Annotated in this window: 75 protein-coding genes and 6 tRNA genes; 60 read left to right on the top strand and 21 right to left on the bottom strand. The window is 54.2% G+C overall.

Annotated features, from left to right (window positions below; translation table 11 throughout):
• Positions 1–42 precede the first annotated feature (42 nt).
• Both WB237_RS22215 and WB237_RS22220 read left to right on the top strand, forming a co-directional pair.
• Positions 43–119, top strand: a tRNA-Asp gene (locus WB237_RS22215).
• A 53-nt stretch (positions 120–172) separates the two neighbouring features.
• Positions 173–248, top strand: a tRNA-Trp gene (locus WB237_RS22220).
• Between the two features lie 99 nt (positions 249–347).
• On the opposite strand, the gene hdfR is transcribed toward WB237_RS22220, so the two are convergent.
• Positions 348–1,169 (bottom strand): HTH-type transcriptional regulator HdfR, encoded by an 822-nt coding sequence (gene hdfR, locus WB237_RS22225; RefSeq protein WP_316943460.1) that lies wholly within the window; start codon positions 1,167–1,169, stop codon positions 348–350.
• A 118-nt stretch (positions 1,170–1,287) separates the two neighbouring features.
• On the opposite strand from hdfR, the gene WB237_RS22230 reads away from it, so the two are divergent.
• Positions 1,288–1,626: a DUF413 domain-containing protein gene (locus WB237_RS22230; protein WP_333043651.1), complete on the top strand. Its 339-nt coding sequence runs from the start codon at positions 1,288–1,290 to the stop codon at positions 1,624–1,626.
• A 25-nt stretch (positions 1,627–1,651) separates the two neighbouring features.
• On the opposite strand, the gene WB237_RS22235 is transcribed toward WB237_RS22230, so the two are convergent.
• Complete coding sequence (locus WB237_RS22235; RefSeq protein ID WP_336216501.1) at positions 1,652–3,172, bottom strand: YifB family Mg chelatase-like AAA ATPase; 1,521 nt, start codon at positions 3,170–3,172, stop codon at positions 1,652–1,654.
• A gap of 340 nt (positions 3,173–3,512) precedes the next feature.
• Here WB237_RS22235 and ilvL point away from each other — a divergent pair, with 340 nt between their 5' ends.
• From ilvL to ilvA, 7 genes are all read left to right on the top strand, one after another.
• On the top strand, positions 3,513–3,611 hold the full coding sequence (gene ilvL / locus WB237_RS22240) for an ilv operon leader peptide (RefSeq protein ID WP_001311244.1): 99 nt from the start codon (positions 3,513–3,515) through the stop codon (positions 3,609–3,611).
• An 86-nt stretch (positions 3,612–3,697) separates the two neighbouring features.
• Positions 3,698–3,748: a peptide IlvX gene (gene ilvX / locus WB237_RS22245; RefSeq protein WP_108091188.1), complete on the top strand. Its 51-nt coding sequence runs from the start codon at positions 3,698–3,700 to the stop codon at positions 3,746–3,748.
• 2 nt (positions 3,749–3,750) lie between these two features.
• The gene (gene ilvG, locus WB237_RS22250; RefSeq protein WP_336216503.1) at positions 3,751–5,397 is read left to right on the top strand and encodes an acetolactate synthase 2 catalytic subunit; all 1,647 of its coding nucleotides are present in this window, start codon (positions 3,751–3,753) and stop codon (positions 5,395–5,397) included.
• On the top strand, positions 5,394–5,657 hold the full coding sequence (gene ilvM, locus WB237_RS22255) for an acetolactate synthase 2 small subunit (RefSeq protein ID WP_003860184.1): 264 nt from the start codon (positions 5,394–5,396) through the stop codon (positions 5,655–5,657). Before ilvG ends, ilvM begins: the two co-directional genes overlap by 4 nt.
• Before the next feature lie 18 nt (positions 5,658–5,675).
• Positions 5,676–6,605 (top strand): branched-chain-amino-acid transaminase, encoded by a 930-nt coding sequence (ilvE, locus tag WB237_RS22260; protein ID WP_023309654.1) that lies wholly within the window; start codon positions 5,676–5,678, stop codon positions 6,603–6,605.
• Between the two features lie 60 nt (positions 6,606–6,665).
• Positions 6,666–8,516: a dihydroxy-acid dehydratase gene (gene ilvD, locus WB237_RS22265; RefSeq protein ID WP_028018216.1), complete on the top strand. Its 1,851-nt coding sequence runs from the start codon at positions 6,666–6,668 to the stop codon at positions 8,514–8,516.
• Between the two features lie 2 nt (positions 8,517–8,518).
• On the top strand, positions 8,519–10,063 hold the full coding sequence (gene ilvA, locus WB237_RS22270; protein WP_336216613.1) for a threonine ammonia-lyase, biosynthetic: 1,545 nt from the start codon (positions 8,519–8,521) through the stop codon (positions 10,061–10,063).
• Here the strand turns inward: ilvA and ilvY are convergent.
• Positions 10,060–10,950: an HTH-type transcriptional activator IlvY gene (gene ilvY / locus WB237_RS22275; protein WP_028018214.1), complete on the bottom strand. Its 891-nt coding sequence runs from the start codon at positions 10,948–10,950 to the stop codon at positions 10,060–10,062. The genes ilvA and ilvY overlap by 4 nt on opposite strands.
• Before the next feature lie 152 nt (positions 10,951–11,102).
• Here ilvY and ilvC point away from each other — a divergent pair, with 152 nt between their 5' ends.
• Positions 11,103–12,578 (top strand): ketol-acid reductoisomerase, encoded by a 1,476-nt coding sequence (ilvC, locus tag WB237_RS22280; RefSeq protein WP_021242831.1) that lies wholly within the window; start codon positions 11,103–11,105, stop codon positions 12,576–12,578.
• 85 nt (positions 12,579–12,663) lie between these two features.
• Here ilvC and ppiC (WB237_RS22285) read toward each other — a convergent pair whose 3' ends face one another.
• Positions 12,664–12,945 carry a peptidylprolyl isomerase PpiC gene (gene ppiC / locus WB237_RS22285; protein WP_336216508.1) on the bottom strand — a complete coding sequence of 94 codons (282 nt, stop codon included), beginning with the start codon at positions 12,943–12,945 and terminating at the stop codon, positions 12,664–12,666.
• A gap of 50 nt (positions 12,946–12,995) precedes the next feature.
• Positions 12,996–13,277: a peptidylprolyl isomerase PpiC gene (gene ppiC / locus WB237_RS22290; protein WP_049008154.1), complete on the bottom strand. Its 282-nt coding sequence runs from the start codon at positions 13,275–13,277 to the stop codon at positions 12,996–12,998.
• A gap of 113 nt (positions 13,278–13,390) precedes the next feature.
• Here ppiC (WB237_RS22290) and rep point away from each other — a divergent pair, with 113 nt between their 5' ends.
• On the top strand, positions 13,391–15,415 hold the full coding sequence (rep, locus tag WB237_RS22295) for a DNA helicase Rep (RefSeq protein ID WP_336216512.1): 2,025 nt from the start codon (positions 13,391–13,393) through the stop codon (positions 15,413–15,415).
• Between the two features lie 51 nt (positions 15,416–15,466).
• On the opposite strand, the gene gppA is transcribed toward rep, so the two are convergent.
• Complete coding sequence (gene gppA, locus WB237_RS22300) at positions 15,467–16,951, bottom strand: guanosine-5'-triphosphate,3'-diphosphate diphosphatase (protein WP_336216514.1); 1,485 nt, start codon at positions 16,949–16,951, stop codon at positions 15,467–15,469.
• A 6-nt stretch (positions 16,952–16,957) separates the two neighbouring features.
• Positions 16,958–18,223 carry an ATP-dependent RNA helicase RhlB gene (rhlB, locus tag WB237_RS22305; protein WP_336216517.1) on the bottom strand — a complete coding sequence of 422 codons (1,266 nt, stop codon included), beginning with the start codon at positions 18,221–18,223 and terminating at the stop codon, positions 16,958–16,960.
• A gap of 144 nt (positions 18,224–18,367) precedes the next feature.
• Here rhlB and trxA point away from each other — a divergent pair, with 144 nt between their 5' ends.
• From trxA to WB237_RS22390, 17 genes are all read left to right on the top strand, one after another.
• Positions 18,368–18,697: a thioredoxin TrxA gene (gene trxA / locus WB237_RS22310; RefSeq protein WP_336216520.1), complete on the top strand. Its 330-nt coding sequence runs from the start codon at positions 18,368–18,370 to the stop codon at positions 18,695–18,697.
• Positions 18,698–19,042: 345 nt separating this feature from the next.
• Positions 19,043–20,302, top strand: a complete 1,260-nt coding sequence (gene rho, locus WB237_RS22315; RefSeq protein ID WP_001054528.1) for a transcription termination factor Rho — start codon at positions 19,043–19,045, stop codon at positions 20,300–20,302.
• A 242-nt stretch (positions 20,303–20,544) separates the two neighbouring features.
• Positions 20,545–21,648, top strand: coding sequence for a UDP-N-acetylglucosamine--undecaprenyl-phosphate N-acetylglucosaminephosphotransferase (gene wecA, locus WB237_RS22320; protein WP_014833726.1), 1,104 nt, complete (start codon positions 20,545–20,547; stop codon positions 21,646–21,648).
• 13 nt (positions 21,649–21,661) lie between these two features.
• Complete coding sequence (gene wzzE / locus WB237_RS22325; protein ID WP_336216615.1) at positions 21,662–22,708, top strand: ECA polysaccharide chain length modulation protein; 1,047 nt, start codon at positions 21,662–21,664, stop codon at positions 22,706–22,708.
• 56 nt (positions 22,709–22,764) lie between these two features.
• Complete coding sequence (gene wecB, locus WB237_RS22330; protein ID WP_236920351.1) at positions 22,765–23,895, top strand: non-hydrolyzing UDP-N-acetylglucosamine 2-epimerase; 1,131 nt, start codon at positions 22,765–22,767, stop codon at positions 23,893–23,895.
• A complete protein-coding gene (wecC, locus tag WB237_RS22335) occupies positions 23,892–25,154 on the top strand; it encodes a UDP-N-acetyl-D-mannosamine dehydrogenase (protein WP_336216524.1) in 1,263 nt (420 codons plus the stop codon). The genes wecB and wecC overlap by 4 nt, the downstream gene beginning before the upstream one ends.
• On the top strand, positions 25,151–25,828 hold the full coding sequence (rffC, locus tag WB237_RS22340) for a dTDP-4-amino-4,6-dideoxy-D-galactose acyltransferase (protein WP_336216526.1): 678 nt from the start codon (positions 25,151–25,153) through the stop codon (positions 25,826–25,828). The genes wecC and rffC overlap by 4 nt, the downstream gene beginning before the upstream one ends.
• 4 nt (positions 25,829–25,832) lie before the next feature.
• Positions 25,833–26,963: a dTDP-4-amino-4,6-dideoxygalactose transaminase gene (gene rffA / locus WB237_RS22345; protein WP_336216528.1), complete on the top strand. Its 1,131-nt coding sequence runs from the start codon at positions 25,833–25,835 to the stop codon at positions 26,961–26,963.
• 1 nt (position 26,964) lies between these two features.
• Positions 26,965–28,215, top strand: coding sequence for a lipid III flippase WzxE (wzxE, locus tag WB237_RS22350; RefSeq protein ID WP_336216531.1), 1,251 nt, complete (start codon positions 26,965–26,967; stop codon positions 28,213–28,215).
• Positions 28,212–29,291, top strand: coding sequence for a TDP-N-acetylfucosamine:lipid II N-acetylfucosaminyltransferase (locus WB237_RS22355; RefSeq protein WP_336216534.1), 1,080 nt, complete (start codon positions 28,212–28,214; stop codon positions 29,289–29,291). The genes wzxE and WB237_RS22355 overlap by 4 nt, the downstream gene beginning before the upstream one ends.
• A complete protein-coding gene (gene wzyE, locus WB237_RS22360; RefSeq protein WP_336216538.1) occupies positions 29,288–30,640 on the top strand; it encodes an ECA oligosaccharide polymerase in 1,353 nt (450 codons plus the stop codon). Before WB237_RS22355 ends, wzyE begins: the two co-directional genes overlap by 4 nt.
• A 12-nt stretch (positions 30,641–30,652) precedes the next feature.
• Positions 30,653–31,393, top strand: a complete 741-nt coding sequence (wecG, locus tag WB237_RS22365) for a lipopolysaccharide N-acetylmannosaminouronosyltransferase (protein ID WP_336216541.1) — start codon at positions 30,653–30,655, stop codon at positions 31,391–31,393.
• Positions 31,394–31,590: 197 nt separating this feature from the next.
• Positions 31,591–32,976, top strand: a complete 1,386-nt coding sequence (gene thrP / locus WB237_RS22370; RefSeq protein ID WP_114979865.1) for a bifunctional threonine/serine APC transporter ThrP — start codon at positions 31,591–31,593, stop codon at positions 32,974–32,976.
• Between the two features lie 102 nt (positions 32,977–33,078).
• Positions 33,079–33,155 (top strand) — tRNA-Arg (locus WB237_RS22375).
• A 67-nt stretch (positions 33,156–33,222) separates the two neighbouring features.
• Positions 33,223–33,298 (top strand) — tRNA-His (locus tag WB237_RS22380).
• Between the two features lie 21 nt (positions 33,299–33,319).
• Positions 33,320–33,405 (top strand) — tRNA-Leu (locus tag WB237_RS22385).
• A gap of 45 nt (positions 33,406–33,450) precedes the next feature.
• A tRNA-Pro gene (locus WB237_RS22390) sits at positions 33,451–33,527 on the top strand.
• 507 nt (positions 33,528–34,034) lie between these two features.
• On the opposite strand, the gene WB237_RS22395 is transcribed toward WB237_RS22390, so the two are convergent.
• The 5 genes from WB237_RS22395 to hemC form a co-directional block, all read right to left on the bottom strand.
• Positions 34,035–35,246, bottom strand: coding sequence for an MFS transporter (locus tag WB237_RS22395; protein ID WP_336216547.1), 1,212 nt, complete (start codon positions 35,244–35,246; stop codon positions 34,035–34,037).
• A 171-nt stretch (positions 35,247–35,417) separates the two neighbouring features.
• A complete protein-coding gene (gene hemY / locus WB237_RS22400; RefSeq protein WP_114979867.1) occupies positions 35,418–36,617 on the bottom strand; it encodes a protoheme IX biogenesis protein HemY in 1,200 nt (399 codons plus the stop codon).
• 2 nt (positions 36,618–36,619) lie between these two features.
• On the bottom strand, positions 36,620–37,816 hold the full coding sequence (gene hemX / locus WB237_RS22405; RefSeq protein ID WP_336216551.1) for a uroporphyrinogen-III C-methyltransferase: 1,197 nt from the start codon (positions 37,814–37,816) through the stop codon (positions 36,620–36,622).
• A 20-nt stretch (positions 37,817–37,836) separates the two neighbouring features.
• Entirely contained in the window at positions 37,837–38,577 is a 741-nt protein-coding gene (gene hemD, locus WB237_RS22410) for a uroporphyrinogen-III synthase (protein WP_129994757.1), read from the bottom strand.
• Complete coding sequence (gene hemC / locus WB237_RS22415) at positions 38,574–39,515, bottom strand: hydroxymethylbilane synthase (protein WP_336216553.1); 942 nt, start codon at positions 39,513–39,515, stop codon at positions 38,574–38,576. Before hemC ends, hemD begins: the two co-directional genes overlap by 4 nt.
• 350 nt (positions 39,516–39,865) lie before the next feature.
• Here hemC and cyaA point away from each other — a divergent pair, with 350 nt between their 5' ends.
• Entirely contained in the window at positions 39,866–42,409 is a 2,544-nt protein-coding gene (gene cyaA, locus WB237_RS22420; RefSeq protein WP_336216555.1) for a class I adenylate cyclase, read from the top strand.
• A gap of 42 nt (positions 42,410–42,451) precedes the next feature.
• Here cyaA and cyaY read toward each other — a convergent pair whose 3' ends face one another.
• Positions 42,452–42,772 (bottom strand): iron donor protein CyaY, encoded by a 321-nt coding sequence (gene cyaY / locus WB237_RS22425; protein WP_028018192.1) that lies wholly within the window; start codon positions 42,770–42,772, stop codon positions 42,452–42,454.
• Positions 42,773–42,907: 135 nt separating this feature from the next.
• On the opposite strand from cyaY, the gene lptM reads away from it, so the two are divergent.
• The 8 genes from lptM (at position 42,908) to corA (ending at position 49,840) form a co-directional block, all read left to right on the top strand.
• Positions 42,908–43,111: an LPS translocon maturation chaperone LptM gene (gene lptM / locus WB237_RS22430; RefSeq protein WP_028018191.1), complete on the top strand. Its 204-nt coding sequence runs from the start codon at positions 42,908–42,910 to the stop codon at positions 43,109–43,111.
• Between the two features lie 35 nt (positions 43,112–43,146).
• On the top strand, positions 43,147–43,971 hold the full coding sequence (gene dapF, locus WB237_RS22435; protein ID WP_108091171.1) for a diaminopimelate epimerase: 825 nt from the start codon (positions 43,147–43,149) through the stop codon (positions 43,969–43,971).
• On the top strand, positions 43,968–44,675 hold the full coding sequence (locus tag WB237_RS22440) for a DUF484 domain-containing protein (RefSeq protein ID WP_336216562.1): 708 nt from the start codon (positions 43,968–43,970) through the stop codon (positions 44,673–44,675). The genes dapF and WB237_RS22440 overlap by 4 nt, the downstream gene beginning before the upstream one ends.
• On the top strand, positions 44,672–45,574 hold the full coding sequence (xerC, locus tag WB237_RS22445) for a tyrosine recombinase XerC (protein WP_028018188.1): 903 nt from the start codon (positions 44,672–44,674) through the stop codon (positions 45,572–45,574). The genes WB237_RS22440 and xerC overlap by 4 nt, the downstream gene beginning before the upstream one ends.
• The gene (yigB, locus tag WB237_RS22450; protein WP_134708728.1) at positions 45,574–46,290 is read left to right on the top strand and encodes a 5-amino-6-(5-phospho-D-ribitylamino)uracil phosphatase YigB; all 717 of its coding nucleotides are present in this window, start codon (positions 45,574–45,576) and stop codon (positions 46,288–46,290) included. Before xerC ends, yigB begins: the two co-directional genes overlap by 1 nt.
• 79 nt (positions 46,291–46,369) lie before the next feature.
• A complete protein-coding gene (uvrD, locus tag WB237_RS22455; RefSeq protein WP_114979873.1) occupies positions 46,370–48,532 on the top strand; it encodes a DNA helicase II in 2,163 nt (720 codons plus the stop codon).
• 149 nt (positions 48,533–48,681) lie between these two features.
• Positions 48,682–48,738, top strand: coding sequence for a YsgD/CorL family protein (gene ysgD / locus WB237_RS22460; RefSeq protein WP_212743980.1), 57 nt, complete (start codon positions 48,682–48,684; stop codon positions 48,736–48,738).
• Between the two features lie 151 nt (positions 48,739–48,889).
• Positions 48,890–49,840, top strand: coding sequence for a magnesium/cobalt transporter CorA (gene corA / locus WB237_RS22465; protein WP_008501540.1), 951 nt, complete (start codon positions 48,890–48,892; stop codon positions 49,838–49,840).
• A 43-nt stretch (positions 49,841–49,883) separates the two neighbouring features.
• Here the strand turns inward: corA and rarD are convergent, their stop codons facing one another.
• Together rarD and yigI are read right to left on the bottom strand one after the other, a co-directional pair.
• Complete coding sequence (rarD, locus tag WB237_RS22470) at positions 49,884–50,780, bottom strand: EamA family transporter RarD (RefSeq protein WP_336216569.1); 897 nt, start codon at positions 50,778–50,780, stop codon at positions 49,884–49,886.
• Between the two features lie 51 nt (positions 50,781–50,831).
• Positions 50,832–51,299, bottom strand: a complete 468-nt coding sequence (gene yigI / locus WB237_RS22475) for an acyl-CoA thioesterase YigI (protein WP_028018184.1) — start codon at positions 51,297–51,299, stop codon at positions 50,832–50,834.
• 162 nt (positions 51,300–51,461) lie between these two features.
• On the opposite strand from yigI, the gene pldA reads away from it, so the two are divergent.
• The 3 genes from pldA (at position 51,462) to rhtC (ending at position 54,933) form a co-directional block, all read left to right on the top strand.
• Positions 51,462–52,331: a phospholipase A gene (gene pldA / locus WB237_RS22480; RefSeq protein ID WP_336216571.1), complete on the top strand. Its 870-nt coding sequence runs from the start codon at positions 51,462–51,464 to the stop codon at positions 52,329–52,331.
• Between the two features lie 90 nt (positions 52,332–52,421).
• The gene (gene recQ / locus WB237_RS22485; RefSeq protein ID WP_128348551.1) at positions 52,422–54,251 is read left to right on the top strand and encodes an ATP-dependent DNA helicase RecQ; all 1,830 of its coding nucleotides are present in this window, start codon (positions 52,422–52,424) and stop codon (positions 54,249–54,251) included.
• Positions 54,252–54,312: 61 nt separating this feature from the next.
• The gene (gene rhtC, locus WB237_RS22490) at positions 54,313–54,933 is read left to right on the top strand and encodes a threonine export protein RhtC (protein WP_010426287.1); all 621 of its coding nucleotides are present in this window, start codon (positions 54,313–54,315) and stop codon (positions 54,931–54,933) included.
• Here rhtC and rhtB read toward each other — a convergent pair.
• A complete protein-coding gene (gene rhtB, locus WB237_RS22495) occupies positions 54,930–55,550 on the bottom strand; it encodes a homoserine/homoserine lactone efflux protein (RefSeq protein WP_028018181.1) in 621 nt (206 codons plus the stop codon). The two genes, rhtC and rhtB, sit on opposite strands and share 4 nt — an antisense overlap.
• 109 nt (positions 55,551–55,659) lie before the next feature.
• Here rhtB and pldB point away from each other — a divergent pair, with 109 nt between their 5' ends.
• The 3 genes from pldB (at position 55,660) to WB237_RS22510 (ending at position 58,461) form a co-directional block, all read left to right on the top strand.
• Positions 55,660–56,652 (top strand): lysophospholipase L2, encoded by a 993-nt coding sequence (pldB, locus tag WB237_RS22500; protein ID WP_028018180.1) that lies wholly within the window; start codon positions 55,660–55,662, stop codon positions 56,650–56,652.
• Between the two features lie 26 nt (positions 56,653–56,678).
• A complete protein-coding gene (yigL, locus tag WB237_RS22505; protein ID WP_028018179.1) occupies positions 56,679–57,479 on the top strand; it encodes a sugar/pyridoxal phosphate phosphatase YigL in 801 nt (266 codons plus the stop codon).
• 82 nt (positions 57,480–57,561) lie between these two features.
• Positions 57,562–58,461, top strand: coding sequence for a carboxylate/amino acid/amine transporter (locus WB237_RS22510; RefSeq protein WP_032666884.1), 900 nt, complete (start codon positions 57,562–57,564; stop codon positions 58,459–58,461).
• Here the strand turns inward: WB237_RS22510 and metR are convergent.
• Positions 58,349–59,302: an HTH-type transcriptional regulator MetR gene (metR, locus tag WB237_RS22515; protein ID WP_336216583.1), complete on the bottom strand. Its 954-nt coding sequence runs from the start codon at positions 59,300–59,302 to the stop codon at positions 58,349–58,351. The genes WB237_RS22510 and metR overlap by 113 nt on opposite strands.
• A gap of 116 nt (positions 59,303–59,418) precedes the next feature.
• Between metR and metE the strand changes: the two genes are divergently transcribed.
• Entirely contained in the window at positions 59,419–61,680 is a 2,262-nt protein-coding gene (metE, locus tag WB237_RS22520) for a 5-methyltetrahydropteroyltriglutamate--homocysteine S-methyltransferase (protein ID WP_336216585.1), read from the top strand.
• A 47-nt stretch (positions 61,681–61,727) separates the two neighbouring features.
• Here metE and WB237_RS22525 read toward each other — a convergent pair whose 3' ends face one another.
• Positions 61,728–62,534 carry a dienelactone hydrolase family protein gene (locus WB237_RS22525; protein ID WP_336216588.1) on the bottom strand — a complete coding sequence of 269 codons (807 nt, stop codon included), beginning with the start codon at positions 62,532–62,534 and terminating at the stop codon, positions 61,728–61,730.
• A gap of 255 nt (positions 62,535–62,789) precedes the next feature.
• Here WB237_RS22525 and udp point away from each other — a divergent pair, with 255 nt between their 5' ends.
• The 9 genes from udp (at position 62,790) to tatD (ending at position 70,704) form a co-directional block, all read left to right on the top strand.
• Positions 62,790–63,551, top strand: coding sequence for a uridine phosphorylase (gene udp / locus WB237_RS22530; RefSeq protein ID WP_003860792.1), 762 nt, complete (start codon positions 62,790–62,792; stop codon positions 63,549–63,551).
• Between the two features lie 143 nt (positions 63,552–63,694).
• Positions 63,695–65,152 carry a DNA recombination protein RmuC gene (gene rmuC / locus WB237_RS22535; RefSeq protein ID WP_336216590.1) on the top strand — a complete coding sequence of 486 codons (1,458 nt, stop codon included), beginning with the start codon at positions 63,695–63,697 and terminating at the stop codon, positions 65,150–65,152.
• A gap of 66 nt (positions 65,153–65,218) precedes the next feature.
• Positions 65,219–65,974 carry a bifunctional demethylmenaquinone methyltransferase/2-methoxy-6-polyprenyl-1,4-benzoquinol methylase UbiE gene (gene ubiE, locus WB237_RS22540; RefSeq protein ID WP_008501525.1) on the top strand — a complete coding sequence of 252 codons (756 nt, stop codon included), beginning with the start codon at positions 65,219–65,221 and terminating at the stop codon, positions 65,972–65,974.
• Positions 65,975–65,987: 13 nt separating this feature from the next.
• Entirely contained in the window at positions 65,988–66,593 is a 606-nt protein-coding gene (gene ubiJ / locus WB237_RS22545; protein ID WP_336216592.1) for a ubiquinone biosynthesis protein UbiJ, read from the top strand.
• Positions 66,590–68,230, top strand: coding sequence for a ubiquinone biosynthesis regulatory protein kinase UbiB (ubiB, locus tag WB237_RS22550; protein WP_336216594.1), 1,641 nt, complete (start codon positions 66,590–66,592; stop codon positions 68,228–68,230). Before ubiJ ends, ubiB begins: the two co-directional genes overlap by 4 nt.
• A 76-nt stretch (positions 68,231–68,306) precedes the next feature.
• Positions 68,307–68,561, top strand: a complete 255-nt coding sequence (gene tatA, locus WB237_RS22555) for a Sec-independent protein translocase subunit TatA (protein ID WP_114979885.1) — start codon at positions 68,307–68,309, stop codon at positions 68,559–68,561.
• Between the two features lie 3 nt (positions 68,562–68,564).
• On the top strand, positions 68,565–69,107 hold the full coding sequence (tatB, locus tag WB237_RS22560) for a Sec-independent protein translocase protein TatB (RefSeq protein ID WP_336216597.1): 543 nt from the start codon (positions 68,565–68,567) through the stop codon (positions 69,105–69,107).
• 2 nt (positions 69,108–69,109) lie between these two features.
• On the top strand, positions 69,110–69,880 hold the full coding sequence (tatC, locus tag WB237_RS22565) for a Sec-independent protein translocase subunit TatC (protein WP_129994769.1): 771 nt from the start codon (positions 69,110–69,112) through the stop codon (positions 69,878–69,880).
• 41 nt (positions 69,881–69,921) lie between these two features.
• On the top strand, positions 69,922–70,704 hold the full coding sequence (gene tatD / locus WB237_RS22570) for a 3'-5' ssDNA/RNA exonuclease TatD (RefSeq protein ID WP_336216599.1): 783 nt from the start codon (positions 69,922–69,924) through the stop codon (positions 70,702–70,704).
• Here the strand turns inward: tatD and rfaH are convergent.
• A complete protein-coding gene (gene rfaH, locus WB237_RS22575; RefSeq protein WP_028018168.1) occupies positions 70,701–71,192 on the bottom strand; it encodes a transcription/translation regulatory transformer protein RfaH in 492 nt (163 codons plus the stop codon). The two genes, tatD and rfaH, sit on opposite strands and share 4 nt — an antisense overlap.
• A 170-nt stretch (positions 71,193–71,362) precedes the next feature.
• Between rfaH and ubiD the strand changes: the two genes are divergently transcribed.
• Positions 71,363–72,856: a 4-hydroxy-3-polyprenylbenzoate decarboxylase gene (ubiD, locus tag WB237_RS22580; protein ID WP_165383569.1), complete on the top strand. Its 1,494-nt coding sequence runs from the start codon at positions 71,363–71,365 to the stop codon at positions 72,854–72,856.
• A gap of 43 nt (positions 72,857–72,899) precedes the next feature.
• Positions 72,900–73,601 carry an NAD(P)H-flavin reductase gene (gene fre / locus WB237_RS22585; protein WP_114979889.1) on the top strand — a complete coding sequence of 234 codons (702 nt, stop codon included), beginning with the start codon at positions 72,900–72,902 and terminating at the stop codon, positions 73,599–73,601.
• Positions 73,602–73,783: 182 nt separating this feature from the next.
• Here the strand turns inward: fre and fadA are convergent, their stop codons facing one another.
• Positions 73,784–74,947 (bottom strand): acetyl-CoA C-acyltransferase FadA, encoded by a 1,164-nt coding sequence (gene fadA / locus WB237_RS22590; protein WP_336216602.1) that lies wholly within the window; start codon positions 74,945–74,947, stop codon positions 73,784–73,786.
• A 9-nt stretch (positions 74,948–74,956) separates the two neighbouring features.
• Complete coding sequence (gene fadB, locus WB237_RS22595) at positions 74,957–77,146, bottom strand: fatty acid oxidation complex subunit alpha FadB (RefSeq protein WP_336216604.1); 2,190 nt, start codon at positions 77,144–77,146, stop codon at positions 74,957–74,959.
• 190 nt (positions 77,147–77,336) lie between these two features.
• On the opposite strand from fadB, the gene pepQ reads away from it, so the two are divergent.
• From pepQ to hemG, 4 genes are read left to right on the top strand one after another with little or no spacing between them, the layout of a single operon-like run.
• The gene (pepQ, locus tag WB237_RS22600) at positions 77,337–78,668 is read left to right on the top strand and encodes a Xaa-Pro dipeptidase (RefSeq protein WP_114979892.1); all 1,332 of its coding nucleotides are present in this window, start codon (positions 77,337–77,339) and stop codon (positions 78,666–78,668) included.
• Positions 78,668–79,282: an IMPACT family protein gene (locus tag WB237_RS22605; protein ID WP_028018163.1), complete on the top strand. Its 615-nt coding sequence runs from the start codon at positions 78,668–78,670 to the stop codon at positions 79,280–79,282. The genes pepQ and WB237_RS22605 overlap by 1 nt, the downstream gene beginning before the upstream one ends.
• Before the next feature lie 41 nt (positions 79,283–79,323).
• Positions 79,324–80,775 carry a Trk system potassium transporter TrkH gene (gene trkH / locus WB237_RS22610; RefSeq protein ID WP_013099227.1) on the top strand — a complete coding sequence of 484 codons (1,452 nt, stop codon included), beginning with the start codon at positions 79,324–79,326 and terminating at the stop codon, positions 80,773–80,775.
• 10 nt (positions 80,776–80,785) lie between these two features.
• The gene (gene hemG, locus WB237_RS22615; protein WP_028018162.1) at positions 80,786–81,331 is read left to right on the top strand and encodes a menaquinone-dependent protoporphyrinogen IX dehydrogenase; all 546 of its coding nucleotides are present in this window, start codon (positions 80,786–80,788) and stop codon (positions 81,329–81,331) included.
• Positions 81,332–81,744: the final 413 nt, after the last annotated feature.

Below are 81,744 nucleotides of genomic sequence, written 5' to 3' on the forward strand. Positions count from 1 at the left end.
GTAAGCCGGTGCATAAATCCGGTGGTTACAGCAGTCTTCGGTGGAGCGGTAGTTCAGTCGGTTAGAATACCTGCCTGTCACGCAGGGGGTCGCGGGTTCGAGTCCCGTCCGTTCCGCCACTTATTAAGACATTAAGCCTGCCTTATTGGCAGGCTTAATGGCAAAAAACTTTAGGGGCGTAGCTCAGTTGGTAGAGCACCGGTCTCCAAAACCGGGTGTCGCGAGTTCGAGTCTCTCCGCCCCTGCCATATATAATCCTTTGCTCCGGCAAAGGATTTTTTTTTGCCTAAAACACTGCAGAAAATTCTCTTCTTAATTTTCAGCCAGCATCCCTGCTGGCTGATATATCAATCCATTACATTGATTTTTAATAGATCTTTTATCTGCGATTGCTTATCACTGTTTTGCAGCCAAATCGCATACAGGGGCCTGGTAAGCGTGGTGGAATCCATCACAGTGTGCAGCCCCGCTTTAGTGTCTGCCCAGCGAACAGGTAACCAGGTACAACCTTTCAGCAAGGAAAGTTGCTGACAGGCGATCTCTGCAGAGCTGGTCGTTAACTGCGGAACATCATCAGGTGCAATCAACCCCGTCTCGTTCTGCTGAAAATCTGGCCCCCATTCCAGTCGCAAATAGGTCAAGTCTGCCTTCATCATTGAAGGTTCTGAGGCATAAAGTGCCAGGCCAAACTGACCCACAATCTGGCTGCTAAATTCGTCCATCTTGGGGGCTTCGGTTGTGATAAGAAGATCAAGCTGGCGTTCATGAAGTTGCTTAACCAGCGACTGCCGTTGTGCAATCCTGGCTTCAAATTGCAAATGCCCATGAGAATGATACAGCCGGGTAAGCCATTGGCTTAGCATACATTCCCACAGAGAAGCACTGGCCCCTATCGAGAACTCATTATGCCTCGAAGTATGTGCCACCTCTTTACGTGCTGCCTGCCAGGTATTCATCAGCGTTTCTGCGTACGGCAGCAGTTTCTCACCAGCAGGCGTTAAGCGAATATTGTTGCGATGGCGGGTAAAAAGATTCACACCCAGTTGATTTTCCAGCTGTCGAATACGAAAACTGACTGCTGACTGCGTCAGGTAAAGGGCTTCAGCTGCTCGCCCAAAGTGGCGCGTTCTGCTCACTTCAAGGAAAGTTTTAAGCAATTCCGTATCCACATCTTTCTCCGCAAAATTATTTGTCGTTATGATTTAAATGTTTTGTTTTACACTCTGTCAAGCGTAACTAATACTCCGCGCCATAAATAGCTCGGCCAAAGAATTAGGAGCGTGTAGGATGGCGGAAAGCTTTACGACGACTAATCGTTTTTTCGACAATAAACATTATCCGCGCGGGTTCTCTCGTCACGGCGATTTCACCATCAAAGAAGCTCAACTGCTTGAGCGCCATGGTTATGCCTTTAACGAGCTGGATCTGGGTAAGCGTGAACCTGTAACTGAAGACGAGAAACAGTTTGTTTCTGTTTGCCGTGGTGAGCGTGAGCCGCAGTCTGAAGCGGAACGTGTATGGATCAAGTACATGGCGCGCATTAAGCGTCCAAAGCGCTTCCATACGCTGTCTGGCGGTAAGCCGCAGATGGAAGGTGCAGAAGACTACACCGAGTCTGACGACTAATAAGAAAGGGGCTACGGCCCCTTTTTTACGCCAGTAACTTTTGCAGGTGCAAAAGTAGACGGTCGATTGCACGATAGCTCAACGCTTCCTGCAGATGTTGTCTCTCAATTTCATGACACCTTTCCACATCGGCGATAGTTCGGGCGACTTTTAAGAGACGCTGCCACGCACGAATTGAGAGCCCAAATCGCGTCAATGTTTCTTCCAGCCAGTTTGCGTCCTCAGCCTTTAGCTGGCAAAACTGCCGAATCTCAGCATTATCCAGACGGGCATTCAGTTTATTTTGACGTATATACTGTCGGGCTTGAGCGGCGATAACCCGCTCGCGAACCTCTACCGTGCTCTCCCCTCTGACGCTACTCTGGCTGAGCAGGCCAGGGGGAGGCAAAGGGATCTCAAGGGATAAATCGAAACGATCCAGAAAAGGGCCAGAGAGTTTCCCCAGATATCGCAGCGTCTGCTCAGGCGTACAGCGATTATGATTACCCTGATAATGTCCTGACGGGCTGGGGTTCATTGCTGCAACCAGCTGGAACTGCGCGGGGTAGCTTATTTTGGCACGTGTACGGGAGATATGAATTTCACCCGATTCGATAGGCTCCCTCAGAGCATCCAGCACTCGCCTTTCAAACTCAGGCAGCTCATCAAGAAACAGAATGCCATTGTGGGCCAGTGAGATCTCTCCCGGCCCCGGTATAGAACCTCCCCCTACCATGGCTGTTAGTGAGGCACTGTGATGCGGAGAGCGGAAGGGGCGACGTCGCCACTGTTTTTGTAACGACACAGAACTCACCAGGCTAAATATCGCAGCGCTTTCAAGTGCCTCATGGTTATTGAGTGGGGGAAGCAGACCATTCAATCTGCTCGCCAGCATCGTTTTCCCTGTACCCGGCGGACCAATCAACAGCAGGTTATGCCCTCCGGCAGCGGTAATCTCCAGTGCCCGTTTCCCCTGCTCCTGACCGATGATATCGCTGAGGTCGTCCAGGCTTTCAGGTAGGAGATCCCCTGTTTCTTCAGGCTCTGCTAACTCATGTCGCCCCTCAAGATATGCACAGACCTCCTGCAAGTGCCCTGCTATCAGGCATCCTTTTTCGGTTATCAGGCTCACCTCGGAACCATTTTCATTGGCAACAATGATTTGTCGACCAGCACGAATGGCTTCCAGTGCACCTGAGATTGCACCAGGAACACCCCTCAATGCGCCTGTAAGCGCCAGTTCACCGATGAACTCGTACGAGCCTAGCCTGGATGTATTAAGCTGTTCAGAGGCCGCGAGAAGCGCTATAGCGATAGGTAAATCATATCGACCTCCCTCTTTGGGCAGGTCCGCAGGCGCCAGGTTGATAGTGATCTTCTTTGCGGGGAAGGTATAACCGCTATTGATGATTGCGCTGCGAACCCGATCTCTGGCTTCTTTCACCGTTGTTTCCGGCAAGCCGACGAGCGTTAATCCGGGAAGCCCATTGCTCAGATGGACCTCTACGGAAATCAGCGGTGCTTTGACTCCAATAGCCGCACGCGTATAAACAACTGACAGTGACATAAGCACCTCCTTGAGGGCCGACTATGCCAGTATCTCGATCACACCTTTAGTGTCAGTTCTGTGTTTTACGACGCTTGTTCCAGGCTTTTGGCGACAAAATGCAACCATTACGTCTTGGCGGAAGCCTTCTCGCAGAAAAAGAGCGGTTCGTTTTGATGACCTGAGTACGCTTGAAATTATGAAAAATATTCACACTCTGTTTTTCTCATATAAAACAATGATCTTTCGGAATATGATTTGTGTGCTAATCAAAATGGTCATAAATAAATCTTGTGTTTGATTTAAAAACTGTGATAACTCTTTAGGTATTCCTTCGAACAAGATGCAAAAAGAACTGAAAATGACAGCCCTTCTACGAGTGATTAGCCTGGTCGTGATTAGCGTGGTGGTGATTATTATCCCACCGTGCGGGGCTGCACTTGGACGAGGAAAGGCTTAGAAATCAAGCCTTAACGAACTAAGACCCCCGCACCGAAAGGTCCGGGGGTTTTTTTATGACTAAAAAACTTAAGCGAGGAGCAGAGAATGAACACTAGCACAAAATTCTGTTTCTCCCGATTTATGACGGGGAACTAACTATGAATGGGGCACAGTGGGTAGTACATGCGTTGCGCGCGCAGGGAGTCGAGACAGTATTCGGTTATCCGGGTGGCGCAATTATGCCGATTTACGATGCATTGTATGACGGCGGCGTGGAACACCTGTTGTGCCGACACGAGCAGGGCGCAGCAATGGCAGCCATCGGTTATGCGCGCGCTACCGGCAAAACTGGAGTTTGCATGGCAACCTCAGGACCAGGGGCAACCAACCTGATCACCGGTCTGGCTGATGCACTGCTCGACTCTGTTCCTGTCGTGGCAATCACTGGTCAGGTTGCTTCTCCGTTCATCGGTACCGATGCCTTCCAGGAAGTTGATGTGCTTGGTTTATCCCTGGCTTGCACCAAACACAGTTTCCTCGTCCAGTCTCTGGAAGAGTTGCCGCGTGTGATGGCTGAAGCATTTGCTGTTGCCAGTTCTGGCCGTCCTGGCCCGGTTCTTGTGGATATCCCAAAAGATATCCAGGTGGCTCTCGGCGATCTGGAACCGCACTTCTCCACCGTTGAAAGTGACGATGTGTTTCCACATGAGGACGTTGCAGAGGCGCGCCAGATGCTGGCGCAGGCGAAACAGCCGATGCTGTACGTCGGCGGTGGCGTAGGCATGGCACAGGCCGTTCCAGCCCTGCGCGAATTTATCGCAACAACGCAGATGCCAGCGACCTGCACGCTGAAAGGTCTGGGCGCGGTAGATGCTGACTATCCGTACTACCTCGGTATGCTGGGGATGCACGGCACCAAAGCCGCAAACCTGGCGGTGCAGGAGTGCGATCTGCTCATCGCCGTAGGGGCACGTTTCGATGACCGCGTCACCGGCAAGCTGAACACCTTCGCGCCGAATGCCAAAGTTATCCATATGGATATCGACCCGGCGGAGATGAACAAGCTGCGTCAGGCGCATGTCGCCTTGCAGGGCGATCTCAATGCGCTGTTACCGGCATTACAGCAGCCGCTGGACATTAACGCATGGCGTCAGCACACCGCCGATATGCGCGCTGAGCATGCCTGGCGTTACGACCACCCCGGTGAGGCCATCTACGCACCGCTGCTGTTGAAACAGTTGTCCGATCGTAAACCCGCAGACAGCGTCGTTACCACCGACGTGGGCCAGCATCAGATGTGGTCAGCCCAGCACATGACCTACACCCGCCCGGAAAACTTCATCACCTCCAGCGGGTTAGGGACGATGGGCTTCGGTCTGCCAGCAGCCGTTGGCGCGCAGGTTGCCCGCCCGCACGATACCGTTATCTGTATCTCCGGTGACGGCTCCTTCATGATGAATGTTCAGGAGCTGGGCACCGTGAAGCGTAAGCAGTTGCCGCTGAAAATCGTGTTACTCGATAACCAGCGTTTAGGAATGGTTCGTCAGTGGCAACAGTTGTTCTTCCAGGAGCGTTACAGCGAAACCACCCTGACCGATAACCCCGATTTCCTCACTCTGGCCAGCGCCTTTGGCATCCCTGGCCAGCACATTACCCGTAAAGACCAGGTTGAAGCGGCCCTCGACACCATGCTGTCAAGCGAAGGGCCTTACCTGCTTCATGTCTCAATCGACGAGCTTGAGAATGTCTGGCCGTTGGTACCGCCAGGTGCCAGTAACTCACAAATGCTGGAGAAATTATCATGATGCAACATCAGGTCGCCGTGCAGGCTCGCTTCAATCCAGAAACCTTAGAACGCGTTTTGCGTGTGGTCCGTCATCGTGGTTTTCAGATTTGCTCTATGAATATGGAGACGGCCACCGATGCGCAAAATATCAGCATCGAATTAACCGTTGCCAGCCCGCGCCCGGTCGACTTACTGTTTAGTCAGTTATCAAAGCTGGTAGACGTTGCCCACGTAGCCATCTGCCAGAGCACAACCACATCACAACAAATCCGCGCTTAAGCGTGACAGGACGAAAAAATGACGACAAAAAAAGCTGATTACATTTGGTTCAACGGTGAGATGGTTCGCTGGGAGGACGCGAAGGTTCACGTGATGTCCCACGCGCTGCACTACGGTACGTCTGTGTTTGAAGGCATCCGTTGCTATGACTCTCACAAAGGGCCAGTGGTGTTCCGTCATCGTGAACATATGCAGCGTCTGCATGACTCAGCCAAAATTTATCGTTTCCCGGTTTCCCAGAGCGTTGACGAGCTGATGGAAGCCTGCCGTGACGTGATCCGTAAAAACAACCTGACCAGCGCGTATATTCGTCCGCTGGTGTTTGTGGGTGATGTGGGCATGGGCGTTAACCCACCAGCAGGCTATACCACCGATGTGATCATTGCCGCGTTCCCATGGGGTGCTTACCTGGGAGCTGAAGCCCTGGAGCAGGGGATCGACGCAATGGTCTCTTCCTGGAACCGCGTTGCGCCAAACACCATCCCGACCGCGGCTAAAGCGGGCGGTAACTACCTCTCCTCACTGCTGGTCGGTAGCGAAGCGCGCCGTCACGGTTATCAGGAAGGTATTGCCCTCGACGTGAATGGCTACATCTCAGAAGGTGCGGGCGAAAACTTGTTTGAAGTAAAAGATGGCATTCTGTTCACGCCACCATTTACCTCGTCCGCGCTGCCGGGCATCACCCGTGACGCCATCATCAAGCTGGCGAAAGACCTGGGTATCGAAGTGCGCGAGCAGGTACTGTCCCGCGAATCTCTCTACCTGGCGGATGAAGTCTTTATGTCTGGTACTGCGGCTGAAATTACGCCGGTACGCAGCGTAGACGGTATCCAGGTGGGCGAAGGCCGCTGCGGCCCGGTCACCAAACGTATTCAGCAAGCGTTCTTTGGCCTCTTCACCGGCGAAACAGAAGATAAATACGGCTGGTTGGATCAGGTTAATCACTAAGTATAAATTTGGGACGGCAAGCACCGTCCCATTAAATAGTCAGACGGGAGTAAATAAAGCATGCCTAAGTATCGTTCAGCCACCACCACCCACGGCCGTAACATGGCGGGTGCCCGCGCACTGTGGCGCGCCACCGGAATGACCGACGCCGATTTCGGCAAGCCAATTATCGCCGTGGTGAACTCCTTTACCCAGTTTGTGCCAGGTCACGTACACCTGCGTGATCTGGGTAAACTGGTTGCCGAGCAAATTGAAGCCTCTGGCGGTGTGGCGAAAGAGTTCAACACCATTGCGGTGGATGACGGTATCGCGATGGGTCACGGGGGCATGCTCTATTCACTGCCATCTCGCGAGCTGATCGCCGACTCAGTGGAGTACATGGTTAACGCCCACTGTGCGGATGCGATGGTCTGTATCTCCAACTGCGACAAAATCACCCCAGGGATGCTGATGGCTTCCCTGCGTCTGAACATTCCGGTGATCTTCGTTTCCGGCGGTCCAATGGAAGCAGGGAAAACCAAGCTTTCCGACAAAATTATCAAGCTCGACCTGGTTGATGCGATGATTCAGGGTGCGGACCCGAAAGTCTCTGATGAGCAGAGTGAGCAAGTAGAACGCTCCGCGTGCCCGACCTGCGGCTCTTGTTCCGGGATGTTCACCGCTAACTCCATGAACTGCCTGACCGAAGCACTCGGCCTGTCGCAGCCGGGCAACGGCTCGCTGCTGGCGACCCACGCCGATCGTAAACAGTTGTTCCTCAACGCCGGTAAACGCATTGTTGAGCTGACGAAACGCTACTACGAGCAGGACGACGCCAGCGCGCTGCCGCGTAACATCGCCAGCAAAGCGGCGTTCGAAAACGCTATGACGCTGGATATCGCCATGGGCGGTTCCACCAACACTGTGCTGCACCTGCTGGCCGCCGCGCAGGAAGCCGAAATCGACTTCACCATGAGCGACATCGACAAGCTGTCCCGCAAAGTGCCTCAGCTGTGTAAAGTCGCGCCGAGTACCCAGAAGTACCACATGGAAGACGTGCACCGTGCCGGTGGCGTTATCGGTATTCTCGGCGAACTGGATCGCGCCGGGCTGCTGAACCGTGATGTGAAAAACGTGCTTGGTCTGACGCTGCCGGAGTCGCTGGACCAGTACGACGTGATGCTGACCAAAGACGACGCGGTGAAAAAGATGTTCCGCGCGGGTCCAGCGGGTATTCGTACCACCCAGGCGTTCTCGCAGGACTGCCGCTGGGATACCCTGGATGATGACCGCGCCGAAGGCTGCATCCGCTCGCTGGAACACGCCTACAGCAAAGACGGTGGTCTGGCTGTGCTGTACGGTAACTTTGCGGAAAACGGCTGCATCGTGAAAACCGCAGGCGTGGACGACAGCATCCTGAAATTCACCGGTCCGGCAAAAGTGTATGAAAGCCAGGACGAGGCGGTAGAGGCGATTCTCGGTGGCAAAGTGGTGGAAGGTGATGTGGTGGTGATCCGCTACGAAGGTCCGAAAGGCGGGCCGGGTATGCAGGAGATGCTCTACCCAACCACCTTCCTGAAATCCATGGGACTCGGTAAGGCGTGTGCGCTGATCACTGATGGTCGATTCTCTGGCGGTACGTCCGGCTTGTCTATCGGCCACGTTTCCCCTGAAGCAGCGAGTGGCGGCAATATCGCCATTATCGAAGATGGCGACCTGATCGAAATCGATATTCCAAATCGCGGTATTCAGCTGAAGCTCAGCGACCAGGAAATTGCGGCTCGTCGTGAGGCGCAAGAAGCGCGCGGCGACAAAGCCTGGACGCCGAAAGATCGTCAGCGTGAAGTCTCCTTCGCCCTGCGTGCTTACGCGAGCCTTGCCACCAGTGCAGATAAAGGCGCGGTGCGCGATAAATCGAAACTTGGGGGCTAATGATGGCCGAATCACAACCCTTATCTGCCGCCCCTGAGGGGGCGGAATATTTAAGAGCGGTGCTACGCGCGCCGGTCTATGAAGCGGTGCAGGTCACCCCGCTGCAGAAAATGGAAAAACTCTCTTCGCGCCTTGATAACGTGATCCTGGTGAAGCGCGAAGACCGTCAGCCAGTACACAGTTTTAAGCTGCGCGGGGCCTACGCGATGATGGCCGGGTTAACCGACGAGCAAAAAGCACGCGGCGTAATTACCGCCTCTGCAGGTAACCACGCTCAGGGCGTCGCATTCTCCTCTGCTCGCTTAGGGTTGAAAGCACTGATCGTGATGCCGGTCGCTACCGCAGACATCAAAGTCGATGCGGTACGAGGTTTTGGCGGTGAAGTGCTGCTCCACGGGGCTAACTTTGACGAAGCTAAAGCCAAAGCGATTGAGCTTGCGCAGCAGCAGGGGTTTACCTGGGTACCGCCGTTCGATCACCCGATGGTGATTGCCGGGCAGGGCACACTGGCGCTGGAGCTGCTGCAACAGGATGCTCACCTTGACCGTGTTTTCGTCCCGGTGGGCGGCGGTGGCCTGGCCGCAGGCGTGGCGGTGCTGATCAAACAGCTGATGCCGCAGATCAAAGTGATTGCCGTTGAGGCGGAAGACTCTGCCTGCCTGAAAGCGGCGCTGGATGCCGGTCATCCGGTGGACCTGCCGCGCGTCGGGCTGTTTGCGGAAGGCGTGGCGGTTAAGCGCATCGGCGATGAGACCTTCCGCCTGTGCCAGGAGTATCTTGACGATATTGTCACCGTCGACAGCGATGCGATCTGCGCGGCGATGAAAGATCTGTTCGAAGATGTGCGTGCGGTGGCTGAACCGTCCGGCGCGCTGGCGCTGGCGGGGATGAAAAAATACATCGCTCAGCACAACATTCGCGGCGAACGGCTGGCACACGTGCTTTCGGGGGCTAACGTCAATTTCCACGGCCTACGCTACGTTTCCGAGCGCTGCGAGCTGGGTGAACAGCGGGAAGCACTGCTGGCGGTGACCATCCCGGAAGAGAAGGGCAGCTTCCTGAAATTCTGCCAGCTACTCGGCGGCCGCTCAGTGACGGAATTTAACTACCGTTTTGCTGACGCCAAAGATGCGTGCATTTTTGTCGGTGTGCGCCTGAGTCGCGGTCTGGAAGAACGCAAAGAGATCCTCAACATGTTGCACGAAGGTGGCTACAGCGTTGTTGACCTCTCTGATGATGAAATGGCGAAACTGCATGTGCGCTATATGGTTGGCGGACGTCCATCGAAACCGCTTAAGGAACGTCTGTTCAGCTTTGAGTTTCCGGAGTCTCCGGGCGCATTGCTTAAGTTCCTGCACACGCTGGGTACGCACTGGAACATCTCTTTGTTCCACTACCGCAGCCACGGCACGGACTATGGTCGCGTGCTGGCCGCGTTTGAACTGGGCGAACATGAGCCTGATTTCGAAACGCGGCTGAACGAACTGGGCTATGACTGTCATGATGAGACGCATAACCCGGCGTTCAGGTTCTTCCTCGCGGGTTAATGGTTTGGCAGGATCTGCCAGAACGCATCAATAAGCGGCTCATGCAGCCGCTTTTTTTGTGCACACACGCCAAGCTCAAACGGTGTTTTCTCGTCGCTGCGTTCCAGAATCATCACGCGGTTACGTACCGGCTCCGGGCTGTTTTCCAGCACCACTTCCGGCAACAGCGCCACGCCGCAGCCGAGCGCCACCATTGAGACCATCGCTTCATGGCCACCGACTGTTGCGTAAATCGACGGATTGCTGATCTTCTGACGGCGGAACCAGAGCTCAATACGGCGGCGTACCGGCCCCTGATCGGCCATGATAAACGGCACCGTTGACCAGTCCGGTTTCTCCACCGATACCTGATTACGCACCGGGCAGGGCAGTGCCGGGGCAATCAGAACTACCGCCAGGTTCTCCAGCATTGAAAATGCCACTGCACCCGGCAAGGTTTCGGGTTTCCCGGCAATAGCGAGATCCGCTTCGCCCGTCACCACTTTTTCCATTGCATCGGCGGCGTCGCCGGTGGTGAGTTTAATTTCAACCGACGGATGTGCCGCGCGGAAGCGGTCAAGAATGGGCGGGAGATGGCTATAGGCGGCGGTCACGGAGCAGAAAATATGCAGCTCGCCGGAAAGTGACGGCCCCTGCTGGTCAATCGAGTGCCTCAGTTGTTGGTACTGTAGCAGCGTCTGCTGGGCAAAAATGCGCAGTTCTTCACCCGCCTCTGTGAGGGTAACGGTACGGTTGTCACGCACAAACAGCGGCTGACCAAGATCCTCCTCAAGGCGCTGGATTTGCCGCGAAAGCGTGGAGGGGCTGACGTGCATCGCCCGGGCACTGCGGCCAAAGTGGCGGCTTTCCGCCAGATGCAGGAACATTTTCAGATCGCGTAAATCCACTGATGTCACTCCCCTTTTTTACATTGCAGATATTGCAACGTGATGTTGTGAATATATCAATTTCCGCAATGAATTTCCTGTTGTAATGTGGGTACATTCTCGCTGAATAGCGAACCGAACAATAAGACACACAACATCACGAGGTATCACCCATGGCTAACTACTTTAATACACTGAACTTGCGCCAGCAGCTGGCGCAGCTGGGCAAATGCCGCTTTATGGCGCGCGACGAATTTGCTGATGGCGCGAGCTACCTTCAGGGTAAAAAAGTGGTCATCGTCGGCTGTGGCGCACAGGGTCTGAACCAGGGCCTGAACATGCGTGACTCCGGCCTGGATATCTCCTACGCCCTGCGTAAAGAAGCGATTGCCGAGAAGCGTGCTTCCTGGCGTAAAGCGACCGAAAACGGCTTTAAAGTGGGTACCTACGAAGAGCTGATCCCGCAGGCGGATTTGGTGGTTAACCTGACGCCAGACAAACAGCACTCTGACGTTGTGCGTTCCGTACAGCCGCTGATGAAAGATGGCGCGGCGCTGGGTTATTCCCACGGTTTCAACATCGTTGAAGTGGGCGAGCAGATCCGTAAAGACATCACCGTTGTGATGGTGGCTCCGAAGTGCCCAGGTACGGAAGTCCGTGAAGAGTACAAACGTGGCTTCGGCGTGCCAACCCTGATCGCGGTTCACCCGGAAAACGATCCAAAAGGCGAAGGTATGGCGATTGCCAAAGCATGGGCTGCCGCAACCGGTGGTCACCGTGCGGGCGTGCTGGAATCTTCCTTCGTTGCCGAAGTGAAATCTGACCTGATGGGCGAGCAGACCATTCTGTGCGGCATGTTGCAGGCCGGCTCTCTGCTGTGCTTTGACAAGCTGGTGGAAGAGGGCACTGACCCTGCATACGCTGAAAAACTGATTCAGTTCGGCTGGGAAACCATCACTGAAGCCCTGAAGCAGGGCGGTATCACGCTGATGATGGACCGTCTGTCCAACCCGGCGAAACTGCGTGCTTACGCATTGTCTGAACAGCTGAAAACCATCATGGCACCGCTGTTCCAGAAACATATGGACGACATCATCTCCGGTGAGTTCTCTTCAGGCATGATGGCTGACTGGGCGAATGACGATAAGAAACTGCTGACCTGGCGTGAAGAGACCGGTAAAACCGCGTTCGAAACCGCGCCACAGTATGAAGGTAAAATCGGCGAGCAGGAGTACTTCGATAAAGGCGTACTGATGATTGCTATGGTGAAAGCAGGCGTTGAGCTGGCGTTCGAAACCATGGTGGATTCCGGCATCATCGAAGAGTCTGCGTACTACGAATCACTGCACGAGCTGCCGCTGATTGCGAACACCATCGCCCGTAAGCGTCTGTACGAAATGAACGTGGTTATCTCTGATACCGCTGAGTATGGTAACTACCTGTTCTCTTACGCTTGCGTACCGCTGCTGAAAGAGTTCATGACTACGCTGCAGACAGGCGATCTGGGTAAAGCGATTGCAGAAGGAGCCGTGGATAACGCGCAGCTGCGTGATGTAAACGAAGCGATTCGCAGCCATCAGATCGAGAAAGTGGGTCATAAACTGCGTGGCTACATGACTGATATGAAACGTATTGCGGTAGCGGGTTAACAACCTTGTCGGGTGGCGCTTCGCTTACCCGACTTACAAAACGCTAAGACGTAAGCCGGGTAAGGCGCAGCCGCTACCCGGCTTTTTATTTGCGATACAGAACCTTAATAATGTGATAACCGAACTGCGTGTGCAGCGGGCCGGTTGGCTCCAGTACCGGGCAAGAGAAGACCACTTTGTCGAACGTCGGAACCATCTGACCCTGACGGAATTCACCTAAGTCACCACCGCGTTTGCCTGATGGGCAGATGGAGTGCTTCTTCGCCAGCTTACCGAAGTCGGCACCGTTCTTAATCTGCTCCAGAAGATCCAGAGCCAGTTTCTCTTCTTTAACGAGGATGTGCACTGCTGCTGCTGTTTTTGCCATGATCGTGCCTTGAATTGGTTGAAATAAATCGGGGCGCAATATACCACGCGTCAGCGGCGATACAGCACCTTAATGATATGGTAGCCAAATTTGGTTTTTACCGGGCCGTAGGGCTTCAGGAGCGGGCAGCTAAAGACTGCCTGATCGAACGGGCCGACCATCGCACCTTGTTGAAATTCCCCGAGATCCCCGCCATTGCGTCCGGACGGACATTTAGAGTAGCGCTTTGCCAGATGATCAAAGCTGATGCCGCGCTCCAGCTTGGCAAGGATCTCCTGGGCCAGTTTCTCTTCTTTTACCAGAATATGCAGGGCTGCTGCGCTCTTTTTCATGGTTCTGCTCTAAGGGGTTAAACGCGATTTATCCACTTTATCATTAGCCGGTAAATCTGCGCCCGGCTTTCTGCTACAATCCACACCCCGTTCGAAGATTGAGCAATATTCCCATGCGTTTAAACCCTGGACAACAACAAGCGGTCGAATTCGTTACTGGACCATGCCTGGTGCTGGCAGGGGCGGGTTCCGGTAAAACCCGCGTGATCACGAATAAAATCGCCCACTTAATTCGTGGGTGTGGCTATCAGGCACGCCACATTGCGGCGGTGACATTTACCAATAAAGCAGCGCGCGAGATGAAAGAGCGTGTTGGCCAGACGCTGGGGCGCAAAGAGGCGCGCGGGCTGATGATCTCCACCTTCCATACCCTGGGACTGGATATCATTAAACGCGAATACGCCGCACTGGGGATGAAGTCCAACTTTTCTCTTTTCGATGACACCGACCAGGTGGCGTTGCTCAAAGAGCTCACCGAAGGACTGATCGAAGACGACAAAGTTCTGCTGCAACAACTGATCTCGACGATCTCAAACTGGAAAAACGATCTGATGACGCCTGCACAGGCGGCAGCGAGTGCGAAGGGCGAACGGGATCGGATCTTCGCGCACTGTTATGGTCTGTACGACGCGCACATGAAAGCGTGTAACGTGTTGGATTTCGACGATCTGATCCTCCTGCCAACGCTGCTGCTTCAGCGTAATGAAGAGGTGCGTGAGCGCTGGCAGAACAAGATCCGCTACCTGCTGGTGGATGAATATCAGGATACCAACACCAGCCAGTACGAACTGGTGAAGCTGCTGGTGGGGCAGCGCGCGCGTTTCACTGTGGTGGGTGACGATGACCAGTCAATTTACTCCTGGCGCGGTGCGCGTCCACAAAACCTGGTGTTATTAAGCAAAGATTTTCCTGCGTTGCAGGTGATTAAGCTGGAGCAAAACTACCGTTCTTCCGGGCGTATCCTCAAGTCGGCGAATATCCTGATCGCCAATAATCCGCATGTGTTTGAGAAGCGTCTGTTCTCCGAACTGGGCTACGGCACGGAGCTGAAAGTGCTCAGTGCCAACAATGAAGAGCATGAGGCTGAACGCGTTACTGGCGAGCTCATTGCCCACCACTTCGTGAATAAAACCGAGTACAAGGATTACGCTATCCTGTATCGCGGTAACCACCAGTCGCGCGTCTTTGAAAAGATGCTGATGCAAAACCGCATTCCGTACAAGATCTCGGGTGGTACGTCGTTCTTCTCGCGTCCTGAAATCAAGGATCTGCTGGCCTATCTGCGCGTGCTCACCAACCCGGATGATGACAGCGCGTTTCTGCGCATCGTGAACACCCCGAAACGTGAGATCGGCCCGGCGACACTACAAAAGCTTGGCGAATGGGCGATGACCCGCAACAAAAGCCTGTTTACCGCCAGCTTTGATATGGGGCTGAGTCAGACGCTGACCGGACGTGGTTACGATTCGTTAACCCGTTTCACCCACTGGCTGGGTGAAGTGCAGCGCCTTGCGGAACGTGAACCTGTCGCGGCAGTGCGCGATCTCATTCACGGTATTGATTACGAATCCTGGTTGTACGAAACCTCCGCCAGCCCGAAGGCGGCTGAGATGCGGATGAAAAACGTTAACCAGCTCTTCAGCTGGATGACCGAAATGCTGGAAGGCACGGAGATAGATGAGCCAATGACCCTGACTCAGGTGGTCACCCGCTTTACCCTTCGCGACATGATGGAGCGTGGCGAGAGCGAGGAAGAGGCTGACCAGGTTCAGCTGATGACGTTACACGCGTCAAAAGGACTGGAGTTCCCGTATGTATATCTGGTCGGTATGGAAGAAGGTTTGCTGCCGCACCAGAGCAGCATTGATGAAGATAACGTCGACGAGGAACGCCGTCTGGCCTATGTCGGGATCACCCGTGCGCAGAAGGAGCTGACATTCACGCTGTGCAAAGAGCGCCGTCAGTATGGCGAACTGGTGCGCCCGGAGCCGAGTCGTTTTCTGCTGGAGCTACCGCAGGACGATCTGATCTGGGAGCAGGAGCGCAAAGTGATTACGGCAGAAGAGCGGATGCACAAGGGGCAGGCTAACGTGGCGAACATTCGCGCTATGCTGGCGAAAGCCAAAGAGAAAGGATAATTATTCGAAGGCCGGGTATGGCGAAACCACCACCCGGCAATGCTCAGGGTATTACTTCACTTCAAGAACCCAGTGTACATAACTCTGCCACTGGCACTCCTGTTCGATCATCTCTGCCCCAAGTGGATGATTATCAATCCAGTTTTCCGGTAACGTCAGCGAAAGCTTCTCGCCATCAGCGACCAGATTGATGGCAGGTAGCAAATCATCGCGGCGGCGGCTGGCAAACAAAATCGCCAGACGTAGCAGACGACACAGATGCTCGGCCACGCGTGGCGGTACGGCGTTTTGCTGATGTAAAGAGGAGAGATCAACGGCGTTAGTCTGGTTCAGCAGCAGGGTTGCCAGCAACTTTTTCTGTGCAGGCGTGTAGCCCGGTAAATCGAGGTTACGTACCAGATAGGCCGCATGAACAGGGGCCTGTTTGAAATCAATGCTCAGCCCCACTTCATGTAGCGCGCAGGCGCTCTGCAATAAATCACGGCTCAAAGGGTCAAGATCCCAGCCGATAGCAACCTGATCGGCGAAGCGTGATGCCAGTTGCGCCACACGACCCGCCTGATCGATATCAACCAGAAAACGACGCTGCACGTTGCGCAGAGTACGGCTGCGAATGTCCTGATCAACCGACAGATGCAACATCCCATAGACCAGGCCTTCTCGAAGTGCGCCGCCAGCCAGCGTCATACACTGAATGTTCAGCTCGGTGAAAATCGCAATCAGAATGGCCAGCCCACTTGGAAAAACCAGCGCACGTTCAAGCGTCAGGCCTTCAATTTCAAGTTCTTCCAGCCGCCCACACTGAATAGCGCGCTGTTTAAGCTGCTGGAGCTTGGCAAGCGTGATCCGCTCATCCATTCCCTGCGCCATCATGATTTCCTGCAAGGCCTGCACAGTGCCAGAAGCACCCACGCAGACTTTCCAGCCGTGATAACGCAATTCATCCATGACCGGACGCAACACCTCGCGTGCGGCACTCTCCGCCTCGTCGAAGTTTTCTTTCCCCAGATTCCGGTCAGTGAAGTAGCGCTCAAGCCAGGTCACGCAGCCCATCGACAGGCTGAACAGTGACGTTGCTTGGGCGCCGGTGCCGGTCACGAGTTCGGTACTGGCACCGCCGATATCCACGACCAGACGGCGATCGTCACCTCCTGTCGTATGGGCAACGCCCTGATAGATCAGGCGGGCTTCTTCTTCACCGCTGATAACCTGAACCGGACAACCCAGAATTTCCTGCGCTTTGGCAATAAAATCTACAGCGTTAACTGCCAGGCGAAGCGTCGCCGTGGCGACAACGGTAATTTGGGAATGCGGGATATCCTGCAGACGCTCAGCAAAGAGCCGCAGACACTGCCAGCCACGTTCCATGGCTTCATGAGAAAGGTGGTTATCGCTGCTCAGGCCCGCCGCGAGGCGGACCTTGCGCTTAATACGCGTCAGCGTTTGTATGCTTCCCGCCACCTCGCGCACAACCAGCATATGAAAACTATTCGAACCGAGATCAATTGCCGCATAAAGCGAGGTGGAACTGAGCATATTTTCTTAACCTGAACGACGACGATTACGCGGTGCGCCAGAGCGACGCGGGCCATTGCCGGAGCGGGCGCGGGTAAGGCGCTTAGGCGGCGGCAGTTCGCTTAACAGCGCTTCCGGATTGTATTTGCTCTGCGGAATAGAGTGACCGATATAAGCCTCAATGGCTGGAAGATTCAGCGCATACTCTTCACACGCAAGGCTAATCGAGTGACCGCTTGCGCCCGCACGACCGGTACGACCGATACGGTGAACATAGTCTTCGCAGTCGTCTGGCAGGTCATAGTTAAAGACGTGCGTCACGGCTGGAATGTGTAAACCGCGTGCTGCCACGTCAGTTGCGACCAGAATATCAAGATCGCCACGGGTGAATTCTTCAAGAATGCGCAGGCGTTTTTTCTGCGCCACATCGCCGGTCAGCAGGCCAACACGGTGACCATCGGCAGCCAGATGACCCCAGATGTCTTCGCAGCGGTGCTTGGTGTTCGCGAAGATAATGGCGCGATCTGGCCACTCTTCTTCGATCAGCGTTTGCAGCAGACGCATTTTCTCTTCATTGGATGGATAGAAGAGCTCTTCTTTAATGCGGTGACCTGTTTTCTGCTCGGGCTCCACTTCCACATATTCGGCGTTGTTCATCTGCTCGAACGCCAGCTCGCGTACGCGATAAGAAAGGGTAGCGGAGAACAGCATGTTCAGACGCTGATTTGCCGGAGGCATGCGACGGAACAGCCAGCGGATGTCTTTGATGAAGCCCAGATCGTACATACGGTCAGCTTCATCCAGCACAACAACCTGGATGGCACCGAGGTTGATGTGATTCTGTTTAGCGTAATCAATAAGGCGGCCTGTGGTACCGATCAGGATATCCACACCGCTTTCCAGCACTTTAAGCTGTTTATCGTAGCCGTCGCCGCCATAAGCCAGGCCAAGCTTCAGGCCGGTAGCCTGCGCCAGGGGCTCAGCGTCTGCATGGATCTGTACCGCCAGTTCTCGCGTTGGGGCCATAATTAGCGCGCGCGGCTGGTTAACTTTGCGGTCTGCAATCGCTGGATGAGAAAGTAAATAATGAAACGTTGACGTTAAGAACGCCATCGTTTTGCCAGTACCGGTTTGCGCCTGCCCTGCAACATCGCGACCGGCCAGCGTTAGCGGCAGCGCGAGGGCCTGAATGGGCGTGCAGTTATGAAACCCTTTGTTTTCAAGGGCTTCTGTCACCTTTGGGTGCAGGGCGAAGTCGGAAAACTTCTGTTCTGTTAAATGTGTTTTGCTCATAGTGTGGTAGAATATCAGCTTACTATTGCTTTACGAAAGCGTATCCGGTGAAATAAAGTCAACCTTTAGTTGGTTAATGCGACATCAACGCGTCGTTGGTGGAGACAAAACCAACGTACCAGGCTTATTCCTGTGGAGTTATATATGAGCGATAAAATTATTCACCTGACTGACGACAGTTTTGACACGGACGTACTTAAGGCTGACGGGCTGATCCTCGTCGATTTCTGGGCTGAATGGTGTGGTCCTTGCAAAATGATCGCCCCGATTCTGGATGAGATCGCCAACGAATATCAGGGCAAACTGACGGTTGCCAAGCTGAACATCGACCAGAACCCGGGCACTGCACCAAAATACGGTATCCGTGGCATTCCGACCCTGCTGCTGTTCAAAAACGGCGAAGTGGCGGCGACCAAAGTGGGCGCGCTGTCCAAAGGTCAACTGAAAGAGTTCCTCGACGCTAACCTGGCGTAAGGTTTCTCCGCTGTGCGTTCAGAGCTCCCGGCTAAATGATGAGGAACTCTGGACGCCCGGCTGAAGTCGTGCTAAGTTAGCTATGACTTCGTTTTAAACATATCTTGTTGTTTGAATCTTGTTTTACCCGATACTTCCCGTTGTTGACTTATACAGTGCGTGAAGTGGCTAAATTCCGGGCTTGTCACTCAATCCGTCTTGTCGTTTCAGTTCTGCGTTCTTTCCCTGTGACCAGACAGCGAACAGACATGAGTTGATGGCCGCTAAACAGGCATGGATGACCCTGCCATACCATTCACAACATTAAGTTCGAGAATCACCCCGAGTTTAAGAACCCACACCATTATGAATCTTACCGAATTAAAGAATACGCCGGTTTCTGAGCTGATCACTCTCGGCGAAAATATGGGGCTGGAAAACCAGGCTCGTATGCGCAAGCAGGACATCATTTTCGCCATCCTGAAGCAGCACGCTAAGAGTGGCGAAGATATCTTCGGCGACGGTGTGCTGGAGATATTGCAAGACGGATTTGGTTTCCTCCGCTCTGCAGACAGCTCCTACCTCGCCGGCCCTGACGACATCTACGTATCCCCTAGCCAAATCCGCCGTTTCAACCTCCGCACTGGTGACACCATTTCAGGTAAGATTCGTCCTCCTAAAGAGGGTGAACGCTACTTTGCGCTGTTGAAAGTTAATGAAGTTAACTACGACAAACCAGAAAACTCACGTAACAAGATCCTCTTTGAGAACTTAACGCCGCTGCACGCGAACTCTCGCCTGCGCATGGAGCGTGGTAATGGTTCTACCGAAGACTTAACTGCGCGTGTTCTGGACCTGGCATCACCAATTGGTCGTGGTCAGCGTGGTCTGATTGTGGCACCGCCAAAAGCGGGTAAAACCATGCTGCTGCAGAACATCGCGCAGAGCATCGCCTACAACCACCCAGACTGTGTGCTGATGGTGCTGCTGATCGACGAACGTCCGGAAGAAGTAACGGAGATGCAGCGTCTGGTTAAAGGTGAAGTTGTGGCTTCTACCTTCGACGAACCAGCATCTCGTCACGTTCAGGTTGCGGAAATGGTTATCGAGAAGGCGAAACGCCTGGTTGAGCACAAGAAAGACGTGATCATCCTGCTCGACTCCATTACGCGTCTGGCCCGTGCGTACAACACCGTGGTTCCGGCTTCCGGTAAAGTATTGACCGGTGGTGTGGATGCCAACGCCCTGCATCGTCCGAAGCGTTTCTTCGGTGCTGCACGTAACGTGGAAGAGGGCGGCAGCCTGACCATCATCGCGACGGCGCTGATCGATACCGGCTCCAAAATGGACGAAGTTATCTACGAAGAGTTTAAAGGTACAGGTAACATGGAACTGCACCTCTCTCGTAAGATTGCTGAAAAGCGCGTCTTCCCGGCTATCGATTACAACCGTTCCGGTACCCGTAAAGAAGAGCTGCTCACCACACAGGAAGAGCTGCAGAAAATGTGGATCCTGCGCAAAATCATCCATCCAATGGGTGAAATCGACGCAATGGAATTCCTCATTAACAAGCTGGCGATGACCAAAACCAACGACGATTTCTTCGACATGATGAAACGCTCGTAACGCAAATAAAGCCAGTGAACGCCACGTTTTTACGTGGCGTTTTTCTTTTATGGACTATACGCTATTACCACACACTCCCAATTTTGACCGGTCGGTGCGACAATAGGACCGTTTGTACAGTCAAAGAAATAATTGATTGAAAAATATACAAAGGGAGTTGTAAGAAGCCACCTTTATTACTTCTGAGGCGGGGGCTTCATGGTTATACTTCCGGGACTAACATTTGTTGAGAGCAATCCATTGTGAATCTACTCACCGCCGTTACTGAGCTGATCAGTATTTTTTTATTCACAACCTGTTTTTTGTTCATCGCGCGTAAGGTGGCAAAAAGAATAGGATTGGTGGATAAACCAAATTTTCGTAAACGTCATCAGGGACTTATTCCTCTGGTTGGAGGGATTTCTGTTTACGCTGGTATTTGTTTCACGTTTGGCATTGCGGATTATTATATTCCTCACGCAGCCCTTTATCTCGCCTGTGCAGGCGTCCTCGTACTCGTCGGGGCACTGGATGACCGATTCGATATCGCGGTGAAGATCCGCGCCACTGTCCAGGCGGCGATTGGCGTGATTATGATGGTCGTTGGCGGACTTTACCTGAGAAGCCTCGGTTATGTGTTCGGCCCCTGGGAGTTAGTGCTGGGGCCATTTGGTTTCTTCCTGACACTGTTTGCTGTCTGGGCTGCGATTAACGCTTTCAACATGGTGGACGGTATTGACGGTCTGCTCGGTGGGTTGTCATCGGTTTCCTTTGCCGCTATCGGCATCATTCTCTGGTTTGATGGTCAGTACAGCCTGTCAATGTGGTGTTTCGCCATGATTGCCGCCATCCTGCCTTATATCCTTCTAAACCTCGGTGCGCTGGGGCGTCGCTATAAAGTCTTTATGGGGGATGCGGGCAGTACACTAATCGGTTTTACTGTTATCTGGATTTTGCTGGAAACCACTCAGGGTAAAACGCATCCGATTAGCCCCGTGACCGCCCTGTGGATAATTGCCATCCCGTTAATGGATATGGTGGCGATTATGTATCGCCGTCTGCGTAAAGGGATGAGTCCTTTCTCTCCTGATCGTCAGCATATTCATCATCTCATCATGCGCGCGGGTTTTACTTCTCGTCAGGCGTTTGTCCTGATCACCCTGGCCGCTGCTATTCTGGCAGCCATTGGCGTCGCTGCAGAATATGCGCATTTCATTCCTGAATGGGTAATGTTGGTATTATTCTTGCTAGCATTTTTCCTGTACGGCTACTGTATTAAGCGCGCATGGAAAGTGGCGCGATTCATTAAACGTCTGAAACGCAGGATGCGTCGTAACAATGACAAAAACACAACATTAACTAAGTAAAACCGGGACTATGATGACTCAACCGTTGGCGGGAGCGAAATCAGTGGTAACTGAGAATGAACTGGATATTCGGGGTTTGTTTCGCGTGTTATGGGCAGGCAAACTTTGGATTGCGGGGATCGCGCTGGGGTTCGCACTGTCAGCGCTGGCCTACACCTTCTTTGCAAAACAAGAGTGGAGCGCCACGGCAATTACAGACAGACCAACGGTTAACATGCTCGGCGGGTTTTATTCCCAGCAGCAGTTCCTGCGTAACCTGGATATCAAGGCGAATCTGGCGACACCCGATCAGGCTTCCGTCATGGATGAGGCGTACAAAGAGTTTGTGATGCAACTGGCCTCGTGGGATACACGCCGCGATTTCTGGAGTCAGACGGATTATTACAAGCAGCGTATGGTGGGCAACAGCAAAGCGGATGCCGCGTTTTTGGATGACCTGATAAACAACATCCAGTTTACGCCGGGTGATGCACTGCGTAACGTTAATGACAGCGTCAAACTGGTTGCGGAAACGGCACCGGATGCTAATAACCTGTTGCGTCAGTATGTTGCTTTTGCCAGCCAGCGTGCTGCAAGCCATCTCAATGAAGAGCTTAAAGGTGCCTGGGCGGCCCGTACCATCCAGATGAAAGCCCAGGTAAAACGTCAGGAAGAGGTGGCACAAGCCATTTTCTCCCGCCGCGTACACAATATTGAGCAGGCGCTGAAAATTGCGGAGCAGCGTAATATTTCCCGCAGCGAAACGGATGTCCCGGCGGATGAACTGCCTGATTCTGAAATGTTCCTGCTTGGTCGCCCAATGCTGCAGGCTCGTCTGGAAAACCTCCAGGCTGTTGGTCCTGATTTTGACCTCGACTACGATCAAAACCGCGCGATGCTCACTACCCTGAATGTTGGTCCAACGCTGGACCCGCGTTTTCAGACCTATCGTTATTTGCGAACGCCTGAAGAACCTGTAAAACGCGATAGTCCGCGTCGTGCATTCCTGATGATTATGTGGGGGATTGTAGGCGCACTGACGGGCGCTGGCGTGGCGTTAACGCGTCGTCGCACAAACTAAGAACGCCGTCTACGATGAAGGCTACGGTCTTCATCGTCTAATCGAAGAGAATCGATGTGAAAGTACTTACCGTATTTGGCACCAGGCCGGAGGCCATTAAGATGGCACCTCTGGTTCACGCGCTGGCCAATGATCCTGATATTGAAGCGAAAGTGTGCGTCACTGCCCAACACCGTGAGATGCTTGATCAGGTCTTAACGCTCTTTTCCATCGTCCCGGATTATGACCTTAATATTATGAAGCCGGGGCAAGGGTTGACCGAGATAACCTGCCGTATTCTGCAAGAGCTCAAGCCGATCCTGGAGTCATTCAAACCTGACGTCGTGCTGGTTCACGGTGACACCACTACCACCGTGGCGACAAGTCTGGCTGCGTTTTACCAGCGTATTCCCGTTGGTCATGTTGAGGCGGGTCTGCGTACCGGCAACCTTTATTCCCCATGGCCGGAAGAGGCCAACCGTACGCTCACTGGTCATCTGGCCATGTACCACTTTGCGCCAACCGAAAACTCGCGTCAGAACTTGCTGCGTGAAAATATTGCCGATAATAAAATCTTTGTGACAGGTAATACGGTCATTGATGCGTTGATCTGGGTTCGCGATCGCGTACTGGCAAACAGCGATCTGCAGAAGGACCTCGCAGCCCGCTATCCGTTCCTGAATAATGGCAAAAAAACCATTCTGGTCACCGGCCACCGTCGTGAAAGCTTTGGTCGGGGCTTTGAGCAAATCTGTCATGCACTGGCTGAAATCGCCGCGCAGAACGACGATGTACAGATTGTCTATCCGGTACATCTCAATCCTAATGTGAGCGAACCCGTCAACCGTATCCTGGGTCATGTCGAAAATGTCCTTCTGATTGAACCTCAGGATTACATGCCGTTTGTTTGGTTGATGAATCATGCCTGGCTGATCCTCACTGATTCAGGTGGCATTCAGGAAGAAGCGCCGTCCCTCGGCAAGCCCGTTCTGGTGATGCGTGAAACGACCGAGCGTCCGGAAGCCGTCAAAGCGGGTACGGTACGTCTGGTCGGAACCGACACAAAGTTGATCGTCGAAGAGGTCACGCGCCTGTTGCACGACGATGAAGAGTATCAGGCGATGAGCCGGGCCCATAATCCGTATGGAGACGGGCAGGCTTGTGGTCGTATTTTGCATGCACTTAAACACAATCGGATATCGCTATGAGTTTTACTACCATCTCTGTCATTGGTCTTGGCTACATTGGCTTGCCCACTGCGGCAGCGTTTGCCTCCCGTCAAAAGCAGGTTGTCGGTGTGGATATCAACGCACGTGCGGTAGAAACCATTAACCGTGGCGAAATTCATATTGTGGAGCCCGATCTCGACCGCGTGGTCAAAGAGGCCGTTGATGGGGGATTCCTGCGCGCCAGTACCGCACCCGTTGAAGCCGATGCATATCTGATTGCTGTTCCAACGCCATTCAAAGGCGACCATGAGCCCGACATGGTTTACGTCGAGGCCGCTGCGAAGTCAATTGCACCAGTCCTGAAGAAAGGGGCGCTGGTGATCCTGGAGTCGACCTCTCCGGTTGGGGCAACCGAGCAGATGGCACAGTGGTTGGCAGAAGCACGACCTGATTTAAGCTTCCCGCAGCAGGCGGGTGAGCAGGCCGATATCAATATTGCCTACTGTCCGGAGCGCGTGCTGCCGGGGCAGGTCATGGTCGAACTGATTAAGAATGACCGCGTGATTGGCGGTATGACACCTGTCTGTTCCGAACGTGCCAGCGCGCTGTACAAGATTTTCCTGGAAGGTGAGTGTGTGGTGACTAACTCCCGCACCGCCGAGATGTGCAAGTTGACGGAAAACAGCTTCCGTGACGTCAATATCGCGTTTGCGAATGAGCTGTCGCTGATCTGCGCCGATCAGGGGATTAATGTCTGGGAGTTAATCAGCCTGGCGAATCGCCATCCGCGCGTCAACATTCTGCAGCCAGGGCCTGGCGTGGGCGGTCACTGTATCGCCGTCGATCCATGGTTTATCGTGGCGCAAAACCCGGCGCAGGCGCGTCTGATTCGCACCGCGCGTGAAGTGAACGACAGCAAGCCTCACTGGGTGCTCAATCAGGTTAAAGCCACGGTAGCGGATTGTCTGGCAGAGAGCGGCAAGCGTGCCAGTGAACTGAAAATTGCCTGCTTTGGCCTGGCATTCAAACCAAACATTGATGATTTGCGTGAAAGCCCGGCAATGGAAATTGCTGAGATGATTGCCGAATGGCACAAGGGCGAAACGCTGGTGGTCGAACCGAATATTCATGAGCTGCCGGCAAAACTGGCGGGGCATTGTACGCTGACCGCGTTGGAGGATGCGCTGGCGACGGCGGATGTGCTGGTGCTGCTGGTGGATCATAAAGAATTTAAAGCAACGTCCGGTGATACTGTTCGTCAGCAGTATATTGTTGATACCAAAGGTGTCTGGCGTTGAGTAGCCTGAATGGGGTGCTTGAACCCCTGAACTGGGAGAGTACCTTTTTCGGTCTACCCTCGGCCATTGCGCGTCTGCGAGATGATGCGCCGGCACTGACGGAATCTGACTTTACTGCCTGGCAGAGGGTTCAGGCTAAGATCCCTGCGGACCGTGCTGACCTGCTTGATGCGCTCCAGCATCACGGCTTTAAGCTGGTTGAAGGTGAGGTCGATCTTTCTATAACGCTCACCCGGCATGATGCGTCAGACGCGGAATTTGCAACCGAACAGGATATTCCCGTGTTGCGTCAGATGGCGGCTCGGGCGTTTGCTCAGAGCCGTTTTCGCACGCCCTGGTACGCGCCTGACGATAGCGGACGTTTCTACGCCCAGTGGGTGGAGAATGCGGTCAAAGGGACCTTTGACCATGTCTGCCTGGTTTTTCGTGCCGCGGACGGGCAAATTCAGGGATTTGTCTCGCTGCGTAAGCTCAACGAGCGCGAGGCGCGTATTGGCTTATTAGCCGGGCGTGGCATGGGTGAAAAGCTCATGCAGGCGGCGCTTCACTGGGCGCAGCAACAACAGGTCTCGACGCTGCGAGTGGCGACCCAACTGGGCAATACCGCCGCGCTAAAACGTTATATTGCGAGTGGTGCCAACATCGACGCCACCGCCTACTGGTTATACAGGTGACAAGATGATTCCATTTAACGCACCACCCGTCGTGGGAACTGAACTTGACTATATGCAGTCTGCTATGGGCAGCGGCAAACTCTGCGGTGATGGTGGGTTTACCCGTCGCTGCCAGCAGTGGATGGAACAGCGTTTTCACAGTGCCAAAGTCCTGCTGACGCCGTCCTGTACAGCATCACTGGAAATGGCAGCACTATTGCTGGATATCCAGCCTGGCGATGAAGTGATTATGCCGAGCTACACCTTCGTTTCCACAGCGAACGCGTTTGTTCTGCGCGGAGCGAAAATCGTCTTTGTGGATATCCGCCCGGATACCATGAATATTGACGAGACGCTGATTGAAGCGGCAATCACCGACAAAACACGCGTAATTGTTCCAGTTCACTACGCGGGTGTGGCCTGTGAAATGGACACCATCATGGCGATCGCCAAAAAACATAACCTGTTTGTGGTGGAAGATGCCGCTCAGGGCGTGATGTCCACTTACAAAGGGCGCGCGCTGGGGACTATCGGCCATATTGGCTGCTTTAGCTTCCACGAAACCAAAAACTACACCGCAGGTGGAGAAGGTGGTGCGACGCTGATTAATGACCGGGCTCTGGTGGAGCGTGCGGAAGTGATCCGCGAAAAAGGCACCAACCGTAGCCAGTTCTTCCGTGGCCAGGTCGACAAATATACCTGGCGCGATATTGGCTCAAGCTATCTGATGGCGGATCTGCAAGCGGCCTATCTGTGGGCGCAGCTGGAAGCAGCGGAACGTATCAACCTCCAGCGTTTGACCCTTTGGCAAACGTATTACGATGCGCTTGAGCCTCTGGCAAAAGCCGGGCGTATTGAACTGCCAACCATCCCAACTGATTGCGTACACAACGCGCACATGTTCTACATTAAGCTGCGCGATAACGACGATCGCAGCAAGCTTATTGCCTGGCTGAAAGAAGCCGAAATTATGGCGGTGTTCCACTACATTCCGCTGCACTCCAGCCCGGCGGGTGAGGAGTTTGGGGTATTCGCAGGTGAAGATCGTTACACCACCAAAGAAAGTGAGCGTCTGCTTCGCTTACCACTCTTCTACAACCTCGCGCCAGTTAACCAGCGTACGGTGATTAATACCCTTCTGAGTTATTTCGGCTGATATGTCTCTGGCAAAAGCATCGGTGTGGACCGCCGCGTCCACACTTGTAAAAATTGGCGCCGGGCTGTTGGTCGTCAAGCTGCTGGCCGTTTCATTTGGCCCTTCAGGTGTGGGGTTGGCAGGTAATTTCCGCCAGCTTGTTACTGTCCTTGGGGTGCTGGCCGGTGCCGGTATCTTCAACGGCGTGACCAAATACGTTGCGCAGTATCACGATAATGCGGCTCAGCTTCGCAGGGTGGTGGGCACCTCCTCGGCGATAGTCACGGGGTTTTCAACCCTGATGGCGATTATCTTTCTGCTGGCGGCAGCGCCCATCAGCCAGGGGTTGTTCGGGCACACCCATTACCAGGGGCTGGTGCGTCTGGTTGCGTTGGTTCAGATGGGGATTGCCTGGGCTAATCTGCTGCTGGCGCTGATGAAAGGATTCCGTGATGCCGCCGGGAACGCGCTTGCGCTCATTCTGGGTAGCATCATCGGCGTGATTGCCTATTACTTCTGCTACCGCCTGGGAGGTTATGAAGGCGCACTGCTGGGGCTGGCGCTGGTTCCGGCGCTGGTTGTTGTTCCTGCCGCGTTTATGCTAATGCGTCGTGGCGTCATCCCTCTGAGCTACCTGAAACCTCAATGGGACAAGGTTCTTGCCAGCCAACTGGGTAAATTTACTCTGATGGCGCTCATCACCTCCGTCACGTTACCCGTGGCCTACGTGATGATGCGAAACCTGCTGGCGGCGCATTATAGCTGGGATGAGGTCGGGATCTGGCAGGGTGTAAGCAGTATCTCCGATGCCTACCTCCAGTTTATAACGGCTTCCTTTAGTGTTTATTTACTGCCAACCTTATCGCGCCTGACGTCCAGGCAGGATATTACCCGGGAGATTTTTCGATCTCTGCGCTTTGTGTTGCCGGCTGTTGCGGCTGCGAGTTTTACCGTCTGGTTATTGCGCGATGTTGCCATCTGGCTGCTTTTCTCGACAAAGTTTACCGCCATGCGCGATCTCTTTGCCTGGCAGCTGGTGGGGGATGTACTGAAAGTGGGGGCTTACGTTTTTGGCTATCTGGTGATTGCGAAAGCCTCGCTGCGTTTGTATATCCTGGCTGAGATTAGCCAGTTTACGCTCCTGACGGCGTTCTCGCACTGGCTGATCCCCGCACACGGGGCGCTGGGAGCGGCTCAGGCCTACATGGCAACCTATATCGTTTATTTTGCTGCCTGTTGCGGCGTATTTTTACTTTGGCGTAAACGCGCATGACTGCACTGATTCACATCCTGGGATCGGATATCCCACACCATAACCAGACCGTTTTGCGGTTCTTTAACGATGAGCTGGCATCGGGTGATCCTGATGCACGTGAATTTATGGTTGCAGGTCAGGATAAGGGCCTGAGCGAGGCGTTTCCGGCGCTGACAATCGAATTCTGGCCGGATAAGGCCACGCTGGCGAAGGCGGTCGTTGCCAAAGCCAAAGCGGATCGTGAGCAACGCTTCTTCTTCCACGGGCAGTTTAATACCGGTCTGTGGCTGGCACTGTTAAGCGGCGGAATTAAACCCTCCCAGTGCAGCTGGCATATCTGGGGGGCCGATCTTTACGAGGTTTCCCGCGGCTGGAAATTCCGGTTTTTCTACCCGCTGCGTCGCATGGCGCAGGGACGCGTGGGCTGTGTTTTTGCCACCCGAGGCGATCTGAATTATTTTGCGAAACAGCATCCTGACGTGCGCGGCGAATTGCTCTATTTCCCGACCCGAATGAATCCGGCGCTGAACACTATGGGGACCGACACGCCACGGGAGGGGAAACTGACGATTCTGGTCGGTAACTCTGGCGATCGCAGCAACGAACATGCTGCCGCGCTCAGGGCTGTTCATCAGCAATTTGGCGATACCGTCAATGTGGTTGTCCCGATGGGTTACCCCCTCAACAACGACGCCTATATCGACGAGGTTCGCCAACAGGGGCTGGCGTTATTCAGCGCCGGGAATTTGCAAATTCTCGATAATAAGCTGGAATTTGATGAGTACCTTGCGCTGCTGAGGAAATGCGATCTCGGGTATTTTATCTTTGCCCGCCAGCAGGGGATTGGCACACTGTGTCTGCTGATTCAGGCCGGGATCCCCTGTGTACTTAATCGCGATAATCCGTTCTGGCAAGATATGGTCGAGCAGAATCTACCGGTGCTGTTTACCACCGATGTGCTTAATGAAGAGGTTGTTCGGGAAGCACAGCGACAACTGGCGCTGGTGGATAAGAATTCCATCGACTTCTTTAGCCCGAACTACCTCTCGCCGTGGCACCGTGCGCTGCGTATCGCTGCAGGAGACAAAGCATGAGCCAGTTGCAATTCAGCGGTTTGCTGGTCGTTTGGCTCCTGAGCACACTGTTTATCGCCACGCTCACCTGGTTCGAATTCCGCCGTGTGCGTTTCAACTTTAACGTCTTCTTCTCATTACTGTTTTTGCTGACGTTCTTTTTCGGTTTCCCGCTAACCAGCATTCTGGTCTTCCGCTTCGACGTGAGCGTCGCGCCACCAGAAATTTTGCTCCAGGCACTTCTGGCTGCAACCTGTTTCTATGCAGTTTACTACGTCACCTATAAAACGCGGCTGCGTTCAGCCCAGGCAACCGAACCACGCCGGGTGCTTTTTACCATGAACAGGGTGGAGACCCACCTGACATGGGTGATGCTAATGACCATCGCTCTGGTCAGTGTTGGTATCTTCTTCATGCATAACGGCTTCCTGCTGTTTAAGCTGCACTCCTACAGCCAGATTTTTTCGGCCGAAGTCTCAGGCGTGGCGCTTAAGCGTTTCTTCTACTTCTTCATCCCGGCAATGCTGGTGATCTTCTTCCTGCGCCAGGACAGCAAAGCGTGGCTGTTCTTCCTGGTCAGCACCGTCGCGTTCGGCATTCTGACCTACATGATTGTGGGCGGTACGCGTGCGAACATCATTATCGCCTTCGCCATCTTCCTGTTTATCGGCATCATTCGCGGTTGGATCTCGTTGTGGATGCTGGTGGCGGCTGGGGTGTTTGGCATTGTCGGGATGTTCTGGCTGGCACTGAAGCGCTATGGGATGAATGTGGCGGGTGATGAAGCGTTTTACACGTTCCTCTACCTGACGCGTGATACGTTCTCACCGTGGGAAAACCTGGCATTACTGCTGCAAAACTACGACAAGATTGATTTCCAGGGCCTGGCGCCAATCGTTCGCGACTTCTACGTCTTTATCCCTTCCTGGCTATGGCCGGACCGTCCTGGCGTGGTGCTCAATACCGCGAACTATTTTACCTGGGAAGTACTGAACAACCATTCCGGACTGGCCATCTCGCCAACGCTGATTGGCTCTCTGGTAGTGATGGGTGGGGCGTGGTTCATTCTGCCCGGGGCCGTTGCCGTAGGGTTGATTATTAAGTGGTTCGACTGGCTTTACGTGCGTGGTAATGAAGAGACCAACCGCTATAAAGCGGCCATTTTGCACAGTTTCTGCTTTGGTGCCATTTTCAATATGATCGTTCTGGCGCGCGAAGGGCTGGACTCATTCGTTTCGCGCGTGGTGTTCTTCATGGTCATTTTCGGCGTCTGCCTGTTACTGGCCAAATTGTTGTACTGGCTGTTTGACAGTGCAGGGCTTGTGCACAAGCGCGAGCCGCAGGGCAGCACAACGCTGTCGCAAGTCTGAGTAAGGATAGTAATGACTGATAAAACGTCTGCACCGCGCTATGCGCTACGTGGTTTGCAGCTTATTGGCTGGCGCGACATGCAGCACGCACTGGATTTTCTTTTTGCCGACGGCCAAATGAAATCCGGGACGCTGGTGGCCATCAATGCGGAAAAGATGCTGGCGGTGGAAGATAACGCCGAAGTCAAAACCCTGATAGAAGCGGCTGAGTTCAAATATGCTGATGGTATCAGTGTGGTTCGCTCAATCCGTAAAAAGTATCCTGGCGCTAATGTTTCACGCGTGGCAGGAGCCGATCTCTGGGAGCAGCTCATGGCCCGCGCAGGTGCTGAGGGTACGCCAGTGTTCCTGATTGGCGGCAAGCCGGAAGTACTGGCTCAGACAGAAGAGAAACTGCGGCGTCAATGGAATGTTAATATTGTCGGCAGCCAGGATGGGTACTTCAAACCAGAGGATCGACAGGCATTGTTTGAACGCGTTCGCGATAGTGGGGCAAAAATTGTCACTGTGGCGATGGGTTCCCCGCGCCAGGAGATCCTGATGCGTGACTGCCGTCTGGTCTGTCCGGATGCCCTCTATATGGGGGTTGGCGGCACATACGACGTCTTTACTGGCCACGTTAAGCGTGCACCGAAGATTTGGCAAAATCTGGGTCTGGAGTGGCTGTACCGCCTGCTATCACAACCGACGCGCATTCAACGACAGATCCGTCTGCTTCGCTACCTCGCCTGGCACTACACCGGGAAAATGTAATCAAAATGTAGCGCGATATGCTATTCGCGCTGCAACTCCCCTGCAAAACTGCTGCGAATCTGTGCAATGCATTTATTTTTTTAATGCATCGTTTGCCATTTTGCAGAATTTAAGAAACCATTCGCACCGTATTTTAGTACCACTAAAAAACAATACCCGCTCTTAAGCCGGGAAACAGCAGACACAACCGAGGATCTATGGCAGAGAAAAAACCGGAGCTACAGCGTGGGCTGGAAGCTCGTCATATCGAACTGATAGCGCTGGGCGGCACTATCGGCGTGGGCCTGTTTATGGGCTCCGCAAGCACGCTCAAATGGGCAGGCCCTTCCGTATTACTGGCGTATATCATCGCCGGGCTGTTTGTCTTCTTCATCATGCGCTCGATGGGCGAAATGCTCTTTCTGGAGCCAGTAACCGGCTCCTTCGCCGTTTATGCGCACCGTTATATGAGCCCGTTCTTCGGCTATCTGACGGCCTGGTCATACTGGTTTATGTGGATGGCAGTAGGGATCTCAGAGATTACCGCGATAGGGGTTTACGTCCAGTTCTGGTTCCCGGACATGGTCCAGTGGATACCCGCGCTCATTGCCGTGGGGCTGGTGGCCCTGGCAAACCTGGCAGCCGTGCGCCTTTACGGTGAAATCGAGTTCTGGTTTGCGATGATCAAAGTTACCACCATCATCGTGATGATTGTGATTGGCCTGGGCGTGATTTTCTATGGCTTTGGCAACGGCGGGCACGCCATCGGTTTTGGCAACCTGACTGAACACGGCGGCTTCTTCGCTGGCGGCTGGAAGGGTTTCCTGACGGCACTGTGTATCGTTGTGGCCTCGTATCAGGGTGTAGAGCTTATCGGTATTACCGCCGGTGAGGCGAAAAACCCGCAAGTTACGCTGCGTAGTGCAGTGGGTAAAGTGCTGTGGCGTATCCTGATCTTCTATGTGGGCGCGATCTTCGTCATTGTCACCATCTTCCCATGGAACGAAATTGGCACGACGGGAAGCCCGTTTGTTCTAACCTTCGCCAAAATTGGTATCACGGCGGCGGCGGGTATCATCAACTTTGTGGTCCTGACGGCAGCGTTGTCAGGCTGTAACAGTGGAATGTACAGCTGCGGGCGTATGCTTTATGCGCTGTCGAAGAACAACCAACTGCCTGCGGCGATGAGTAAAGTCTCACGTGCTGGCGTGCCGGTTGCGGGTGTGGCGGTATCTATTGTGATTCTGCTAATTGGCTCTTGCCTGAATTACATCATCCCTAACCCGCAGCGCGTGTTTGTTTATGTCTATAGCGCCAGCGTACTGCCGGGCATGGTGCCTTGGTTTGTTATCCTCATCAGCCAGCTGCGTTTCCGCCATGCGCACAAAAAGGCGATTGAAAGCCATCCGTTCCGCTCAATTCTGTTCCCGTATGCGAACTATTTAACGATGGCGTTCCTTATTTGCGTATTAATCGGAATGTACTTTAATGACGATACCCGCATGTCGCTGTTTGTCGGGCTGATCTTCCTGGCAGCAGTGACGGCTGCGTATAAGCTTTTTGGCCTGGGCCGCCGTGGCACCACCCAGAAAGTGGAGGAATAAGCGGCAAAATGTGCAAACCATAACCAAACGCGCATTTTTTTCAAAAAAGCACTAGACAGCGGGGACGGAGGTACGTAATATCCAGCCCCGCAACGGCGCTAAGCGCCCGTAGCTCAGCTGGATAGAGCGCTGCCCTCCGGAGGCAGAGGTCTCAGGTTCGAATCCTGTCGGGCGCGCCATTTTAGTCCCGGCGCTAGAGCTGCGGTGGTCTGAGAAGTAGTCAGTACCGCGTGAAAGAATACAGTGGTGGCTATAGCTCAGTTGGTAGAGCCCTGGATTGTGATTCCAGTTGTCGTGGGTTCGAATCCCATTAGCCACCCCATTATTGAAAGAGTTGTGAATTGCGAAGGTGGCGGAATTGGTAGACGCGCTAGCTTCAGGTGTTAGTGTCCTTAGGATGTGGGGGTTCGAGTCCCCCCCCTCGCACCACGACTTTTTAAATGAATTGAACTAAAAATTCAAAAAGCAGTACATCGGCGAGTAGCGCAGCTTGGTAGCGCAACTGGTTTGGGACCAGTGGGTCGGAGGTTCGAATCCTCTCTCGCCGACCAATTTTGAACCCCGCTTCGGCGGGGTTTTTTGTTTTCTGCGCCTTTTTATCCCTGTAGTGATCCCCCGACAGCGTCCTTTTTTATTGTCGCAATTCAGCGACGTACAACGCATTGAAAATTAACAAAATAACTATTTATGGGTTTTGTTGTCTCCTCCTGGCGACATATACCCGCCTTTTCCCGATACGTTGTAGAGCTTAAGACGGCGCTTAACAGCATAATTTCCTTTTATCTTAAAATGTTGTGCGGTGTAAAAGTTTGGAGTGTTATGTTGGCACGTTACGTGCAATAATATGCGTGTAGATGCTCATTCCATCTCTTATGTTCGCCTTAGTGCCTCATAAACTCAGGAATGACGCAGAGCCATTTACGGTGCTTATCGTCCACTGACAGATGTCGCTTCGGCCTCATCAAACACCATGGACACAACGTTGAGTGAAGCACCAAATATGTTGTCTTACAGACCTGTTTTAACGCCTGCTTTTTTAGCAGGCGTTTTTTTATGTCTTACTCCCGATAAAAGCACATGATCAGAGCAACGGTCAGCAGAGCCACTGACGAGACGGTATAGAGTGCCTGTACTGAGCCAAACCCGGTTGCCACCATCGCTGCGATGCCAGTGAAAAGAGAGGCGCTGAGCGTTTGCCAGCGCCAGGCTTTACCGCTGGCTGAAGCGGTTTGCGTGGCATCAAAGCTACTAAGAACAGCAAACGTGCCAGCCGCAAAGAGAACATTCGAAGCCAGATGTGCGATAAAGATCATCCCCAGCGCACAGGCCACCCATCCGGACAAAAACGGAAGCATGCCATAAGCGGCCAGAAAGATACCGAGACAAACGATGATTCGCGGTGTGTGGGCAGCAAAGCACGCCAGGCTGTCTCTTTTTAGTAGCATGGGGCCGCAAAGTTGTCCCATACTCCTCGCGAAAAGCAGAGGCAGAGCAAGACCCGCCGCATTCTGAGGATGGATCTGTTGCGCGAGTGCCGGAAGGAGCGCCATCGCCGGTGAACCGACGGCTGCCAGCGCCGGGAGGATGAGCAGGCTGCGTTTTTGCCGACGGGTCAACGTCAGCCAGCGTAGCGCCGCAGGCGCTGTCTCTTCATCAGGGGACGGGAGTGATGGTGCTGAAAACTGGCGCTCAGTCAGCCACAGCATTAACAGTGACCCGAGAAAGCTGACGGCATCAATAGCCAGCAGTGTAAACACGGATGTCTTCTGGAACAGCACTACGCCCAGTCCCGTACCTAACAACACCTGAGAAGCAAAAATCACAGTTTCCAGACAGGTTGCCGCAGGTAGCTCCGCTTCACTGAGGCCGCGCTTAAAGAGCAATGTCAGCGCCGGCCAACTCATCCCGCTGAGCAGCGCTTCAGTGGATTGCACGGCGAGTAACGCGGCAATGCTGTGATAACCCACGCCAAACAAGGGAAAGAGCAGGGCGAGCAAGCCCAGTCCTTCGGTCAGTATCAGCAGAGATATTGGAGAATAGCGCGAGCACAGCTTTTCACCGATCAGGCTACCGACAAATCCTGGTACCGTAGCGAAAAGAAAAGCGAGGGTTAGCAGTGCTGGCGGGGCTGACCACGATAACAGCAAACCGAAGACCACAACCTGGGTTAAACCATTTCCCAGCGAAGTAAAGATAAAAGCACAGGCAAGCAGGCGCAGCCAGCGGTGGCCGCGCAGCGCTTCAATAAGTGCATACAAAAGCGAGTTCATGAAGATTTCCTTTCAAAAACGATTTAGTCCACGCTGCAGAATGTGCACGTGTGTGAAAAAGGTTAATGAAAAGACATCGTTACATTGGCGGGTTCGCTTGCAGATGTGGGTACAAAGAATGTAGCAGGTGAAGGGCGATAAAAAAAGGAGGCCATTTGGCCTCCTGTTTATTTACTGCTGGGTACCGTTGTTTTGCAGGGTCAACAACAGCCCGTCACGCCGCATGGCAGCTGCTTCTTCGGGCTTATGCTGCTTGTCCAGCGTATCGGCAAGCCATGCGTAGTCAAACGCATCCGGACGCTGTTTCAGTGCTGCGCGGAAGGCGAGGCTCGCTTCCTGCCATTCGCCATGCTTCATCAGCGATTGACCCAGCGTGCTCCACAGCAGCGGGCGGTCACCGACGGTTTTAATCTGTTGACGCAGCACTTTTTCAATTTGTTCTGGATTGTTGGTTTTCAGGCGTGGGATCACCATCACCAGCCGATCGTCATACTGGCGTTTGAGACCGTCGAGAAGGATCTCCTGCGCGGTGTCATGATCGTCACATTCAATAAGATGTTCTGCCATTGCCACCTGCAGTGGGATCTGCTGACGCGTTTTCCGGCTCTGATTCTTCCACCAGGTTTTCAGCCCGTCGCTGCCCAAATCGGCGCGCGCCTGATCCATCAGGCCAATCCATGCCAGCCGCTGAAGCTCATCACGATGTTCATCATCACCCACTTCGGCCTTCGCCATTGATGGGATGATATCCAGCAGTGAACCCCATGCACCGGTCCGAATATACGCCTGCTCAGCAAGACGCAGAACTTCCGGGTGACGTGGCGCAATTTCCAGCAGGCGGTCGATGCCGTGGCGTGCTGCGTGATTTTCATTGCGTGCCAGTTGCAGACGAACTCGCGTAATTTCCACCGGAATCGGGTCGTTAGACGCCAGTTCAGACGCACGTTCCAGGTGTTGATTAGCGCGGACTTCGTCACCCCGCTGTTGCGCGGCTTCCGCGGCCAACAAATAGTTCACTACTGGCTGTTCGGCATGATCGGCGTTTTTCGACATCAGCTTTTCAACCTGCTGATAGTCACCCTCGGCAAGCTTAAGCAGCGCCTGTTCGGTCTGCTTACGGGCGCGGCGGCGTTTGCGGCCAACGAACCAGCCGCGCGTGTGGGCACCGGTGCGGAAAATGCGGCGCAGGATCCACTCGACAGCAAACAGCACTACCACACCGAGGATCAGAATGATCACCAGACCCGTTACGCTGGTTTCGATGTTGTAGTTATCTGTCTGGATCAGGACGTAACCCTGATGACCGGCAAGCATCGGACCCAGCACGATCCCGGCGATCAGCAGGATGAAGAGTAAGAGGACTTTTAGCATCATTACTCTCCTTGCGGTGCGCTTTCTGGCGCGGGTGCAGGAACTGGGGCGGCTCCGCCAGTTTGCTCAGCCGGAACACCTGGCTGTGCCAGCAAATTACGCACTCGCGTCTGCATCAGCTTCTCCAGAATCGGCTGGCTTTCCAGCTTATCTGGCACGTTCATGGTGATGTTCTGTTGGCTCAGTTTATCAATGTCTTCGAGGAAGGCGGTGGTGGTCGCATCATCGGTATTGTAGTAAGCGCGTACCCACGTAGAGACGTTATCCAGTGCTTGTTTGTACGTCTCTTCCTGATGACGTGGCACGGCCTGGGCGGCAACCAGCAGGCGGGAACGAATGTTTTCGCGCAGATAAACATCCTGATTCGGCGCTAACAGCGGAACGGCGGTTTCGTCGCGACGGCGGATAGTGATAAAGCTGTCCATAAAGTTCTGCCAGCTTTTTTGCAGGTTCACACGCCATTCACTCAGGGAGCTGGAAAGCTCGGTGCCGTCGGAATCCATCGGGGAGTCGTCGTCGTTGTTATCTGCCAGCTGCAGGTTATCAATCTGATTCGATAGCTGATTCACTTTGAGGATAATGCCATCGTAATCCACCTGTGAGACGGCGGAGAGGCTGGCGATGTCTTCGGTGATCGCGCGACGTGCGGTGATGAGGCTTGGATCGTTCATGTCCGCCAGGCTCGCATCGGCACTTTTCAGCAATGCGGCGGCAGTGGTGACGTCCTGATCGCTCCAGAGCTTACGCCCGGCGAGCTTCACCAGGAAGTCAGCCTGGGAGAGCAGCCAGGTTTTAGCATCGGTGCCGGAGATCGTCGCCACTTTCTGCTGCACATCGCCCAGCTGTTTGGTCAACTCTTCTTGTTTACTGTTCGCATCGGCGAGTGCGGTTGCTTGCTGTTTAATCACCGCTTCCAGTTCGGTTTTCTGTGTCTCTTGCGCTTTTTGCAGAGCGGTAAGCTGATTCACCAGTGCGTCGCTGGTGGCCGTCTGGTTAGCACTCTGTTGTTTCACCAAACCGTACAGGCCAACGCCGGCCGCCAGCGCAATAGCGATGGCAATCGCGCTCAGCGCGAGGCTTTTTTTGTTGCTGCCGTTTTTCTTCTCAGCGATGTTCTCTTTCGTCTCTGGCTGTGGCGTCGCGTCCACAGTCTCCCTGGTCTCTTCAACCACGGCGGAGGATTTATCGTGTTCCGTCATTATGGCTTCCCATTTGAGAGTTATTGTAATGCGCGCAGCAGCGCATCGTTGTCGGCGTTATCAGCGATCCGAATATCCTGCCAGCCCAGTTCCCGGGCCTTGTTCGCCAGACGCTCACTGACGACCAGAAGTCGACAGCGGAGTAACCAGTTTTCGCGATACCAAAGCGGTATCAGTGTCCAAAGCTGTTGTAACATTTCACCGCTGGTCACCACCAGTGTATTAATGTCGCGCGCGTACCAGCGCATCGCCTCTTCCACACCATCGTAGTGTTTTGCACAGCGCTGATAACACTCAACGAACGTGACATCAGCTCCACGCTCCAGCAGCGTTTCACCCAACAGTTCACGTCCGCCGTTACCGCGTAAAATCAGTGCGCGTTTTCCGGCAATAGTTTGTAATTCAGGTAATTGTAGCAAGACTTCGCTGATTTCCCGATCTAACGGGTAACGCACATTCGCACCGCTGACGGTATGCAAAGCCAGCGCCGTCGAGCGGCCAATCGCGAAATAGCGGGGGGCGGTTGGCCAGGTCAGACCTTGCTGTTGCAGCTGTGCGTGGGCAAATTCCACGGCATGTTGCGACAGCGCGAACAGCAGATCACCTTCCTGAAGGGTATTCATCTGGTCGGCAAGCACAGACAGCTCCCGACCCGGGGAGAATTCAATAAGCGGAAAACTCCAGGCCACCTGCCCCAGTGCGCGCAGACGGCTCACTAATTGCTCTCCTGCGGGAGAAGGGCGGGTGACAAGAATACTCATGCAGGGGGTTCTCCATTATAAACGTCAGCCAGAATCTCGCGGGCGCCATTATCCAGTAACTCTTCTGCCAGCGACACGCCAAGCTGCTCGGCATCCTGTGCTTTGCCGCGACGTTCACCGCGTACCATCTGCGAACCGTCCGGTGCGCCAACCAGTGCACGCAACCACAGCTCACCGTTAATTAATTCAGCATAGCTGCCAATCGGCACCTGGCACCCTCCTTCGAGGCGGGTATTCATCGCACGTTCGGCTTTTACGCGAATAGCGGTCTCGTCATGGTTCAGAGGGGCAAGGAGGGCGCGGGTTCGCGCATCGTCCAGACGGCACTCAATGCCGACCGCACCCTGACCCACGGCTGGCAGTGACAGCTCCGGTGGCAACGCCACACGAATGCGCGACTCCAGCCCAAGACGCTTCAGACCCGCCACTGCAAGAATAATGGCATCGTAATCGCCGTTATCCAGCTTGCTCAGACGCGTGCCGACGTTACCGCGCAGCGAGCGGATGATCAGGTCCGGACGACGCTCTGCCAACTGACACTGACGGCGTAAACTGGACGTGCCAACCACACTGCCCTCAGGCAGCGCATCAAGCGAGTCATAGTGGTTAGAGACAAACGCGTCACGCGGGTCTTCGCGCTCGCAGATCGTCACCAGACCCAGCCCTTCCGGAAACTCGACGGGTACGTCTTTCATCGAATGTACGGCAATATCAGCGCGGTTCTCAAGCAATGCCAGTTCCAGTTCTTTGACAAACAGGCCTTTGCCGCCCACTTTCGCCAGCGGCGTATCAAGGATCACATCACCACGCGTGACCATCGGCACTAGCTCGACGCGCAATCCAGTGTGGCAGGCTTCAAGGCGCTGCTTCACATAATGTGCCTGCCAGAGCGCAAGAGGGCTTTGGCGTGTGGCAATTCTCAAAACATTGTCTAACATGCTTGTTACCGTCATTATCAATCGCTAACCATCCTAACATTGTTGACTCTGGGATGGCAGTTTTACGGTTGATGAAGAGTGAGAGGGACAAGGCGGCGTATTCGTCAGCCATAGCCGTATTCAGGAATTTACACGTACAGAACGGTGCTACACTTGTATGTAGCGCATCTTTCTTTACGGTCAATCGGCAAGGTGTTAAATTGATCACGTTTTAGACCATTTTTTCGTCGGTACCACCAAAAATGATAAGGGCGAAAAAGGGTAACGGTTATCTTTTTGAAATACAGCGGGTCCGCTGTTATTCGTGTTTTGAATAGTTTGCGACACCCGGAAACATCAGGCGATACGTCTTGTACCTCTATATTGAGACTCTGAAACAGAGACTGGATGCCATAAATCAACTGCGTGTGGATCGCGCGCTTGCTGCTATGGGCCCTGCTTTCCAGCAGGTATACAGTCTGCTGCCGACATTATTGCACTATCACCATCCGCTGATGCCGGGTTACCTTGACGGTAACGTTCCCCAGGGCATTTGCCTTTTCACGCCTGATGAAACCCAACAGCATTATCTGAATGAGCTGGAACTCTACCGTGGCATGCCGCCGCAGGAGTCCCCGAAAGGTGAATTGCCGATTACCGGCGTTTACTCTATGGGAAGTACCTCATCGGTAGGGCAAAGCTGTTCCTCTGACCTGGACATCTGGGTCTGCCATCAGTCCTGGCTCGATAACGAAGAGCGTCAGCTGCTGCAGCGTAAATGCAGCCTGCTGGAGAGCTGGGCTGCGTCGCTCGGCGTGGAAGTGAGTTTCTTCCTGATTGATGAAAACCGTTTCCGTCATAACGAAAGCGGCAGTCTGGGTGGTGAGGACTGCGGCTCGACCCAGCACATTTTGTTGCTGGATGAATTTTACCGTACTGCCGTTCGTCTGGCCGGTAAGCGTATTCTTTGGAATATGGTGCCGTGCGAAGAAGAAGAGCATTACGACGATTACGTCATGTCGCTGTATGCGCAGGGCGTGCTGACGCCAAACGAATGGCTGGATCTGGGCGGCCTGAGCTCCCTCTCGGCCGAAGAGTACTTTGGCGCGAGCCTCTGGCAGCTCTATAAGAGCATTGACTCCCCATATAAAGCGGTGCTGAAAACGCTGCTGCTCGAAGCCTACTCCTGGGAATACCCTACGCCGCGCCTGCTGGCGAAAGACATCAAACAGCGTCTGCACGATGGCGAGATTGTCTCCTTCGGACTTGATGCCTACTGCATGATGCTCGAACGCGTCACCGAATACCTGAATGCCATTGAGGACACCACGCGTCTTGACCTGGTGCGTCGATGTTTCTATCTCAAAGTCTGTGAAAAACTGAGCCGCGAACGCGCCTGCGTTGGCTGGCGTCGTGAAGTGGTCAGTCAGTTAGTCAAAGAGTGGGGATGGGACGAAGAGCGTCTGTCCATGCTCGACAACCGCGCCAACTGGAAAATCGACCAGGTGCGTGAAGCGCACAACGAATTGCTTGATGCGATGATGCAAAGCTACCGTAACCTGATCCGCTTTGCGCGCCGCAATAATCTCAGCGTCTCCGCCAGCCCGCAGGATATCGGGGTGTTGACCCGTAAACTGTACGCTGCGTTTGAAGCGTTGCCAGGTAAAGTCACGCTGGTTAACCCGCAGATTTCGCCTGACCTGTCTGAACCGAATCTGACGTTTATCTATGTGCCGCCGGGACGCGCGAACCGCACCGGGTGGTATCTGTACAACCGTGCGCCAAGCATGGATTCGATCATCAGCCATCAGCCGCTGGAATATAACCGCTACCTGAACAAGCTGGTGGCCTGGGCCTGGTTTAACGGCCTGCTGACTCCACGTACCCGTTTGTTCATCAAGGGTAACGAAGTCGTCGACTTAGCCAAACTGCAGGAGATGGTAGCGGATGTGTCCCATCACTTCCCGCTGCGCCTGCCTGCGCCAACGCCAAAAGCGCTCTATAGCCCGTGTGAAATCCGCCATCTGGCGATTATCGTCAACCTGGAATACGACCCGACGGCGGCCTTCCGCAATCAGGTGGTCCATTTTGATTTCCGCAAGCTGGATGTTTTCAGCTTTGGTGAGCAGCAAAATTGCCTGGTGGGCAGCGTTGACCTGCTGTACCGCAACTCGTGGAACGAAGTGCGTACCCTGCATTTCAACGGCGAGCAGGCGATGATCGAAGCGTTGAAAACCATTCTCGGTAAGATGCACCAGGATGCCGCGCCGCCGGACAGCGTAGAAGTGTTCTGCTACAGCCAGCACCTGCGCGGGTTGATTCGTACTCGTGTGCAGCAACTGGTCTCTGAATGTATTGAACTGCGCCTCTCCAGTACTCGTCAGGAAACCGGGCGCTTTAAGGCGCTGCGTGTTTCCGGTCAGACCTGGGGCTTGTTCTTTGAACGTCTGAACGTGTCGGTACAGAAACTGGAAAACGCCATCGAATTTTATGGCGCAATTTCGCACAACAAGCTGCATGGCCTGTCCGTGCAGGTGGAAACCAACCACGTCAAACTGCCGCAGGTGGTGGATGGTTTTGCCAGCGAAGGGATTATTCAGTTCTTCTTTGAAGAGTCGGGCGACGATGCCGGTTTCAACATCTACATTCTGGATGAGACCAACCGTGCTGAGGTCTACCACCATTGTGAAGGCAGTAAAGAGGAGCTGGTGCGCGACGTCAGCCGCTTCTATTCCTCTTCACACGACCGCTTCACCTACGGCTCAAGCTTTATCAACTTCAACCTGCCGCAGTTCTACCAGATTGTGAACGTTGATGGCCGCGTGCAGGTGATCCCGTTCCGGACCCAGGCCGTCACGCCTGCTGTGCCTGCAAATCAGGACACTACGCCGCTGTTGCAGCAGTATTTCTCCTGAGTCTTTTCGCCCGGTAAGCGTAAGCGCCACCGGGCAACAAAACTACCTGAAACTCACGACTTCACCCGCCTGCGCGGTCGCCGCCTGCTCCAGCAGATCCCAGAACGTGACGCCGCTACGGTCGCAAACCCATTCACCGTCTTTCAGGTCGAAATGGTAGCCGCCCTGTTTGGCTGCCAGCCATACCTGGTGAAGCGGCTCCTGACGGTTAATAATAATTTTGCTGCCGTTTTCGAAGCTCAGGGTCAGGATACCGCCGTTGATTTCACAATCGATATCGCTGTCGCCGTCCCAGTCGTCAAGACGTTCTTCGATGGTCATCCACAGGTTGTCGGCAAGGCGATGGAATTCACTGTCGTTCATAGTTTTGTTCCTGTTTTTCGTGATGGCGGCAGTATAACGCTAAATAATTCCCGTTGCAGGAAAGCGGCAAACTCTTGCTTTTGTGTCTTCTCCTGCGATGATAGAACCAGATTTGAACTTACGGGCAATTTTATAATGAAAAACGCTTTTCGAACGCTTGCCGTTCTCATCACGCTGTTTAGCCTGACTGGCTGTGGACTGAAAGGACCACTGTATTTCCCGCCAGCGGATAAAACCGCACCGCCGCCGACGAAACCTGTGCAAAGCGGCATTGAGTCTTCTACGCCAGATACTAACGATCGTGGCGACAACGGTGGCCCGACTCAGGTTAATCTCTGACGACAACGTTCTGTACCCGCGCAATGGAGCAAATGATGCAGTTCTCTAAAATGCATGGCCTTGGCAACGATTTTATGGTCGTCGACGCGGTAACGCAGAATGTGTTTTTCTCCCCGGAACTGATCCGCCGCCTGGCGGATCGACATCTGGGCGTGGGGTTCGATCAGCTGCTGGTTGTTGAGCCGCCGTACGATCCCGACCTCGATTTTCACTACCGTATTTTTAACGCGGACGGCAGCGAGGTTAACCAGTGCGGCAATGGCGCGCGCTGTTTTGCCCGCTTTGTTCGCCTGAAAGGGCTAACCAACAAACGTGATATCCGCGTCAGCACCGCCAATGGTCGCATGGTGCTCAGCGTGACTGATGACGAACTGGTTCGCGTTAACATGGGTGAACCTAACTTCGAGCCTTCGGCAGTACCGTTCCGCGCAAACAAAGCGGAAAAGACCTATATTATGCGTGCGGCCGAGCAGACAGTATTGTGCGGCGTCGTCTCGATGGGTAACCCACACTGCGTGATTCAGGTTGATGATGTGGAAACCGCCGCCGTCGAAACGCTCGGCCCGGTGCTGGAAAGCCACGAGCGTTTTCCGGAGCGCGCGAACATTGGTTTTATGCAGGTGGTGAAGCGTGAGCACATCCGTCTGCGGGTTTACGAGCGCGGCGCGGGCGAAACTCAGGCCTGCGGAAGCGGTGCCTGTGCTGCTGTGGCCGTCGGCATCTCGCAAGGGTTACTGGCAGAAGAAGTTCGCGTGGAGTTACCAGGTGGTCGGCTTGATATCGCCTGGAAAGGACCGGGTCATCCACTGTATATGACTGGCCCGGCGGCACATGTCTATGACGGGTTTATCCATCTATGAAACAACCAGGGGAAGAACTGCAGGAAACAGCGACGGAACTGGACGACAGAGCTGTTGTTGATTATCTGCTGCGCAATCCTGAGTTTTTTATTCGCAATGCACGCGTCGTCGAACAGATGCGCGTGCCGCATCCGGTTCGTGAGACTGTGTCGTTGGTCGAATGGCACATGGCACGCTCGCGCAACCACATCAATCAGCTCGAAGAGAACATGACGCTGCTGATGGAACAGGCCAGCACCAACGAAAGCCTGTTCTATCGTCTGCTGCATCTGCAGGCGCGTCTGGCGTCGGCGCACAGCCTTGAAGAGTTCCTGAGTCGCTTCCACCGCTGGGCGCGCGAGCTTGGGCTGGCGGGCGCAACGATTCGTCTTTTCCCTGACCGCTGGCGCATTGGCGCGCCGTCCGGTTTTACTCATCTGGCTCTCAGCCGTCAGGCGTTCGAACCACTGCGTATTCAGCGTCTGGGCCACGCGCACCACTACCTGGGGCCGCTAAACGGACCTGAGTTGCTGGTGGTATTACCGGAAGCCAAAGCGATTGGCTCGGTGGCGATGTCGCTGATGGGGCGCGATGGTGATTTGGGCGTGATGTTATTTACCAGCCGCGATGCGCATCATTATGAGCAGGGGCAAGCTACGCACCTGTTACAAGAGATCGCTCTGATGCTGCCTGAGCTGCTGGAGCGCTGGATTGAGCGCGTATGACGGACGGACTGCTCACCACTGACGTCACGCGCTTTCTGCGCTATCTGGGTGTGGAGCGTCAGCTTAGCCCGATTACGCTACTGAACTATCAGCGTCAGCTTGATGCCATCATGCAGATTGCCGAAGAGATCGGCCTGAAAAGCTGGCAACAATGTGACGCTGCAACCGTGCGAGCCTTTGTGGTACGTAGTCGCCGCAAGGGACTCGGCCCGGCGAGTCTGGCTCTCAGGCTCTCTGCATTACGCAGTTTCTTCGACTGGCTGGTCAGCCAGGGTGGGTTAAAAGCCAACCCGGCAAAAGGGATTGCCACACCAAAAGCACCGCGCCATTTACCTAAAAATATCGACGTTGACGATGTGAATCGCCTGCTGGATATCGACCTTAACGATCCGCTGGCTGTGCGTGACCGCGCAATGCTGGAGGTGATGTACGGTGCCGGTCTGCGTCTATCTGAGCTGGTCAATCTTGATTTAAAACATCTCGACCTGGACACCGGCGAAGTGTGGGTGATGGGTAAGGGCAGCAAAGAGCGCCGTCTGCCGATTGGCCGCAATGCGGTCTCCTGGATTGAGCACTGGCTGGATCTGCGTGGGCTGTTTGGCGCGGAAGAAGATGCGCTGTTCCTGTCGAAACTCGGTAAGCGGATCTCAGCGCGTAACGTGCAGAAGCGCTTTGCGGAGTGGGGCATCAAGCAGGGGCTGAACAGCCATGTTCACCCGCACAAGCTGCGCCATTCATTCGCGACACATATGCTTGAATCGAGCGGTGATCTGCGGGGCGTGCAGGAATTGCTCGGCCATGCGAATTTGTCGACCACTCAGATCTATACCCACTTAGACTTCCAACACCTTGCCTCGGTGTATGACGCGGCGCATCCACGCGCCAAACGGGGGAAATAATGCGTTTTTACCGCCCACTCGGGCAGATCTCAGCTCTGACCTTTGACCTTGATGACACCCTTTATGACAACCGCGAGGTAATTCTGCGTACTGAGCAGGAGTCGCTGGCGTTTGTGCAGAACTACCATCCGGCGTTGAAGGCGATGCAGAACAAGGATTTCCAGAAGCTGCGTCAATCCCTGCGGGAGACCGAACCCGACATTTACCACGACGTGACCGAATGGCGTCGCCGTGCGGTAGAGCAAGCCATGCTCAACGTCGGCATGAGTGCGCGTGATGCCGCCATTGGCGCTGAAGCGTCGATGGAAAACTTTGCCAAATGGCGTAGCCGTATTGACGTGCCACAGGAAACCCACGACACGCTGGCTGCTCTGGCCGAAAAATGGCCGTTGGTGGCGATCACCAATGGTAATGCCCAGCCGGAGCTGTTTGGCCTTGGCGATTACTTCAAATTTGTGCTGCGTGCCGGCCCGCATGGGCGCTCCAAACCATTCAGCGATATGTATCATCTGGCGGCAGAAAAACTGAATCTGTCGCTGGGTGAAATTCTGCACGTAGGCGATGACCTGACCACAGACGTGGCCGGTGCAATCCGCTGCGGCATGCAGGCCTGCTGGATCAAACCGGAAAACGCTGACCTGATGATCGCCTCCGATAGCCGTCTTCTGCCGCACGTGGAAATTTCGCGGTTGGCATCCCTCACGACGCTGATATAATCATCAATTGTTCTGTATAAATTAACAGGGTTTTGGCGAGTAGAAATATTCGCCTGCCCGACACGACGTGACGGTGCCAATGGACGTTTCTTACCTGCTCGACAGCCTTAATGACAAACAGCGTGAAGCCGTAGCGGCCTCGCGTACTAACCTGCTGGTGCTGGCTGGGGCGGGCAGTGGTAAGACGCGCGTGCTGGTTCACCGTATCGCCTGGTTACAGAGCGTGGAGAACTGTTCGCCATACTCCATCATGGCGGTCACGTTTACCAACAAGGCGGCGGCGGAGATGCGCCACCGTATCGCGCAGCTGATGGGTACCAGCCAGGGCGGCATGTGGGTGGGGACTTTCCACGGCCTGGCGCACCGTCTGCTGCGCGCGCACCATATGGATGCCAACCTGCCGCAGGATTTCCAGATCCTCGACAGCGAAGATCAGCTCCGTTTGCTGAAGCGCCTGATCAAGGCGATGAACCTCGACGAGAAGCAGTGGCCGCCGCGTCAGGCGATGTGGTACATCAACGGTCAGAAAGACGAAGGTTTGCGCCCGCACCATATTCAGAGCTTCGGTAACCCGGTTGAGCAGACCTGGCAGAACGTCTACAAGGCTTATCAGGAAGCGTGCGATCGCGCCGGTCTGGTGGACTTCGCCGAGCTGCTGCTGCGCGCTCACGAACTATGGCTTAACAAACCGCACATCCTGCAGCACTACCGCGAACGCTTTACCAATATCCTGGTGGACGAATTCCAGGATACCAACAACATCCAGTACGCGTGGATTCGCCTGCTGGCGGGTGATACCGGTAAGGTGATGATCGTTGGCGATGACGACCAGTCCATCTATGGCTGGCGTGGGGCGCAAGTGGAGAACATCCAGCGCTTCCTCAACGATTTCCCCGGTGCACAGACTATCCGTCTGGAACAGAACTACCGCTCAACCAGCAACATCCTGAGCGCGGCCAACGCCCTGATTGAAAATAACAACGGGCGTCTGGGTAAAAAGCTGTGGACCGATGGCGTCGATGGCGAACCGATTTCAATTTACTGCGCATTCAATGAACTCGACGAAGCGCGCTTCGTGGTGAACCGCATCAAAACCTGGCAGGACAATGGCGGCGCGCTGGAACAGTGCGCCATTCTCTACCGCAGCAACGCCCAGTCGCGCGTGCTGGAAGAGGCGCTGCTGCAGGTGGGCATGCCGTACCGTATTTACGGCGGTATGCGTTTCTTCGAACGCCAGGAAATCAAAGATGCGCTCTCGTATCTGCGCCTGATCGCGAACCGTAACGACGACGCGGCCTTTGAGCGTGTGGTGAATACGCCAACCCGTGGTATCGGTGACCGTACGCTGGACGTCGTACGTCAGGCATCGCGCGATCGTCAGCTAACGCTGTGGCAGGCGTGCCGCGAGCTGCTGCAGGAAAAAGCGCTCGCCGGACGTGCTGCCAGCGCGTTGCAGCGTTTCCTCGAACTGATTGATGCTCTGGCGCAGGAAACCGCCGATATGCCGCTGCACGTGCAGACCGACCGGGTCATTAAAGACTCCGGCCTGCGCACGATGTATGAGCAAGAAAAAGGCGAGAAGGGCCAGACCCGTATTGAGAACTTAGAGGAACTGGTCACGGCAACGCGCCAGTTCAGCTACAACGAAGAAGACGAAGACCTGATGCCGCTACAGGCATTCCTCTCCCACGCCGCGCTGGAGGCGGGGGAAGGGCAGGCGGATACCTGGCAGGATGCCGTTCAACTGATGACCCTGCACTCCGCCAAAGGTCTGGAATTCCCGCAGGTCTTTATCGTCGGTATGGAAGAGGGGATGTTCCCGAGCCAGATGTCGCTGGATGAAGGCGGCCGTCTGGAAGAGGAACGTCGTCTGGCCTACGTGGGCGTGACGCGCGCGATGCAAAAGCTGACGCTAACCTACGCCGAAACACGCCGTCTGTACGGTAAAGAGGTTTATCACCGTCCGTCGCGCTTCATCGGCGAGCTGCCGGAAGAGTGCGTAGAAGAGGTGCGTCTGCGAGCGAGCATCAGCCGTCCGGTCAGCCATCAGCGCATGGGCTCGCCGATTGCGGAAACCGACACCGGTTACAAGCTGGGCCAGCGCGTGCGCCATTCGAAGTTTGGCGAAGGTACCATTGTGAATCTGGAAGGCAGCGGCGAGCATAGCCGCCTGCAGGTAGCGTTCCAGGGGCAGGGGATCAAATGGCTGGTGGCGGCCTATGCGAAGCTGGAAACAGTCTAACATTCAGAAAAATATAATTTTTTTGTAATAATCTGCTAGCCTTATACATTGAAGGTCAATTAATGCCCTTCAGCGTCCCGTTGCGTGTTGACGCCACAGTTATTGCTGGCGTAACATGCGCGCACGATTACGCTAAGAGGACATTCGCCTTGGACACACCCAGTAGATACTGGCTCAATTCCCTGTCATCCAGGAACAACTCCTAAGGCTATCTCCTCTTGCTGATGGCCTTAGTGGTTGTCAGCGACTTGCATTATTCCCGTCGCGCTGAGTCAGGCTGTTTAATGGTCTGAAACCCAATTTGTTTCTGTGTGCCCACCGAACTGTCCGATATTTTTTGCATTGGGAGTCCCGGTCATGTTGAGCGCATTTCAACTCGAAAATAACCGACTGACTCGGCTTGAAGCCGAAGAGTCACAGCCCCTCATTGATGCCGTATGGGTGGATCTGGTCGAGCCGGACGACGATGAACGCCTTCGCGTACAATCTGAGCTGGGACAAAGCCTGGCGACTCGCCCGGAACTGGAAGATATCGAAGCATCTGCGCGTTTTTTTGAAGATGAAGACGGCCTGCACATCCACTCCTTCTTCTTCTTTGAAGACGCCGAAGACCACGCGGGCAACTCCACCGTGGCATTTACCATCCGCGATGGTCGCTTGTTTACGCTGCGCGAACGCGAACTGCCTGCGTTTCGTCTCTATCGCATGCGCGCCCGTAGCCAGGCGATGGTGGACGGCAACGCCTATGAGCTGCTGCTTGACCTGTTCGAAACCAAAATTGAACAGCTGGCGGATGAGATTGAAAACATCTACAGCGATCTGGAAAAGCTGAGCCGCGTCATCATGGAAGGCCATCAGGGTGATGAGTACGACGAAGCACTCTCCACGCTGGCGGAGCTGGAAGATATCGGCTGGAAGGTACGTTTGTGTCTGATGGATACCCAACGTGCGCTGAACTTCCTGGTGCGCAAAGCACGTCTGCCGGGTGGTCAGCTGGAACAGGCGCGTGAGATTTTACGAGATATCGAATCCCTGCTGCCGCACAACGAATCCCTGTTCCAGAAGGTGAACTTCCTGATGCAGGCAGCGATGGGCTTTATCAACATCGAGCAGAACCGTATCATCAAGATCTTCTCGGTGGTATCTGTGGTGTTCCTGCCACCGACGCTGGTGGCGTCGAGCTACGGGATGAACTTTGAGTTTATGCCGGAGCTGAAGTGGAGCTTTGGCTACCCTGGCGCGATTATCTTTATGATCCTGGCCGGGCTGGCACCGTATCTCTATTTCAAACGCCGGAACTGGCTGTAAAAATCTGGCGGGTGGCGCTGCGCTTACCCGCCCTACAAAACACCTACATTCCTCTGCGGGTCCTGTGCTGGGTATAAATGGCATCGGCAACGAAAATCGCCAGCGCCACCCAGATAAAGGCGAACGTCACCATCTTATCCGCCCCCGGCACTTCGCCGTAAAACACCACTGCCAGCAGGAACATCAGCGTCGGGCCAATATACTGGAAGAAGCCCAGCGTGGAGAGACGCAGGCGCGTTGCCGCTCCGGTAAAGCACAGCAATGGAATGGTGGTGACCACACCTGCTGCCATCAGCATCAGGTTCAACGACCATGGGTTGCTGCCCATGTGGCTGGTGGCGCTGTCGGCGATACCAAACAGGTAAATTGCCGCGACCGGCAGCAGCCACAGGGTTTCAAACAGCATCCCGGTTTGTGCTTCCACCGCGATTTTCTTACGCACCAGGCCGTAGAACGCAAAGCTGAACGCCAGCCCCAGCGCGATGATCGGTAGTGAACCGAAGGTCCACAGCTGCACCAGTACGCCGCAGAATGCAAGGATCACCGCCAGCCACTGCATACGTCGGAAGCGTTCACCGAGGAAAATCATCCCCAGTACAATGTTCACCAATGGGTTAATAAAGTAACCGAGGCTCGCTTCAAGCATATGGTGGTTATTCACGGCCCAGATAAACAGCAGCCAGTTACCCCCAATCAGTACCGCAGAGAGCGCCAGCAGGAAAATTTTCTTCGGGGTTTGCAGCAGCGTTTTGACGCCCGACCACTGACGGCTGAGGCTCATCAGCGCGATCATAAAGAAGAACGACCAGATGACGCGGTGAGTGAGGATCTCATCGGCCGGTACGTAAGCGATAAACTTAAAGTAGGCGGGTGCGATACCCCAAATAAAATAAGCGGCAAGGGCGAGTAAAACGCCCTGCCGCGTCTGTTTAGCATCCATCGGGAAAATCCGTTACAAAAAAGTGAAGTAATTTTACCCGATTTTGTCGCCTCAACCCACCATATAAGTGGCGGTTGCGCTGGCGATATAAACCTGTTCTTCGTTGTGTAATTCAACACGCGCAACAGCCACTTTATTCCCCGCGCGCAGCAGGCTGCTGGTGCAGGTAAAGCGATTTCCGCGCCCGGGACGAAGATAGTCGACACGTAAATCAATAGTGCCCATGCGCGACAGGCGCTGGCGCAGTTCATCTTCATTGATGGTGTCATGACGCGTCAGCGTACTGCCCACGCAGACCAGGCCTGCCGCCACGTCCAGCGCGGAGGCAATCACCCCGCCGTGCAAAATACTTTGTGCCCAGTTACCCACCATCATCGGCTGGTTGTTGAAACTCAGCTGGGCAAAGTCTTTCTCGTAACGCTCCAGCTCCAGCCCCAGCGCACGGTTAAACGGCATATGGTAAACAAAAATCTCGCCCACGAGTTTTAATACTTCTTCGGCGGTAAGCATGGCTGACATGAGACATCACATCCTTATTGTTAATGAAATGTTGATTTTATGCCTGAGCAAGCAAGAATTCCACTTTCAGAAACGATGATGCAGAAGTTGCGGCAGAAGTCTGTAGAATGTGCGCCATATAACAATTTAAATCATTTAATACTTTGCAGGAGATCACCACCGATGCGGACGTATCTGGTCTGGTTACTGGCAGCGGTTGCGCTGCCCTTCACAGCAATTGCGCAGGAAGCGACGATTAAAGAGGTGCATGACCAACCTGCCGTTCACGGCAGCATTATCGCGAACCTTCTTCAGGAGCATGACAATCCGTTCACGCTCTATCCTTATGACACCAACTACGTGATTTACACTCAGACCAGCGATCTCAATAAAGAGGCAATAAGCTCCTATAACTGGGCTGATAATGCGCGTAAAGATGAAGTGAAGTATCAGCTCAGCCTTGCATTCCCATTCTGGCGCGGCATTCTGGGGCCAAACTCGGTATTCGGCGCGTCTTATACGCAGAAATCCTGGTGGCAGTTATCTAACAGCGGGGAGTCATCGCCGTTCCGTGAAACTAACTATGAGCCGCAGCTGTTCCTTGGTTTTGCAACGGATTACGAGTTCGCCGGCTGGACGTTGCGTGACGTCGAGGTAGGTTTCAACCACGATTCAAACGGTCGTTCCGATCCAACGTCACGTAGCTGGAACCGAGTCTATACCCGCCTGATGGCGCAGAACGGTAATTTCATGGTGGAAGTGAAACCGTGGTATGTGGTGGGTGCCACCGATGATAACCCGGATATCACCAAATATATGGGCTACTATCAGCTCAAGATTGGTTATCAACTGGGTGATGCGGTGCTGAGTGCCAAAGGCCAGTACAACTGGAATACCGGCTACGGCGGCGCAGAATTGGGCTTAAGCTACCCGATGACCAAACATGTGCGTATTTATACGCAGGTCTACAGCGGTTACGGCGAGTCGCTCATCGATTATAACTTCAACCAGACCCGCGTGGGTGTGGGCGTGATGCTGAACGATATTTTCTAGACTGCTCGAATGTTTTTGCGTTAAACGTTGAAGTTTCTCTCTCAGGCGCTGAAAATAGCGCCTGTTTCATTTCTGGCATATGGGGTTAATGTGGCGCAGGCGGAAGTATTGAATCAGGAGTCGCTGGCTAAACAGGTTTTGCATGAAACCTTTGGCTACCAGCAATTCCGCCCTGGCCAGGAAACCATCATTGAAACCGTGCTGGAAGGCCGTGATTGCCTGGTGGTGATGCCGACCGGTGGCGGTAAATCACTTTGTTATCAGGTACCCGCGCTGGTGCTTAACGGCCTGACGGTCGTGGTATCGCCTCTTATTTCTTTGATGAAAGACCAGGTTGACCAACTGCTTGCCAACGGCGTGGCGGCGGCCTGTCTTAACTCCACACAGACCCGCGAGCAGCAGCAAGAGGTGATGGCAGGTTGCCGCACCGGGCAGATCCGCCTGCTGTATATCGCGCCGGAACGCCTGATGCTGGATAACTTCCTTGACCATCTCGCGCACTGGAATCCGGTCCTGCTGGCGGTAGATGAAGCGCACTGTATTTCCCAGTGGGGACACGATTTCCGCCCGGAATACGCGGCCCTCGGCCAGCTCCGTCAGCGCTTCCCAGAACTGCCGTTTATGGCGCTTACCGCCACGGCGGATGACACCACGCGGCTGGATATTGTTCGTCTGCTGGGGCTGAACGACCCGTTGATTCAGGTCAGCAGTTTCGATCGCCCGAACATCCGCTACATGCTGATGGAAAAATTCAAACCGCTGGATCAGCTCTTGCGCTATGTGCAGGAGCAGCGCGGCAAGTCAGGCATTATTTACTGCAACAGCCGCGCAAAAGTGGAAGACACCGCCGCGCGTCTGCAAAACCGCGGCTTTAGCGCTGCGGCTTATCATGCCGGGTTAGAAAACCACATCCGCGCCGACGTGCAGGAGAAATTCCAGCGTGATGACCTGCAAATTGTGGTCGCGACGGTGGCATTTGGGATGGGGATTAATAAACCCAACGTGCGCTTTGTTGTGCACTTCGACATCCCGCGCAATATCGAATCTTACTACCAGGAAACCGGCCGCGCCGGGCGTGACGGCCTGCCTGCGGAAGCAATGCTGTTTTACGATCCGGCCGATATGGCATGGCTGCGCCGTTGTCTGGAAGAGAAACCGCAGGGACAGTTGCAGGATATTGAGCGCCACAAGCTCAATGCGATGGGGGCCTTTGCGGAAGCGCAAACCTGTCGTCGTCTGGTGTTGCTCAACTATTTTGGTGAAGGGCGTCAGGAGTCGTGCGGTAACTGCGATATCTGTCTTGATCCCCCTAAACAGTACGATGGTCTGATGGATGCACGTAAGGCGCTCTCGACCATTTACCGTGTCAATCAACGCTTCGGCATGGGCTACGTGGTGGAAGTGCTGCGCGGTGCCAATAACCAGCGTATTCGCGACATGGGCCACGACAAGTTGCCAGTGTACGGTATTGGCAAAGACCAGAGCCACGAGCACTGGGTCAGTATTATTCGTCAGCTAATTCACCTTGGCTTTGCCACACAGAATATCGCCCAGCACTCCGCACTGCAGCTTACCGAAGCCGCGCGTCCGGTGCTGCGCGGTGACGTTGAACTGAAACTCGCCGTGCCGCGCGTAGTTGCTCTCAAGCCACGCGTGATGCAGAAATCCTACGGCGGCAACTACGATCGCAAGCTATTCGCCAAACTGCGCAAGCTGCGAAAAGCCATTGCCGATGAAGAGAATATCCCGCCTTATGTCGTCTTCAACGACGCGACGCTGATTGAGATGGCCGAACAGATGCCGCTGAGCGCCAGCGAAATGCTCAGCGTCAACGGTGTCGGCACGCGTAAGCTCGAACGTTTTGGCAAAGAGTTTATGGCGCTCATCCGCTCCCACGCCGACGGTGATGATGAGGAGTAGTCAGCCGGGCGAAAAAGTGCCAGGATGATGACTCAATGAATTATTTCCCCGCGAGCGAATTATGTTAATGCTATTTCTCACCGTGGCGTTAGTGCACATCGTTGCGCTGATGAGCCCGGGTCCTGACTTTTTCTTCGTATCACAAACGGCCGTCAGCCGCTCCCGCAAAGAGGCGATGATGGGGGTACTGGGTATCACCATGGGCGTGATGGTCTGGGCGGCGGTTGCACTGCTCGGTCTGAACCTGATCCTGGCAAAGATGGCCTGGCTGCATAACATCATTATGGTCGGCGGTGGCTTGTATCTGTGCTGGATGGGCTACCAGATGTTGCGCGGGGCGCTGAAGAAAGAAGAGAAAAAACCGGAAGAGCCAAAGGTGGAGCTGGCAACGGGCGGCCGCAGCTTTGTGAAGGGTCTGCTGACCAATCTGGCGAACCCAAAAGCGATTATCTATTTCGGCTCCGTGTTCTCTTTGTTCGTGGGAGATAGTGTTGGCGCGGGTGCGCGTTGGGGTATTTTCCTGCTGATCGTCGTTGAGACGTTTGCGTGGTTCACCATCGTTGCAAGCCTGTTTGCCTTACCGGCGATGCGCCGTGGCTATCAGCGCATCGCGAAGTGGATCGACGGCTTTGCCGGCGCGCTGTTCGCCGGCTTTGGTATTCATCTCATCATTTCTCGCTAAGCGTGACGCGCTGATGCAAGCAGCGCGCCCACCAGCATAAACAGCGAACCAAACACTTTATTCAGGGCCTTCATCTGTTTAGGCCCTTTAATCCACGCCGCAATTCGCTGTGCCAGCGTCGCATAACCAATCATCACGATGATATCGACGATAATGGTGGTCGCGCCCAGCACCACATACTGCATCACCTGTGGTTGATGTGGAGCGATAAACTGCGGGAACAGGGCAGCCAGGAAAACAATGCTTTTCGGGTTGGTCAGGTTTACAAATACTGCGCGTTTGAACAGACGACCACGGGTTTGCGACTGGGCAAGCGTGTTGAGATTAATCGAACCTGCCGCGCGCCACTGCTGAATACCCAGCCAAATCAGGTACGCTGCACCGGCCCATTTCAGTACTTCGAACGCCAGCACAGAGCGGGAGAACAGCGTCCCCAGACCAATCCCGACCAGCACAATATGAATGCCCAGCCCGGTCTGCAAACCGGCAATCGACGCCGCCGCACCGCGATAGCCGTGGTTGATGGAGGTGGTCATTGTGTTAATAGCACCTGAGCCCGGTGAAAGGCTGAGGATAATGGATGTCAGCAGGTAGGCGAACCACCACTCGAAGGTCATTTGAAGCTCCCGAACCGTCTATTTTTATGCCACAATACGCTATTGTTGAGTCATTTTGTGACCTGTTACGAAAAAACGATATTCCTTGGCTTACGTGAGTGGAAACCCGATGTTTCAGCAGAAAAAGGACTGGGAAACACGAGAAAACGCATTTGCTGCTTTCTCTATGGGGCCGCTGACCGATTTCTGGCGGCAGCGTGAGGAAGATGAGTTTACGGGCGTCGGTGATATTCCGGTACGCTTCGTGCGTTTCCGCAATGTGAAGAACGATCGGGTGATCGTCGTCTGCCCTGGGCGCATTGAGAGCTACATCAAATACGCCGAGCTGGCTTATGATCTTGTCCATCTTGGCTTTGATGTGTTGATTATCGACCATCGTGGGCAGGGGCTTTCTGGTCGTCTGTTATCGGACACGCACCGCGGTCATGTGGATAATTTCAGCGATTATGTCGACGATCTTGCCGCGTTCTGGCAGCAGGAAGTTGAACCTGGTCCATGGCGTAAGCGCTATATTCTGGCGCACTCTATGGGTGGGGCAATCTCTACGCTATTTTTACAGCGCTATGAGCACCAGTGCGATGCCATTGCGCTCACCGCGCCAATGTATGGCATCGTCATGCGTTTTCCTGACTGGATGGTGCGCCATATTCTCGATTGGGCTGAGGGCCATCAGCGCATTCGTGAAGGTTATGCCATCGGGACGGGGCGCTGGCGTGCATTGCCGTTTGCAATGAACGTGTTAACCCACAGCCGACAGCGTTATCGTCGTAACCTGCGTTTTTATGCCGATGAACCACGCCTGCGCGTTGGCGGTCCGACCTATCATTGGGTGCGGGAAGGTATTCTTGCCGGGGAACAGGTGCTTGCTGGCGCGGGTGATGATGACACGCCAACACTTCTGATTCAGGCTGAAGAAGAGCGTGTGGTGGATAACCGCATGCACGATCGTTTTTGTGAACTCCGCGCTGCCGCCGGTCACCCCTGTGAAGGGGGAAAACCGCTGGTCATCAACGGCGCGTACCATGAGATCCTTTTTGAAAAGGACGCTATGCGCTCAGTCGCGCTCAACGCTATTGTTGAATTTTTCAACAGGCATAACTGATTTTTTTATTGAGGTTAAATTTCCCTATGTACCAGGTTGTTGCATCTGATTTAGATGGCACGCTGCTTTCCCCCGACCACACCCTGTCGCCTTACGCGAAAGAGACCTTAAAGCTTCTGACTGCCCGTGGCGTGAACTTTGTGTTTGCCACCGGCCGCCACCACGTAGACGTGGGGCAGATCCGCGATAATCTGGAAATCAAATCGTACATGATCACCTCTAACGGTGCGCGCGTACACGATACGGACGGCAACCTGATTTTCGCGCATAACCTTGATCGCGATATCGCCGCCGATCTGTTCGGCGTGGTGCACAATAACCCGGATATCGTGACTAATGTCTATCGTGATGATGAGTGGTTTATGAACCGCCACCGCCCTGACGAAATGCGTTTCTTCAAGGAAGCGGTATTCAACTACACCCTGTACGAGCCAGCCCTGCTTGAACCTGAAGGTATCAGCAAGGTGTTCTTCACCTGCGAAAGCCACGAAGAATTGCTGCCGCTGGAGCAGGCGATCAACGCTCGCTGGGGCGACCGTGTTAACGTGAGTTTCTCGACCCTGACCTGTCTGGAAGTGATGGCGGGCGGCGTGTCGAAAGGTCATGCGCTGGAAGCTGTTGCGAAACGTCTGGGCTTTGAACTGAAAGACTGTATCGCCTTTGGTGATGGCATGAATGACGCCGAAATGCTCTCTATGGCGGGCAAAGGCTGCATTATGGAGAACGCTCACCAGCGTCTGAAAGATCTGCACCCGGAGCTGGAAGTCATCGGCACCAACGGCGACAACGCGGTACCAAAATATCTGCGCAAGCTGTTCCTTGAATAATCTTCAAGCGGGCAATTATTGCTCAGTTGTCAACTGAAGAGTTCGCTACAATGCCTGTCCTTCTTTCAGAGAGACAAGCATTGTGGCGCTACTCATTATCACCACTATCCTGTGGGCCTTCTCCTTTAGCCTGATTGGCGAATATCTTGCTGGTTCGGTCGACAGTTATTTCTCGGTGCTGATGCGTGTTGGGTTGGCGGCGCTGGTGTTCCTGCCGTTTCTGCGTACGCGCGGGCAATCGCTGAAAACCATTGTGCTGTATATGCTGGTGGGGGCGATGCAGCTCGGCATCATGTATCTGTTCAGCTTTCGGGCCTACGTCTACCTGTCTGTTTCGGAGTTTCTGCTTTTTACCGTACTCACGCCGCTCTACATCACATTGATTTACGATCTGCTCAGCAAGCGCCGTTTACGCTGGGGATACTTGCTGAGCGCGGCACTGGCAGTTATTGGGGCGGCGATTATTCGCTATGACAAAGTCAGCGACCACTTCTGGACCGGACTGATGTTCGTCCAGCTCGCCAACATCAGTTTCGCCATCGGTATGGTGGGCTACAAACGTCTGATGGAAACCCGTCCGATGCCGCAGCATAACGCGTTCGCTTGGTTCTATATGGGGGCCGCGATTGTCGCGGTAGCGGCGTGGTTCATGCTCGGTAACCCGCAAAAACTGCCGACCACTACGGTGCAATGGAGCGTTCTGGTCTGGCTGGGCGTGGTGGCCTCAGGGCTGGGATACTTCATGTGGAACTACGGCGCGACCCAGGTCGACGCCGGTACGCTGGGGATCATGAACAACGTGCATGTGCCCGCGGGTCTGCTGGTTAACCTTGCAATCTGGCAGCAGCAACCCCACTGGCCGAGTTTCCTTATTGGGGGAACGGTGATCCTGGCTTCACTGTGGGTCCATCGCCGCTGGGTCGCTCCGCGCTCCGCACAAACGGAAGATGGTCGCACGCGTGGTTCCGCGTTGAGCGAATAAACGCCTCCGTAATCGGCTGGCGCTGCTCGCCATCGCGCACGGCGGCGTACAGCCGGCTCCACAGTCCTTCGCCCAGGGTTTTGGTCACCACCAGGCCCTGGCGTTCAAAACTCTCTACCACCCAGTGCGGCAGTGCCGCGATACCCATTCTGGCCGCCACCATCTGAATCAACAACAGGGTGTTATCCACGCTTTTCAACTGCGGGCTAATGCCTGCCGGTTGCAGGAAGTGACGCCAGATATCCAGACGACTGCGCTGAACCGGGTAAATCAGCAGCATTTCCGTCGCCAGGTCTTCCGGTGTGATGCGCGTTTTGGCCGCCAGCGGATGATCCGGTGCCAGCACCAGACGCACTTCATAATCAAACATTGGGGAGTAGTGCAGGCCGCTGCGCGGCAGAATATCAGAGGTCATGACCAGATCCAGCTCGCCCTGCTGGAGCGAGGGCTGCGGGTCAAACGTCACCCCGGATGTAAAGTCCATCTCCACCTGCGGCCACTTCTGGCGGAAATTCTCAAGTGCGGGGGTCAGCCACTGAATGCAGCTATGACATTCAATGGCGATGCGCAATTTCGTCTGTTGCGGCTCGTTACAGGACTGCAGGGCGCTGGCAATTTGCGGCAGCACCTGATTTGCCAGCTGCAGCAATATCTCACCTTGCGGCGTAAAGCGTAGCGGCTGGCTCTTGCGCACAAAAAGACGAAAGCCGAGGCGTTGTTCCAGATCGCTGAACTGGTGAGAAAGGGCAGACTGGGTCTGGTGCAGCGTGGCTGCTGCCGCCGCAAGAGAACCGCAGTTCCGCAACGCTTGTAGCGTTTTCAGGTGTTTTATCTCGATCATGAAAGTCCTTCACTTCGCCATGAACATTTTGCGCTTGAGGAATATACAGTAACTGCCAATTATGGATGTGTAAACATCTGGACGTCTAAATACTGAAAATTGACAAGGGGCATGGCATGACAATCCGCAATCACACTCTCGGTTTCCCTCGCGTTGGCCTGCGTCGCGAGCTGAAAAAGGCACAAGAAAGCTACTGGGCGGGTAGTACCACCCGCGAAGAACTGCTGGCCGTTGGACGCGAACTGCGTGCGCGTCACTGGGATCAGCAAAAGCAGGCGGGCATTGACCTGCTGCCGGTGGGCGATTTCGCCTGGTACGACCATGTTCTGACGACCAGCCTGCTGCTTGGCAATGTGCCGGCTCGTCATCAGAACAAAGATGGATCGGTAGATATCGACACCCTGTTCCGTATCGGCCGTGGTCGCGCGCCAACAGGTGAGCCAGCGGCAGCGGCTGAAATGACCAAGTGGTTTAATACCAACTATCACTACATGGTGCCGGAGTTCGTAAAAGGTCAGCAGTTCAAACTGACCTGGACGCAATTACTGGATGAAGTGGACGAAGCGCTGGCGCTGGGCCACCAGGTGAAGCCTGTGCTGCTGGGGCCGGTTACGTACCTGTGGCTTGGCAAAGTGAAGGGTGAGCAGTTTGATCGTCTCAGCCTGCTGAACGACATTCTTCCGGTCTACAAACAGGTGCTGATTGAGCTGGGCAAACGCGGTATCCAGTGGGTGCAAATCGACGAACCTGCTCTGGTGCTCGAGTTGCCGCAGGAATGGCTCGATGCCTTCAAACCGGCGTATGACGCACTTGCCGGACAGGTGAAGTTGCTGCTGACCACCTATTTCGAAGGCGTGACGCCAAACCTGAAGACCATCACCGCGCTGCCAGTGCAGGGTCTGCACGTTGACTTTGTACACGGCAAAGATGATGTCGCGGAGCTGCACAAACGTCTGCCTGCGGACTGGCTGCTCTCGGCTGGTCTGGTTAATGGCCGTAACGTCTGGCGTGCCGATCTCACAGAGAAATACGCTCAGATTAAAGACATCGTCGGCAAACGTGAGTTGTGGGTGGCATCGTCTTGCTCACTGTTGCACAGCCCAATTGATCTCAGCGTTGAAACCCGTCTGGACGCAGAAGTGAAGAGCTGGTTTGCCTTTGCCTTGCAGAAGTGTAAGGAGCTGACGCTGCTGCGTGATGCATTGAACACGGGAGACACGGCAGCGGTTACCGAATGGAGCGCACCGATCCAGGCGCGCCGTGACTCGGCTCGCGTACACAACCCGGCAGTCGAAAAACGTCTGGCAGCCATCACGGCTCAGGACAGTCAGCGCCAGAGCGCCTATGAAGTGCGAGCTGAAGCCCAGCGTGCCCGCTTTAATCTGCCTGCGTGGCCAACCACGACGATCGGTTCTTTCCCGCAGACTACCGAGATCCGCGGCCTGCGTCTGGACTTCAAAAAGGGCAATCTGGATGCGAATCATTACCGCACCGGTATCGCTGAACACATTAAACAGGCGATTATCGAGCAGGAACGTTTAGGTCTGGATGTGCTGGTGCACGGTGAAGCCGAGCGTAACGACATGGTGGAATACTTTGGTGAGCATCTGGACGGCTTCGTCTTTACCCAAAATGGCTGGGTGCAGAGTTACGGTTCTCGCTGCGTGAAGCCGCCGGTGGTGATCGGTGATGTCAGCCGTCCGGAAGCGATTACCGTTGAATGGGCGAAGTATGCCCAGTCTCTGACAGATAAACCGGTGAAAGGTATGCTCACGGGTCCGGTAACGATTCTCTGCTGGTCCTTCCCGCGTGAAGACGTGACTCGTGAAACCATCGCTAAACAGATCGCGCTGGCACTGCGTGATGAAGTGGCGGATCTGGAAGCCGCAGGCATTGGCATTATTCAGATCGACGAACCGGCGCTGCGCGAAGGTCTGCCGCTGCGTCGTAGCGACTGGGATGCCTACCTGAAATGGGGCGTGGAGGCGTTTCGCATCAACGCCGCGGTAGCGAAGGACGACACCCAGATCCACACCCACATGTGTTACTGCGAATTTAACGACATCATGGATTCGATAGCCGCGCTGGACGCTGACGTGATCACCATCGAGACGTCGCGTTCAGACATGGAGCTGCTGGAGTCTTTTGAGGAGTTTGACTACCCGAACGAAATCGGGCCGGGTGTGTACGACATCCACTCTCCTAACGTACCGAGCGTGGAGTGGATTGAGGCGCTGCTGAAAAAAGCTGCTCAACGCATTCCTGCTGAGCGCCTGTGGGTGAACCCGGACTGCGGACTGAAAACCCGCGGCTGGCCGGAGACCCGCGCTGCACTGGCGAACATGGTGCAGGCGGCGCAGAATTTGCGTCAGGCGTGATAAGTCGTAGGCCCGGTAAGGCGTTGCTGCCACCGGGCTTTTTGCTTTTATCCTTTTTTACCACCGTGCTGGCTGAACCACGCCAGCATTCTCTGCCATCCGTCTTTTGCAGATTCCTCGTGATAACTCGGACGATAATCGGCAATAAATGCGTGCCCGGCATCCGGGTACACCACAATCTCCGCCTTCGCATTTGCCGCACGGAGTGCGTGACGCATTGTCTCTACTGATTCAAGCGAAATACCGGTGTCCTGGCCGCCATAGAGCCCTAATACTGGGGCATTTAGCTCAGTGGCGATATCTACCGGGTATTTCGGCGAATTCAGCGTTTTTGCGCCCACCAGTTTTCCATACCAGGCCACAGCGGCTTTGAGTTGTGGATTATGAGCGGCATAAAGCCAGCTGATACGCCCTCCCCAGCAGAAACCCGTCACCATCAGACGATGCGCATCACCGCCGTTACGTGCTGCCCAACTGGCAACGTGGTCGAGATCGGCCATGACCTGCGCGTCAGGGACTTTGCTGACCAGGTTGCTGAGCAATGTTGGAATATCGCTGTAGTCGTTCGGATCGCCCTGACGGAAATAGAGTTCTGGCGCAACGGCCAGATACCCTTCCAGCGCCAGTCGGCGACAGAGGTCGCGGATATGTTCGTGAACACCAAAAATTTCCTGAACCACAATGACGATGGGCAGAGGACCCTCTGCTGATTTTGGCCGAGCGTGGTAAGCCGGCATATTATCCCCCTGCGAGGGGATGGAGGTCTCACCCGCCGTTATGGCCTCTTCGGGCGTTGAAACGATGGTTGAAGCATGCGGGGCTGCAGCAGGTGCAAAACCGGTTTTTTCAGTCATGGCATTCTCCGTACCAATGAGTTAGCGCAAAGGTAAATATAGACACCAGGTTAACAACCCACAGTGCCTTAAACGGTCTATCTTTTGTGCAGCACACCACGATATAACTTGTTAATGTGATGTGAATCACTTTTTTATGGAAATTTACTGCAATCATTTTCATTCATGGTGAAGTGCATCACGAAATTATGCGTATTGCTTCTGTAAAGTACCATTTTACTTCTTCTGACTAACCGACCCACAGAGGAGTCACCTATGTCTAAGTCTGATGTTTTTCATCTCGGCCTCACCAAAAACGATTTACAAGGGGCTACGCTCGCTATCGTCCCGGGTGATCCTGAGCGTGTGGAAAAGATCGCCGCGCTGATGGATAAGCCGGTTAAGCTGGCAGCCCATCGTGAATTCACCACCTGGCGTGCAGAGCTGGATGGCAAAGCCGTGATCGTGTGTTCTACCGGTATCGGTGGCCCGTCGACCTCCATTGCTGTTGAAGAGCTGGCGCAACTGGGCATTCGTACTTTCCTGCGTATCGGTACTACTGGCGCTATCCAGCCGCATATCAATGTCGGTGACGTGCTGGTCACCACCGCATCTGTTCGTCTGGACGGGGCAAGCCTGCACTTCGCGCCAATGGAATTCCCGGCAGTGGCAGACTTCGAATGTACCACTGCGCTGGTTGAAGCGGCGAAATCTGTGGGCGCAACCACGCACGTGGGTGTAACTGCCTCTTCCGATACTTTCTACCCAGGCCAGGAGCGCTATGACACCTTCTCTGGTCGCGTGGTGAGCCGTTTCAAAGGCTCTATGGAAGAGTGGCAGTCTATGGGCGTAATGAACTACGAAATGGAGTCTGCGACGCTGCTGACCATGTGTGCAAGCCAGGGTCTGCGTGCCGGTATGGTGGCGGGCGTTATCGTCAACCGTACGCAGCAGGAGATCCCGAATGCCGAAACCATGAAGCAGACTGAAAGTCATGCTGTGAAAATCGTGGTTGAAGCGGCGCGTCGCCTGATCTAGTCCTCTCTTCTGCATGCAATAAAAGGCCGACACGTTCGGCCTTTATTTTTTGCGTAGCGCCTCGCAGGAAAACCCTTTCAAACTGGACGTTTATACAGCACAATTCTATTTTGTGCAGGTAATACGTTGATGCAGGGGGCATTGTGGATATCTCGATCCTTATTTACGCGGTGATTGCGCTGGTGGGCTCAGGGATTGGCTGGCTCATTTCCAGCTACCAGCATGCACAGCAGAAGGCCGACCAACTGGCCGAGCGAGAAGAGATAGTCGCCGATTTAAGCGCGGCAAAACAGCAACTTGCTCTGAGCGAGCACTGGCGCGATGAGTGCGAGTTGCTCAACAACGAACTACGCAACCTGCGGGATATCAACACCTCGCTGGAGGCCGATCTCCGCGAAGTGACCACCCGTCTTGAATCCACCCAGCTGCATGCGGAAGACAAAATCCGCCAGATGATCAACAGCGAGCAACGCCTCAGCGAACAGTTTGAAAACCTCGCCAACCGCATTTTCGAGCACAGCAACCGCCGCGTTGATGAACAGAATCGCCAGAGCCTGAACAGCCTTCTGACGCCCCTGCGTGAACAGCTGGACGGTTTTCGTCGTCAGGTGCAGGACAGTTTTGGTCAGGAGGCTCGCGAGCGGCACACGCTGGCGCATGAGATTCGCAATCTTCAGCAGCTGAATGCACAGATGGCACAGGAGGCGGTTAACCTGACTCGCGCACTGAAAGGGGATAACAAAACCCAGGGAAACTGGGGGGAAGTGGTCCTGACCCGCGTGCTTGAGGCCTCAGGCCTGCGTGAAGGTTATGAGTATGAGACTCAGGTCAGCATCGAAAATGATGCTCGCTCGCGCATGCAGCCCGATGTGATTGTGCGTCTGCCTCAGGGCAAAGACGTCGTCATCGACGCCAAAATGACGCTGGTGGCATATGAGCGCTACTTTAATGCGGAAGATGATTACACCCGAGAGTCGGCATTGCAGGAGCATATTGCTTCCGTGCGTAACCATATCCGTCTGCTGGGCAGAAAAGACTACCAGCAACTGCCGGGCCTGCGCTCACTGGATTACGTGCTGATGTTCATTCCGGTTGAACCGGCCTTCCTGCTGGCACTCGACAGGCAGCCTGAACTGATCACCGAAGCGCTGAAAAATAACATTATGCTGGTCAGCCCGACCACGTTGCTGGTGGCCTTGCGAACCATTGCGAACCTGTGGCGCTATGAACACCAGAGCCGCAATGCGCAACAGATTGCCGATCGAGCCAGCAAGCTGTACGACAAAATGCGTCTGTTCGTGGACGATATGTCCTCGGTCGGGCAAAGCCTTGACCGCGCGCAGGATAACTACCGTCAGGCAATGAAAAAACTCTCCTCCGGACGTGGCAACTTACTGGCACAAGCTGAGGCATTCCGCAGTCTGGGCGTCGAAGTAAAACGCGAGATTAATCCGGAACTGGTTGAACAGGCCACGTCGCAGGACGAGGAGTTCCGCCTGCGTGAAGGCAGTGCTGAACAAATGACAAACAGTGAAGACAACGATTTAGCAGCGGAATTATCGCCAGATGAGCAGCCAACCCGTTTGTTTCGCGGTGGTTGAATCGTAGGGCAAACGCGTCCAATCTGGTACACTTCACAAACATTTTACTGATAAGCAGGCTCTGAGATGGTTGACGATTCACAAGACACGACGCACTTTGGTTTTCAGACTGTTGCCAAAGCGCAGAAAGCTGACATGGTGGCCCACGTATTTCACTCTGTGGCGGCGAAGTACGATGTGATGAATGACTTGATGTCATTCGGTATTCATCGCTTGTGGAAGCGCTTCACCATCGACTGCAGCGGTGTGCGTCGTGGACAAACGGTGCTTGATTTAGCTGGTGGTACGGGCGATTTAACTGCGAAGTTCTCTCGTCTGGTGGGCGAAACCGGCCGTGTCGTTCTGGCAGATATTAATGATTCAATGCTGAAAATGGGACGCGAAAAGCTGCGTAACATCGGCGTGGTGGGGAATGTGGAATATGTGCAGGCGAACGCCGAAGCGCTGCCATTCCCGGACAACACTTTTGACTGCATTACCATCTCCTTCGGTCTGCGTAACGTCACTGATAAAGAGAAAGCGCTGCGCTCTATGTACCGCGTGCTGAAGCCGGGTGGACGCCTGCTGGTGCTCGAGTTCTCTAAACCGATTATTGAACCACTGAGCAAAGCTTACGACGCTTATTCATTCCACGTGCTCCCTCGCATTGGTGAGCTGGTGGCAAACGACGCGGAAAGCTACCGTTATCTGGCTGAATCTATTCGCATGCACCCGGATCAGGACACATTAAAAGCCATGATGCAGGATGCGGAATTTGAGAACGTTGAATATTTCAACCTGACGGCGGGTGTCGTCGCGCTGCATCGCGGTTACAAATTCTGAGTGGAGGTGTCTTGTGCCCTTTAAACCCCTGGTCACCGCTGGCATCGAGAATGTACTGAATGCCTTTCTGTATCGCGCTCCAGCGCTGAAAGCTGCACGTCAGCGGCTTAACGGGAAGGTATTACGTATTGTTTTAAAAGAGTTTTCGACGCCGCTGGTGCTGGTTTTCAGCGAACGCCAGCTTGACGTTCTGGGTGAGTGGGAGGGGGAAGCCGACTGCTCTGTTATCACGCACATGAGCGTGCTACCAAAACTACGCGACCGCCAGCAGTTAACTGCACTGATCCGCAGCGGTGAGCTGGAAGTGGAAGGCGACATTCAGGTTGTACAGAATTTCGTTGCGCTCAGTGACCTTGCCGAGTTCGACCCCGCAGAGCTGCTTGCACCTTTTGTTGGTGACATTGCCGCCGAAGGGATCGGAAAAGCTATTCATGGTGGGGCGGCATTTTTGCGTAAAAACCTGCAACGCCAACAACGCTATGCAGCGGAAGTGCTGACGGAAGAGTGGCGTATGGCCCCTGGACCACTGGAAGTGGCGTGGTTTGCGGAAGAGACCGCTGCTGTTGAACGTGCGGTTGATGCGTTAACCAAACGGCTGGAAAAACTGGAGGGCAAATGACGCCTGGTGAAATGCGGCGCCTCTATTTCATTATTCGCATCTTTTTGAGCTACGGGCTCGACGAGCTTATCCCTAAAATGCGTATCACGCTGCCGCTTCGTATCTGGCGGCGGATGCTGTTCTGGATGCCTAATCGCCATAAAGGTCAGCCGCTGGGTGAACGTCTGCGTCTGGCGCTGCAGGAGCTCGGTCCGGTCTGGATTAAATTCGGTCAGATGCTTTCGACTCGCCGCGATCTCTTCCCGCCTCTGATTGCGGATGAGCTGGCGATGCTGCAGGATCGCGTTGCACCGTTTGACGGCGCACGCGCGAAAAAGCAGATCGAAGAGGCGATGGGCAACATTCCCGTCGAAACCTGGTTTGACGATTTCGACATCCAGCCTCTGGCGTCGGCCTCTATCGCACAAGTCCACACAGCACGTCTGAAAGAAAACGGTAAAGAAGTTGTCATTAAGGTTATTCGACCGGACATCCTGCCGATCATCAAAGCGGACATGAAGCTGATTTACCGGTTGGCCCGTTGGGTGCCCCGTTTGCTGCCCGATGGGCGTCGTCTGCGCCCGATGGAAGTGGTGCGGGAATATGAAAAAACGCTGATTGATGAGCTTAATCTGCTGCGCGAATCAGCAAACGCCATTCAGCTGCGCCGCAACTTTGAAAACAGCCCGATGCTCTATGTACCCGAAGTCTATTCTGACTACTGTAGCCAGAATATGATGGTGATGGAGCGTATTTACGGTATTCCCGTCTCGGATGTGGTGGCCCTGGAGAAACAGGGAACGAACATGAAGTTGCTGGCCGAACGTGGTGTACAGGTCTTCTTTACCCAGGTGTTCCGCGACAGTTTCTTCCATGCGGACATGCACCCGGGCAATATCTTCGTGAGCTACGAACATCCTGAGAATCCGAAGTATATCGGTATCGACTGTGGAATTGTGGGGTCGTTGAACAAAGAAGATAAACGCTATCTTGCTGAGAATTTCATCGCTTTCTTCAACCGCGACTACCGTAAGGTGGCAGAGTTGCACGTCGATTCCGGATGGGTGCCACCAGATACAAACGTCGAAGAGTTTGAGTTTGCCATTCGAACCGTCTGCGAACCGATTTTTGAGAAGCCACTGGCGGAAATCTCCTTTGGACACGTGCTCTTAAACCTGTTTAACACGGCTCGCCGCTTTAACATGGAAGTACAGCCGCAGTTAGTTTTACTCCAGAAAACATTACTTTACGTTGAAGGTGTAGGCCGACAGCTCTATCCTCAGTTAGACTTGTGGAAGACTGCGAAACCTTTCCTTGAATCCTGGATTAAAGATCAAGTTGGCATTCCGGCGCTGGTGCGTTCGCTGAAAGAGAAAGGCCCGTTCTGGATCGAGAAAATGCCTGAAATTCCTGAACTGGTTTACGACAGTTTGCGTCAAAGCAAAAATCTTCAGCACAGCATGGATAAAATCGCCCGCGAACTTCAGTCCAGCCGTGTTAGGCAGGGTCAGTCACGCTATCTTTTTGGGATTGGAGCAACGCTGCTGCTGAGTGGTACGCTGCTTCTGATCAACCGTCCGGACTGGCAGATGATGCCCGCCTGGTTGATGGCTGGGGGGTTGGTTGTCTGGCTCGCCGGCTGGAGAAAGACGCGCTGATTTTGCGTCGCTATCGACGGGTTGCATACGTATAATGCGGCCTGACTAATTAATCATCTATCCCTGAGGAACATGTATGGGTGGTATCAGTATCTGGCAATTAGTCATTATTGCCGTCATCGTCGTGCTGCTGTTTGGCACCAAAAAGCTCGGTTCTATCGGTTCCGATCTGGGCGCGTCTATCAAAGGCTTCAAGAAAGCGATGAGCGATGATGAGAGCAAGCAGGATAAAACCAGCCAGGACGCTGACTTTACTGCTAAATCCATCTCCGACAAGCAAGACGAAACCAAAAAGGAAGACGCTAAACGCCACGATAAAGAGCAGGTGTAAGTCGTGTTCGACATTGGTTTTAGTGAGTTGCTGCTGGTCTTTGTGATTGGCCTGATCGTTTTGGGACCACAGCGTCTGCCGGTGGCGGTGAAAACTGTTGCGGGCTGGGTTCGTGCGCTGAGATCGCTGGCATCGACCGTTCAGAATGAGCTGGCACAGGAACTTAAGTTGCAGGAGTTCCAGGAAAGCCTGAAAAAGGTAGAGAAGGCGAGCATGGATAACCTGACGCCGGAACTGAAAGCCTCAATGGATGAACTGCGCGAAGCGGCGGAATCTATGAAGCGCTCTTACAACGTCAACGATCCTGAAAAAGCGAGCGATGAAGCGAACACCATCCATAATCCGGTGGTGAAAAACAGCGAAGCGCAGCGAGAGGGCGTTACGCCAGCGAGCGCGGAGCATCAGGCTGTAGCACCTGAACAAACGCCGCAGGAACCTGAACCGAAAAAACAGGCGCAGCCGGAAGAGCCATCGGTAAAATCGGCTGAAGTTAAGCCCGTCGCGCCTGTTTCCGAATCATCCCCATCGTCGAGTGATAAAGCGTAAACATGGCAGTAGATGATACTCAACCGCTTATTACGCACCTTATAGAGCTGCGTAAGCGTCTGTTAAACTGCATTATTGCAGTTTTCCTCATATTCTTGTGCCTGGTCTACTTTGCCAACGACATCTATCAGGTAGTCTCTGCGCCGTTGATTAAGCAGATGCCGCTAGGGGCAACGATGATTGCAACAGATGTTGCCTCACCGTTTTTCACCCCAATTAAGCTTACTTTCTGGGTATCGTTGATTGCGTCTGCGCCGATCATTCTTTACCAGGTGTGGGCGTTTGTGGCGCCGGCACTGTACAAACACGAACGCAAGCTGGTGATCCCGCTGCTGGTATCCAGCTCGCTGCTGTTCTATATCGGCATGGCGTTTGCCTATTTCATTGTCTTCCCGCTGGCCTTTGGCTTCCTGACGCATACCGCGCCGGAAGGGGTTCAGGTGTCGACGGATATCGCTAGCTACCTCAGCTTTGTAATGGCACTGTTTATGGCCTTTGGCGTGGCTTTCGAAGTGCCTGTGGCCATTGTGTTGCTTTGCTGGGTAGGGGTGACTACCCCTGATGATCTGCGTAAGAAGCGTCCATATATTCTGGTGGGGGCCTTCGTGGTCGGTATGCTACTGACCCCGCCAGATGTGTTCTCGCAAACGCTGCTGGCCATACCGATGTATTGCCTGTTTGAGGTCGGGGTATTCTTCTCACGTTTCTACGTGGGTAAAGGACGTCGGTCGGATGAGGAAGATGATACGTCCGACAAGACCACTGAAGAGTAAAACCAACCGCCCGCCAGGGCGGTTGTTATATGGGGATTCGCATGTTTGATATTGGACTCAATCTGACCAGCTCGCAGTTTGCGAAAGATCGAGATGAGGTTGTTGCACGTGCTTTTGCTGCCGGAGTGCAAGGGCTGTTGCTGACAGGGACCAACCTGCATGAAAGCGAGCAGGCGAAGCAGCTGGCACAACGCTACGATCGCTGCTGGTCTACCGCAGGTGTGCATCCTCATGACAGCAACCAGTGGACCGCGGAAAGTGGCGACACCCTGTACAGGCTGGCAAAGATGCCAGAAGTTGTGGCAATCGGCGAATGCGGTCTCGATTTCAACCGTAACTTTTCCACACCGGCAGAGCAGGAAAAAGCGTTCACGGCCCAGCTTGCACTGGCTGCTGAGCTTGAAATGCCAGTGTTTATGCACTGCCGCGATGCTCATGAGCGTTTCCTTTCCCTTCTGAACCCGTGGCTGGATAAATTACCTGGCGCGGTGTTGCACTGCTTTACCGGTTCGCGACAGGAGGCGCTGGATTGCCAGGAACGCGGTCTCTTTCTGGGGATCACTGGCTGGGTTTGTGATGAGCGCCGCGGGCTTGAGCTTCGCGAGTTGTTACCGGTGATCCCGGCTGAGCGGTTGCTCCTGGAAACGGATGCGCCTTATCTGCTGCCGAGAGACATGAAACCCAAACCGGCATCGCGGCGAAATGAACCTGCACATCTTGGGCACATCATTGAGAGCGTGGCGAAATGGCGCGGAGAAGACCCCCACTGGCTTTCCGCGCAGACGGATGACAACGTGCGTCACCTGTTTGGGATAGATTTTTAAACTTTGCGGAAGTCGGTGTTTTTAACGCTTTGCAGAACTTGTTTGTTCAGCAGGTTGAGCAACAGCATGGAGCGTGCTTCGCCGTCCGGTTCAGCGAAAATCGCCTGCAACCCTTCGAAAGCACCTTCCGTGATGACGACACAGTCCCCTGAGTAAGGGGTTTCCGGGTCGGTGATACCTTCGGGTTGTTGATAAACCGAAAGTTGATGGATCACCGTTGACGGAACCATTGCCGGGCTGGTACCAAAGCGAACAAAGTGGCTGACACCGCGTGTTGCGCTAATGGTCGTGGTGTGGATCACTTCCGGGTCGAACTCCACGAAAAGATAGTTCGGGAATAAGGGTTCACTGACGGTTGTGCGCTTCCCGCGCTGCATTTTTTCAAGCGTGATCACGGGTGTCAGGCAATTTACAGACTGACGTTCAAGATGTTCCTGCGCGCGCTGAAGTTGCCCGCGTTTGCAATAAAGTAAATACCAGGCCTGCATAATCACTCTTTCCCTTAGTTCGGGGCGCAAGCATATCAAAACCCTGGCGGGATCGCTAAGTTGATTATAATGGGGGAAAATGGAACAGAACGCATAAGTTCACGCTAATTTAACAAAATTACAGCATCAAGCAGGCTTACGCCGTATAATGAAGCGCTTACAGAGAGGCCATGACTAACTGCATGAAATACCACGATCTCCGCGACTTCCTGACGCTGCTGGAAAAGCAGGGCGAACTCAAACGCATTACACTTCCTGTTGATCCTTATCTGGAAATGACAGAAATTGCTGACCGCACCCTGCGTGCAGGTGGCCCCGCATTACTGTTTGAAAATCCGAAAGGGTACTCCATGCCGGTGCTGTGCAACCTGTTTGGTACTCCACGTCGTGTTGCATTGGGGATGGGGCAGGAAGACGTCACGGCGCTGCGTGAAGTGGGTAAACTGCTGGCGTTCCTGAAAGAGCCGGAGCCGCCGAAAGGCTTCCGCGATCTGTTCGACAAACTGCCACAGTTTAAACAAGTATTGAACATGCCAACTAAACGCCTGCGCGGTGCACCGTGCCAGCAGAAAGTACTGGAAGGCGATGCGGTCGATCTGACCAAAATCCCGATCATGCAGTGCTGGCCTGAAGATGCCGCTCCGCTGATCACCTGGGGGCTGACCGTTACGCGTGGCCCTTACAAAGAGCGGCAAAATCTCGGTATTTACCGTCAGCAATTGATTGGCAAGAATAAACTCATCATGCGCTGGCTGTCGCATCGTGGCGGCGCGCTGGATTTCCAGGAGTGGTGTGCTGAACATCCGGGTGAACGTTTCCCTGTTTCTGTCGCGTTAGGTGCCGATCCAGCCACCATTCTGGGTGCGGTGACCCCCGTACCGGATACACTCTCTGAATACGCGTTTGCAGGCCTGTTACGCGGAACCAAAACCGAAGTTGTGAAGTGCATTTCTAACGATCTCGAAGTGCCCGCCAGTGCGGAAATTGTGCTGGAAGGTTACATTGAGCAGGGCGAAATGGCGCCAGAAGGCCCTTACGGCGACCACACCGGCTATTACAACGAAGTGGATAACTTCCCGGTGTTTACCGTTACGCACATTACACAGCGTGAAGATGCGATCTATCACTCCACCTATACCGGACGGCCACCGGACGAACCTGCGGTACTGGGAGTGGCGCTGAATGAAGTGTTTGTGCCGATCCTGCAAAAGCAGTTCCCGGAAATTGTTGATTTCTATCTACCGCCAGAAGGCTGTTCGTATCGCCTGGCCGTGGTCACGATGAAGAAACAATATGCAGGTCACGCGAAACGCGTGATGATGGGCGTATGGTCTTTCCTGCGCCAGTTTATGTATACCAAGTTTGTTATTGTCTGCGATGATGATGTAAACGCCCGTGACTGGAATGATGTTATCTGGGCTATTACCACGCGCATGGATCCTGCGCGCGATACGGTGTTAGTCGAAAACACGCCGATAGATTATCTGGATTTTGCCTCGCCGGTTTCCGGTCTTGGCTCAAAAATGGGACTGGATGCCACCAATAAATGGCCTGGCGAAACCGATCGTGAATGGGGTCGCCCGATCAAAAAAGATCCTGCTGTGACCGCGCGAATTGACGCGATCTGGGACGAACTGGCCATAATGAATAACGGTAAACCCTGAGCTTGACCGTTAAGCCCTATAGACTTCCCGACAGAGAGAGCGAATGACAACCTTAAGCTGTAAAGTGACCTCGGTAGATGCTATCACCGATACTGTATATCGCGTCCGTTTAGTGCCAGAAGCGGCATTCTCTTTCCGCGCTGGTCAGTACTTAATGGTAGTGATGGATGAGCGTGATAAGCGTCCTTTCTCTATGGCCTCAACGCCAGCGGAGCAGGAATTTATTGAGCTTCATATCGGTGCGTCAGAGCTTAACCTGTATGCGATGGCCGTCATGGACCGCATTCTTAAAGAGCGTGAGATTGTGGTCGACATTCCTCATGGTGATGCTTGGCTACGCGATGACGAAGACCGTCCGCTGATCCTGATCGCGGGCGGGACGGGCTTCTCTTATGTGCGCTCTATTCTGTTGACCGCACTGGCGCGTAACCCGGACCGTGATATCACCATTTACTGGGGTGGCCGTGAAGAGAAACATCTCTATGACCTGTCTGAACTGGAAGCGCTGAGCGTAACCCATCCTAACCTGCGCATTGAGCCGGTGGTTGAGCAGCCGGAAGAAGGCTGGCGTGGACGCAGTGGTACGGTACTGACGGCGGTACTGCAGGATCATGGTACGCTGGCAGGGCACGATATCTATATTGCTGGTCGTTTTGAGATGGCGAAAATTGCCCGTGACTTGTTCTGTAACGAACGTGGTGCGCGTGAAGACCGTCTCTTCGGCGATGCTTTTGCCTTCATCTAAATAAAAAACCCGCCCCTGACAGGCGGGAAGAACGGCAACTAAACTGTCTCTCTTCGCCAATGACGCCATAACTGCGTTGGCTGCGCTCGTTCACCCGAATCACTTACTTGAGTAAGCTCATCGGGATTCGCTCGCTTGCCGCCTTGTTCTGACGCCATTGGCTTTGAGATACTTTTCCTGATTTACACTCTCTCAAATACCGTCGCGATACCCTGACCCAGCCCGATACACATCGTTGCCAGGCCAAACTGGGCATCTTTGCGCTCCATCAGGTTAATCAGCGTGGTGCTGATGCGCGCTCCGGAGCAGCCCAGCGGATGGCCGAGGGCGATCGCGCCGCCGTTGAGGTTAATTTTCTCGTCGATCTGATCCATGAGCCCCAGATCTTTAATGCACGGCAGGATCTGCGCGGCGAAGGCTTCGTTCATCTCAAACAGGTCGATATCACTGGTGGTTAATCCTGCTTTTTTCAGCGCCAGCTTCGAAGCCGGAACCGGACCGTAACCCATGATGGAAGGATCGCAACCCACGACCGCCATTGAACGTACCCGGGCGCGAGGGGTTAAACCTAACTCGCGGGCACGGCTTTCGCTCATCACCAGCATTGCAGCAGCCCCATCGGACAGCGCGGACGAAGTACCTGCCGTTACTGTGCCAGTGACTGGATCAAATGCCGGACGCAGCGTGGAAAGGGCTTCGACCGTGGTTTCCGGGCGGATCACTTCGTCGTAGCTGAATTGCTTCAGAACGCCGTCTGCATCATGACCACCGGTTGGGATGATCTCATTCTTAAACGCACCGGATTGCGTCGCAGCCCAGGCGCGAGCGTGAGAGCGTGCGGCAAAGGTATCCTGCATTTCACGGCTAATACCGTGCAGGCGAGAGAGCATCTCTGCGGTCAGGCCCATCATCCCCGCCGCTTTTGCTACGTTGCGGCTCATACCTGGGTGGAAATCGACCCCATGGCTCATCGGTACGTGACCCATGTGCTCCACGCCGCCGACCAGACAGGCCTGAGCATCGCCGGTCATGATCATACGTGCTGCATCATGTAACGCCTGCATTGACGAACCGCAAAGACGGTTGACGGTGACTGCCGGAACCGAATGTGGGATCTCCGCCAGCAGCGAGGCGTTACGAGCGATGTTAAAGCCTTGCTCCAGGGTTTGCTGTACGCAGCCCCAGTAGATATCGTCGAGCGCGGTTGGGTCCAGCGCCGGGTTACGTGCCAGCAGACTACGCATCAGGTGCGCGGAGAGGTCTTCCGCACGCACGTTACGGAATGCACCGCCTTTTGAACGGCCCATCGGGGTGCGAATCGCATCAACAATGACAACCTTTTCCATTGTGACTCCTTAAGCCGTTTTCAGCGCGCCAACCGGACGGGCTGGCTCAACTGCTGGATAGTAGGGTTCGTTATGGCGCGCTTTATTACGCAGCCCTTCCGGCACCTCATAAAGCGGGCCAAGGTGCTGATATTGCTGAGCCATATCGAGATAGCGGGCGCTGCCGAGCGTGTCCAGCCAGCGGAACGCGCCGCCGTGGAACGGAGGGAAGCCCAGTCCGTACACCAGCGCCATGTCTGCTTCTGCCGGGCTGGCGATGATGCCTTCTTCCAGGCAACGCACCACTTCGTTGATCATCGGTATCATCATGCGGGCGATGATCTCGTCGTCGGTGAAGTCACGTTTTGGCTGACTAACTTCAGCCAGCAGGCTGTCCACTGCGGCGTCTTCTTCTTTCTTCGGTTTGCCTTTGCTGTCTTCTTTGTAGCGCCAGAAGCCCAGACCGTTTTTCTGACCGAAGCGGTTAGCATCGAACAGAGCGTCAATTGCGTCGCGGTAATCTTTCTGCATGCGCTGCGGGAAGCCTGCCGCCATCACCGCCTGGGCGTGATGCGCGGTATCAATGCCGACCACATCCAACAGATACGCCGGCCCCATCGGCCAGCCGAACTGTTTTTCCATCACCTTGTCGATTTTGCGGAAGTCGGCACCGTCGCGCAGCAGCTGGCTGAAACCGGCGAAGTAAGGGAACAGGACGCGGTTGACGAAGAAGCCCGGGCAGTCGTTAACCACGATCGGCGTTTTGCCCATCTTGCTTGCCCACGCCACCACTTTGGCGATGGTTTCGTCTGAGGTTTTTTCCCCACGGATCACTTCGACCAGCGGCATCCGGTGTACCGGGTTGAAGAAGTGCATCCCGCAGAAGTTTTCCGGACGCTTCAGCACGCTCGCCAGTTCGCTAATTGGAATGGTGGAGGTGTTAGAGGCCAGTACGGTATCCGGACGAACCTTCTCTTCGGTTTCCGCGAGCACTGCTTTTTTAACTTTCGGGTTCTCAACGACGGCTTCGACTACCACGTCAACGCGATCAAAACCGCTGTATTCCAGCACAGGCTGAATGGTGGAGATCACGCCTGCGAGCTTCAATCCGTCAATTTTGCCGCGTTCCAGCTGTTTATTCAGCAGCTTGGCCGCTTCGGTCATGCCCAGCGTCAGGGATTTCTCGCTGATGTCCTTCATCACCACCGGCACGCCTTTCCAGGCTGACTGATAAGCGATGCCGCCACCCATAATGCCAGCGCCGAGTACCGCTGCATGTTTCGGTGTCTCAACATTTTTGGTCAGCTGTTTTGCTTTACCTTTCACGAACTGATCGTTGAGGAAGATGCCAACCAGCGCACGAGCTTCATTGGTGTGTGCCAGCGGGACAAAACTCTGGTTTTCCAGTTTCAGGGCTTCATCGCGGCCAAAACGGGCCGCCGCTTCAATGGTTTTCACCGCGGTGATGGGGGCCGGGTAGTGTTTACCCGCCGTCTGCATCACCATACCTTTGGCAATGGTGAAGCTCATGGCGGCTTCAATTTTGCTCAGTTTTAACGGCTCCAGCTTCGGCTGGCGTTTGGCTTTCCAGTCGAGATCGCCGTTAATCGCCTGACGCAAAATAGCGACAGCACCTTCAACAAGCTTCTCTGGTTTGACGACGCCGTCGACCAGGCCGATTTTCTGTGCCTGTTCTGCACCGACATCTTTACCCGCGGCAATGATCTCAAGTGCGCTGTCGGCACCCAGCATGCGCGGCATACGCACTGAACCACCAAAGCCTGGCATGATACCCAGCTTGGTTTCCGGCAGGCCGATGCGCAGGTCAGGCGTCGCCAGACGGTAATCAGTGGCTAACACGCATTCGCAGCCACCGCCCAGCGCGTAGCCATTAACGGCAGAAATGGTCGGGACAGGCAGGTCTTCCAGACGATTAAAGACGCTGTTAGCAAAGTGCAGCCACTGGCTCAGTTGTTCTTCAGGCACCAGGAACAGCGAGAGGAATTCGGTGATATCGGCACCGACAATAAAGGCCGCTTTGTTCGAGCGCAGCAGCAGCCCTTTTAATTCAGGTTGTTTTTCAAGAACATCCAGCGCCTGGCCAAGACTGGCCACCGTCGCGGTATCAAGCTTATTCACTGAGCCGGGGGCATCGAACACCAGTTCGGCAATGCCATCTTCCAGCCAGTTGAGGTACAGGGTGTCGCCTTTGTAGAGCATGTCAGTCTCCTGAATCCAGCAATTGGATCTGGTCATACCAGATGAATCGGAGTGTGGGATTTATGTTAATAAAATGCAAATTACTCATTAAGAAATTGCTGCATTGATCACGGTCGGTGTAAATCACGCAGCCGGAGTGAGGTGTGCTAAGATGCGATGACTTGAGGTCAAAAAAATGAAAGGAAGAATGATGGACTCACTGGCTTCGCTTTATAAAAATCATATCGTTACCCTACAGGAACGCACTCGCGATGTACTGGCACGCTTTAAGCTGGATGCGCTGTTAATCCACTCTGGCGAGCTTTTGAATACTTTTCTGGATGACCATGCATATCCGTTTAAGGTCAACCCGCAGTTTAAGGCCTGGGTGCCGGTAACCCAGGTTCCAAATTGCTGGCTGCTGGTGGATGGTGTGAATAAGCCTAAATTGTGGTTCTATCTGCCAGTCGATTACTGGCACAACGTAGAACCGCTGCCGACCAGCTTCTGGACAGAAGAAGTGGACGTCATTGCTTTACCAAAAGCCGACGGTATTGGCAGTCAACTACCTGCCGCACGCGGCAACATCGCCTATATTGGCCCTGTTCCGGAGCGTGCATTGGGTCTGGATATTCCGGCTGACAAGCTTAACCCGAAAGGGGTGCTGGATTACCTGCACTACTATCGCGCGTACAAAACCGACTACGAACTTTACTGCATGCGTGAAGCGCAAAAAACGGCAGTGAATGGCCACCGCGCCGCGCATGAAGCATTCCAGTCTGGCATGAGCGAGTTCGACATCAACCAGGCCTACCTGACCGCGACCGGGCACCGTGACACGGACGTGCCGTACAGCAACATCGTCGCGCTGAATGAACACGCGTCTGTGCTGCACTACACCAAACTTGATCACCGTGTGCCGTCTGAGATGCGCAGCTTCCTGCTGGATGCGGGGGCGGAGTACAACGGTTATGCGGCTGACTTGACCCGTACCTGGGCGGCAAACGCGGATACTGACTTTGCGCACCTGATCAAAGACGTCAATGACGAACAGCTGGCCCTTATCAGTACCATGAAAGCGGGAACCAGTTACGTGGATTACCACATTCAGTTCCATCAGCGTATCGCTAAGCTGCTGCGTAAACATCAGATTGTGAAAGACATGAGCGAAGAGGCGATGGTCGAGAACGATCTGACCGGGCCATTCATGCCACACGGGATCGGTCACCCGTTGGGTCTGCAGGTTCACGATGTTGCAGGCTTTATGCAGGATGATACCGGCACGCACCTGGCGGCACCGTCTAAATACCCATACCTTCGCTGCACCCGTATTCTTGAACCGCGCATGGTGCTGACGATTGAACCGGGGATCTACTTTATCGAATCGCTGTTAGCGCCATGGCGCGAAGGTCAGTTCAGCAAACACTTCAACTGGGAAAAAATTGAAGCGTTGAAACCGTTTGGTGGCATTCGTATTGAAGATAACGTGGTCGTTCACGAAAACGGTATCGAGAATATGACGCGAGATCTTAAGCTGGCCTGATGGAAAGCTGGCTGATACCGGCTGAACCGGTCACCTTTGTTGAGGAAATCAAGAAAAGCCGCTTTATTACGCTACTGGCACATACCGATGGTGTAGAGGCGGCAAAGGCGTTTGTTGAATCTGTTCGGGCGGAGCACCCTGACGCACGTCACCACTGTGTGGCGTGGGTCGCGGGGCCTCCGGACGATTCGCAGCAGTTGGGCTTTTCCGACGACGGTGAGCCGGCTGGCACAGCCGGTAAACCCATGCTTTCGCAGCTGATGGGCAGCGGTGTGGGTGAAATCACCGCCGTGGTGGTGCGCTACTACGGTGGGATCCTGTTAGGCACGGGTGGGCTGGTGAAAGCGTATGGCGGTGGGGTTCAGCAGGCACTGAATTTGCTGATAACTACCCGCAAAACACCACTCACCGAATATACTTTACTGTGCGATTACGGTCAGTTATCCGGTATCGAAGCGTTGCTGAAGCAGTTTAATGGCGTTATTGCGCACAGTGAATATCAGGCAATGGTGCAATTACGCGTGGCGCTTCCTCAGGCGGAACTGGCTGCTTTTTCAGCAAAACTGGCTGATTTTAGTCGTGGTTCGTTGCAATTGCTGCCGATTGAAGAATAATCCCCACCTCACTTTTTTGAATACCAAAGGAAGCGGCAGAGATGCATTTTCGTGCCATAACCCGAATCGTTGGACTGCTGGTCATACTCTTTTCCGGGACGATGATTCTCCCAGGACTGGTGGCGCTTATCTACCGGGACGGTGCGGGGCGGGCATTTACCCAGACTTTCTTTGTTGCGCTGGCGATCGGCTCTCTGTTGTGGTGGCCTAACCGTCGTCAGAAGGGCGAGCTGAAATCACGCGAAGGATTTTTGATTGTCGTCCTGTTCTGGACGGTACTGGGAAGTGTCGGTTCTTTGCCCTTTATCTTCTCTGAACAACCGAATCTGAGCATCACGGACGCATTTTTTGAATCGTTCTCTGGTTTAACAACAACCGGAGCGACGACGCTGGTGGGACTGGATTCGTTACCGCACGCTATTCTCTTTTATCGCCAGATGCTGCAATGGTTCGGCGGGATGGGGATCATCGTCCTGGCGGTGGCTATCCTGCCAATTCTGGGCGTTGGTGGGATGCAGCTCTATCGCGCCGAAATGCCCGGGCCGCTGAAAGACAACAAAATGCGTCCACGTATTGCCGAGACGGCGAAAACCCTGTGGCTGATTTATGTCCTGCTTACTGTGGCCTGTGCGCTGGCATTATGGTTTGCCGGGATGCCTGCATTCGATGCTATCGGACACAGCTTTGCGACGATTGCTATCGGTGGGTTCTCCACCCACGATGCCAGCGTGGGCTACTTTGACAGCCCTACGATTAACACCATCATTGCTATTTTCCTGCTGATTTCCGGCTGTAACTACGGTTTGCACTTCTCTTTACTCAGCGGGCGCAGCCTGAAAGTGTACTGGCGTGACCCCGAGTTTCGCATGTTCATCGGTGTCCAGCTTACGCTGGTTGTCATCTGTACTCTGGTATTGTGGTTCCATGATGTTTATAACTCAGCGTTGACCACGTTAAATCAGGCGTTCTTCCAGGTGGTGTCGATGGCGACGACCGCCGGATTCACCACGGACAGCATTGCACGCTGGCCGTTATTCCTGCCGGTGTTACTGTTATGCTCCGCCTTTATTGGCGGCTGTGCGGGATCCACGGGCGGTGGTCTGAAGGTGATTCGTATTCTGCTGCTGTTCAAGCAGGGCAACCGTGAGCTGAAGCGTCTGGTCCACCCGAACGCGGTCTACAGTATCAAACTGGGGAACCGGGCACTGCCGGAACGTATCCTCGAAGCGGTGTGGGGTTTCTTCTCGGCGTATGCGCTGGTCTTTATCGTCAGTATGCTGGCGATCATCGCGACGGGGGTGGATGATTTCTCTGCTTTTGCATCCGTCGTAGCAACATTAAATAACCTTGGTCCAGGCCTGGGGGTTGTGGCGGATAACTTTGCCAGTATGAACCCGGTCGCGAAATGGATCCTCATTGCCAATATGCTGTTTGGCCGTCTTGAGGTCTTTACGCTGCTGGTGCTGTTCACCCCAACGTTCTGGCGCGAATAAGGAGCCGTTGATGAAAACACTTATTCTTTTCTCTACGCGAGACGGGCAAACGCGTGAGATTGCTGCGTATCTGGCTTCGGAATTAAAAGAGCTGGGAATTTACTCTGATGTGGTGAACCTGAATCGTGTCGGACAGATTACCTGGCAGGATTACGATCGCGTGGTGATTGGCGCGTCAATTCGTTACGGTCATTTTCATCCGGCACTCGATCGCTTCGTCAAAAAGCACACCGCGGTGCTCAACAAATTGCCTGGCGCGTTCTACTCGGTCAATCTGGTTGCTCGTAAAGCGGAGAAGCGTACGCCGCAGACCAATAGCTACACGCGCAAGTTCTTGCTGAACTCTCCATGGCAGCCAGACCTTTGTGCCGTTTTTGCTGGTGCGCTCCGTTATCCTCGCTATCGCTGGTATGACCGCTTCATGATCCGCCTGATCATGAAGATGACCGGCGGCGAAACCGATACACGTAAAGAAGTGGTTTATACCGACTGGTCGCAGGTAGCCAGTTTTGCGCGGGAAATCGCGCATTTATCGGGCGATTCGCGGGTTAAATAAGCGTTGAGTCTGAAAAGTGAGCGAACGAAAAGTTTTTTGTATTTTATGCTTGTCACGTCGGAATAACTCCCTATAATGCGCCTCCACTGACACGGAACAACGGCACACACGCCGCCGGGTCAGCAGAGAAAAGCAAAATAAACGCTTGACTCTGTAGCGGGAAAGCGTAATATACGCCACCTCGCAACGGTGAGCGAAAGCCGCGTTGCAACTGCTCTTTAACAATTTATCAGACAATCTGTGTGGGCACTCAAAGTGACATGGATTCTTAATGTCCTCGGACGAAAAATGAATACCAAGTCTCAACGAGTGAACACGTAATTCATTACGAAGTTTAATTCATTGAGCATCAAACTTTTAAATTGAAGAGTTTGATCATGGCTCAGATTGAACGCTGGCGGCAGGCCTAACAC

It is taken from the genome of Enterobacter sp. P82 (assembly GCF_037053385.1).
GTDB lineage: Bacteria > Pseudomonadota > Gammaproteobacteria > Enterobacterales > Enterobacteriaceae > Enterobacter.

Coding starts and splice junctions, on each gene's coding strand:
- WB237_RS22230 (WP_333043651.1), top strand. CDS start 1,288: ATGGCGGAAAGCTTTACGACGACTAATCGTTTTTTCGACAATAAACAT.
- WB237_RS22355 (WP_336216534.1), top strand. CDS start 28,212: ATGACTGCACTGATTCACATCCTGGGATCGGATATCCCACACCATAAC.
- wzxE (WP_336216531.1), top strand. CDS start 26,965: ATGTCTCTGGCAAAAGCATCGGTGTGGACCGCCGCGTCCACACTTGTA.
- tatC (WP_129994769.1), top strand. CDS start 69,110: ATGGCAGTAGATGATACTCAACCGCTTATTACGCACCTTATAGAGCTG.
- thrP (WP_114979865.1), top strand. CDS start 31,591: ATGGCAGAGAAAAAACCGGAGCTACAGCGTGGGCTGGAAGCTCGTCAT.
- tatA (WP_114979885.1), top strand. CDS start 68,307: ATGGGTGGTATCAGTATCTGGCAATTAGTCATTATTGCCGTCATCGTC.
- hemG (WP_028018162.1), top strand. CDS start 80,786: ATGAAAACACTTATTCTTTTCTCTACGCGAGACGGGCAAACGCGTGAG.
- ilvM (WP_003860184.1), top strand. CDS start 5,394: ATGATGCAACATCAGGTCGCCGTGCAGGCTCGCTTCAATCCAGAAACC.
- rhtC (WP_010426287.1), top strand. CDS start 54,313: ATGTTAATGCTATTTCTCACCGTGGCGTTAGTGCACATCGTTGCGCTG.
- rho (WP_001054528.1), top strand. CDS start 19,043: ATGAATCTTACCGAATTAAAGAATACGCCGGTTTCTGAGCTGATCACT.
- ubiD (WP_165383569.1), top strand. CDS start 71,363: ATGACTAACTGCATGAAATACCACGATCTCCGCGACTTCCTGACGCTG.
- wzzE (WP_336216615.1), top strand. CDS start 21,662: ATGACTCAACCGTTGGCGGGAGCGAAATCAGTGGTAACTGAGAATGAA.
- fadA (WP_336216602.1), bottom strand. CDS start 74,947: ATGGAAAAGGTTGTCATTGTTGATGCGATTCGCACCCCGATGGGCCGT.
- WB237_RS22440 (WP_336216562.1), top strand. CDS start 43,968: ATGAAACAACCAGGGGAAGAACTGCAGGAAACAGCGACGGAACTGGAC.
- ilvL (WP_001311244.1), top strand. CDS start 3,513: ATGACAGCCCTTCTACGAGTGATTAGCCTGGTCGTGATTAGCGTGGTG.
- rffA (WP_336216528.1), top strand. CDS start 25,833: ATGATTCCATTTAACGCACCACCCGTCGTGGGAACTGAACTTGACTAT.
- WB237_RS22395 (WP_336216547.1), bottom strand. CDS start 35,246: ATGAACTCGCTTTTGTATGCACTTATTGAAGCGCTGCGCGGCCACCGC.
- pldA (WP_336216571.1), top strand. CDS start 51,462: ATGCGGACGTATCTGGTCTGGTTACTGGCAGCGGTTGCGCTGCCCTTC.
- ilvG (WP_336216503.1), top strand. CDS start 3,751: ATGAATGGGGCACAGTGGGTAGTACATGCGTTGCGCGCGCAGGGAGTC.
- pepQ (WP_114979892.1), top strand. CDS start 77,337: ATGGACTCACTGGCTTCGCTTTATAAAAATCATATCGTTACCCTACAG.
- trxA (WP_336216520.1), top strand. CDS start 18,368: ATGAGCGATAAAATTATTCACCTGACTGACGACAGTTTTGACACGGAC.
- yigL (WP_028018179.1), top strand. CDS start 56,679: ATGTACCAGGTTGTTGCATCTGATTTAGATGGCACGCTGCTTTCCCCC.
- trkH (WP_013099227.1), top strand. CDS start 79,324: ATGCATTTTCGTGCCATAACCCGAATCGTTGGACTGCTGGTCATACTC.
- ilvC (WP_021242831.1), top strand. CDS start 11,103: ATGGCTAACTACTTTAATACACTGAACTTGCGCCAGCAGCTGGCGCAG.
- wecC (WP_336216524.1), top strand. CDS start 23,892: ATGAGTTTTACTACCATCTCTGTCATTGGTCTTGGCTACATTGGCTTG.
- hemC (WP_336216553.1), bottom strand. CDS start 39,515: ATGTTAGACAATGTTTTGAGAATTGCCACACGCCAAAGCCCTCTTGCG.
- corA (WP_008501540.1), top strand. CDS start 48,890: ATGTTGAGCGCATTTCAACTCGAAAATAACCGACTGACTCGGCTTGAA.
- WB237_RS22235 (WP_336216501.1), bottom strand. CDS start 3,172: ATGTCACTGTCAGTTGTTTATACGCGTGCGGCTATTGGAGTCAAAGCA.
- wecG (WP_336216541.1), top strand. CDS start 30,653: ATGACTGATAAAACGTCTGCACCGCGCTATGCGCTACGTGGTTTGCAG.
- ilvA (WP_336216613.1), top strand. CDS start 8,519: ATGGCCGAATCACAACCCTTATCTGCCGCCCCTGAGGGGGCGGAATAT.
- rfaH (WP_028018168.1), bottom strand. CDS start 71,192: ATGCAGGCCTGGTATTTACTTTATTGCAAACGCGGGCAACTTCAGCGC.
- uvrD (WP_114979873.1), top strand. CDS start 46,370: ATGGACGTTTCTTACCTGCTCGACAGCCTTAATGACAAACAGCGTGAA.
- ubiB (WP_336216594.1), top strand. CDS start 66,590: ATGACGCCTGGTGAAATGCGGCGCCTCTATTTCATTATTCGCATCTTT.
- pldB (WP_028018180.1), top strand. CDS start 55,660: ATGTTTCAGCAGAAAAAGGACTGGGAAACACGAGAAAACGCATTTGCT.
- hemD (WP_129994757.1), bottom strand. CDS start 38,577: ATGAGTATTCTTGTCACCCGCCCTTCTCCCGCAGGAGAGCAATTAGTG.
- rhlB (WP_336216517.1), bottom strand. CDS start 18,223: ATGAGCAAAACACATTTAACAGAACAGAAGTTTTCCGACTTCGCCCTG.
- xerC (WP_028018188.1), top strand. CDS start 44,672: ATGACGGACGGACTGCTCACCACTGACGTCACGCGCTTTCTGCGCTAT.
- fadB (WP_336216604.1), bottom strand. CDS start 77,146: ATGCTCTACAAAGGCGACACCCTGTACCTCAACTGGCTGGAAGATGGC.
- tatD (WP_336216599.1), top strand. CDS start 69,922: ATGTTTGATATTGGACTCAATCTGACCAGCTCGCAGTTTGCGAAAGAT.
- rhtB (WP_028018181.1), bottom strand. CDS start 55,550: ATGACCTTCGAGTGGTGGTTCGCCTACCTGCTGACATCCATTATCCTC.
- ppiC (WP_049008154.1), bottom strand. CDS start 13,277: ATGAAAAAGAGCGCAGCAGCCCTGCATATTCTGGTAAAAGAAGAGAAA.
- metR (WP_336216583.1), bottom strand. CDS start 59,302: ATGATCGAGATAAAACACCTGAAAACGCTACAAGCGTTGCGGAACTGC.
- yigI (WP_028018184.1), bottom strand. CDS start 51,299: ATGTCAGCCATGCTTACCGCCGAAGAAGTATTAAAACTCGTGGGCGAG.
- ppiC (WP_336216508.1), bottom strand. CDS start 12,945: ATGGCAAAAACAGCAGCAGCAGTGCACATCCTCGTTAAAGAAGAGAAA.
- rarD (WP_336216569.1), bottom strand. CDS start 50,780: ATGGATGCTAAACAGACGCGGCAGGGCGTTTTACTCGCCCTTGCCGCT.
- ubiE (WP_008501525.1), top strand. CDS start 65,219: ATGGTTGACGATTCACAAGACACGACGCACTTTGGTTTTCAGACTGTT.
- hemX (WP_336216551.1), bottom strand. CDS start 37,816: ATGACGGAACACGATAAATCCTCCGCCGTGGTTGAAGAGACCAGGGAG.
- yigB (WP_134708728.1), top strand. CDS start 45,574: ATGCGTTTTTACCGCCCACTCGGGCAGATCTCAGCTCTGACCTTTGAC.
- fre (WP_114979889.1), top strand. CDS start 72,900: ATGACAACCTTAAGCTGTAAAGTGACCTCGGTAGATGCTATCACCGAT.
- WB237_RS22525 (WP_336216588.1), bottom strand. CDS start 62,534: ATGACTGAAAAAACCGGTTTTGCACCTGCTGCAGCCCCGCATGCTTCA.
- WB237_RS22605 (WP_028018163.1), top strand. CDS start 78,668: ATGGAAAGCTGGCTGATACCGGCTGAACCGGTCACCTTTGTTGAGGAA.
- hemY (WP_114979867.1), bottom strand. CDS start 36,617: ATGCTAAAAGTCCTCTTACTCTTCATCCTGCTGATCGCCGGGATCGTG.
- rep (WP_336216512.1), top strand. CDS start 13,391: ATGCGTTTAAACCCTGGACAACAACAAGCGGTCGAATTCGTTACTGGA.
- dapF (WP_108091171.1), top strand. CDS start 43,147: ATGCAGTTCTCTAAAATGCATGGCCTTGGCAACGATTTTATGGTCGTC.
- wzyE (WP_336216538.1), top strand. CDS start 29,288: ATGAGCCAGTTGCAATTCAGCGGTTTGCTGGTCGTTTGGCTCCTGAGC.
- metE (WP_336216585.1), top strand. CDS start 59,419: ATGACAATCCGCAATCACACTCTCGGTTTCCCTCGCGTTGGCCTGCGT.
- cyaY (WP_028018192.1), bottom strand. CDS start 42,772: ATGAACGACAGTGAATTCCATCGCCTTGCCGACAACCTGTGGATGACC.
- ilvE (WP_023309654.1), top strand. CDS start 5,676: ATGACGACAAAAAAAGCTGATTACATTTGGTTCAACGGTGAGATGGTT.
- gppA (WP_336216514.1), bottom strand. CDS start 16,951: ATGCTCAGTTCCACCTCGCTTTATGCGGCAATTGATCTCGGTTCGAAT.
- udp (WP_003860792.1), top strand. CDS start 62,790: ATGTCTAAGTCTGATGTTTTTCATCTCGGCCTCACCAAAAACGATTTA.
- lptM (WP_028018191.1), top strand. CDS start 42,908: ATGAAAAACGCTTTTCGAACGCTTGCCGTTCTCATCACGCTGTTTAGC.
- ilvD (WP_028018216.1), top strand. CDS start 6,666: ATGCCTAAGTATCGTTCAGCCACCACCACCCACGGCCGTAACATGGCG.